Below are 112192 nucleotides of genomic sequence, written 5' to 3' on the forward strand. Positions count from 1 at the left end.
CGAACTGATCGAAGGGCTCACGCTGTTCTTCTCGATCATCGAAATCGTGCTGTTGGTGACCCCTGCCCGTTTGGCGAGCTCACGCTGGGAAAGGCCTTTGAGCCTACGGATGGATTGCAGTCGTTCACCGACGTCCAAAGCTTGCGCCTCCAGGATTCAGATTGTTGGAATAGTGAGCGTTATCATGGCGACAGCGTTCAGTATTTACAACACTTTGACCTGAATCCTGTTCAGCGAGGCGACTCCCGGTCTGCAGCCCCGCGCACTAAGCCCCGGAATAGAGCAGTGGCACCCGGCGCAGGTTGCAGAAGATCTGGTAAGGAATCGTGCCGGCAGCCATGGCCACATCACTGGCGAGGATGTTTTTGCCCCACAACTCGACCGTTGAACCGAGGCCGGCCTGCGGCACATCGGTCAGGTCGATGCAGAGCATGTCCATCGATACCCGGCCAATCAACTGGCTGCGCTGACCAGCCACCAACACCGGCGTTCCGGTCGGCGCCGAACGCGGGTAGCCATCGGCGTACCCCATGGCCACAACGCCAATGCGCATCGGTTTCGGGGTGATGAATCTGGCGCCGTAACCGACGGGCTCGCCGGCCGGCAACTCGCGCACGCTGATCACTTTCGATTCCAGGGTCATCACCGGTTGCAGGCGCGATGCTGCTTCGTTGGCTTCTTCGAAAGGCGTGGCGCCGTAGAGCATGATGCCTGGGCGCACCCAATCGCTGGGAATCTGTGGCCAGCCGAGCACTGCCGGCGAGTTGCGCAAACTCACTTCGGCGGACAAACCCTTACGCGCCGCCTCAAACACCGCCACCTGTTCGGCGCTGGCCTGTTCGTGCAACTCATCGGCGCGAGCAAAGTGGCTCATCAGCACCACCTTCGCGACCTTGCCGCTGGCCAGCAGCCGTTGATAGGCCGCCTGATAATCCGCCGGATGCAGGCCAACCCGGTGCATGCCCGAGTCGAGCTTGAGCCACACCGTGATCGGCTTGCTCACCGCCGCTTTCTCGATGGCTTCGAGTTGCCACAGTGAATGCACCACGCACCAGAAATCATGCTCGACGATCAGTGCCAGCTCGTCGGCTTCGAAAAAACCTTCCAGCAGCAGGATCGGTGCAGAAATGCCCGCCGCCCGCAGCTCTAACGCCTCTTCGATGCAGGCCACGGCAAACCCGTCCGCCTCGGCTTCCAGCGCCTGGGCGCAACGCACCGCGCCATGCCCGTAGGCATCGGCCTTGATCACTGCAAGGGCTTTGGCTCCCGTGAGCTCACGGGCGACTTGGTAGTTGTGACGCAGGGCTTGAAGGTCGATCAGGGCACGGGCAGGACGCATGGCGGCAGACTTCTGGTCGGGTTATCGGGAAGAAAAACCGGCGCTGGCTGACGGCGTGAAGCGCCAGCAGCACCGGGAGAGGGATCTGTCTGAAAGCTTATGGCAGAGCGGCGACAACCGACAGCTCGACCAGAATTTGCGGTTCGCACAGTTTCGATTCGACTGTGGCACGGGCCGGGGCGACGCCTTTTGGCAGCCACTTGTCCCACACCGCGTTCATGCCTTCGAAATGCGCGTCGATGTCTTTCAGGTAAATCGTCACCGACAACAGATTGTTTTTGTCGGTGCCGGCCAGATCGAGCAAACGCTCAATGTTGGCCAGGGTTTCACGGGTCTGCTGTTCAATCCCGGCGTTCAGGTCATCGCCGACCTGTCCGGCCAGGTAAACCGTGCCGTTATGGGTGACGATCTGACTCATGCGCTCATTGGTGAGCTGGCGCTGGACTGACATGCTTTGCAGGCTCCTGGATTTTGTTGCCATAACGGGAAATATCGAGACCTTCGGCGCTGATCTGCGGCTTTTTCTTTGCCATCAGGTCAGCCAGCAAGCGACCGGAGCCACAGGCCATGGTCCAGCCGAGCGTGCCGTGACCGGTGTTCAGGAACAGGTTCTTGAACGGTGTGGCACCGACAATCGGCGTGCCGTCCGGCGTAGTCGGACGCAGGCCGGTCCAGAAGCTGGCCTCGGCCAGATTGCCGCCCTGAGGATAAAGGTCGTTGACGATCATCTCCAGGGTTTCGCGTCGGCGTGGGTTCAGCGACAGGTCAAAACCGGCAATTTCCGCCATGCCGCCGACGCGGATGCGGTTGTCGAAACGGGTGATCGCGACCTTGTAGGTCTCGTCGAGAATGGTCGAAGTCGGAGCCATCGCCGGGTTGGTGATCGGCACGGTCAGGGAGTAGCCCTTGAGCGGATACACCGGTGCCTTGATCCCCAGCGGCTTGAGCAGCTGCGGCGAATAGCTGCCGAGGGCCAGCACGTAGCGGTCGGCGGTTTCCAGCTTGCCGTCGATCCACACGCCATTGATGCGGTCACCAGCGAAGTCGAGGCGCTGAATGTCCTGGCCGAAACGGAATTGCACACCGAGGTTCGCGGCCATCTCGGCAAGCTTGCTGGTGAACATCTGGCAGTCGCCAGTCTGGTCGTTCGGCAGGCGCAGGGCACCGGCGAGGATGTCCGTGACGCTGGCCAGGGCCGGCTCAACGCGGGCAATGCCTTCGCGATCGAGCAGTTCGAACGGCACACCGGACTCTTTCAGCACGGCGATGTCTTTCGCCGCGCCGTCGAGCTGGGCCTGGGTGCGGAACAACTGGGTAGTACCGAGGCTACGGCCTTCGTAGGCGATGCCGGTTTCGGCACGCAGTTCATCGAGGCAGTCACGGCTGTACTCGGACAGGCGGACCATGCGCTCCTTGTTCACCGCGTAACGGCTGGCGGTGCAGTTGCGCAGCATCTGTGCCATCCACAGGTACTGGTCGATGTCGGCAGTGGCCTTGATCGCCAGCGGTGCATGGCGCTGCAGCAGCCACTTGATGGCCTTGAGCGGCACGCCCGGCGCGGCCCACGGCGAGGCATAACCCGGCGAGACCTGCCCGGCGTTGGCGAAACTGGTCTCCATGGCAGCAGCCGGCTGCCGGTCGACCACCACCACTTCGAACCCGGCACGAGCCAGATAATAAGCACTGGTGGTACCGATGACGCCGCTACCCAAGACCATGACGCGCATTTTCATATCCCTCATCGCGGCTAACCGCTGACGTTTGTTATTCAGAGCTTTAGATGCGCGCAGTGTAAAAAAGATCTGTCAGTGCTTTTCACTATATAAACGCCTATATTTGGCGACAATTCTCGGCAAAAACCCTTTTCACGGAGGCGCATCCCCTATGCGTACCAACACTCAGACCAAACGTGAGCTGGACAAGATCGACCGCAACATCCTGCGGATCCTGCAAGCGGACGGGCGGATTTCCTTTACGGAGCTTGGAGAAAAGGTCGGGCTCTCGACCACGCCCTGTACTGAGCGGGTCCGGCGTCTGGAGCGCGAAGGGATCATCATGGGCTACAACGCCAGGCTCAATCCGCAGCACCTGAAGGGTAGTCTGCTGGTGTTCGTCGAGATCAGCCTGGACTACAAATCCGGCGATACTTTCGAAGAGTTCCGACGTGCGGTGCTGAAATTGCCCCATGTGTTGGAGTGTCACCTGGTGTCAGGGGATTTCGACTACCTGGTGAAGGCGCGGATCTCCGAGATGGCTTCGTACCGCAAATTGCTGGGCGACATACTGCTCAAGCTGCCCCATGTGCGCGAGTCAAAGAGCTATATCGTGATGGAAGAGGTGAAAGAGAGCCTGACCTTGCCGATTCCGGACTGAAGATCAAAAGATCGCAGCCTGCGGCAGCTCCTACGGGTGTACACACGCTTTTTGCAGGAGCTGCCGCAGGCTGCGATCTTTTAAACCAGCACCTGCCGAGTGCTGGCCATGTACTCGAACACCTGTTTCTCCACCCGCGGATGAATCAGCTCCACCGGCCCGCGCCCGTTGGGGCACGGCAAGGTCTTGGTGGTGCCGAACAGCCGGCAGATCAGCGGCCGCTCGTCATACACGGTGCAACCATTCGGCCCCAGATGCACGCAGTTGAGCTCTTGCATGGCGGCATCCTGCTCGGCGCGGGTCTTGCGCGGCAGGCGCGACATTTCTTCCGGCGAGGTGGTCACCGGCCCGCAGCAGTCATGGCAACCGGGAACGCACTCGAACGAGGGAATCTGTTGTCGCAAAGTGCGGATTGTCTGGCTGTTGCAGCTCATTGAAGCGATGACCAATAGCGAAATAGAGCGCGATTCTGACGCAAAAGCCCCGATCCAGACAGCACCACCCGACCAATGTTGCCCGTGCGGGAGGGTCCGGCTTATGCTCCGCCAGGTTTTCCAGACGCAAGAATCAGGAACACGCACATGAATGCCCTTGCTCAACAGCGTGCCCTGAGCCACGCCGCGTCCTACTACGCCGCCAGCAGCCTGCCGCAGCCTGAACTTGCGGCGCTCAAAGGCGAAGTGCTGACCGATGTCTGCGTTGTGGGCGGTGGGTTTTCGGGGTTGAACACGGCGCTTGAGCTGGCCGAACGCGGCCTCAGCGTGGTGTTGCTCGAGGCTCACAAAATCGGCTGGGGCGCCAGTGGTCGCAATGGCGGGCAGCTGATTCGCGGCGTCGGCCACGGCCTCGATCAATTCGCCAATATCATCGGCGTCGAAGGCGTGCGGCAGATGAAGCTCATGGGCCTGGAAGCCGTGGAAATCGTCCGGCAACGGGTTGAGCGCTTCCAGATCCCCTGCGACCTGACCTGGGGTTACTGCGACCTCGCCAACAAACCCCGTGACCTTGAAGGTTTCGCCGAGGACGCCGAAGAACTGCGCAGCCTCGGTTATCGCTACGAAACCCGCTTGCTGCAAGCCAATGAGATGCACACCGTGGTTGGCTCCACGCGCTACGTGGGTGGCCTGATCGACATGGGTTCGGGGCACCTGCATCCACTGAACCTGGCTCTGGGCGAAGCCGCAGCGGCACAACGACTGGGGGTCCAGTTGTTCGAGCAGTCGGCCGTGACCCGCATCGACTATGGCGCCGAGGTCCAGGTCCATACCGCCGAGGGCTCGGTCCGCGCCAAAACCCTGGTGCTGGGCTGCAATGCCTATATCAATAACCTGAACCCGGAACTCAGCGGCAAAGTCCTGCCCGCCGGCAGCTACATCATCGCCACCGAACCATTGAGCGAAGAACTGGCCCACGCCCTACTGCCGCAGAACATGGCGGTCTGTGACCAGCGAGTGGCGCTGGACTACTACCGGCTCTCGACGGACCGGCGCCTGCTGTTTGGCGGCGCCTGCCATTACTCGGGCCGTGACCCGAAAGACATCGCTGCGTACATGCGTCCGAAAATGCTGGAGGTCTTCCCGCAACTGAGCGCAGTGAAGATCGATTACCAATGGGGCGGCATGATCGGCATCGGTGCCAATCGCCTGCCGCAGATCGGACGACTCAAGGACCAGCCGAACGTGTACTACGCCCAGGCCTATTCCGGTCATGGCGTGAATGCCACGCACCTGGCGGGCAAGCTGCTGGCCGAGGCTATCAGCGGCCAGCACAGCGGCGGCTTCGATCTGTTTGCCAAGGTGCCGCACATCACCTTCCCCGGCGGCAAGCATTTGCGTTCGCCGTTGCTGGCGCTGGGGATGTTGTGGCATCGGCTTAAAGAGTTGGTCTGAAGGTTTAGCTGGCCCTGTACCGGCGCCATCGCGAGCAGGCTCGCTCCCACAAGGACCGGCGGTGAACACAAATCTTGTGAACACCACCATTCCCTGTGGGAGCGAGCTTGCTCGCGATGAGGCCCTGAAGAACACTGCAAAACTCAGATCCTCCAGAAAGGCTTCAGCCCCTCCTCCCGCGCCTGCTCCCGGGTCAGCCCGATATCCTTGAGCTGGTCAGCCGTCAGCGCCAGCAAGGCCTTGCGCGTGTGCAGGCGACGCCAGAACTGATCCCAGCGACTCAGGTCGGACGACACATTGTGCATGCCCGCCTCCCGCGCGCCGTTGTTCTGCTCTGCCACCAGTTCCTGACTGTGTAACGTCAGCCGCACATCGCTCAAACCGTTCATCTTGGATGCTCCTGTTTACTTGGGTAGCCAGAGGTTCCATGATGCGTGGGCGCGCAAAAGCATTACAGATTCAAAGCAGCTGTATTAACTCCATACAGTTTTGCCGATTCCGCCACTGAATCCCGATTTTCCGCCAGAACTGTACTGGTCAAGCGAATCTCTCCTATCGAGGCTGCACCATGACCCTTTACGTCAACCTCGCCGAATTGCTCGGTACACGTATCGAACAGGGCTTCTATCGCCCCGGTGACCGGCTGCCCTCGGTACGGGCGCTGAGCGTCGAGCACGGCGTCAGCCTGAGCACGGTGCAGCAGGCTTATCGGGTGCTGGAAGACAGCGGGTTGGCCATGCCACGGCCCAAGTCCGGGTACTTCGTTCCTGCCAGTCGCCAATTGCCGGATTTGCCGGCAGTCGGTCGCCCGGCCCAGCGCCCGGTGGATATCTCTCAATGGGATCAGGTGCTGGAATTGATCCGCGCCGTGCCGCGCAAAGACGTGGTGCAACTGGGCCGCGGCATGCCGGATATCACCAGCCCGACCATGAAGCCGCTGCTGCGCGATCTGGCGCGAATCAGCCGACGGCAGGACATGCCCGGCCTGTATTACGACAACATCCACGGCAACCTCGAGCTGCGCGAACAGATCGCTCGCCTGATGCTCGACTCCGGTTGCCAACTGAGCGCCAGCGAACTGGTGGTCACCACTGGATGCCATGAAGCGCTGTCCACCAGCGTTCGCGCGATTTGCGAACCCGGCGACATTGTGGCGGTGGACTCGCCGAGCTTTCACGGTGCAATGCAAACCCTCAAGGGCCTGGGCCTGAAAGCCCTGGAAATCCCCACCGATCCGCTGACCGGCATCAGCCTCGAAGCGCTGGAACTGGCCCTGGAGCAGTGGCCGATCAAGGTCATACAGTTGACCCCCAACTGCAACAACCCGTTGGGCTACATCATGCCAGAGTCGCGCAAACGCGCGTTGTTGACGCTTGCACAACGGTTTGACGTAGCGATCATCGAGGACGATGTGTATGGCGAACTGGCCTACACCTACCCGCGTCCGCGCACGATCAAGTCCTTTGACGAGGACGGTCGTGTCCTGTTGTGCAGCTCGTTTTCCAAGACCCTGGCGCCGGGCCTGCGCATTGGCTGGGTCGCACCAGGCCGCTATCTGGAACGGGTGCTGCACATGAAATACATCAGCACCGGTTCCACCGCGCCACAACCGCAGATCGCCATCGCCGAATTCCTTAAAGGTGGCCACTTCGAACCGCATTTGCGGCGGATGCGCACGCAATACCAGCGCAATCGCGACCTGATGATCGATTGGGTAAGTCGCTACTTCCCGGCCGGCACCCGTGCCAGTCGTCCGCAAGGCAGCTTCATGCTGTGGGTGGAGCTACCGGAAAGCTTCGACACCCTGAAGCTGAATCGCGCACTGCACGACCAAAGCGTACAGATTGCCGTGGGCAGCATCTTTTCCGCCTCCGGCAAGTACCGCAATTGCCTGCGCATGAACTACGCTGCAAAACCAACACCGCAGATCGAAGAAGCGGTTCGCAAGGTTGGCGCAACAGCGATCAAACTGCTGGCGGAAACCGATCAGCTCAGCGACTGACTTTTATTCGGGAATCCGCGTCCATATGCCCATCTGCGCCACCAAACGGAACGATCCTACGTGAGAGTCAGAAAGCCCCTGCTTGCTCTTCTGCTGCTCGTCACGTTCCTGGGCGGCTGCTCCAGCTTCGACGTTCAGCGTGTGCCGAGCCAGGCGCTGCCAGCTTCAGACTCCGCATTCGGCCGCTCGGTCCAGGCACAGGCTGCACCTTACAAGGGACAATCGGGCTTTCGCCTGCTATCGGACAGCACCGAGGCCTTCACCGCCCGTGCCGAACTGATACGCAATGCCCAAAGCAGCCTCGATTTGCAGTACTACATCGTGCACGACGGCATCAGCACGCGCATGTTGATCGAGGAATTGCTAAAGGCCGCCGACCGGGGCGTGCGGGTGCGGGTACTGCTCGACGACACCGCCAGCGACGGCCTGGACCGCGTCATCGCCACCCTCGCCGCGCACCCGAACATCCAGATCCGCGTGTTCAATCCGCTGAATCTTGGTCGCAGCACCGGCGTGACCCGTACCGTGGGCCGGCTGTTCAATCTGTCGCAACAACATCGACGCATGCACAACAAGCTGTTGCTGGCGGACAACAGCATGGCCATCGTCGGCGGACGCAATCTGGGGGACGAGTATTACGATGCCAAGCCCAACATGAATTTCACTGACATCGACATGCTCAGTGTCGGTCCGGTTGCCGAGCAACTCGGACACAGTTTCGACCAGTACTGGAACAGCGCCCTGAGTAAACCGATCGACGAATTCCTGTCGAGCAAACCTACCCCCCAGGACTTGGCAAACACCCGCGCCCGGCTGGAAGACTCCTTGGCGCAATCACGCAAACAGAATCACGCGCTGTACAAACACTTGATGACCTTCACCACACACCCGCGCCTGGATATCTGGCGCCGCGAACTGATCTGGGCCTGGAACCAGGCATTGTGGGACGCGCCAAGCAAGGTACTGGCCAAGGGCGAGCCCGATCCGCAGTTGTTGCTGACCACGCAACTTGCACCTGAACTCAATAACGTCAGCAAAGAGCTGATCATGATCTCGGCCTACTTCGTTCCCGGCCAACCGGGGCTGGTGTACCTGACCGGGCGCGCCGATGCCGGAGTTTCGGTGAGTTTGCTGACCAATTCACTGGAAGCCACGGACGTGCCTGCTGTACACGGTGGTTACGCGCCCTATCGCAGGGCGCTGCTGGAGCACGGCGTAAAGCTGTACGAATTGCGTCGCCAACCGGGCGAGGAAGGCGGCAGCGGTAGCGGGCCGCATCTGTTCTCCAGCAACGCCTATTACGGCTCGGAATCCAGTCTGCACAGCAAGGCAATGATCTTCGACCAGCAGAAATCCTTTATCGGCTCATTCAATTTCGATCCGCGCTCGGTGTTGTGGAACACCGAAGTCGGCGTGCTGGTGGACAGTCCGCAGTTGGCCGTACGGGTCCGTGAACTGGCGCTGCAGGGTATGGCGCCGCCCCTGAGTTATCAGGTGGCGCTGGAAAACGATCAGATCGTCTGGACCACCGAAGACGATGGAAAAGTGCACACCCTGACCAAAGAGCCAGGGAGTTGGTGGCGGCGCTTCAATGCGTGGATGAGCAATACGGTCGGGCTGGAGAAGATGTTGTAGTCCGGTATCAACAGGGCCTTTGTGGCGAGGGGGCTTGCCCCCGTTGCTCTGCGAAGCAGTGCCAAACCCTGCAATCGCATTTTGTCTGACTTACCGGGTTGTTTGCTTTTACGACTGCTTCGCAGCCGAACGGGGGCAAGCCCCCTCGCCACAGATTCTGCGCTCGTCGTTACGCCGGTTGCACGGTACCAAACGCCCCTTGCCGCGACACCACGATCAATACGCCAAAGGCCCCCACTGCCATCAGCAACGGCAACGCATGACCGCTGACCCACTGGCTGCCGGCGCCCGCCAACAGCGGCCCGACCAGACAACCAATCCCCCACAGCTGGGCGATGTGGGCGTTAGCCCGCACCAGCGCATCGTCGCGATAACGCTCGCCGATCAGGATCAACGACAAGGTGAATAACCCGCCAGCGCTGGCGCCGAACAACACCCACAGTGGCCAGATCAGCAGCGTGTCGATCAGCATCGGAATCGCCAGACTCGACAGCAGCAAGACGACTGCGCAGCCGGTAAACAATGCGCGGCGTGACAAGCGATCGGCCAATGCACCAATCGGCAATTGCAGCACTGCATCGCCGACCACCACCGTACTGACCATCGCCAGGGCGATCTCCGTGGTGAAGCCCTGGCGCAGGCAATAGACCGGCAACAGCGTCAGAATCATCGCCTCGAACGCGGCGAACAGCGACACCGCCCAGGCAATCGCCGGCAGGCCACGGCAGAACTCAAGCAAATCACGCAGGGTCACGCTGCTGGCCTCGCTGCTCGGCGCACCACTGCGCCCCAACAACAGAAACGGAGCAGCCATCAGCAAACCGACGCCGACCCAAAAACCATAATCGTGCTCGGTGCCAAGCAAGCCCAGCAACACCGGCCCGGCCAGCTGACTCAGTGCGTAGCTGCTGCCATACAGCGCCACCAGCCGCCCGCGCCACTGCTCGACCACCAGTTGATTGATCCAGCTTTCACCGATGATGAATACGAGGGTCAGGATCACCCCGATCATCAGCCGCAGCACCAGCCAGATCGGATAGCTCGGCAACAGCGCCAACAAACCGATGGAGACCGCTCCTGCCCACAGGCACAGGCGCATCAGATTGGCCGTGCCGAAGCGCGCCGCCAGATGACTGGAGATTTTCGCCCCCAACAGGACACCGATGGCCGGCATCGCCGCCATCACACCAATGGCAAACGAGCCGTAGCCCCAGCTTTCCAGGCGAAACGACACCAGCGGCATGCTGACACCCAGGGCCAGGCCGACACTCAAGACAGATGCCAAAACGGCGAAATAAGTCGCCCAACGCATGTTCCACGCTCCTGTGGATATTTTTATGTACAACACAAAACACTGTGGGAGCGAGCTTGCTCGCGATAGCGGTACAACATTCAACATTGAAGTCGACTGTTACACCGCTATCGCGAGCAAGCTCGCTCCCACAAGGGATCTGCGTCGTTCGGGAGGCCTGCTGTAAAAACAGGCCTCCCTTAACGGCTTACAACTTGATCCAGGTCGCCTTCAGCTCGGTGTACTTGTCGAAAGCATGCAGCGATTTGTCGCGACCGTTGCCGGACTGCTTGAAGCCACCGAACGGAGCGGTCATGTCGCCGCCATCGTACTGGTTGACCCACACGCTACCGGCACGCAGTGCACGGGCGGTGAGGTGAGCCTTGGAGATGTCGGCCGTCCAGACCGCAGCAGCCAGGCCGTACGGAGTGTCGTTGGCGATCGCGATGGCCTCTTCGGCGCTGTCGAATGCAATGACCGACAGTACCGGGCCGAAGATTTCCTCCTGGGCGATTTTCATCGCGTTGCTCACCCCGTCGAAAATCGTCGGTTCAACGTAAGTGCCGCCCGTTTCCTGGAGCGTACGCTTGCCTCCGGCCACCAGCTTGGCGCCGTCGGCATGGCCGGACTCGATGTAGGACAGCACGGTGTTCATCTGCTGGGTATCGACCAGCGCGCCAACATTGGTCGACGGGTCCAGCGGGTTGCCCGGCTTCCAGGTTTTCAGCGCTTCGATCACCAGCGGCAGAAATTTGTCCTTGATCGAACGCTCCACCAGGAGGCGCGAACCGGCGGTGCAAACTTCGCCCTGGTTAAAGGCGATGGCACCGGCAGCCGCTTCGGCAGCGTCTTGCAGGTTCGGCGCATCGGCGAACACGATGTTCGGGCTCTTGCCGCCCGCTTCGAGCCAGACGCGCTTCATGTTCGACTCGCCGGAGTAGATCAACAGTTGCTTGGCGATCTTGGTCGAACCGGTGAACACCAGGGTGTCGACGTCGTTGTGCAGGGCCAGCGCCTTGCCGACGGTGTGACCATAACCCGGCAATACGTTCAGCACGCCTTTCGGGATGCCGGCTTCGACAGCCAGTTCAGCGATGCGAATCGCCGTCAGCGGCGATTTTTCCGACGGCTTGAGGATCACCGAGTTACCGATGGACAGGGCAGGACCGAGTTTCCAGCACGCCATCATCAGCGGGAAGTTCCACGGCACGATAGCGCCGACCACACCCACCGGCTCACGGGTCACAAGACCCAACTGATCGTGCGGAGTGGCTGCTACTTCGTCGTAGATCTTGTCGATGGCTTCGCCGCTCCAGCTCAGGGCTTGCGCCGCGCCGGGAACGTCGATGTGCAGGGAGTCGCTGATAGGCTTGCCCATGTCCAGGGTTTCAAGCAGGGCCAGCTCTTCGGCGTGCTGCTTCAGCAGGCCGGCGAAACGGATCATGGTGGATTTGCGTTTGGCCGGCGCCAGGCGCGACCAGACACCGGAATTGAACGTGGCACGAGCGTTTTCCACGGCGCGCTGGGCATCGGCGGCGTCACAGCTGGCAATCTTGCCCAGCAGACGACCATCGACCGGGCTGATGCACTCGAAAGTCTCGCCGGAGACGGCGTCGGTGTATTCGCCATTGATATAGGCGCGGCCTTCGATTTTCAGGTCGCGGGCACGTTGCTCCCAGTCGGCACGGGTCAGGGTGGTCATGCGAGTGTCCTCCTCTTATTGAATACGACACCCGCGTTCTTCGCGGGCGCTGTCAGGAATTCTGCCCGGCCAGCCTGCTGTTCGGCCCAAGGCATCCACCACCCTAAACCAGCCGCCCATGAAGTTTCAATATATTTGACACAAGGCTAGCAAACGGCCTTGCGATGTTCATTTTAATAAACATAGACTTTGCGCTGACCAACCACACGCGCCGTAAAAACGGAGGGATAACAACAATGAACATCCAGAACGTCGTCGACTTCAGCCAAGCCACTACCGAGCCTGAACGCTACCGCCCTGACCCAACCAAAGTGCTCAAGGGCGACCCCGAGCAAGCGGTATACAACCATTACAACAGCCCTTGCGGCCAGTTGAACGCCGGTGTGTGGGAAGGGGCTGTCGGCCAGTGGACGGTGAACTTCACCGAACATGAATACTGCGAAATCGTGCAGGGCGTCTCCGTGCTGCGTGACCTCGATGGCAATGCCAAGACCCTGCGTGTAGGCGATCGCTTCGTGATCCCCGCCGGCTTTCGCGGCACATGGGAAGTGCTGGAGCCGTGCCGCAAGATCTATGTGGCGTTTGAACAGAAGGCCTGAGAATTTGGGTTGTCCCAGCCGGCCTCATCGCGAGCACAAAACTCAAGCAACAAAAAAGGCCCGTATCTCGCGATACGGGCCTTTTTCGTAAGAGTGAAAAATCAATTACTTGATTTTGCCTTCTTTGTAGATCACGTGCTTGCGAACAACCGGATCATATTTCTTGATCTCGATTTTGTCCGGGGTAGTACGCTTGTTCTTGTCGGTAGTGTAGAAGTGACCAGTACCGGCGCTCGAAATCAAACGAATCAATTCACGCATGATTAGCTCCCTTAAACCTTGCCATCGCGGCGAAGTTCGGCCAGCACGACAGTGATGCCACGCTTGTCGATGATACGCATGCCTTTGGCAGATACGCGCAGACGTACAAAACGTTTCTCTTCTTCAACCCAGAAGCGGTGATGCTGCAGGTTCGGCAGGAAACGACGACGGGTTTTGTTGTTTGCGTGGGAAATGTTATTCCCGGTTACCGGACCCTTACCGGTAACTTGACATACTCTAGACATGCCTCAGCCCTCTAAAACCACATGCCCAACCCGGCATGGGTTGGCCGCTTAATCTCTCAGTCATTTGGCGCCAGGCGCCGCGTTTCTTTAGAGGTCTTACCGGCTACACCTACAGTGAAGGAACCGGGCCCCTAGAAAAGAGCGCTGCTTTATACCAGAAAGACTGGAGAGCAACAACATTCAGTGTGCGTTGAATTCACAAAAAGCCCGCTTTCCGGGCTCCGAGCGCCTTGGACAAAGGCTATTGTCGATGGCGACCGCTCGTCGCAGAGAATCGCTCATTGAGCCAACCTGGCGTTTTGCTCAACCGCTGCACAGCAAAATCAGTGGCCTATAGTCCACTCAAAATGAAAAAGGGGATAGTCATTTACAAAAGAGCCCACTAGGGTAAGCCTTTTCCAGACTGCACTTGCAGATGGGCCTTCGACCTGTAAAGGAAGCCGACCATGCGCCTTGCTGCCCTACCACTGTTGCTCGCCCCGCTTCTGCTGAGCCCACAGGCCTTTGCCGCCGCCCTGAGCGTCTGCACCGAGGCCAGCCCTGAAGGGTTCGACGTTGTGCAGTACAACTCGCTGACCACCACCAACGCCTCGGCCGATGTGTTGATGAATCGCTTGGTGGAGTTCGATACGGCCAGTGGCAAGGTGGTCGCCAGCCTCGCCGACAGCTGGGAAGTCAGCCCCGACGGCCTGAACTACATCTTCAAGTTGCACCCGCAGGTGAAATTCCATCGCACCGAGTACTTCACCCCGACGCGCGACCTGAACGCCGAAGACGTGATTTTCAGCTTCGACCGCATGCTCGACCCGGCCAATGCGTGGCATAAAGTCGCCCAGAGCGGCTTCCCCCATGCGCAATCGATGCAGTTGCCTGCACTGATCAAGAAGATCGACGCCCTCGATCCGCAGACCGTGCGCTTCACCCTCGACCACCCGGATTCGACCTTCCTGGCGACCCTGAGTATGGGCTTCGCCTCGATCTATTCGGCCGAATACGCCGACAAACTGATGAAGGCCGGTACGCCGGAGAAGCTCAACAGCCAGCCGATCGGCACAGGACCGTTCGTTTTCACCCGTTTCCAGAAGGACGCCTCGGTTCGCTACAAAGCCAACCCCGAATACTTCGGCGGTAAACCCTCTGTAGACCCGCTGATCTTCGCCATCACGCCGGATGCCAACGTGCGCCTGCAGAAATTGCGTCGTAACGAATGCCAGATCGCCCTGTCGCCCAAGCCTCTGGACGTACAGGAAGCGCGGAAAGAGCCGGCCCTGAAAGTCGTAAGGACTGACGCGTTCATGACCGCATTCGTCGGCATCAACAGCCAGCATCCGCCGCTGGACAAGCCAGAAGTGCGTCAGGCCATCAACCTTGCCTTCGACAAGGCCAGCTATGTCAAGGCCGTGTTCGAAGACACCGCCGAGGCGGCCAACGGTCCGTACCCGCCCAACACCTGGAGCTACGCGAAAAACCTGCCGGGCTACCCTCACGACATCGAAAAGGCCAAAGCCTTGATGGCCAAGGCCGGGCTCAAGGAAGGCTTCCAGACCACCATCTGGACCCGCCCTTCCGGCAGCCTGCTCAACCCCAACCCGAGCCTGGGTGCGCAACTGCTGCAGTCCGATCTGGCCGAAATCGGCATTCAGGCAGAAATACGTGTGATCGAATGGGGCGAGTTGATCCGCCGCGCCAAGGCCGGTGAACACGACTTGCTGTTCATGGGGTGGGCTGGCGACAACGGCGACCCGGACAACTTTCTCACGCCGCAGTTTTCCTGCGCCGCGGTCAAGTCCGGGACCAACTTCGCCCGTTACTGCAACCAGGATCTGGACAAGCTGATCAGCGCCGGCAAGACCACTGGCGAGCAAGGTGTGCGCAGTAAACTCTACGAACAGGCGCAGGCGCAGATCCAGCAACAGGCGCTGTGGTTGCCCCTGGCCCACCCGACTGCTTTCGCGCTGACGCGCAAGGATGTCGAGGGGTACTCGGTCAGCCCGTTTGGGCGGCAGGATTATTCGAAGGTCAACCTCAAATAATCTGACACAACACCTGTGGGAGCGAGCTTGCTCGCGATAGCGGACTTTCAGGCAACATCAATGCTGAATGTGCCGACGCCATCGCGAGCAAGCTCGCTCCTACAGGAGCCATGCACTACATCCACCCATACTCCGCCATCGACAAAGGATCGCCGTCGCCGATGATGAAATGGTCAAGCACCCGCACGTCAATCAACTCCAGCGCCTTTTGCAGGCGCTTGGTCAGCACCCGGTCGGACTGACTGGGGTCGGTGTTGCCCGAAGGATGGTTGTGGCAGAGGATCAATGCCGCTGCGTTGTTGGCCAAGGCACGCTTGACCACCTCTCGCGGATGAACACTGGTGTTGTCGATGGAGCCGCGAAACAGCGTCTCAAACGTCAGCACCTGATGCCTGGAATCGAGAAACAGGCAGCCAAACACCTCGTGTGGCTCGTGTCGCAGCATCGATTTCAGGTACTCACGAACTGCGTGAGGATTCTCCAGTGCGGATTTTTGACGCGCACGCTCGGCCAAATGACGCCTGCTCATTTCTTGAGCAGCCTGCAACTGGGCAAATTTCGCCGGTCCAAGCCCCAACTGCTTGCTGAACGTTTCCTGATCGGCCTCAAGCAGCAAACGCAGGCTGCCAAACTGATTCAACAGGTGTCGCGCCAGATCCACTGCACTTTTACCCACCACGCCCGTGCGTAAAAAGATCGCCAGCAGTTCGGCATCCGAAAGGCTTCCCGCGCCCTGTTCAAGCAACCTCTCCCGCGGCCGTTCCGCCGCCGGCCAATCGCGAATACTCATAGCAACTCCCTGTCTGTGGGCACCGCTGTTCCGTAGCGGTCGCTGTGATATCGTAGCCCATCTTTTTTGCGGGCGAATTCACCCTGGGGAGGGGGTTTCGCCACGTATGTCACCAACGAATTGAAAGGCAGGCCTATGCAGCGGCTGTATCGGAAACGCATTGTTCTGGGCGTCGGCGGCGGCATCGCTGCCTACAAAAGCGCCGACCTGGTTCGCCGCCTGATCGATCAAGGCGCGGAAGTGCGCGTGGTCATGACCCGTGGCGGCGCAGAGTTCATCACCCCGTTGACCATGCAAGCCCTGTCCGGGCACCCGGTCCACCTGGACCTGCTGGACCCGGCGGCCGAAGCGGCCATGGGCCACATCGAGCTGGCCAAATGGGCCGATCTGGTGCTGATCGCCCCCGCCACGGCGGACCTGATCGCCCGTCTGGCCCAAGGCATTGCCGATGATCTGCTGACCACGCTGGTGCTGGCCACCGACGCGGTGGTCGCCGTTGCACCAGCAATGAACCAGGCGATGTGGCGCGATCCGGCGACCCAGGCCAACCTGCAAACCCTCGAAAGCCGCGACATCAAGGTTTTCGGTCCGGCCTCCGGCAGCCAGGCCTGTGGCGACGTTGGCCTGGGGCGCATGCTCGAAGCCCTTGAACTGGCCCAGTGCGCTGCCGACTGCTTCCAGCGTCAGGCACTGACCGGTAAACACGTGCTGATCACGGCCGGCCCGACCCAGGAAAACATCGACCCGGTGCGCTACATCACCAACCACAGCTCCGGAAAAATGGGCTTTGCCCTGGCCGAAGCCGCTGTGGAAGCCGGTGCCCGCGTAACCCTGATCACCGGCCCGGTGCATCTGCCGACCCCGGATCGCGTCACTCGTATCGATGTAGTCAGCGCCCGCGACATGCTCGCTGCCTGCGAAGCGGCGATCCCCTGTGACCTGTTCATCGCCTCGGCAGCCGTTGCGGACTACCGCCCGGAAGTCGTCGCCCCACAGAAACTCAAGAAAGATCCTACGAACGGCGACGGCTTGTTGCTACAGATGGTGCGTAACCCGGACATCCTGGCCACCATCGCCACCCGCCCCGACCGCCCGTTCAGTGTCGGCTTCGCCGCCGAGACCGAACACCTGCTCGATTACGCTGCGCGCAAGCTGAAAGACAAGAACCTCGATTTGATCGTCGCCAACGACGTCGCCAACCCGAGCATTGGCTTCAACAGCGAAGAAAACGCCTGCAGCGTGATCGACCGTGAGCTACACGCAACACTCTTCGCCCAGACCAGCAAGAGCAAGATTGCTCGCCAGCTGATCACTTTTATCGCCGAACGTCTGAACCAGGTTTAATTTACATGCACGCTTTGCAAGCCAAGATCCTCGACCCCCGCATCGGTACCGAATTCCCGCTGCCGCAATACGCCACACCGGGCTCCGCCGGCCTCGACCTGCGCGCCATGCTGGAGCAGGACACCGTGATCAAGCCGGGTGAAACCGTGCTGATCCCCACTGGCCTGTCGGTCTATATCGGCGACCCGAACCTGGCGGCGCTGATTCTGCCGCGCTCGGGGATGGGCCATAAGCACGGCATCGTGCTGGGCAATCTGGTCGGCCTGATCGACTCCGACTACCAAGGCCCATTGATGGTTTCCTGCTGGAACCGTGGCCAGACCGAATTCACCATGCCGGTTGGCGAGCGCCTGGCACAATTGGTGCTGGTGCCAGTGGTACAGGCTCACTTCGAAATGGTTGAAGAGTTTGTTGAAACCGAGCGCGGTACCGGCGGGTTCGGCCATACCGGTACCCGCTGATCCGGTCACGCTCTTTTTGTGGCAGGGGAACGGACTCTCTCGCCACAAAATTCAAATTGTCATCTGCAAGGTTTAGCACCGAAAATCAAGGCATTGCCTGGTCAAACCCGTGCCGTAAGGGGCGTCATGGCCCTTTCATACCACGAACTCTCTGTGGAAAACGCCGTCATACCCTTCAGTTTGAACCTGCCACCGAATGAATCGGCGGCCTGTCCAGCCACTTTCGAGATGGAGCATTTCCACAGATGAACACCCCGGCCAAAGTCGCACCCAAGTTCCCTGACAGCATCTTCCGCGCCTACGACATCCGCGGCACCGTCCCGGAATTCCTGAACGCTGAAACCGCTTACTGGATCGGCCGCGCCGTCGGCTCCCAAAGCCTGGCCCAGGGCGAGCCAAACGTGTCCGTCGGTCGCGATGGCCGCTTGTCCGGCCCGGAACTGGTATCGCAACTGATCAAAGGCATCGCCGACAGCGGCTGCCACGTCAGTGATGTCGGGCTGGTCCCGACTCCGGTGCTCTACTACGCCGCCAACGTACTGGCCGGCAAATCCGGCGTAATGCTCACCGGCAGCCACAACCCGTCGAACTACAACGGCTTCAAGATCGTCATTGCCGGCGACACCCTGGCCAACGAACAGATCCAGGCCCTGCATGACCGCCTCAAGACCAACGACCTGAGCAGCGGCCAGGGCAGCATCACCCAGGTCGAGATGCTCGACCGCTACACCACCGAAATCGTCCAGGACATCAAGCTGGCCCGTCGCCTGAAAGTGGTCGTCGACTGTGGCAACGGCGCGGCCGGCGTGATCGCCCCGCAACTGATCGAAGCGCTGAACTGCGAAGTGATCCCGCTGTTCTGTGAGGTCGACGGCAACTTCCCGAACCACCACCCGGACCCGGGCAAGCCTGAAAACCTCGTGGACCTGATCAACAAGGTCAAGGAAACCAACGCCGACATCGGCCTTGCCTTCGATGGCGATGGCGACCGCGTCGGCGTCGTGACCAACACCGGCAGCATCGTTTACCCGGATCGCCTGCTGATGCTGTTCGCCCGCGACGTCGTGGCGCGCAATCCAGGCGCCGAGATCATCTTCGACGTCAAATGTACCCGTCGCCTGATTCCGCTGATCAAGGAATACGGTGGCCGTTCGTTAATGTGGAAGACCGGTCACTCGTTGATCAAAAAGAAAATGAAACAATCCGGCGCTCTGCTGGCCGGCGAAATGAGCGGGCACATCTTCTTCAAGGAGCGCTGGTTCGGTTTCGACGACGGCATCTACAGCGCCGCGCGCTTGCTGGAGATCCTCAGCAAGGAAAAATCCTCGGCCGAAGAGCTGTTCGCGACCTTCCCGAACGATATTTCTACGCCGGAAATCAATATCCATGTGACCGAAGAGAGCAAATTCAGCATCATTGATGCATTGCACGATGCGCAGTGGGGCGAAGGCGCTGACCTGACCACCATTGACGGCGTGCGAGTCGACTATGCCAAAGGCTGGGGCCTGGTACGCGCATCCAACACCACACCGGTGCTGGTGCTGCGTTTCGAGGCCGATGACGAGGCTGAACTGCAACGCATCAAGGATGTGTTCCGCATCCAGCTCAAGCGCGTTGCACCTGATCTCCAACTACCGTTCTGATTCACCCGGAGCCCTGAATGACCCTCGAACGCGAAGCCGCCGCCAACACCGCCAAGGTCCTGTCCGAAGCGTTGCCTTACATCCGCCGTTATGTCGGCAAGACACTGGTGATCAAATACGGCGGCAACGCGATGGAAAGCGAGGAGCTGAAAACCGGCTTCGCCCGCGACATCGTGCTGATGAAGGCCGTGGGCATCAACCCGGTGGTGGTTCACGGCGGCGGCCCGCAAATCGGTGACTTGCTCAAGCGCCTGTCGATCGAGAGCCATTTCGTCGACGGCATGCGCGTCACCGACGCCGCGACCATGGACGTGGTGGAAATGGTCCTCGGCGGCCAGGTCAACAAGGACATCGTCAACCTGATCAACCGTCATGGCGGCAGCGCCATCGGCCTGACCGGTAAAGATGCCGAGCTGATTCGCGCGAAGAAGCTCACCGTCACCCGCCAGACCCCGGAAATGACCACCCCGGAAATCATCGATATCGGCCACGTGGGCGAAGTAGTCGGCATCAATACCGACCTGCTGAACCTGTTGGTCAAGGGCGATTTCATCCCGGTGATCGCACCCATCGGCGTCGGCGCCAACGGCGAGTCGTACAACATCAACGCTGACCTGGTGGCCGGTAAAGTCGCCGAAGCGTTGAAAGCCGAGAAGCTGATGCTGCTGACCAACATCGCCGGCCTGATGGACAAGTCGGGCAAGGTCCTGACCGGCCTGAGCACTGCGCAGGTCGACGAACTGATCGCCGACGGCACCATCTATGGCGGCATGCTGCCAAAGATCCGCTGCGCACTGGAAGCGGTCCAGGGCGGCGTAGGCAGCTCGCTGATCATCGACGGGCGCGTGCCGAACGCAATCCTGCTGGAAATCTTCACCGATACCGGCGTGGGCACCCTGATCAGCAATCGCAAGCGTCCTTAAGCGATAGCGCAAACGGAAAGACCCCGCTCGGCCTGGCTGAGCGGGGTCTTTTTTTGCCTGCAGATCCCTGTAGGAGTGAGCTCGCTCGCGAAAAACGTCAACGATAACGCGGGGGCGCCTGACGAAAAGCGTCGCCCTGGCGTCCATCGCGAGCAAGCTTGCTCCTACAAGTGCTTTGCGGTCAGACGCCGAACTGGGCGCGGTAGGCTTGCACGGCCGGCAGATGCTGCTTGAGCTGCGGGTCATCCGCCAGGAATTCCAGCACCTGATTCAGCGAAACGATGCTGATCACCGGGATGCCGAAGTCACGCTCGACCTCCTGGATCGCCGACAATTCGCCGTTGCCACGTTCCTGACGGTTCAGGGCGATCAGTACGCCAGCGGCCTTGGCGCCATCCTGGGAGGCGATGATCTGCATCACCTCACGGATCGCGGTGCCAGCGGTAATCACGTCGTCGATGATCAGCACATCGCCGGTCAACGGTGCGCCGACCAGGCTGCCGCCTTCGCCATGGGCCTTGGCTTCCTTGCGGTTGAAGCACCATGGCAGATCACGGTTGTGATGCTCGGCCAGTGCCACGGCGGTGGTCGCGGCCAACGGGATGCCTTTGTAGGCCGGTCCAAACAGCACGTCGAACGCAATGCCACTCTCGGCAATGGCAGCGGCGTAGAAACGACCCAGCTGCGCCAAGGCCGAACCCGAATTGAACAGGCCCGCATTGAAGAAGTACGGACTGGTGCGCCCGGACTTCAGGGTGAACTCACCGAAGCGCAAAACGCCGCGATCGATGGCAAAACGGATGAAATCGCGCTGATACGCTTGCATGAAAAAACCCCAAATACCACGGATTTAGCTAATTAGCTTGACGCCGTGTATCATACACGCACGCGATTTTTGGGGCCATTTATGCGGATCATCAGTGTGAACGTCAATGGTATTCAGGCTGCAGTCGAGCGTGGTTTGCTCAGTTGGCTGCAAGCACAGAATGCCGACGTCATCTGCCTGCAGGACACCCGTGCCTCCGCCTTTGAACTGGATGACCCAGCCTTCCAACTGGATGGCTACTTCCTTTATGCCTGCGATGCTGAAGTCCCTGCCCAAGGCGGTGTGGCTTTGTATTCGCGGTTGCAACCGAAGGCTGTCATCAGCGGTCTCGGTTTCGAGACGGCCGACCGCTACGGGCGCTACCTGCAAGCCGATTTCGACAAGGTCAGCATCGCGACCTTGCTGCTCCCTTCGGGGCAGAACGGCGATGAAGACTTGAACCAGAAGTTCAAGCTAATGGACGACTTCGCCCGTTATCTGGATAAACAGCGACGTAAACGTCGCGAGTACATTTATTGTGGCTCGCTGTACGTGGCGCAACAGAAGCTGGATATCAAGAACTGGCGCGACAGTCAGCAATCTCCGGGCTTCCTGGCACCTGAACGTGCCTGGATGGACGAGATTGTCGGCAACATGGGTTATGTCGACGCCCTGCGCGAAGTCAGCCGTGAAGGCGACCAGTACAGCTGGTGGCCGGATAACGAACAGGCGGAGATGCTCAACCTCGGTTGGCGCTTCGACTATCAGCTACTGACCCCGGGCCTGCGCCGCTTCGTGCGTAGCGCACGCTTGCCACGCCAGCCGCGGTTCTCGCAACACGCGCCACTGATCGTGGACTACGACTGGACGCTGACCATTTAAACGTCGATTCGCAGACACAAAAAAGCCGACAGTAATGTCGGCTTTTTTGTGGGCAACGATTTGCTTTTCTGTAGGAGCTGGCTTGCCAGCGAAGGCGGTCTTTCAGTTGGTGCAGATGTCGTCTGACCCGGCGCTTTCGCTGGCAAGCCAGCTCCTGCAAGGGGACCTTCATTGATCGTTATTTGATCAGCCGCCAGGTGAACGGATACCGATAAGGCTGCCCTTCATTGGCCTTCACCCCGGCAATGATCGTCAGTACCAGCGCACCGATCGCGATCAGGCCAAACAGGAAGAACCCGATAATCACCACCATCAGCAAGAAGCAAATGGCCGAAGCAATGGCGACGGATATCTGAAAGTTCAGCGCTTCCTTGCCCTGGGCATCGATGAACGGGTCCATCTCGCGCTTCATCTGCCAGAGAATCAGCGGGCCGATGATCGTGCCAAACGGAATCCAGATCCCCAGCAAGGCGGACAAGTGGCAAAACATGGCCCACTGACGCACCTCCTGGCTCGGCGTGGGCAGTGGCAGTTGCTCGTCACTCATGGCGTCCTCCTTGCCTGGAGCAGTCCGGTCAGTCGGCCAAAGCGGCCTTTTGCAGTTCGAAGATCTCGTTCATGCCTTTCTTCGCAAGCTCGAGCATGGCGTTCAACTCTTCAGGCTGGAACGGCGCGCCTTCGGCAGTGCCCTGGACTTCGATGAAACCGCCAGCGCTGGTCATCACCACGTTCAGGTCCGTCTCGGCGGCCGAGTCTTCCAGGTAGTCGAGATCAAGCACAGGCTGACCCTTGTACATGCCCACGGAAACAGCAGCGATCATCTGCTTGACCGGGTCACCACCCTTCAGACCGCCACGCTTCTTGATGACTTTCAAGGCATCGATCAGCGCAACCATGGAGCCGGTGATCGAGGCCGTACGGGTGCCGCCATCGGCCTGGATCACATCGCAGTCGACGTACAGGGTGATGTCGCCCAGCTTGGACATGTCCAGCGCAGCGCGCAGGGAGCGACCGATCAGACGCTGGATTTCCAGGGTGCGACCGCCTTGCTTGCCACGGCTGGCTTCACGCTGGTTACGCTCGCCGGTAGCGCGCGGCAGCATGCCGTACTCGGCTGTCAACCAACCCTGGCCCTGGCCTTTCAGGAAACGCGGTACGCCCGGTTCAACGCTGACGGTGCAGATGACCTTGGTATCACCGAACTCGACCAGCACAGAACCCTCGGCGTGCTTGGTGTAGTTGCGGGTGATGCGGATCGAGCGGAGCTGATCGGCAGCGCGACCACTTGGACGTATCATAGGGAGTACCTGTACTGGGGACGGAAAACTGCGGAGCATTATAGAGCCGCCGGCCGCCACTGGGCACATCTAAAAAATTCCGCCGACGACCGAGGGCTCTGCACCGCACGTCGGCGAAGGCCTGCCGCTCTTTGTCACACCGTGTGTTTGGGCGCATCCGCGTCACTGCGCTACAATCCTGCGCCTTTGCTGCCAGTCGGCTTTAATTCATTGATATCGGATTCCCGCAACCTCGGTTCGGTGCCGATCTGCCTTGCGAGGTACCGCCATGGTGCACAGCATGACCGCCTTCGCCCGCGTCGAAAACGCCGGCGTCCAGGGCACCCTGAGCTGGGAGCTGCGGTCGGTCAACAGCCGCTACCTGGAACCCCACCTGCGCCTGCCGGAGTCCTTTCGCGACCTCGAGGGCGCTGTTCGTGAAGCCCTGCGCCAGGGTATATCGCGGGGCAAGCTCGAATGCACCCTGCGTTTCACCGAAGAAAACACCGGCAAAGCGCTGCAAATCGATCAGGAGCGTGCCGCGCAGCTGGTCGCCGCCGCCGAGACCATCGCCAGCCTGATCAAGAACCCGGCTGCGCTGAACCCGCTGGAAGTCCTGGCCTGGCCCGGCGTACTGGTAGGCGACGCCATCGACCCGCAAGCCTTGAACGCCGAAGCGCTGGCACTGTTCAATCAGGGCCTCAAGGAGCTGAAGGCCGGCCGCGAGCGCGAAGGCGCGGAGTTGGCACGGCTGATCAACGAGCGCCTGACCTCCATCGAAGACGACGTGGTGACTTTGCGCGAACTGGTCCCGCAAATGCTCGCCACCCAGCGCCAGAAAGTCCTCGACCGCTTCGCCGACATGAAGGCCGAGATGGACCCGCAGCGCCTGGAGCAGGAAATGGTCATGCTCGCGCAAAAAAGCGACGTCGCCGAAGAACTGGATCGCCTGAGCACCCACATCATCGAAGTTCGCCGGGTGCTCAAATCCGGCGGCGCTGCCGGTCGGCGCCTGGACTTCCTGATGCAGGAACTCAACCGCGAAGCCAACACACTGGGCTCCAAAGCCTTCGACCCGCGCAGCACCCAGGCTGCGGTCAACCTCAAGGTGTTGATCGAGCAGATGCGCGAACAAGTGCAGAATATTGAGTAAGGCTACCCCGACATGACACACAGCACCGGCACCCTGTACATCATTTCCGCCCCTTCGGGCGCGGGCAAGAGCAGTCTGGTCAAGGCCCTGACCGACGCCGATCCGGAGATCCGCGTCTCCGTTTCCCACACCACCCGCGCCATGCGTCCCGGTGAAGTGAACGGCGTGAACTATCACTTCGTCGACCGCAGCGAGTTCGTGAAGATGATCGAGCACGGGGATTTCCTCGAGCGCGCCGAAGTGTTCGGCAATCTCTACGGAACGTCGCAAAGCCACCTGCAGCAGACTCTGGACGAAGGCCACGACCTGATTCTGGAAATCGACTGGCAAGGTGCCGAGCAAGTGCGCAAGCTGATGCCTCAGGCCCGTTCGATCTTCATTCTGCCGCCGTCATTGCAGGCCCTGCACCAGCGCCTGACCAATCGCGGCCAGGACAGTGACGAGATCATTGACGGCCGGATGCGTGAAGCCGTCAGCGAAATGAGTCACTACGTCGACTACGATTACCTGATCATCAACGACGATTTCGCCCACGCACTGCACGATCTGAAGGCGATTTTCCGCGCCAATCAGCTGATTCAAAAGCGCCAGCAGCAGCGTCACGGCAAATTGCTGGCTGAATTGCTTGGTTAATCAGCTCTTCCCAAAACCGCTGCAAGGGCTTTACATTGGCACTTGCAGCGCGTTGAAGGGCTTGGTCAAAAAATCAGCGCTTCCCTAATCGCTGGTGATTTTTTAAACTGTTGAGTCCGCTCGCCCATCCGGGCAGCGCGCATATTGCATTTGCTACGAGGAAGACCATGGCCCGCGTAACCGTTGAAGACTGCCTAGAACACGTGGATAACCGCTTTGAGCTGGTCATGCTCTCTACCAAGCGTGCCCGTCAACTGGCCACCGGCGGCAAAGAGCCGAAAGTAGCATGGGAAAATGACAAGCCTACCGTCGTCGCCCTGCGCGAAATCGCTGAAGGCCTGATCGACTACGCAGCTATCGCCGAAGCCGAAATTGTTGAAGATGAACCGCTTTTTGCTGCATTCGAGGACGAGTCCAACGAGGCCGTCTAAGCCTATGCCTGGTCGACGTAGCACGGCGCGGGATCACAGCTTGCGGCAGGAGATATCATGCCGAGCATAGACGCCCTCGCCGATCGCTTATCGACCTACCTCGGCAACGACCAGGTCAACCTGGTCCGCCGAGCGTATTTCTACGCCGAACAAGCCCACGACGGCCAACGCCGCCGTAGCGGCGAGGCGTACGTCACGCACCCACTCGCGGTGGCGAATATTCTTGCCGACATGCACATGGACCATCAGAGCCTGATGGCTGCAATGCTGCATGACGTGATCGAAGACACCGGTATTGCCAAGGAAGCGCTGCAAGCGCAGTTCGGCGAAACCGTGGCCGAACTGGTCGACGGGGTCAGCAAACTGACTCAGATGAATTTCGAGACCAAAGCGGAAGCCCAAGCGGAAAACTTCCAGAAAATGGCCATGGCCATGGCCCGCGACATTCGCGTGATCCTGGTCAAGCTGGCCGACCGCCTGCACAACATGCGCACCCTGGAAGTGTTGTCCGGCGAAAAACGCCGACGCATCGCCAAGGAAACCCTGGAAATTTATGCGCCCATCGCCAACCGGCTGGGCATGCACGCCATCCGCATAGAGTTCGAAGACCTCGGTTTCAAGGCCATGCATCCTATGCGCTCCGCGCGGATCTACCAGGCGGTCAAACGCGCCCGGGGCAACCGCAAGGAAATCGTCAACAAGATCGAAGAGTCCTTGAGCCACTGCCTGGCCATTGATGGCATCCAGGGCGAGGTCAGCGGCCGGCAGAAACACCTCTACGGCATCTACAAGAAAATGCGCGGCAAGCGTCGAGCCTTCAACGAGATCATGGACGTCTACGCGTTCCGGATCATCGTCGACAAGGTCGATACCTGCTACCGCGTGCTGGGCGCTGTACATAATTTGTACAAGCCACTGCCGGGACGCTTCAAGGATTACATCGCGATCCCCAAGGCCAACGGCTATCAGTCGCTGCACACCACGCTGTTCGGCATGCACGGCGTACCGATCGAGATCCAGATCCGCACCCGCGAAATGGAAGAGATGGCCAACAACGGCATCGCCGCCCATTGGCTGTACAAGTCCAGTGGCGACGAGCAGCCGAAAAGCACCCATGCCCGCGCCCGCCAGTGGGTCAAAGGCGTGCTGGAAATGCAGCAACGTGCCGGCAACTCGCTGGAATTCATCGAAAGCGTGAAGATCGACCTGTTCCCCGACGAGGTCTACGTGTTCACGCCAAAAGGCCGGATCATGGAGCTGCCCAAGGGCTCCACCGCGGTCGACTTCGCTTACGCAGTGCACACCGACGTGGGCAACAGCTGTATTGCCTGCCGAATCAATCGTCGTCTCGCGCCGCTGTCCGAACCGCTGCAAAGCGGCTCCACGGTCGAGATCGTCAGCGCTCCCGGCGCCCGCCCGAACCCGGCCTGGCTCAACTTCGTGGTCACCGGCAAGGCGCGCACGCACATCCGCCACGCGCTGAAACTGCAACGCCGCTCCGAATCCATCAGCCTCGGCGAACGCCTGCTGAACAAGGTCCTCAACGGTTTCGACAGCGCGCTGGAGAAAATCCCGGCCGAACGCGTCAAGGCCATGCTTGTCGAGTACCGTCTCGAACTGATCGAAGATTTGCTCGAAGACATCGGCCTGGGCAATCGCATGGCCTATGTGGTGGCCCGCCGGCTGCTGGGCGAAGGTGAACATTTGCCAAGCCCGGAAGGCCCACTGGCGATTCGCGGCACCGAAGGCCTGGTGCTCAGCTACGCCAAGTGCTGCACGCCGATCCCGGGCGACCCGATTGTCGGCCACTTGTCCGCCGGCAAAGGCATGGTCGTGCACCTGGATAATTGCCGCAACATCAGCGAAATCCGCCACAACCCGGAAAAATGCATCCAGCTCTCGTGGGCCAAGGATGTCACCGGCGAATTCAACGTCGAGCTGCGCGTCGAGCTGGAGCACCAGCGCGGCCTGATCGCCCTGCTGGCCAGCAGCGTCAACGCGGCCGACGGCAATATCGAGAAAATCAGCATGGACGAACGCGACGGTCGTATCAGCGTGGTCCAGTTGGTGGTCAGCGTGCACGACCGCGTGCACCTGGCCCGCGTGATCAAGAAACTGCGCGCCTTGTCCGGGGTGATTCGCATCACTCGCATGCGTGCATAGCTCGCCAACTCATTACAAGGAGTCATACATGACCAAGACTGTTATCACCAGCGACAAGGCCCCGGCCGCCATCGGCACTTACTCCCAGGCGATCAAGGCTGGCAACACCGTTTACATGTCGGGTCAGATTCCTCTGGACCCAAAAACCATGGAACTGGTTGAAGGCTTCGAAGCCCAGACCGTCCAGGTGTTCGAGAACCTCAAGGCCGTGGCTGAAGCCGCTGGCGGTTCGTTCAAGGACATCGTCAAGCTGAACATCTTCCTTACCGATCTGAGCCACTTCGCCAAGGTCAACGAGATCATGGGCAAGTACTTCGACCAGCCTTACCCTGCCCGCGCCGCCATCGGTGTAGCAGCCCTGCCAAAGGGTTCGCAGGTTGAAATGGATGCCATCCTGGTCATCGAGTAATGCGTGCGGCGCAGCCCAAGGCTGCGCCGACTGCTCTGCTGTAAAGAAAGCTTGAAAGGATTCCACCATGCGCAACGCGCTCGCTCTCTCGCTGCTCGCCCTGTTCCTGGGCGGATGTGCCAGCAACCCTGCCGATCGTGATGTCAGCGGCACCTGGATCAACCAGGTGGCGATCGATGCTGCAGCCAAAGGTGTCCCCCTGCGTGAAGCGCTTCAGGCCTATGGCCCGAATCTGGAATGGGACATCAACACCAAGGCCGGTCAGGCCCGCTACACCAACGGTTTTGAAAATGTCGATGGCAAGGTGCTGGGTGAAGAGTCCGGCGCCTGGAAAGTCGACTTTTATGGCAGCTCGGCCAGTGAGCTGAAGCGTGACGGCAAGCAGCTGAGCCAGTCCGCCAGCGACAACGAACCTGAGCAAGTCTTCGACCGCGTACAGATCCAGGTACCGGATGGCGCTCCGATCGGCGCCAGTTTCGAGCGTGCACTGTATTCAGCCTACATGGGTGGCGGCTGGACAATCGTCAGCGGTCCAGGCGAAGGCAACACGGTTCAATTCCAGGCCGACGGCCAGGTGACCGGCCTGCCAGGCAGCGACCGTTATGCGTTGTGCCTGGCCGGCGATTGCGCCTCCATGAGCGGCGGCAACGACAACATGTGGCTGCAACAAAATGGCCAGGGCAACGCCTGGATCTTTGCGCGCAAGGGCAAAGAGCTGGAGATATTCCAGACCGTGAACACGGCGCAGGCGGATGAAATGCCCTCGTTCACCCCGGGTGAGCGCAAGTGGTTGCTGGAAAAGCAATAAGCGTCCGTTGAGAAAACCACAAAACACTGTGGGAGCGAGCTTGCTCGCGATGGCGGCATAACAGTCAACGATGATGTTGAATGTTACGACCTCATCGTCGGAACGCCGCCCGGAGCAAGCTCACTCCCACAGTTGTTTCAGAGTGCCTGGAATCAGCAGCGCCCCTCAATAATCGCCGCATACCCCTCGCGAAAACTCGGATACTTCGGCGTCCAGCCCAATGCCTTGGCCCGCGCATTACTGCAGCGCTTACTGCCAGTGCGACGCACGCTGGCGTCGTCGTCCCATTCGGTCACACCCAGAAACTCACGCAACCAGCCCACCACATCCGCCAGCGCCGCCGGCGCATCATCGACGCCAATGTAGACATCATCCAGCGCTACGCCACGCCGATCCGCCTCAAGCAGGCACGCAATCAACCCCGCGGCATCGTCCGCATGAATCCGGTTGGCATACAACGGCGGATCGACCGCCACGCGATACCCACGGCGGACCTGAGTCAACAGCCACTCACGGCCGGGACCGTAGATGCCGGTCAAGCGCACGATACTGGCCGGGATACCGCTTTTAAGGGCTAGTTGCTCGGCTTCGAGCATCACACGCCCCGAATAGCCCGCCGCCACGACCGGTGAAGTCTCGTCGACCCATTCGCCATCCTGCTGGCCGTAAACACTGCTGCTGGAAACGAACAACAGGCGATTGGGCACCTGCCCGTAGTCGCTCAGCCACTCCAGCACATGCTCCAGGCCCTGGACATAGGCAGCACGGTAACCGGCTTCGTCGTGATCGGTGGCCGCCGCGCAATACACCAGGTAATCCACGGCGCCGATTGGCCAAGTGGCCGGGCAGTCTTTGTTGAACAGGTCACCGGCAACGCCGATGACACCGTCGGGCAGGCGCGAAACGTCGCGTCGCAGGCCATGGACCTCCCACCCCGCCGCCAGTAATTGCGTGGCCAGGCGGCTGCCGACATCACCACAGCCGGCAATCAAAACAGTAGGCGCAGACATCAGAAAACTCCCATCACAAAGCCACAGACTAGCGCCGGCAATAGACAAGCGGCTAGCAATGCAGGAAAAAAAGAGACGCTATTACTTTTGTTAACAAGAATTAATTGCAATAATGCCTCCCCCAATTTTGTTCTCGGCCATCGAGGCCTGGAAGAACATAACCCGTTTTTTCACTCAGGTCCGGCCAGCATGACACGCAATCAATTCTCCGCTTCGCCAACCAAACGACCTCGCGCCTGGAGCGCGGTGGCCGCCCTGTTCCTCAGCCTGATGCTCGCGCCAGTCGCCGCTTTCGCCGATGCCCAGGTATCCGCTGCTCCAACCGCCGCTACAGCACCTGCACCGGCCGCGACCGATCCTGCCCAGGCAGCACCGGCAGAAACCTTGAGTGAAAACACTCCTGAAGTCCTCGAAGCCGACAACACCCTGGGCATGGCCCATGACCTGTCGCCGTGGGGCATGTACAAGAATGCCGACATCATCGTGAAAATCGTGATGATCGGCCTGGCCATTGCCTCGATCATCACCTGGACCATCTGGATCGCCAAGGGCCTTGAGTTGATGGGCGCCAAGCGTCGACTGCGCGGTGAAATCGCCCAACTGAAAAAATCCGCCTCCCTCAAGGAAGCCAGCGTCACTGCGGCGAAGGAAGGCACTCTGGCCTACCTGCTGGTGCATGACGCCCTCGAAGAGATGCGCCTGTCGGTCAACAGCCGCGAGAAAGAAGGCATCAAGGAACGCGTCAGCTTCCGTCTTGAGCGCCTGGTTGCGGCCTGCGGTCGCAACATGAGCAGCGGTACCGGCGTACTGGCGACCATCGGCTCGACTGCGCCGTTCGTCGGCCTGTTCGGCACCGTGTGGGGCATCATGAACAGCTTCATCGGCATTGCCAAGACCCAGACCACCAACCTCGCCGTCGTCGCGCCAGGCATCGCCGAAGCCCTGCTGGCGACCGCGCTGGGCCTGGTTGCAGCGATCCCTGCCGTCGTGATCTACAACGTCTTTGCCCGCTCCATTGCCGGCTACAAGGCCCAGGTGTCCGACGCTTCGGCGCAGGTCCTGCTGCTGGTCAGCCGTGACCTCGACCACCAGCCTGAGCGCAGCTCGCAACCGCACATGGTGAAAGTGGGGTAATCGGCCATGGGCCTGCATTTGAAGGAAGGGGCAGACGACGATCTGTCCGAAAACCACGAAATCAACGTTACGCCGTTCATCGACGTGATGCTGGTGCTGTTGATCATCTTTATGGTGGCGGCCCCTCTGGCCACCGTGGACATCAAGGTCGACCTGCCCGCCTCGACTGCCAAACCGGCGCCGCGGCCAGAGAAACCGGTGTTCCTCAGCGTCAAGGCTGACCAGCGCCTGTTCCTCGGCGAAGACGAAGTGAAGGCCGAAGCACTCGGCGCCACGCTCGACGCCAAAACCCAGGGCAAGAAAGACACGACGATCTTCTTCCAGGCCGACAAAGGCGTGGATTACGGCGACCTGATGAGCGTGATGGACAACCTGCGTTCTGCCGGTTACCTGAAGGTGGGTCTTGTCGGTCTCGAGTCGGCAGCCAAAAAATGATCACGACGCGCCATAAGCTGACGCGTTACAGCGGTAGCCTGGCCGTGGTGCTGGGCGTTCACGCGCTGGCCATCGCGCTGGCGCTGAACTGGTCCGCTCGTCCGCCTATCGAATTGCCCCCTCAGGCAATGATGGTCGAGCTGGCACCGGTTCCTGCCCCGCCACCGCCTGCTCCGCCGAAGGTCGTCACACCGCCGCAGCCACCGGCTCCGGTTGAAGAACTGCCGATACCCAAGCTCGCTGAAGCGCCGAAAGCTGAAATTGCCGTGCCCAAGCCGGTCAAACCCAAGCCGAAGCCACAGCCGCCCAAGCCAGTAGAGAAGAAGCCCGAACCGCCGAAGGAAAAGCCGGCCGAAGAGAAACCGGCCGAAACGCAACAGACTCAGACGCCAACGGAGAAATCCGCCCAGCCTGCGCCGGGTCCGTCGCCTGCTCAAATGGCGGCCAAGGCCAGCTGGCAGGGCACGCTGTTGGCACACCTGCAGAAGTACAAAAAGTACCCTGCAAGTGCCCAGGCGCGGGGCAAGGAAGGCATGAACCGTCTGCGCTTCGTCGTGGATGCCGAAGGCAATGTGTTGTCGTTTGAGCTGATAGGCGCCTCGGGCACTGCCGATCTGGACCGGGCCACCCTGGAAATGATCCGCCGCGCCCAACCGCTGCCCAAGCCACCGGCTGACATGCTGACTAACGGCTCCATCGAAATCGTTGCACCCTTTGTTTATTCGCTGGAAAAGCGTCGGCGCTAAAAAGCACCGCCGCCCCATGTGGGAGCGAGCTTGCTCACGATAGCGGTCTGACATTCAACGAAAATATCGAATGTTGGGCCCTCATCGCGAGCAAGCTCGCTCCCACAGAGTTTTCTGCCGGCTGCAAGGTCGCGTTCCGAGCCAAAAAGGCACCGAAAGGTGCCTTTCGCTTATCTGCCAGCGGCAAACCGGCATTGCCCGGTGTCACTCGACACGTACAGTCTGATAACGTGCGTCTATCGATTGCAGCCGGTATGCTTGGCCCGCAACTTCATGGACGCTTGCTATGACCCTCACAGAATTACGCTACATCGTTACCCTCGCCCAAGAGCAGCACTTCGGCCATGCGGCCGAGCGTTGCCACGTCAGCCAGCCAACCCTTTCGGTGGGCGTGAAAAAGCTTGAAGACGAACTCGGTGTGCTGATTTTCGAGCGCAGCAAAAGCGCCGTGCGCCTGACCCCGGTCGGCGAAGGCATCGTCGCCCAGGCGCAAAAAGTGCTGGAGCAGGCCCAGGGCATCCGCGAACTGGCCCAGGCCGGCAAGAATCAACTGACCGCCCCGCTCAAAGTCGGCGCGATCTACACCGTCGGGCCTTACCTGTTTCCGCACCTGATTCCACAACTGCACCGGGTCGCCCCGCAGATGCCGTTGTACATCGAAGAAAACTTCACCCACGTGCTGCGCGACAAACTGCGCAACGGCGAGCTCGACGCGATCATCATCGCCCTGCCGTTCAATGAAGCCGACGTGCTGACCCTGCAACTCTACGACGAGCCCTTCTACGTACTGATGCCGGCCCAGCACCCGTGGACGCAAAAAGAGTCCATCGACGCCAACCTGCTCAACGACAAGAGCCTGCTGCTGCTCGGCGAAGGTCACTGCTTCCGCGATCAGGTACTCGAAGCCTGCCCGACACTGACCAAAGGCAACGACGGCGCCAAGCACACCACGGTGGAATCCAGCTCCCTGGAAACCATTCGCCACATGGTCGCGTCCGGCCTGGGCATTTCGATCCTGCCGTTATCGGCAGTCGACAGCCATCACTACGCCCCCGGCGTGATCGAGGTGCGCCCACTCTCGGCACCCGTACCGTTCCGCACCGTGGCCATTGCATGGCGCGCCAGCTTCCCGCGTCCGAAGGCGATTGAAATCCTCGCCGACTCCATTCGCCTGTGCTCGGTGGCCAAGCCAGCGGCACAAGTCGCTGCGGGCTAAGCAACGGTCATGAGCGAGTTGTCGCAAGTGTCGGTGACGGCACTCAAGGGTGTCGGTGAAGCCATGGCCGAGAAACTGGCCAAGGTCGGCCTGGAAAATATCCAGGACGTATTGTTTCACTTGCCGCTGCGTTATCAGGACCGCACCCGTGTGGTTCCGATTGGCGCATTGCGACCCGGACAGGACGCGGTCATCGAAGGCACCGTCAGCGGCGCCGACGTGGTCATGGGCCGTCGGCGCAGCCTGGTGGTTCGACTACAGGACGGCACCGGGGGTTTAAGCCTGCGTTTCTACCATTTCAGCAATGCGCAGAAAGAAGGCCTCAAACGCGGCACGCGGATTCGCTGCTACGGCGAGGCACGGCCGGGTGCTTCGGGGCTGGAGATCTACCACCCGGAATACCGCGCCATCACCGGCGACGAACCGCCGCCGGTGGATGAAACCCTGACCCCGGTCTACCCGCTCACCGAAGGCCTGACCCAACAGCGCTTGCGCCAGTTGTGCATGCAGACCCTCACCCTGCTCGGCCCCAGCAGCCTGCCCGACTGGCTGCCGAACGAACTGGCTCGCGACTACCAATTGGCACCGCTGGCCGATGCGATCCGCTACCTGCACAACCCGCCCGCCGATGCCGACGTCGATGAACTGGCCCTCGGTCACCACTGGGCACAGCACCGCCTGGCCTTTGAAGAATTGCTGACCCATCAACTCTCGCAACAACGCCTGCGTGAGAGCATGCGCTCCCTGCGTGCGCCGGCGATGCCCAAAGCCACGCAACTGCCGGCCAAATACCTGGCCAATCTCGGCTTCAACCCGACCGGCGCCCAGCAACGGGTCGGCAACGAAATCGCTTACGACCTCAGTCAGCACGAACCCATGCTGCGGCTGATCCAGGGCGACGTCGGTGCAGGCAAAACCGTGGTCGCCGCCCTCGCTGCACTGCAAGCGTTGGAGGCCGGTTATCAGGTCGCGCTGATGGCGCCCACCGAGATTCTCGCCGAGCAGCACTTCATCACCTTCAAGCGCTGGCTCGAACCGCTGGGCATCGAAGTCGCCTGGCTGGCCGGCAAGCTCAAGGGCAAGAACCGCGTCGCCGCCCTGGAGCAAATCGCCAGCGGCACACCGATGGTGGTTGGTACCCACGCGCTGTTCCAGGACGAAGTGCAGTTCAAGAACCTGGCGCTGGTGATCATCGACGAGCAACACCGCTTCGGCGTGCAGCAGCGTCTGGCTTTGCGGCAGAAGGGCGTCGGCGGGCGCATGTGCCCGCACCAGTTGATCATGACCGCCACGCCGATTCCGCGCACGCTGGCCATGAGCGCCTACGCCGATCTCGACACCTCGATCCTCGACGAACTGCCGCCGGGCCGAACTCCGGTCAACACCGTACTGATCACCGACACCCGCCGGGTCGAAGTCATCGAGCGGGTACGCAGCGCTTGCGCCGAAGGGCGCCAAGCCTACTGGGTGTGCACGCTGATCGAAGAGTCGGAAGAGCTGACCTGCCAAGCCGCCGAAACCACTTATGAAGATCTCACCGCCGCCCTCGGCGAGTTGAAAGTCGGGCTGATCCACGGTCGCATGAAGCCTGCGGAAAAAGCCGCGGTGATGGCCGAGTTCAAGGCCGGCAACCTGCAACTGCTGGTCGCGACCACGGTGATCGAAGTGGGCGTGGACGTACCCAACGCCAGCCTGATGATCATCGAGAACCCCGAGCGCCTGGGCCTGGCGCAATTGCACCAGTTGCGCGGTCGCGTCGGCCGGGGCAGCGCCGTCAGCCATTGCGTGCTGCTCTACCATCCGCCGCTGTCACAGATCGGCCGTCAGCGCCTGGGCATCATGCGCGAAACCAACGATGGTTTCGTCATCGCCGAAAAGGATCTGGAACTGCGCGGCCCCGGCGAAATGCTCGGCACCCGGCAGACAGGTTTGCTGCAATTCAAGGTCGCCGACCTGATGCGCGATGCCGATTTGTTGCCCGCCGTACGGGATGCCGCCCAGGCATTGCTCGAGCGCTGGCCGACCCACGTCAGCCCGCTACTCGACCGCTGGCTGCGCCACGGGCAGCAATACGGCCAAGTGTAAGCACCGTCGCAGTTTCCGGGCCCTGGGTTTGAGCAAGCTGGTTATACTCCTGCAATTGTTTTGAAACGGATACAGTCCATGACCGAAGTTGCCCAAGCATCCGCCACCCCGCACGCTCCGTCGGTTATTCGGCTGATGCTGGGCAAGCTGGCCATTGCCTACGAAGAAGTGCTGGACCATCACGGCCTCAATGCCGCGCGCAAAGTGCAGGCCGTTCTGCTGGATGACAGCGTCGGCGCGTTGATGGTGTTGTTCCCGCAGAGCCAGTTGCTCGACCTCAATCGCCTGACCGAACTCACCGGTCGCCGCCTCACCGCCGTACCCGTCGAACGCCTGGAAAAAATGCTCGGCAAGCACAACCTGAGCCTGTTGCCCGGCCTGCCGGCGCTCACCAGTTCGCCGTGCCTGTACGAAGAAAGCCTGCTGCGTGAACCGAAGCTGCTGGTCAATTCCGGTGAGCCGGGCGTGCTGCTGGAAATCTCCAGCGAAGACTTCAAGACCATGCTGACCAAGGCCAGTGCCGCCAACTTCGGCGAAAACCTGACCAGCATTCGTCCCAACCTCGACCGCCCCGATGACGACCGCGAGGAAATCACCCAGGCCGTCCAGGCGTTCACTGCTCGGCGTATCCAGCAGCGCCTGGAAGCGACCATCGAGATTCCGCCGCTGGCCGAGACCGCGCAAAAGATCATCAAGCTGCGCGTCGACCCCAATGCCACCATCGACGACATCACCGGCGTGGTCGAAACCGACCCGGCGCTGGCCGCTCAAGTCGTGAGCTGGGCGGCATCGCCGTATTACGCCTCGCCCGGCAAGATCCGCTCGGTGGAAGACGCCATCGTGCGCGTGCTGGGCTTCGACCTGGTGATCAACCTGGCGCTGGGCCTGGCCCTGGGCAAAACCCTGAGCCTGCCCAAGGACCACCCGCAACACTCCACGCCGTACTGGCAGCAATCGATCTACACCGCCGCCGTCATCGAAGGCCTGACCCGCGCCATGCCGCGCGCCCAGCGTCCGGAAGCCGGCCTGACTTACCTGGCCGGCCTGCTGCACAACTTCGGCTACCTGCTGCTGGCCCACGTGTTCCCGCCGCACTTCTCACTGATCTGCCGACACCTGGAGGTCAACCCGCACCTGTGCCACAGCTTCGTGGAACAACACCTGCTGGGCATCAGCCGGGAACAGATCGGCACATGGCTGATGCGTTTCTGGGACATGCCTGAAGAACTGGCCACCGCCCTGCGCTTCCAGCACGATCCACACTACGACGGCGACTTCGCTGAGTACCCGAATCTGGTGTGCCTGTCGGTGCGCCTGCTGCGCAGCCGTGGCATCGGCTCCGGCCCCGACGAAGGCATCCCCGACGCCCTGCTCGAACGCCTTGGCCTGAGCCGCGAAAAAGCCAACGACGTGGTTAGCAAAGTCCTTGAGGCCGAAGTGCTGCTGCGCGAACTGGCTTCGCAGTTCACTCAAGGCTGAACAGCATCGCGAGCAGGCTCGCTCCCACAGGATTCAGGTGATCCCTGTGGGAGCGGGCTTGCCCGCGATGAATATCACTCGGTCTAACTGACAGCCCTCAAGCCCTGGGCCTGGCCTTCTTCGGCTTCAAATACTTGGGTATCGCGTTCTTTCCATCGATCCTGGCCTGTGTGCCAGCGACGACAAAAAACAGGTGCCCTGCTATGATTTGACTGCCAACAGAGGGCTTTCCGATGACCCAAACAGCGGCTGTCAGTGTTGCAAGTCAAGTCCGCAAACTTGCCAAGGACCACAAGATCACTGCCGAACCTGACGGCATGAGTCGTATGGCCGTGACCATCACATGCCTGGCTGGTGATATCGTCGAACTGGATGGCGTCGAACAACTGCTCGTCAACCTCAAGAAAAAAGGTGCCCTGAGCAAGTCGGAGGCCCTGGCGCTCCAAGGGCGTTACCTTCAGGAGAGGCGCTCGAAGAAACGCAGCGCATGACGTTTGATCCTTTTGGCGATTTCGAAACGGCTGGTTACCTTCAAAATTCGCTACAGTTGAAAGACCCCACTGAAGTCAAAGAGTCAGAGCATTTTTCATTCGAATTGAGCATCGAAGAGGCTCTGGCCTACCTGGCCAAGACGAAGTCGCTCGATTACAAGTCAGTGCTCAAAGTTCATGAAATACTCTTCTCCGGCTTCTATCCCTGGGCAGGGAAAGACCGGAACGAACTGGTCCCTCATCTGGCAGTCTTCAAAGGTTTGCACGGCGATCCGCGAGCCACCGTCTTTGAGCATCCGAACGCCATCAAGATGTCTGTCGACTATGCGCTTGAGCTGGCAGCAAACCAGAAGCGTTTCAGAGATCGCCCTGGCGAAGTGATGGGCCAGCTAGCGTTCGCACATCCCTTCCTCGATGGCAACGGGCGCACGATCCTGTTGGTCTTCATGGAGCTCTGCTATCGGGCCCGATTCGCCATCGACTGGTCAAAGACCACCAAGGACGACTACCTGCGGGCGCTCAGTGATGAAATTCGAGAGCCTCGCGAAAGGCATCTCGATCACTACCTGAAACCGTTCGTAGTCGATATCGCCAGTCGAGACGAGTGGCCTGCGACCATCAGCAGCATCCGTGGCCTGGACGGCCTGGACAAAGAAGGCATCACCTACGAGAGCCTGGACAACCCGGAAGTCCAGCAGATCTACAAGACTTACAGAGCCCTACCACTCGACACATCAGACCCGCAGAAGTCGTAAGGCTGAAAGCCGGAGACGAATCCTCGCGGTCAGCCGGAAACAACCTCAAGCCTTGGGCTTGGCCTTCTTCGGCTTCAAATACTTGGTCAGCCCCTGGAACCAGATCACCAGCGCCGGGTTGCCCTTGATTTGAATCGACTTGTCCTGAATCCCCGTCATGAACGCCAACTGCTTGTTCTTCGCCTGCATCGTGGCAAAACCGTACGCGGCATCTTTAAAGGCAATCGCAAACGCTGGCTCGGCATGCACACCCGATTGGCTGGTGATGCGTTGGTCCTTCACGCGGAAATTCCGCGCCACTTTCCCGTCCAGGGTCTGCAGCTGAAACACCAGGTCCTTGTCACCCAGCTGCTGCTGAAACGCCGGATTGGTCCGGCTGGCCTTACCCATCAACAAACCCAGCATCCACAGCAGAAAACGAAATTTCATGCGCACAGTCTCAAGAGAAAAATGAACGGCCGAGGCAGTTTAACGGCTTCAGGCAATAACACCAGTATTCAGCTGCATTAGGAGAAGATCATTACCATTAGCTGCACGATGACTACTAAGTCACAATTACCAACACATCACTCCGGCCACTCCACGCCCCCACTTCTGTACCTGAAGAAACACATTCAGTAGGAGCTGCCGAAGGCTGCGATCTTTTGATCTTCAACCCCGCAAACCTTTCAGAAACGTCCTTCAAAACTTCGGGGTCTGCATGAACTAGGCGAATTTTGAATTCATCGATAACCTCTGATCGTCACCACCAAAAACGGCGACCGGATGTGCAAGTCCGAAATCGGGAGCAAAACTTCTTAACCAAGGATTTACACCAATGACTCCGATACCCGACGCATCCGAAAACGAAGCCACATCCCCCTACGAATCCCTCAATTCCAAAAAACTCCACGAAGCCGCCGAACGCGCCCTCGATCACTGTCTCGCCCCACCAAAACAAACACCAACGAAACGCAGCGGCCAACTCTTCAGTGTCTGCCCGGACATCAACACCGAAGCACTCCTGGCCAACGCCTCGGAAGATCTGCTGTCCATCAGCGCCATCGCCGCTGACCTGGCCGATGATGTAGACGGCTCGCGCCGCTCCGTAACCCTGGCGATCAGTCGCGTGGCTGAGGGGGCGCACTTGCTGGTAGAGCGGGCGCTGGATCATCTGGAAGAACCGGAAATGGCGGCGATTCTCACCAAGCAACAAAGCGGGCTTGATTGACTCGCCACCCACAAAAAATGGGCACCCAACCCTGGTTGGCGTGCCCATTTTTTATTCCACTCCCCCGCTGCGCGGGAGGTGAAAACGGATTACGGATTAACGCTGTCTTTCAACGATTTGCCTGGCTTGAACGCTACGGTGTTGCTGGCCTTGATTTTGACGGGTTCACCGGTTTGCGGGTTTTTGCCGGTGCGGGCACCGCGATGGCGTTGCAGGAAGGTACCGAAGCCTACCAGCGTCACACTGTCTTTGCGGTGCAGGGCGCCGGTGATTTCTTCAAGAACGGCGTTGAGAACGCGGTTGGCTTGTTCTTTGGTGAGGTCTGCCTTTTCAGCAATGGCTGCGGCGAGGTCTGGTTTACGCATGTGAGTGAAGCCCCTTTGACGGTTTGTTGTTGTTATGTCCGTGCTGCTCTCTGCGGAGCAGCGCCCAAAGCGCCGCAGATGCTCTACTCTGCGGCAGACAGGAGTGAGGATGGCACGCAGTGAGGCCCCGCGCCAGTATCGGCGCGGCCATTGTTAGGGCAAAAGAGGGGTGATTCCGACAGAACGTCCAGTATTTATGCCAACAGGGCCGGAAGCTCTTTGTTCAGAGCCAGTTTTTCCATCACGGCGGCACCGGTGAGGGCATAACCGAGCAGCTTGCCTGCGGCATCGCGGCATAACACCTTGATGTCGGCGCCCTGCCCTTCGACAGTCCAGATGCCCTCTGCGCCCCGTGGCGGCGGAGATACCACCAACGGGCAGACCGGGGTTTTGACGGTGATCGGCATCGGGCCATAGGTGACGGCGGTCGGATTACCGGCGAGGGTTTGCGCCAGCGCTCGCGCACAACTCATCAGCGGCATCACGTACAGCAGATTCAGCCCGTCGACCTCGGCACAATCGCCCAAGGCATAGATGTTGGCGTGGGAGGTTTTCAGGTGCCGGTCGACCATGATGCCGCGGCTGACCTGCAGACCGGCCGCTGCGGCGAGATCGACCCGTGGGCGCAGGCCTATGGCCGAGACTACCACGTCGCACGGGATCACCTGGCCGTCGGACAGATGCGCTTCCAGGCCGTCAGTCACGCGTTGCAGGCGGTTGAGCACCGGCCCGAGATGGAAGCGCGCGCCGAGGCTTTCGAGGCCTGCCTGCACCGCAGCGGCGGCCGCCGGGTGCAACAGGGTCGGCATGACTTGTTCACACGGTGCGACCAGTTGCACTTCGTAGCCGCCCAGGGTCAGGTCGTTGGCGAACTCGCAGCCGATCAGGCCGGCACCGAGCAGCAGCACGCGGCGCTTGCCGGCTGCCGCCGCACGGAAGCGTGCGTAGTCTTCCAGGTCGTTGATCGGGAAGACACAATCCGCCGCGTCGCCTTCGATGGGCACGCGCACGGTTTCGGCGCCCCAGGCCAGGATCAGGTCGCGGTAGATCACCGCTTCCTCACCGATCCACAGGCGTTTGTGGCCCGGGTCGATGCCGCTGATGCGGGTGTGGGTGCGTATTTCGGCCTTGAGCTGCTCGGCCATGGCGCCGGGTTCAGCCATGCTCAGGCCGTCGGCATCCTTGTTTTTGCCGAAGCCGGTGGAGAGCATCGGCTTGGAGTAGGAGCGCCCGTCATCGGCGGTAATCAGCAGCAGCGGGGTTTCGCTATCGAGTTTGCGAAACTCGCGGGCCACGTTGTAGCCAGCCAGGCCGGTGCCAATGATGACGACAGGTGCGTTCATTCCTTACTCCTCAATTATTCATGCAGCGATTTCGATCATTTCAAAATCCATTTTGCCCACACCGCAGTCCGGGCACAGCCAGTCTGCCGGGACGTCTTCCCAACGGGTGCCCGGCGCAATGCCGTCATCCGGCCAACCGTCGGCTTCGTTGTAGATCAGGCCGCAGACGATACATTGCCACTTTTTCATTCAGGTACTTCCTCAGGGTTCAGGCGTTTTGCCGGCCGGACGGTCGATGGTTGTAGCACTGCCGTCCGACTCAGCGCGTTTTGTACTGATCGGGGCCGCCGGATGCAAGCCTGTTCGGCGCAACGGCAGGCCATTTCAATCGATAAAGGCGCCCGACATGGTAAGCTCGCCGCCTCATTTGCTGCCAATAATGACTCATTGTGCATCACACAGAATCCCCCTCTCCAGCTCCTCTCTGGCTCTCGCGCAGCGAACTGGCGCCCCTCCCCGATGCCTCCACCCTTGATTGGCTGTTCGACGAAGGCTCGCTGACCAGACGTCTGATTCATCTGTCGAATGATGCCTTCAGCGTCTCGCCAATGTTCGAGGGCTGGCAACCCCTGCGTGCCGACGAATGCGCAGCGCTGGACCTGGCCGAAGACAGCGAGGGCTGGGTGCGTGAGGTGTATTTGCGCGGCCACGGCCAGGCGTGGGTGTTTGCGCGCAGCGTGGCGTCACGCAGTGCATTGCAAGGCGACGGCTTGCACATGGACGAACTGGGCAGCCGCTCGCTGGGCGAATTGCTGTTTTGCGATCAGGCCTTCCAGCGCCGGGCCATCGAGGTTTGCCATTATCCGCAGGCGTGGTTACCTGCCGAGGTGCGATCGCCTGAGCTGTGGGGCCGCCGTTCGCGTTTCGACCGGGGTGCCTTGAGTGTTCTGGTGGCGGAAATTTTCCTGCCTTCCCTGTGGGACGCCGCCTGCTCCCAATCGGAGAACCGTTGATGTACCAAAGCCTGCTCAAGTCCTTGAACCGCTTGAACCCTCGAGCCTGGGACTTCATTCAGCTGACCCGCATGGACAAGCCGATCGGCATTTACCTGCTGCTGTGGCCGACGCTGTGGGCGCTGTGGATTGCCGGCAAGGGTTCACCGTCCCTGGCCAATATCGTGATTTTCGTCCTCGGCGTGGTGCTGACCCGCGCCGGCGGCTGCGTGATCAACGATTGGGCGGACCGCAAGGTCGATGGCCATGTGAAGCGTACCGAACAGCGGCCGCTGGTGAGCGGCAAGATCAGCTCCAAAGAGGCGCTGGTGTTCTTCGCATTGCTGATGGGCGTGAGTTTCCTGCTGGTACTGTGCACCAATGCCGCGACCGTTTGGCTGTCGTTGGGCGGCCTGGCGCTGGCGTTCAGTTACCCGTTCATGAAGCGCTACACCTATTACCCGCAAGTGGTACTGGGCGCGGCGTTTTCCTGGGGCATGCCGATGGCCTTTACCGCCGAAACCGGTGAATTGCCGGCTGTCGCGTGGTTGCTGTGGATCGCCAACCTGATGTGGACGGTGGGTTACGACACCTATTACGCGATGACCGACCGCGATGATGACCTGAAGATCGGCGTGAAGTCCACGGCGATTCTGTTTGGCGATGCAGACCGGGTGATCATCCTGACCCTGCAAGGCTTGGCGCTGGGTTGTTTGTTGCTGGCCGGGTCAAAGTTCGAACTTGGCGGCTGGTTCCATCTTGGCTTGCTGGCGGCGGCGGGCTGTTTTGCGTGGGAGTTCTGGTACACCCGAGGCAAGGACCGGATGCGCTGTTTCAAGGCGTTTTTGCACAATCACTGGGCAGGTTTGGCGATTTTCGTCGGAATTGTGCTGGATTACGCGCTGCGTTGACCTTTGCAAAGATCGCAGCCTGCGGCAGCGCCTACCGCAGGCTGCGATCTTTTCGCGATGTTACATATGCTCGCGAACGACATGCCAGACGTCTTTTTTCTTGTCACCCGTCATGTCTCCGGGTTTTTTGTCGTCTTCATAGTAGTACAGCGGCTTGCCGTCATAGGCCCATTGCATCTTGCCATCGTCACGCTTGATGACTGTCCATTTACCTTCGGCCTTGGCACCCGCCGGCGCCATCATTGGCGGCCAGTATTTGGCGCAGTCGCCGTTGCACATCGACTTGCCGCCCATGTCCTTGTCGAAGGTGTACAGGGTCATCCCTTTTTGGTCGGTCATCATGCCGTCTTTCATCATGCCCGGTCCGGCGGCGAAGGCCATCGAAGGCAATGCCAGGGCAGCGGCCAGCAGCAGGGCCTTGAGGGATTGCGAGTGTCGATTCATTTGAAACCTTCCTTTTGTGGTTGTCAGGATTCGGACTTAAAAGCTTAGCCCAGGATCCAGCCAATCGCCGACCGACTAAAATACTGTCACACGACTGCAATAATTCCGTTATCTAATGCGGCGCAAGACAGTTAAATGACAAGAGGAATAAGGGCATGGTTGGCAGGAGCATTCTGATCGTCGACGACGAAGCGCCTATTCGCGAAATGATCGCCGTTGCATTGGAAATGGCCGGCTATGACTGCCTGGAGGCTGAAAACTCCCAGCAGGCCCACGCCATTATCGTCGACCGCAAACCGGACCTGATCCTGCTCGACTGGATGCTGCCCGGCACGTCCGGCATCGAGCTGGCCCGTCGTCTCAAGCGTGATGAACTGACCGGGGACATCCCGATCATCATGCTCACCGCCAAGGGCGAAGAGGACAACAAGATCCAGGGCCTGGAAGTCGGCGCCGATGACTACATCACCAAGCCGTTTTCCCCCCGTGAACTGGTCGCGCGCCTGAAGGCCGTGCTGCGCCGTGCCGGCCCGACCGATGGCGAAGCGCCAATCGAAGTCGGCGGCCTGCTGCTGGACCCGATCAGCCACCGCGTGACCATCGACGGCCGTCCCGCCGAGATGGGCCCGACCGAATACCGCCTGCTGCAATTCTTCATGACCCACCAGGAACGCGCCTACACCCGTGGCCAACTGCTGGATCAGGTCTGGGGTGGCAACGTCTACGTCGAAGAGCGTACGGTTGACGTGCACATTCGACGCCTGCGCAAAGCCCTCGGCGATGCTTACGAAAATCTGGTACAAACCGTGCGCGGCACTGGCTACCGGTTCTCGACCAAGGCCTGATGATCGCAGCGGTTCCACTTTCAAGGACGTATTTTTTTCGTGAACCAAAACTGGCATGGCACCCTGATTCGCCACATGCTGCTGCTGGTCACCGCCTGCCTGGTGATCGGCCTGATCACAGGCTATTACGGCTGGAGCCTCGCCGCAGGCCTGGGTCTCTACCTGGCCTGGACCCTCAAGCAATTGCTGCGTCTGCACGAGTGGCTGCGCCTGCACAAACCCGATGAAGCGCCACCCGACGGCTACGGCCTGTGGGGCGAGGTGTTCGACAGCATCTACCACCTGCAACGCCGCGACCAACGGGTACGCGGGCGCCTGCAAGCGGTGATCGATCGGGTTCAGGAGTCCACCGCCGCGCTGAAAGATGCGGTGATCATGCTCGACAGCGACGGCAACCTGGAATGGTGGAACCGCGCCGCCGAAACCCTGCTGGGCCTCAAGACCCCGCAGGACAGCGGCCAGCCAGTGACCAACCTGGTGCGCCATCCGCGCTTCAAGGAATACTTCGAGCAAGACAGCTACGCCGAGCCGCTGGAAATTCCTTCGCCGACCAACGACCGCGTGCGCATCCAGCTGTACATCACCCGTTACGGTAACAACGAACACTTGATGCTGGTGCGCGATGTGACGCGCATCCATCAGCTTGAGCAAATGCGCAAAGATTTCATCGCCAACGTTTCCCATGAACTGCGTACACCGTTGACGGTGATCTGCGGCTACCTGGAAACCTTGCTCGATAACGTCGACGAGGTGAACCCGCGCTGGAGCCGTGCCTTGCAGCAGATGCAGCAACAAGGCGGACGCATGCAGACCCTGCTCAACGACCTGTTGCTGCTGGCCAAGCTGGAAGCCACCGATTATCCGTCGGACAACCAGCCGGTGCCGATCGACGGCTTGCTGCAATCGATCAAGAGCGATGCGCAGCAGTTGTCCGGCCAGAAAAACCAGACAATCACCCTGGAAGCCGACCCGACGATTCTGCTCAAGGGCAGCGAGGCGGAGTTGCGCAGCGCGTTTTCCAACCTGGTGTTCAACGCGGTGAAATACACCCCGGCCGAAGGCAATATCCGCATTCGCTGGTGGGGCGATGACCAGGGGGCGCACCTGAGCGTGCAGGATTCCGGGATCGGCATCGATACCAAACACCTGCCGCGCCTGACAGAACGCTTCTATCGCGTAGACTCCAGCCGCAACTCCAACACCGGGGGCACCGGCCTGGGGCTGGCGATCGTCAAACACGTCTTGTTACGACATCGGGCGCGGATGGAAATCAGCAGCGTACCGGGCCACGGCAGCACCTTCACCTGCCACTTTGCCCCGGCCCAGGTCACCAAATCACGGGTTATCAGCACCGCTGACTGATACCGGTCAGCACGCACCACTAGGCAACTGGCCGGTCAGCCGCTACATTGGCTGACTTGCGCCTGCCTTTCAGGTGCGGTTTTTTACTTCCCTCTCGAATATACGGAACCCGCAAAACTCCATCATGGACCCTTCCCCTGGCTTGACCCTCGCTACAATTTTCGCCGACTTCGGCATGATTCTTTTTGCTCTGATCCTGGTTTTGCTCAACGGATTTTTCGTTGCGGCGGAATTTGCCATGGTCAAGCTGCGCTCGACCCGGGTCGAGGCCATCGCTGACAAAAACGGCTGGCGCGGGCACATCCTGCGCACTGTGCACAGTCAGCTCGATGCTTACCTGTCGGCCTGCCAGTTGGGTATCACCCTCGCCTCCCTGGGCCTGGGCTGGGTTGGTGAACCTGCGTTTGCGCACCTTCTGGCGCCTGTGCTGAGTGCCGTAGGCGTAGATTCCGCTGAAGTGGTCAAGGCGGTTTCGTTCTTCACCGCCTTCTTCATCATTTCCTACCTGCACATCGTGGTCGGCGAGTTGGCCCCGAAATCCTGGGCGATCCGCAAACCCGAATTGCTGTCGCTGTGGACTGCCGTGCCGCTGTACCTGTTCTACTGGACCATGTACCCGGCCATCTACCTGCTCAACGCCAGCGCCAACCAGATCCTGCGCATCGCCGGCCAAGGTGAACCTGGCCCGCATCACGAGCATCACTACAGCCGCGAAGAACTGAAACTGATCCTGCACTCCAGCCGTGGCCAGGATCCGAGCGACCAAGGCATGCGCGTGCTGGCGTCAGCGGTGGAAATGGGCGAGCTGGAAGTGGTCGACTGGGCCAACTCCCGCGAAGACCTGGTGACCCTGGAGTTCAATGCGCCGCTCAAGGAAATCCTCGCGTTGTTCCGTCGCCACAAGTTCAGCCGTTATCCGGTGTACGACAGCGAACGCCAGGAGTTCGTCGGCCTGCTGCACATCAAGGATCTGCTGCTGGAACTGGCGGCGCTGGACCACATTCCCGAGTCGTTCAACCTGGCTGAACTGACCCGCCCGCTGGAGCGCGTGTCGCGGCACATGCCGTTGTCGCAGTTGCTGGAGCAGTTCCGCAAGGGTGGCTCGCACTTCGCTGTAGTCGAAGAGGCCGACGGTAACATCATCGGCTACCTGACCATGGAAGACGTGCTGGAAGTGCTGGTGGGCGACATCCAGGACGAACACCGCAAGGCCGAACGCGGGATCCTTGCGTATCAGCCGGGCAAGCTGCTGGTGCGGGGCGATACGCCGCTGTTCAAGGTTGAACGACTATTGGGCATCGACCTCGACCACGTCGAAGCCGAAACCCTTGCCGGGCTGGTCTACGAGAGCCTCAAGCGCGTTCCTGAAGAGGAAGAAGTGCTGGAAGTCGAAGGCCTGCGGATCATCATCAAGAAGATGAAAGGGCCGAAGATCGTTCTGGCCAAGGTGTTGATGCTCGATTGAGGCATCACTGCCTGAACCGCGTTGACGTCTTCGCTGGCAAGCCAGCTCCTACAGATATGCGCAGTTCCTGTAGGAGCTGGCTTGCCAGCGAAAGCGTCAGTTCAGACGCCCCATCACTGCTTGCCCAACGCAAAGTTGGGCAGCGCGCCGACCGGCTGGTTGAACTGGTACGGAATCGATACCAGCCCCAGCCCGGTATTGCGCTGCACCACGAAGTGCAAATGCGGCCCGGTGCTATTGCCGGTGTTGCCTGACAGCGCCAAGGCGCTGCCCACTTTTACCCGCTGACCTTCCCGAACGCAGACCGAGCCTTTCTTCAGGTGCAGGTAAACGCCCATGGTCCCGTCATCGTGCAGCACCCGCACGAAATTGCCGGACGCATCGGTGCCGCGCCCGCTCTGGCGATTTTCGGTTTTCACCACCACCCCGCCTCGCGCGGCAATGATCGGCGTGCCCTCAGGCATCGCAATGTCTATGGCATAACGGCTCTTGGGGCCGAAGTGGCTGTAGGGGCCATTGGCACCCTGACTGATCCGGAATGGCCCGCCACGCCAGGGCAATGGGTACCGATAGCCCACCGTGGGTCCTGTGGGGTCGCCCAGGGAGTATTTGAACTTCGGGACGTACACAAGGGGCCTTCCAGCTTTAGTCGCCGTGAGCTGCGCCAGGCGAACGCTGCTGCGTAGCGGTATCACGCGCCGAATCGTCCCGCCCGACACACCGCTGGCGTTCTTCACCCCAGTAAAACTCAATTCGACCTCTACCGGCGCATACAGGTCATTGCGCACGTAAACGCTGTGCGCACCATTTTTCTTCATGACGACAAGGCGCACCTGACGTTCAAGGTGCTCGACCATGCCATCGCGAAAAACGAACACGTGTGCGCCTTTGCTGGGGCGGTCGCTGTAGGAAACCACGCCATAAGCATCTTTGGACTTGTAGATAGTCATGGCCATGGCCGAGGTGGCGACCATGAACAGGCCACATAAAAACAGCAGGCGCGTGAACATGAGCAAGGATTCTGTCGAGTGAGGCCTGGGATTGAGCCTAGCAGCTGCAATGGACCCGGGTAGTCGGCAGATGTTTCAGAAAAGGTGTTCAGCAGATGCGCGGTAGCAGTGACGCCCCCTTCGCGAGCAGGCTCGCGCTCCCACAGGATTCATGCCGGACCTGTAGGAGCGAGCTTGCTCGCGATGGCGGACTGTCAGGCGACGCGCCTCAAGCGCCAGGAATGAAGTGCTTCTGCGCCGTACCCCGCGCAATCAGGCGCGAGATGTAATCGAGCTTCTGCGCATCCTGATCGACAAAACGGAAGGTCAGTTGCAGCCAGTCGCTGTCAGGCTTCGGCTCGTGGGCCACGACGGCGTGCAGATAGCCGTTGAGGCGGGCGACTTCGGCATTGTCGCCCTGCTCCAGGTCCAGCACGGCGCTGTCGAGGATCTGCGGCAGGGTCTCACTGCGCTTGACCACCAGCAGGGCTTCCTTGAGGCTCAAGGCCTTGATGACACATTGCTGGATGCCGTTCGGCAAACGCAGTTGACCCTGGCCACGGCCGCTGGCGGGTGCCGAAGAGGCCGCCGGCGCCTTGACCGGCGGATTGTTGAGCAAGCCCTTGGACGGTGCAGGTGCGGGTGCGGCCGTTGGCGTGGCAACGGCCGCCTTGCCACCGGTCAAGGCGGCGAGGGAGTCGTTACCGAATGCCGAGCTTGTTTTGGTCGCGGCTACGTTGATCAAGGCGTCGAGTTTGCCGACCTTGTGCAGCGCCTGCTTGACCTTGGTGAGCAGTTGCTCGTTGGTGAACGGCTTGCTGACGTAACCGGATACCCCGGCCTGGATCGCCTGGACGACGTTCTCCTTGTCGCCACGGCTGGTCACCATCACGAAGGGCATGGTTTTGAGGTTGTCTTGCTCACGACACCAGGTCAGCAATTCCAGGCCGGACATTTCCGGCATTTCCCAGTCGCACAGGACCAGGTCGAAGGCTTCCTTGGCCAGCATGGCCTGGGCCTTTTTGCCGTTGATCGCGTCTTCGATCCGCATGCCCGGGAAATAATTGCGCAGGCACTTTTTCACCAAGTCACGAATGAACGACGCGTCGTCCACGACCAACACACTGACCTTACTCATCCACCACCCCTTTAAAAAATCCCGGCCAGCATACCGCCTTGCTGATGGCACATTGCCAAAAACCTTCAGTCACGCCGGACTTTTCGTTCGCGGGTGCTGCTTTTCGAATTCGTCAGCCGCAAACAAAAACGCCCGGCCAAAAGGCCGGGCGCTTTATTTGGGCAACCTTACTTATCGTCAGTTTTGCCCGGAACATTAGCGGTTTCGCCACTGGTTCCTTCAACTTCTTCCTTCATGCGCTTGAGACCCAGGTGCCGCACGTCAGTGCCGCGCACCAGATAAATCACCAGCTCCGAGATATTGCGTGCGTGGTCGCCGATACGCTCCAGCGAACGCAGCACCCAGATGATGCTCAGAACCCGCGAGATAGAACGCGGATCTTCCATCATGTAGGTCGCCAGCTCACGCAGGGCGGTCTTGTATTCGCGGTCGATGATCTTGTCGTACTGCGCCACCGACAGCGCCAACTCGGCGTCGAAACGGGCAAAGGCGTCCAGTGCATCGCGGACCATGTTGCGCACCTGGTCACCGATGTGGCGCACTTCAACGTAACCGCGCGGCGCTTCGCCTTCTTCGCACAGCTGGATGGCACGACGGGCGATCTTGGTCGCTTCGTCACCGATGCGCTCCAGGTCGATCACCGATTTGGAAATGCTGATGATCAAGCGCAGGTCCGACGCTGCCGGCTGACGACGGGCCAGAATGCGCAGGCATTCTTCGTCGATATTGCGTTCCATCTGATTGATCTGGTCGTCGATCTCGCGCACCTGCTGGGCCAGGCCGGAGTCGGCCTCGATCAGCGCGGTCACCGCGTCGTTGACCTGTTTCTCGACCAGCCCGCCCATGGCCAGGAGGTGGCTGCGCACTTCCTCCAGTTCGGCGTTGAACTGCTGGGAGATGTGGTGTGTAAGGCCTTCCTTAGAAATCATGTTGTCTGCTCCGCAAAAGCTGTGAGCTGCAAGCTACAAGCTGCAAGCTGATGTGTGTCGTACCCGAACCGCTCTGACTTGCCGCTTGAAGCGTGCGGCTTGTGGCTACTGCTAGCCATAGCGACCGGTGATGTAGTCTTCGGTCTGCTTCTTCGCCGGATTGGTGAACAGGGTATCGGTGTCGCCAAACTCGACCAGCTTGCCCATGTACATGAACGCCGTGTAGTCGGACACCCGCGCGGCCTGTTGCATGTTGTGAGTCACGATGACGATGGTGAACTTGGATTTCAGTTCGTAGATCAGCTCTTCGACTTTCAGCGTGGAGATCGGGTCGAGTGCCGAGCACGGTTCGTCGAGCAACAGCACTTCCGGCTCCACGGCGATGGTGCGGGCGATCACCAGACGTTGCTGCTGGCCACCGGACAGACCCAGTGCCGACTCGTGCAGACGGTCTTTGACTTCGTCCCACAGCGCCGCGCCTTTCAACGCCCACTCGACGGCTTCGTCGAGGACGCGCTTCTTGTTGATGCCCTGGATGCGCAGGCCGTAAACCACATTTTCGTAGATGGTCTTCGGGAACGGGTTGGGCTTCTGGAACACCATGCCGACACGACGACGCAGCTCGGCCACGTCTTCGCCCTTGCGGTAGATGTTGTTGCCGTACAGGTTGATCTCGCCTTCAACGCGGCAGCCGTCAACCAGGTCGTTCATGCGGTTGAAGGTACGCAGCAGCGTCGACTTGCCACAGCCGGACGGGCCGATGAAGGCGGTCACGCGCTGTTTCGGGATGTTCATGCTGACGTCGTACAGCGCTTGTTTTTCGCCGTAGAACAGGCTCAGGCTCGGCACTTCGATAGCCACGGTTTCCTGCTCGAGGTTCAGGCTCTGTTTGTCGCGACCCAGCGCCGACATGTTGATGCCGTGGGTATGTGCTTCGTGCTGCATGGGAGGCTCCCTGTGCTAACAAATTCGGTTCGTTTAACCGCTGGCCTGGTGTTCGGGCCAGCGGCTTACTCAAAATCTCTGTCTGACACCGGTCCCCCTGTAGGAGCTGGCTTGCCAGCGAAGGCGTACTCACTGACGCCAGAGGCTTCGCTGGCAAGCCAGCTCCTACAGGGGGGCGTGCCGATCTCAATCAGCTATCCAGCGCCTTGTACTTCTCGCGCAGGTGGTTGCGGATGTACACCGCTGACAGGTTCAGCGTGGCGATCACCAGCACCAGCAGCAGCGCCGTGGCGTACACCAGCGGCCGCGCGGCTTCGACGTTCGGGCTCTGGAAGCCGACGTCATAGATGTGGAAACCCAGGTGCATGATCTTCTGGTCCAGGTGCAGGTACGGGTAGTTACCGTCCACCGGCAGCGACGGCGCCAGTTTCACCACACCCACCAGCATCAGCGGCGCCACTTCACCCGCGGCGCGAGCCACGGCGAGGATCATGCCGGTCATCATCGCCGGGCTGGCCATCGGCAGCACGATCTTCCACAAGGTTTCAGCCTTGGTCGCGCCGAGGGCCAACGAGCCTTCACGCACGGTGCGAGGAATCCGCGCCAGGCCTTCTTCGGTGGCAACGATCACCACCGGCACCGCCAGCAGCGCCAGGGTCAACGAGGCCCAGAGCAGACCCGGTGTACCGAAGGTCGGCGCCGGCAAGGCTTCCGGGAAGAACAGACGATCGAGCGAGCCACCCAGTACGTAGACGAAGAAGCCCAGGCCGAACACGCCGTAAACGATGGCCGGAACGCCTGCCAGGTTGTTTACCGCGATGCGGATCACCCGGGTCAGCGCGTTCTGCTTGGCGTATTCACGCAGGTACACCGCCGCCAGCACACCGAACGGGGTCACGATCATCGCCATGATCAGGGTCATCATCACGGTACCGAAGATGGCCGGAAAGATCCCGCCTTCAGTGTTCGCTTCACGCGGGTCGTCGCTCAGGAACTCCCAGACCTTGCTGAAGTAGAAACCGATCTTGGTGGTGGTGCTCATGGCGTTCGGCTGATAGGCGTGAACCACTTTGCCGATGCCGATTTCGATTTCCTTACCGTTCGCATCGCGGGCGGTCAGGCTGTCGCGGTTGAACTGCGCGTGCAGGTCGCTCAGGCGCGCTTCGACATCCTGATAGCGCGCATTGAGCTCGGCGCGCTCCGATTCCATGTCCGCTTGTGCGGTGGCGTCGAGTTTGCCGTCCAGCTCAAGCTTGCGACCGTGCAAGCGGATGCGCTCGAGACCGGCGTTGATCGCGCCGATGTCGGTTTTCTCCAGGTTCTTGAGCTGTGCAGCCAGCTTGTTCACGCGGTCGACACGGGCCTGCAACTCAGGCCATGCCGCTTCGCCTTCAGCGACGACCTTGCCATCCTGTTTGACGTTGACCAGGTAACCGTAGAAGTTGCCCCACTCACGACGCTCGACGGCCATCAACTCCGGCGGTGTCGTCTGGTTGGTCAGCCACTCGCCGACGGTCCATGTGAAGTCGTTGCCGTTCAGGTCACGGTTGCCGACCTTGATCAGCTCGCGGGTCATGAACTCAGGGCCTTCGTCAGGCACTGGCAAGCCAGCGCTCTTCAGACGGGCACGTGGCACTTCTTCTTTCTGCACCACTTCGCCAATGACCAGGTGCTGGCCCTGGCCCGGCACGTCGTAGCTGGCATGGATCAGATCCGCCGGCCAGAAGTGACCCAGGCCACGCACGGCAATCACTGCCAGCAGGCCTATGGTCATGATGACCGCGATGGACACCGCGCCACCGCTGACCCAGACGCCGGGGGCGCCGCTCTTGAACCATCCTTTCAGGGAGTTCTGTTTCACAGACTTCTACCTTTCTTAAAGCGACGAGTATTTCTTGCGCAGACGCTGACGAATCAGTTCCGCGAGGGTGTTCATGACGAAGGTGAACAACAGCAGCACCAGCGCCGAGAGGAACAGCACGCGGTAGTGGCTGCCGCCGACTTCCGATTCGGGCATTTCCACCGCAACGTTGGCCGCCAGGGTGCGCAGGCCTTCGAACAGGTTCATTTCCATGACCGGGGTGTTACCGGTGGCCATCAACACGATCATGGTTTCACCGACCGCACGGCCCATGCCGATCATCAGCGCCGAGAAGATACCCGGGCTGGCGGTGAGGATCACCACGCGGGTCATGGTCTGCCACGGTGTGGCACCGAGGGCCAGGGAGCCCAGGGTCAGGCCGCGAGGCACGCTGAACACGGCGTCTTCGGCGATGGAGTAGATGTTCGGGATGACCGCGAAGCCCATGGCCAAACCGACTACCAGGGCGTTGCGCTGGTCGTAGGTGATCCCCAGGTCGTGGGAGATCCACATGCGCATGTCGCCGCCGAAGAACCAGTTCTCCATGAACGGACTCATGTACAGCGACAACCAGCCCACGAACAGGATCACCGGAATCAGCAGCGCACTTTCCCAGCCATCCGGAACTCTCAGGCGAATCGATTCAGGCAGGCGGCTGAAGGTGAAACCGGCGACCAGGATGCCGATCGGCAGCAACATCAGCAGGCTGAAGATGCCCGGCAAGTGCCCTTCTACATACGGTGCGAGGAACAGACCGGCGAAGAAACCGAGGATCACCGTCGGCATCGCTTCCATCAGTTCGATCACCGGCTTGACCTTGCGGCGCATGCCCGGGGCCATGAAGTACGCGGTGTAGATCGCAGCGGCAACGGCCAGTGGAGCGGCCAGCAGCATGGCGTAGAACGCGGCTTTCAGGGTACCGAAGGTCAGCGGCGACAGGCTCAGCTTGGGTTCGAAGTCAGTGTTGGCAGCAGTCGATTGCCAGACGTACTTAGGCTCGTCGTAGTTCTCGTACCAGACCTTGCTCCACAGTGCGCTCCACGATACTTCCGGGTGCGGGTTGTCGAGCAGCAGCGGGTGCAACTTGCCGCCGGCTTCCACGATCACGCGGTTGGCGCGTGGCGACAGACCGAAAACGCCCTGGCCTTCAGCGACCGGCTCCACCAGCAAGGTGCGGTGGGCGGTGCTGTGGAACACACCAAGCTTGCCGGAAGCGTCGAGGGCAACGAAGCCCTTGCGGCGCTCTTCAGCAGTGATTTCAACGATCGGCGTGGTGCCCATCTGGAAGGTGCGGATCTGCTTCAGGCGCTGTTCGCCATCCGGATCGCGGGCCATGAACCACTGGGCCAGGCCACCTTTGGAGTCACCAATGATCAGCGAGATACCGCCCACCAGCTGGGTGCTGGCGGTGACTTGAGCTTCACCGTCTTCAAGCAGTTTGTAGCGACCATTGAGGCTCTTGTCGCGCAGGCTGAACACGTCGGCCTGGGCACGCCCGTTGATCACGTACAGCCACTGCTGACGCGGGTCGACGAAGATGCTCTTCACCGGCTCGATCATCTGCGGCAGTTCGATGCGTTTCTGCTCGCTGGTGACTTCGCCGGTCATCATGTTCTCTTCGCTGGTCAGCGACAGAACATTGAGTTGTGAACCAGTGGCGCCAACCAGCATCAGGGTCGAATCGTTGGCGTTGAGGCTGACGTGCTCCAGTGCACCGCCGGCTTCGTTCACCGCGATTGGTGCTTCGCCGTACGGGTACTCGACGGCCGGGGTGATGGTTTTCTTGCCTTCCGGGTAGCTGACTTTATAGGTGTGACGGAACACCAGAGCCTGACCGTTGGACAGACCCACAGCCACCAGCGGGTGACCTGGCTGATCTTCGGCGATGGAAGTCACGGTGGTGCCAGCCGGGATCGGTAAATCGACGCGCTTCAATTCAGCGCCACTGTCGATATCGAAGAACAATGCCTGGCCCTTGTCGGAAACCCGCATCGCCACCTGGTTCTGCTCTTCCAGGGAAATCATCAGCGGCTTGCCGGCATCTTGCATCCAGGCGGGCGTGATGGCGTCCCTGGACGTCAGGCTGGCACCCTGGAACAGGGGCGCGACGACGTAGGCAAGGAAGAAGAAGATCAAGGTGATCGCGCCCAGTACAGCGAGGCCGCCAACGAGGACGTACCAGCGGGTCAGGCGATCCTTGAGCGCGCGAATGCGGCGCTTGCGTTGTAGCTCAGGCGTATTGAAGTCAATTCGCTTGGGGGGATTAGTAGTCATGTTGGAATTGGCCAGATCATTCATGCGCACACCCTAGCGATCCTGTATGACAGAAAGATGACAATGCAGTGACGCAACAAATCCGCCGCTGGCGGTAACCAGCAGTGGATAGAAAATTAGAGGTGTATGGGGGCGGCTCCTGCCACCCCCATGTGAGTCCAGAGGGGTCACTCTAGACTCAATTTGTTACTTTTTTGCGACTTCAGCGCCGCCTTCCGCCAGACCCAGGTCAGCCAGTGCTTTTGCAGCAACCTTGGCCGGCAGTGGGATGTAACCGTCTTTCACTACAACTTCCTGGCCCTGTTTCGACAGGACCAGTTTCACGAACTCGGCTTCCAGCGGGGCCAGAGGCTTGTTCGGGGCCTTGTTGACGTACACGTACAGGAAGCGGGACAGCGGGTACTTGCCGTTCAGGGCGTTTTCTTCGGTGTCTTCGATGAAGTCCTGGCTGCCTTTCTTGGCCAGGGCCACAGTCTTCACGCTAGCGGTTTTGTAACCGATGCCCGAGTAACCAATGCCGTTCAGCGAGGAGCTGATCGACTGCACGACCGAAGCCGAACCTGGTTGTTCGTTCACGTTTGGCTTGTAGTCGCCTTTGCACAGGGCTTCTTCCTTGAAGTAGCCATAGGTGCCGGATACCGAGTTACGACCGAACAGTTGAACCGGCTTGTTGGCCAGGTCGCCGGTCACGCCCAGGTCGCCCCAGGTTTTCACGTCGGCTTTAGCGCCGCACAGACGAGTCGACGAGAAGATCGCGTCGACCTGTTCCATGGTCAGGTGCTGGATCGGGTTGTCCTTGTGAACGAAGACAGCCAGGGCGTCCACGGCAACCGGGATGGCGGTTGGCTTATAGCCGTACTTCTGCTCGAAGGCAGCCAGTTCGGTGTCCTTCATCTTGCGGCTCATCGGGCCCAGGTTGGAGGTGCCTTCAGTCAGCGCAGGTGGCGCAGTGGCGGAGCCAGCGGCCTGAATCTGGATGTTTACGTTCGGGTATTCTTTTTTGTAGTTCTCAGCCCAGAGGGTCATGAGGTTGGCCAGGGTATCGGAGCCGACGCTGGACAGGTTGCCCGACACACCAGTGGTCTTGGTGTAGCTCGGGATAGCAGGGTCAACAGCGGCAACCGCGTTGGCAGTCGCAACGCCAGCAGCGACAAAAGTCATTGCCGCCATCAAACGCTTCAGTTTCATGCCTTACTCCTAGCAGATAGGGTGTGTTATTCGGGGCCAAGTATCAGCAGGCCGTGTGAACACTCTATGGCTGAAATATGACAATTGGATGAAAGGCCAGTATTGAGCAGACAAACGTATCAAGGTTCTGCGCAGAGGTTGACAAAAACAAACAAAAAGATAGCCTTGTCAACCAAGAGAGGAACACATGATCAACGACCGAATCCGCCGCGCCCGCCTTTTGCGGGGCATATCCCTGGAGGCTCTGGCGCTCCAGCTTGGCGACATCACCAAGCAAGCTCTTAACAAATATGAAAAAGGGTTAAGCACCCCGAATTCGACTCGCCTACTGCAAATGGCCAAGGTGCTGCAGGTCAATCCTGAGTATTTCTTTCGTGCAGATGCCGTTCCACTCGCTCCGCTTGAGTTTCGCAAGTTGGCGAAAATGCCGAAATATCGTCAGATTCAAGTCGAAGAACAGATCCGGGAACATCTCGAGCGCTACATTGCTCTAGAGGAGTGCTTTGACCCGGAAGACATTCGAACTCCAAAAACCCCAGCGCAAATGATGCCCGTATCATCTTTCGAAGAAGCCGAGCATGCCGCCGAATTGCTCAGGGAATACTGGGGAATTGGTAGTGATCCTATTTCCAACCTGACCGAACAACTGGAAGAGCACAGCATCAAGGTCGCGATGCTAATGGGGCCGGATGATTTTGACGGGGCCTGTGCTGCCACTAGTGATGGTCACCACGTATTGATTGCGCTCAATGCCGAACGCCCAGGCGAACGCATACGCTTCACTGCAGCCCATGAACTTGGTCACTGGGTCATGCAACTGCCCGAAGATATGCCTGAACGCGACAAGGAAAACTGCTGCCATCGTTTCGCAGGTGCTTTCCTCTACCCCGCTAAAGGGGTAACCAGCGACTTCGGCAGCCATCCGCGCTCACGAGTCCACCCTCGTGAACTGTTGATTGCCAAACGCCAATACGGAATCTCGATGCAAGCTGCATTGCGGCGGCTCAAGGATCTGAACCTCCTTAGCGACAATGGATATAAATCCCTTACCATCCAATTCGGTGCAAATGGATGGCGCAAGACTGAACCCGAACCCTTGCCTTGCAAGTCACCGCAACGTTTCGAGTCATTGGTGTTCTGGGGACTCGCGGAAGGGTTGATTACCAAATCCCGCGCAGCCGAACTTTTACGCAAACCAGTGAGCGCCCTTGATCCCAATTTTCTGGGCTCGCTGGAGAGTGCATGAGTCTGATTTATATCAGCGATACGAATATCTGGATCGATTTCAGAAATGCCGGATTGCTGGAACAGATGTTCAGCCTGCCATTCACTCTTTGCTGTACAGATTTCGTGCTGAGTGAACTCGAAGATTTTCCCCATGACGAGTTACTTGGCCGCGGGCTGCAGGTTGAGTCCTTCGATGATTCAGGGGTTTCCAGACTGTTCGGTCTCAAAATAGAGCACAACAACAGTTCATTGGCGGACGTGTCTTGCTATCTGCTTGCACAGCAAACTGGCCGACCACTACTGACCGGCGATGGAAGACTCAGGCGTCAGGCCCAACGCGACGGGCTGCAAGTGCATGGCGCCCTTTGGCTGTTGGATTTGATGGTAGAACATCAAGTGATCGCCCCCACACAGGCTGCCAGCGCTCTTAGTGACATGCTTGAACGTGGTGCGCGTTTACCTTCGGACGAATGTGACACAAGGCTTACCCATTGGCGAAAGCCCTGACGACCACCGCTTTTACCGGCCCTTCTTCCAGAGATAAGCCCCCACCACAATCCCGACCCCACACAGCACCGCCACATAATAAGCAGGCCCCATCGCACTCTCCTTGAGCAACAGGCTGACGATCATCGGCGTCAGTCCGCCGAAAATCGCGTAGGCGACGTTGTACGAGAACGACAACCCGCTGAAGCGCACCACGGGCGGGAACGCCTTGACCATCACATAGGGCACCGCACCGATGGTACCGACCAGCAGACCGGTCAAGGCATACATCGAAAACAGCCAGTCGGGATGATCGGCCAGGCTGTGGTAGAAGGTCCAGGAACTGGCCAATAACGCCGCACATCCGAACACGAAGACCCGCCCGGCGCCGAAACGATCGGCCAATGCACCAGAAACAACACAGCCAATGCTCAGGAATACAATCGCCACGCTGTTGGATTGCAGGGCCGTGGTCGGCGAGAAGTGGTAAACCGTCTGCAGCACGGTTGGCGTCATCAGAATCAGCACAACGATGGCGGCAGACAGCAGCCAGGTCAGCAACATCGAAATGGCGATCGCACCACGATGGTCACGCAGCACCGCCCGCAGCGGCACCTCTTCGGCCAGGGCCTTGCGCAGTTGCAGTTCGGCGAACACCGGGGTTTCGTGCAACCAGCGACGCAGGTACACCGAGAACAAACCAAACACGCCACCCAGCAGGAACGGAATGCGCCAGGCGTAATCCGCTACTTCCGCCGGGGTGTAGATGCTGTTGATCGCCGTGGCGACCAGCGAGCCGAGCAGGATACCCGCCGTCAGGCCGCTGGTCAGGGTGCCGCAGGCGTAGCCGACATGCCGTTGCGGAACGTGTTCGGAAACGAAGACCCACGCCCCCGGCACTTCACCGCCAATGGCCGCGCCCTGGATCACCCGCATCAACAGCAACAGGATCGGTGCCCACATGCCGATCTGCGCATAAGTCGGCAGCAGACCCATAATCAAGGTCGGGACGGCCATCATGAAAATGCTCAGGGTGAACATTTTCTTGCGCCCCAGCAGGTCGCCGAAGTGCGCCATCACGATGCCGCCCAGCGGCCGTGCCAGGTAGCCGGCGGCGAAGATGCCGAAGGTCTGCATCAGGCGTAGCCACTCGGGCATGTCCGCCGGGAAGAACAGCTTGCCCACCACCGTGGCGAAAAACACGAAGATGATGAAGTCGTAGAACTCCAGCGCGCCGCCCAGGGCAGACAGCGATAGAGTCTTGTAGTCGTTGCGGGTCAGCGGGCGTGCGGGTTGGTCTGGCTGCGCGATGCTCGAGGGCGCTGTGGTCATGGCAAGGGCTTCTCTTATAGTCGGATCTGCAACCTCAACAACGCTGGCGGAGGTTTGGGCAGGTCCGGCACGATAACAAATTGATCGAAAAAGCACATAGAGGTGCGTTTTTGACGGTCAAAATGAGAACCGGATGGTCGTCGCGGAGTCTACCGACCGATATACTCGCAGTCTTGCTCCGGCTTTTCAGGGGTTGCTGTGCGAAAACGCCTGTCAGGTTCATAGGCGATTTCGCAGAGTTTCCCTTTAGGCGCCTTATGGAAAACGTGACGAACGTAGTATGTTCGGTGCTGAATCGTTTTTCCCGAAGACGGCTACCACCAGCAATACCAACGAAGAGTCACGGGTCAGAGGCACCCCCGGAATGATAGAGCTCGAACAAGAAGATCCGATCCCGCAAGGCGACCTGGCCCTGCAAATCACCGCGCTTCCTCGCGAAACCAACGGCTTCGGCGATATTTTCGGCGGCTGGCTGGTGGCGCAGATGGATTTGGCGGGCACCGCTATGGCCAGCAAGGTCGCCGGCGGGCGCGTTGCCACTGTCGCGATCGACCGCATGGCCTTTCTGGTTCCGGTGGCGGTGGGCGCGCAGCTTTCCTTTTATACCCAGGCCCTGGAAATCGGCCGCAGCTCGATCAAGATGATGGTCGAGGTCTGGAGCGACGATCCGCTGTCCAGCGAGTGGCGTAAAGTAACCGAAGCGGTGTTTGTGTTCGTTGCCATCGACGGCAGCGGTCGCACCCGTTCGGTTCCGCCTCGGGCTCGCTAAACCTGGCAGCCGTTTTGCGGTCGAAAGTCGTCCACGTTACTGATCGAGAGCTGTCCCATGAGCACGCCCAATGTTGAAGCTGTAAAACTGGATGAACTGAACTGCTGGCGCATCCGCCATGGTCAGGCCGAATTACTGGTGGCCCAGCAAGGCGCGCACATCCTCAGCTATCAATTGGCTGGCAAGCCGCCGCTGATCTGGCTCAACGACGAAGCCGTGTTCAAGACCGGCAAAAGCATCCGTGCCGGCGTGCCGGTGTGCTGGCCGTGGTTCGGCAACTTTGCACGCAACCCGCAAAGCGTGCAGGCGATGCGCACCAGCAATGAAGCGCCGTCGGCTCACGGCTTCGTGCGAGCGATGGATTGGGAACTGGGCGGCATAGAAACCGAAGGCGAAAGCCTGAAGGTCGAATTCCTCCTGCCCTACCCCGAAGGCGGCTTTCCCGGCTGGCCGCACCAGGTGGATTTGACGCTGAGCATTCGCCTCGACGAGCAATTGCACATCCATCTGACCAGCCACAACCGGGGTGCCGAAACCGTCAGCATCAGCCAGGCTCTGCACAGTTACTTTGCCGTCAGCGATGTGCGCGACGTTTATGTCGAAGGCCTGGACAGCCTCAACTACATCGAAACCCTGGATAACTGGAAAACCGTCACCCAGACCGGTGATCTGCGTTTTACCGGTGAGACCGATCGCATCTACCTGGACGTCCCGCCGCAGTTGAGCATCGTCGATCCGGCCTGGGAGCGACGCATCGAACTGACCAGCACCGGTTCGCGCACCGCGGTGATCTGGAACCCGTGGATCGACCGCGCCGCCGCGTTCAGTGACATGGCCGACGACGGCTGGCAGCGCATGCTGTGCATCGAGACGGCGAACGTGATGGGCGATGTGGTGAACCTGAAACCAGGTGCGAGCCATACACTGGGTGTGAGCGTCGGTAGCAAGCCGCTCTAAGCAACACTACAAAACAAATGTGGGAGCGAGCTTGCTCGCGATGGCGGTGTAACAGGCAACATAAATGTTGAATGTTATGGCCTCATCGCGAGCAAGCTCGCTCCCACAGTTTTTTGTGCCATGCCATCTGACGGCGCGTTACAAATCCGACTCTTTCACCACTCGCACCGTCTGCGCATCCAGCGCATACGCCGCATCGGCCAGGTCATTGCTGACCTTCTCGACTTTCAGCGTACCGGTGACCCACAGCGGCGTGTAGATATCGTTCAGCTTCAAGCCCTTTGGATAGCGCACCAGCACCAGCTGGTTGGGCGGCGGTGGTGGCACATGAATGCAGGCGCCCGGGTACGGCACCAGGAAGAACAACGTACTGCGGCCCTTGGCGTCGGACTCCAGCGGCACCGGATAACCACCGATGCGGATGTTCTTGTCGTTCATCGACGCAACGGTCTTGGTCGAGTACATCACCGCCGGCAAGCCTTTGGCCTGCTTCATCCCACCCTTGTCGGTGAAGGTGCCATTGGCTTCAGGGGAGTTGTGGTCGATTTCAGGCATGGCCTCGAGGGCCTTCTGGTCCGACTTGGGCATCAATTCAAGCCAGTCGGTTTCCGGCAGTTCGCCGGCATGGGCAAGGCCCGAACCCAGTAAAACAAGAGTCAACAAAAGACGGCGCATGAAGGTGCTCGGCAAAGGGAAGAACAGGAAACGCCAAGCATTCTAGCCCTCCCGGCGTGTGCCGCCGAGAGGACTTTGTCGCTTGGCTCAGCTCTTTTTGACCAAGCCGTAGATCACCAGCAGGATGACCGCACCAACCAGCGCCCCGATAAAGCCTGCACCTTGACCAGCCTGATAGATTCCCAAAGCCTGGCCACCATAAGTCGCCGCCAGCGAACCGCCAATACCGAGCAGGATGGTCATGATCCAACCCATGCTGTCATCACCCGGTTTCAGGAACCGCGCCAGCAGGCCGACGATCAAGCCGATAAAGATGGTTCCGATAATTCCCATGGCATTTCCCTCTGATTGAGATGGCTATGTCAAAGCCTAGACAGACTTCGACATCCTGCCATGAGAGAACGGCGGTCCCTGAATGGTTCCACCGCTGCCACATGAAACTATTCGGCGATCAGCGCTTCGACCTTGAGGATCTGTGCGGTCAGCCTTTCGCGATCCGCACAACGCAGGTTGGCGTGACCGACCTTGCGGCCGACCTTGAAGGCCTTGCCATAGTGATGCAGATGGCAATCGGCGATGGCCAGGACCTTCTCGGTGTCCGGCACTTTGCCGATGAAGTTGAGCATCGCGCTTTCGCCGACCTTGGCCGTCGAACCCAATGGCAGACCGGCGACGGCCCGCAGGTGGTTTTCGAACTGGCTGCACTCGGCGCCTTCGGTGGTCCAGTGCCCGGAGTTGTGCACGCGCGGGGCGATTTCGTTGGCCTTGAGGCCACCGTCGACTTCGAAGAACTCGAACGCCATCACGCCGACGTAATCCAGTTGCTTGAGCACACGGCTGGAGTAGTCTTCGGCCAGGGCTTGCAACGGGTGATCGGTGCTGGCCACGGACAGCTTGAGGATGCCGCTTTCGTGGGTGTTGTGCACCAGCGGATAGAAGCGGGTCTCACCGTCGCGGGCACGCACGGCGATCAGCGAGACTTCACCAGTGAACGGCACGAAGCCTTCCAGCAGGCAAGCCACGCTGCCCAGCTCGGCAAAGGTGCCCACCACATCTTCTGGCGTGCGCAGGACTTTCTGGCCCTTGCCGTCATAACCCAAAGTACGGGTCTTCAGCACCGCCGGCAGACCGATGGAGGCCACGGCGGCGTCCAGGTCAGCCTGAGACTGGATGTCAGCGAACGCCGGGGTAGGAATCCCCAGATCCTTGAACATACTCTTCTCGAACCAGCGATCGCGGGCGATGCGCAAGGCTTCGGCGCTCGGGTAGACCGGGACGAATTGCGAGAGGAAAGCCACGGTCTCGGCCGGAACGCTTTCGAACTCGAAGGTCACCAGATCGACTTCATCGGCCAGCTGACGCAGGTGATCCTGATCGCCGTAATCGGCTCGCAGGTGTTCGCCCAACGCGGCTGCGCAGGCATCCGGCGCCGGGTCCAGAAAAGCGAAGTTCATGCCCAGCGGAGTGCCCGCCAGTGCCAACATGCGACCCAACTGGCCGCCACCGATTACACCGATCTTCATCGTCAACAACCTCAGGCGATGCGTGGGTCTGGATTGTCCAGGACGCTGTCTGTCTGCTCAGCACGGAAGGTTTTCAGCACCGCGTGGAACTGCGGGTGCTTGGCGCCCAGGATACTCGCCGACAACAGCGCCGCGTTGATCGCGCCCGCCTTGCCGATGGCCAGAGTGGCAACCGGAATGCCTGCCGGCATCTGCACAATGGAGAGCAGCGAGTCAACGCCCGAAAGCATAGCGGACTGCACAGGTACGCCCAGCACCGGCAAGTGAGTCTTGGCCGCACACATGCCTGGCAAGTGGGCCGCGCCACCGGCACCGGCGATGATCACCTCGATGCCACGCGCTTCGGCTTCTTCAGCGTACTGGAACAGCAGGTCCGGGGTGCGGTGGGCAGAAACCACTTTCACCTCGTAGGGGATGCCGAGCTTTTCCAGCATATCGGCGGTGTGGCTAAGGGTGGACCAATCGGACTTGGAGCCCATGATCACGCCAACCAGTGCACTCATCGTCGTGCCTCTTCTCTCTGGGCGCCCGCAGGCGCATCAAAAAACAACAAGCCACGCAGAATGCGTGGCTTGATTGTACGAATTATGGCCTGTCGTAACCGGCCGAAGGCCGCGCAGTATACCTCAATGAGGCAGATAAACAGCCCCTGTTGCGACCATCTGTCATGCGGTCTGGAAATGCCCCTTTCTTGACTATCGAGTCAGCCGGCTAAATCGAGGCATGACGCGAACCATTCAATTTCTTACTTTAATAAAAGTCGCAGCAGAAGCGACCACCTCGGCACACTTAAAATAATTTTAAATAAACTTGAACTTGCCGGAAGTGCCAATCACCGTTAACTATCAAATTTCAGGAAATCCCTAACCGAACAGGAAGTTCAAAAACATGAAAAAACCTATCAGCCTCATCATCATCCTCCACAACGACCTTCAACATCATCAAAAAAACAGTTTATATTCAGATTATTTTGCCTGGCTTAAAACCGAACTTGAATATATTTCGGGACGCACCGTCCAGATAGATATGCATCGCCAGAGCGACATCCCTGAAATGTCAGTATACGACTACAAAAATGAGGATGTTGCAGCTGCACTGCTTGGCTGGAGGGACTTGATTAAAAACTGGTATGCAAGAGTTTTGGCAAGCGATCGTCATGAAGTGAATTTAACCAAAATCCTCTTGTTGACCCGAGAAAATATCCACGAAAAGTTGGGCGGACTCTTGGGGGGCATAGGCGGATATGCCTATTTCAAAGGTCATTGCGCAATTGCATCGATCACCTCTTACCGAGTTCCCGCACACGAAATAGGTCATATGCTTGGCGCGACCCACGAAGACAGTGAAGTGGTCTATGACGGCTGGTGGCACGACACAATCATGCTCGCCGATGAGTTTTCTCATGTACGTGGAAACGTTTACCGCTTCAGCGACAAGAACAGGGAAAATATTCGTAAGTATCTCAACCAGTTTTCGTAAATACCGCTGCTTTGAAAAACCCTTCAGAAAAAAGGAATACCCATGTCAAAACTTCCGATCACACTGACCGTTTTCATTCATGAAGATTTAAAGGACTACAATCAGGACTTGCTCTTCAGCCATTATTTCAACTGGCTGAAACATACAATCACAAAAATTTCCGGTCGTGCAATATACGTGAACTTTGTACAGCCTTCAGACGCCCCATCCATGAGTAACCTCGATTACAAAACGGACGATCTGGAGAAACTTTTAACCACCATGGCTGCCGAACTCGAACAACATATAAGCGCAAAGAATACTTCGCTCGAAAATTCCATCCGGAAATTTCTGTTATTAACACGTGACGACATCAATAAAAACGTCTTGGGGGTTGCTTTCGAGTCAGGTTCTTTGGCAGTTGCTTCGATCACCAACTCCGCCACTGCCGCTCATGAAGTGGGTCATATGCTCAGTGCCAATCATCAGGACAGCGACAAGAGCACCACGACTTACTACGGCACCGCCAATTCGATCATGTACGCAACCACGGGCAGCACAGGCTTCCGCTTCAGCGACAAAAACAAGGACAATATCCGCAATTACCTCGATCAGTTCGATTGACGCTGAATGAGGCGTTTTGCACGGATCATCGCCGCCCAGGTGATTTTGATTATTTTGCCCTCAAGATGCAGCGCTCGCGGCACCGCCCTCAAGCTTGCGCCACAACAATCGCACGTTCGCCTTGCGCACCAACGCGCAGCGGTACAAACGGATCTCCAAAGGCACATGCCATTGCGGGCCGCCGCAAACCACCAACTCACCGCGCGCCAGTTCGGCGCGCACGCTCAGTTGCGGTACCCACGCGATACCCAGCCCTTCCAACGCCATGCTCTTCAAACTGTCGGCCATGGCGGTTTCGTAGATCGTGGTGAAGCGCAGCGCCCGTTGACGCAACAGCATGTTCACCGACCTGCCGAGAAACGCACCGGCGCTGTACGCCAGTAGCGGTACGCTGCCTTCGCCTTCCAGATCGAACAGGGGTTTGCCGTTGGCATCGGCGGCGCAGACCGGCAGCATCTCGGTGTGGCCAAGGTGCAGCGAAGGGAAGATTTCCGGGTCCATCTGCATGGCCGCGTCCGGATCGTAGAACGCCAGCATCAGATCGCAGCCACCTTCGCGCAACGCATGCACGGCATCGCCGACGTTGGTCGCCACCAGCCGCGTGGCGATGTTCAGGCCTTCGTTGCGCAACTGCGCGATCCAGCGCGGAAAGAAACCGAGCGCCAGGGAATGCGCCGCCGCGACCTGCATCACTTCGCCCTGCCCGCCTTCCAGGTGATGCAAATGGCGCAGCACTTCGCCCAGTTGCTCGACCACGGTGCGTGCGGTAACCAGAAACAATTGCCCGGCTGCCGTCAGTTCCACCGGCGTTCGGGAACGGTTGACCAGAGTCAGACCAAGCGCGGCCTCAAGGCTGCGGATTCGCCGACTGAATGCCGGTTGCGTCACGAAACGCCGCTCGGCTGCCTGGGAGAAACTGCGGGTGGCGGCCAGGGCACTAAAGTCCTCCAGCCATTTGCTTTCCAGATTCATCACATCCTCCCGGAGACGCACCAATTTAGGTCACACGCTTGCCGTCAACGCGGCGTCACAGGGGGCATTATGCCGAATGTGCATAGGCTAGTGTTTAACAGCATTGGCCCAAAATTCTTCACAGGCCTAGCATTCGCAGCGTTCCGGCACAGACCGGGTTCATATCGAGATGATTTCTATCATGTCCTCCGCTGCATCGTTCCGCACAGAAAATGACCTGCTTGGCGCCCTCGAAGTACCGGCTCAAGCGTATTACGGTATCCAGACCCTGCGAGCGGTGAATAACTTCCGCCTTTCGGGCGTTCCGATTTCGCACTACCCGAAACTGGTTGTCGGTCTGGCCATGGTCAAACAGGCCGCCGCTGACGCCAACCGCGAGCTGGGTCACCTGAGCGAAGCCAAGCACGCTGCCATCAGCGAAGCCTGTGCACGTCTGATCCGCGGCGACTTCCACGAAGAGTTCGTGGTGGACATGATTCAAGGCGGTGCTGGCACTTCGACCAACATGAATGCCAACGAAGTCATCGCCAACATCGCACTGGAGGCCATGGGTCACCAGAAAGGCGAATACCAGTACCTGCACCCGAACGACGACGTGAACATGGCGCAGTCGACCAACGACGCGTACCCAACGGCGATCCGCCTGGGCCTGTTGCTGGGTCACGACGCCCTGCTCGCCAGCCTCGACAGCCTGATTCAGGCGTTCGCTGCCAAGGGTGAAGAATTCAACCACGTCCTGAAGATGGGTCGTACCCAACTGCAAGACGCCGTGCCGATGACCCTGGGTCAGGAATTCCGTGCGTTCGCCACCACTCTGGGCGAAGACCTGGCACGCTTTAAAACCCTGGCACCGGAAGTGCTGACCGAAGTGAATCTGGGCGGTACCGCGATTGGCACCGGCATCAACGCCGACCCGCGTTATCAGGCTCTGGCTGTTCAGCGTCTGGCAGTGATCAGCGGTCAACCGCTGGTTCCAGCCGCCGACCTGATCGAAGCCACCTCCGACATGGGCGCCTTCGTGCTGTTCTCCGGCATGCTCAAGCGCACCGCGGTCAAGCTGTCGAAGATTTGCAACGACCTGCGTCTGCTGTCCAGCGGCCCACGTACCGGCATCAACGAGATCAACCTGCCGGCGCGTCAGCCAGGCAGTTCGATCATGCCAGGCAAGGTCAACCCGGTTATTCCGGAAGCGGTCAACCAGGTGGCGTTCCAGATCATCGGTAACGACCTGGCGCTGACCATTGCGGCCGAAGGCGGCCAGTTGCAACTGAACGTGATGGAGCCGCTGATCGCCTTCAAGATCTTCGACTCGATCCGCCTGCTGCAACGCGCCATGGACATGCTGCGCGAGCACTGCGTCGTCGGCATCACCGCCAACGAAGCACGCTGCCGTGAACTGGTCGAGCACTCGATCGGCCTGGTCACCGCGCTGAACCCGTACATCGGCTACAAAAATGCCACCCGCATCGCCGCCCTCGCCCTTGAAAGCGGCCGCGGTGTGCTGGAACTGGTGCGTGAAGAAGGTCTGCTCGACGAAGCCATGCTCGCCGACATCCTGCGCCCGGAAAACATGATTGCTCCACGTCTGGTGCCTCTGAAGGCATAACCTGACGCGTTATTTGTAGCACCGCTCACCAGGTCGAGGGACTAGACACCTCTCACCTTTTGAGGGCCTAGAGATCAGTCTCCAGGCCCTTTTTTTTAACCGCAGCAAAAGCAAAACCTGTGGGAGCGAGCTTGCTCGCGATGGCGTCCCGTCAGTCGACACAAATGTTGAAGGATCTATCGCAATCGCAAGCAAGCTCGCTCCCACAGGAAAGCATCGGTATAGTGCCGCCCCTCTTCGTGTGAGCGGTCGTCGGTAGCGAGGCCTCAACCCATGCGAAACCCGAACTAATAACAAACCCGCGATATGAAACCGGGACGAGCTTCGATCCATCCATTGTGCTGTGCCCCAACGGGTGTAACTCGATGTGTCTACCCGGCCAGCATTTGCCTACACAAAAAACAGCGAGGAATAATCCATGCTCGAAGTCATTAACGACTTCCTCTCAGGGAAAGTACTGATCGTGCTCATTGTCGGGCTCGGTAGCTACTTCACGATCCGCTCGCGTTTCGTTCAATTGCGTCACTTCTTCCACATGTTCGCGGTGTTCCGCGACAGCCTGAAAAGCAGCGCCGGGCAACTGAGCTCGTTCCAGGCCCTGATGCTCAGCCTCGCCGGCCGCGTTGGTGCGGGCAACATCGCCGGGGTCGGCATAGCCGTGACCCTCGGCGGCCCTGGTGCCGTGTTCTGGATGTGGGTGACCGCGCTGGTCGGCATGTCCAGCAGCTTCTTCGAATGCTCCCTCGGCCAGCTCTACAAGCGCTGTGATTCCGAAGGCACCTACCGTGGCGGCCCGTCCTATTACATCCAGCACGGCCTGCAAAAACGCTGGTTGGGCATGTTGATGGCGTTCCTGCTGCTGGTGACTTTCGGGTTCGCCTTCAACGGCCTGCAAGCCCACGCCGTGACGCACTCGTTGAACAATGCGTTCGGCCTGGACACCACTTACACCGGCATCGGCCTGGCTGTGCTGCTGGGCCTGGTGTTCGTCGGCGGAATCAAGCGCATCGCCAAGGTCGCCGACCTGTTGGTCCCGGTGAAAACCCTGGTGTACATCGGCGTGACCCTCTACGTGATCGTGCTGCAGTTCGACCACGTACCGGGCATGTTGATGACTATCGTCAAGAGCGCTTTCGGCCTGGACCAGGCCTTCGGCGGCCTGATTGGCAGCGCCATTGTCATGGGCGTGAAGCGCGGCGTGTTCGCCAACGAAGCAGGCCTGGGCAGTGCGCCGAACGTGGCGGCAGTGGCGGCGGTCGAGCACCCGGTGGCACAAGGTGTGGTGCAGGCGTTCAGCGTGTTCCTCGATACCTTCGTGATCTGCACCTGCACCGCGCTGCTGATCCTGCTCTCCGGCTTTTACACCCCGGGCTTCGAAGGCGACGGCATTGCCCTGACCCAGAACTCCCTGGCCGCTGTAGTCGGTGATTGGGGCCGGATGTTCATCTCCGTGGCCCTGGCGTTGTTCGTGTTCACCTCGATCCTCTACAACTACTACCTGGGCGAGAGCAACCTGCGCTTTTTGATCGGCGAAAACCGCAAGGCGCTGATCGGTTATCGCGCGCTGGTACTGGTGCTGATTTTCTGGGGCGCCATCGAAAACCTCGGCACCGTATTTGCCTTCGCCGACATCACCATGACCATGCTCGCGTTCGTCAACCTGATCGCGCTGTTCCTGCTGTTCAAGGTCGGCATGCGCATCCTGCGTGACTACGATGACCAGCGCGCCGCTGGCATCAAGACGCCGGTGTTCGACTCGGCCAAGTTCCCGGACCTGGATCTGGACCGCCAGGCGTGGCCGGCCAATCCGCCAGCCGCTGTCGGCAAGACTGCAGTTGAGTCGCAAGGTGTGCCTGCAGCGCAACGCTGATCGGTAAACGACAGGCGCATCCCCTGCGCCTGTCAGTTAAAGTGCGAAAAACTGTGGGGGCGAGCTTGCTCCGGGCGGCGTTCCGACGATGGCGCACAGTCAGTCAACACAGCGATGTCTGACATACCACTATCGTCGGAACGCCGCCCGGAGCAAGCTCGCTCCCACAGGAACTCTTCCTTTCGGAGATTCTTCATGAATTCCTCGACCTACCCTGCCGCCCAGCACGTCATGGTGCTCTACACCGGCGGCACCATCGGCATGCAGGCCAGCGCCCATGGCCTGGCCCCGGCATCCGGTTTCGAAGCGCGGATGCGTGAGTATCTGCACAGCCAGCCCGAGCTGGTGGTGCCGCAGTGGCGCTTTCGCGAGATGTCGCCGCTGATCGACAGCGCCAACATGACCCCGGCGTATTGGCAACAACTGCGCGAAGCGGTGGTCGATGCGGTGGATGTGCAGGGCTGTGACAGCGTGCTGATCCTGCATGGCACCGACACCCTGGCCTACAGCGCGGCGGCCATGAGTTTTCAATTGTTGGGCCTGCATGCCCGCGTGTGCTTCACCGGCTCGATGCTCCCGGCCGGTGTCACCGACAGCGATGCCTGGGAAAACCTCGGCGGCGCGCTGGTTGCACTGGGCCAGGGCCTCGCGCCGGGCGTGCATCTGTACTTCCATGGCGAACTGCTTGACCCGACCCGTTGCGCGAAGGTACGCAGTTTCGGCCGGCATCCGTTCAAGCGCCTGGAGCGTCAGGGCGGTGGCGTGAAGGTGCCCTCTTTACCAACACAGCTGAATTACAACCAACCCAAGCAATTGGCGAACGTCGCGGTGCTGCCGCTGTTCCCCGGTATCAGCGCCGAGGTGCTGGATGGTTTGCTCGACAGCGGCATTCAGGGCCTGGTGCTGGAATGCTACGGCAGCGGCACCGGCCCAAGCGACAACCCCGGGTTTCTCGCCAGCCTTGGGCGCGCGCGGGACAACGGCGTGGTCGTGGTCGCGGTGACGCAGTGTCATGAAGGCGGGGTGGTGCTGGACGTCTATGAAGCCGGCAGTCGCTTGCGCGGTGCGGGCGTACTGTCCGGTGGTGGTATGACCCGTGAAGCGGCGTTCGGCAAGTTGCACGGGTTGTTGGGGGCGGGACTTGATCCGCAAGAAGTCCGTCAACTTGTAGAGTTCGACCTCTGCGGCGAACTGAGCTGACACCACACAAAACTTGCTCGCGATGGCGTCCGGTCAGTCGACTCAAATGTTGAATGAACAATCGCTATCGCGAGCAAGCTCGCTCCCACAGGGACACCACCAGCCTGATGGGTTCGGCATACAACTTGCTGCGCTCCAGCCATCCCAAGGCTGGAAGTCCTTATGCTTCACTCCCACCTCACCACCCTCAATGCCGTCTCCCTGGTACTCGATGCCTTCAAGGCACAAGGCTTGTCCAGCGAAGCGCTGCTGGCCGGAAGCGGCATCAGTGCGGCGGATCTGAACCGTGCCGACACATGCATCACCACCAATCAGGAAATGCAGGTCTGTGCCAACGCCGTTGCCCTCAAACGTGACATCGGCCTGGAACTGGGCCGGCGGATGCACGTTTCCTGCTACGGCATGCTTGGTTACGCCCTGCTCACCTGTGCCACCTTCGGTGACGCTTTGCGTCTGGCGATACGTTATCCGGCGTTGCTGGGAACACTTTTCGAGTTGAGCCTTGAAGACGATGGCGAGCGCATCTGGTTCGCCGCCGCCGATTACCGCGAGAGCCCGGCCATGGCGGTGTTCAATGCCGAATTCTGCCTGGTGTCGCTGAAAGTCACCTGCGACGACCTGCTCGGCCATCCCCTGCCGTTGCTCGGCGCCCGCTTTGAACACGCCGCCCCCGATTACGAAGCGACCTACGCCGAACACTTCAATTGCCCGGTGCAATTCGGCGCCCGCAACAATGCCTTTGCCTTCGACAAACGCTGGCTTGAGCAACCACTGCCGCTGGCCGATATCATCACCCACCAGGCGATGGCCGAACGCTGCCGCAAACAGAACATCGAATTCACCGGGCGTCAGGCCTGGCTGGGACGGATCCGCCAATTGCTCGGTGCGCAATTGAATGCGGCACCGGGCCTGGAGGGGCTGGCCGAGCAAATGAACTGTTCGGCGCGGACCTTGCGCCGGCATCTCAAGGACATGGGTTGCAGCTATCAGGAACTGCTCGACGAACTGCGCTTCGAGCAGGCCAAGCAAATGTTGTGCGAGGATCAATTGCCGATCTATCAGATCGCCGAGGCCCTGGGCTTCAGCGAGACCGCGAGTTTTCGGCATGCGTTTGTGCGCTGGAGCGGTGTGGCGCCGAGTCAGTTCCGGCCCTGAGGACTGTTGTGGCCGATCTGCCGCCATCGCGAGCAAGCTCGCTCCCACAGTTGGTCCTTAGTGTCTGCGATATTTGCGCAAGACGCATAACCCTGTGGGAGCGAGCTTGCTCGCGATGGCGGCCTCAAGAGCTCCGATTTATCAAGGGGCGAATTTCGGTCAAATGTTTTGGCCACATTGATCCCCTTTTGGCCTTTCCTGCCGTTCTCCTAAACCGTCTGCACCGCAAGACTGTGTTCAACCGAACCAGCCTGCGGAGAACAACAAAATGCTGACGATCTACTCGGACGATCACCACCTGCACCACGGCCGTTGCGAACTTATCGACGGACAACTCAAGCCCTGTTTCGAAATGCCTTCCCGTGCCGACCACGTGCTGCAACGGGTGAAAAACCAGAACCTGGGGCCTGTAGAAGCACCCAAGGATTTCGGCCTGGAGCCCATCGCGCGCATCCACAGCCGTGACTACCTCGATTTCTTCAAGGGCGCCTGGGCACGCTGGACCGAATTCAACACTGACGGTGACCTGCTGCCCTACACCTGGCCGGCCCGCACGTTACGCCAGGTCAAACCGACCAGCCTGCACGGCCAGCTCGGTTATTACAGCTTCGACGGCGGCGCCCCGATTACCGCCGGCACCTGGCAAGCAGCGTACAGCGCAGCGCAAGTCGCGCTCACTGCCCAGGCGGAAATCCAGCGCGGCGCCCGCTCTGCTTTCGCCTTGTGCCGTCCGCCGGGACACCACGCCGCCGGCGACTTGATGGGTGGTTATTGCTACCTCAACAACGCCGCCATCGCCACCCAGGCCTTCCTCGATCAGGGCCACAAGAAGGTCGCGATCCTCGACGTCGATTACCACCATGGCAACGGCACCCAGTCGATTTTCTACCAGCGCAGCGACGTGCTGTTCACATCGATTCACGGTCATCCGGAGGCCGAATTTCCGTTCTTCCTCGGTTATGACGATGAACTGGGCGAAGGTGCCGGTGAAGGTTTCAACTTCAACTACCCGTTGCCCGCCGGTTCAGGCTGGGACACCTGGAGCGCTGCGCTGGAACAGGCCTGCAAGGAGATCGAAAGCTACGGTGCCGACATCGTCGTCGTGTCCCTGGGCGTCGATACCTTCAAGGACGATCCGATCTCGCAATTCAAACTCGACAGCCCGGATTACCTGGCCATGGGCAAGCGCATCGCCGGCCTCGGCGTACCGACGCTGTTCGTGATGGAAGGCGGTTATGCCGTCGAAGAAATCGGCATCAACGCCGTGAACGTTCTCGAAGGTTTTGAAAGCGCTTGCTGAGGAAGTAGAAGAATGAAAAGTCTTAAGCGTTTTATCGTGCCGACGCTGTGTGCCTCGGTACTCAGCGTTGCCGCCCACGCCGAAGAGCGAACGTTGCGCGTCTACAACTGGTTCGACTACATCACGCCCAAGGCCCTGGAAGATTTCAAGGCACAGAATACCCAGACCAAACTGGTCTACGACATCTTCGACACCAACGAAGCGCTGGAGGCCAAGCTGCTGACCGGCAACTCCGGCTATGACGTGGTGGTGCCGTCCAACGTGTTCCTCGCCAAGCAGATCGAAGCCGGGGTATTCCAGCCGCTGGACCGCAGCAAGTTGCCGAACTGGAACCACCTCGATCCCAAGCTGATGAAGCTGATCGAGGCCAACGACCCGGGCAACAAGTTCGCCGTGCCGTACATGTACGGCACCATCCTGATCGGCTTCAACCCGGACAAGATCAAGGCCGTGCTTGGCGACAATGCGCCGGTGGACAGCTGGGACCTGATCTTCAAGGAAGAGAACATCAGCAAGCTCAAGCAGTGTGGCGTCGCGCTGCTCGACTCGCCCTCGGAGATCCTGCCGCTGGCCCTCCAACACCTCGGTCTGGACCCCAACAGCAAGAAGCCTGCGGACTACGACAAGGCTGAAGCGCTGCTGATGAAGATCCGCCCGTACATCACCTACTTCCACTCGTCCAAGTACATGGCCGATATCGCCAACGGTGACATCTGCGTTGCGGTCGGATATTCCGGCAGCTTCTCGCAAGCCGCCAACCGCGCCAAAGAAGCCAAGAACGGGGTGGTCGTCGACATGCGTTTGCCGAAGGAAGGCGCGCCGATCTGGTTCGACATGCTGGCGATTCCGAAGGGTGCGAAAAACCCCGACGACGCTTACACCTTCGTCAACTACCTGCTGCAACCCCAGGTGATCGCGCCGGTCAGTGACTTCGTCGGCTACCCGAACCCGAACAAGGACGCCACGGAAATGGTCGACCCGGCGATCCGCAACAACCCGAACCTGTACCCGACCGACACGGCGATGAGCACGCTCTACACCCTGCACCCCCTGCCCCGCGATGCCGAACGTGCGCGAACCCGGGCCTGGACCAAGATCAAGTCCGGCACCTGATACCCGCTTCGCTCCCGCCGTCACCAGGACCTGCGCTCGCGCAGGTCTGTTTTTGCCCGCGAAATTTACTTACTGCACCCTTGCGACCGGACTGAACAGGCCACTCGCTTCAGAGCACCTTCCACACCCTGCGCAATCGCTCCAATGCCGATTCGATAGCCTTTTCAGGTACGGCGGCAAAGCCCAGCACCAGTCCTGCACGTTGATCCATCGGAGTCACGGATTCCGGCAGCCAGTAACTGCTCAAGCCGTTGACCTCGACATCGACACTGCTCGCCAACTCGATCAGCTCGCGCTCACGGGCCACGCTGTCGACCGGCACGGTCATGTGCAACCCCGCGGCGACGGTGGGCAGCTTGCCGATTCCCGGAATATCCACAGGCCAACCATTGAGCAAGGTATTGCGTCGACTCAGCGCCGCACGCCGCATGCGCCTTATGTGCCGCTGGAAATGCCCGGCTGCCATGAACTCGGCCATCACCGCCTGGGTGCTGACTTCGGAATGCCGCACGTCCACCGCGCGTCGCTGCGCAAAGGCCTGCACCAGCCCTGGCGGCAGCACCAGATAGCCAAGACGCAACGCCGGAAACGCGACTTTGCCGAACGTACCGACATACAACACCCGCCCGTGACGATCGAGTGCTGCCAAGGGTGCCAGCGGCGCACCGCTGTAGCGGTACTCGCCGTCGTAGTCATCCTCGACTATCCAGCCCTGCGTGCGTTCGGCCCAGGCCAGCAACTCCAGACGGCGAGCCAGGCTCATCACCACCCCGGTGGGGTACTGATGGGACGGGGTGACGTAAGTCAGACGGCAATCGCCCAGCTGTGCCAGTTCACCGCAGTCGATACCCTCATTATCCACCGCCACCCCATGCAGCCGGGCACCTGCAACGGCGAATGCATGACCGGCCGCCCGATATCCCGGATTTTCAATCGCCACCCCGTCTCCGGGCTCCACCAGCAGCTGTGCACAAAGGCTGATTCCCTGCTGCGCGCCACTGGTGATCACAATTTGTTCAGCCATGCACTGCATACCACGGGAACTGCGCAAATAGGCGGCGATCATTGCGCGCAAACGTGCATCGCCGGCCGGGTCGCCGTAGCACAGTTGCTGCAAATCCGGTTTGCGCCAGAACGCCGCATTCAGCTTGGCCCAGACCTCGAATGGAAACAGATCGAACGCCGGAACACCGACCCTGAATGCCCGGGGTGGGCCACTTGGCGGGCTGGGTAAATGGTTGTTTTTGACCCGCGCCAACGGATCGTTGTGGATAACTTTGCTGGATGGATCAACAGGTAAATCGAGCCAATTTGTGGATAAGGCTGTGGGTAACCCTGTTGAAAAGCCTGTGGATACTTTTGTGGATAGTTTTTTTGCCGGCACGTCCGCCCGGGGCAATTGCGCGACGTAAGTGCCATCGCCCACTCGCCCTTCGATAAACCCTTCGGCGTACAGCTGATCGTAGGCACGCACCACACTGTTACGGGAAATCGCCAGCGCGGCTGCCAGATCACGACTGGCCGGCAGACGCGTACCGCTGGCCAGTCGTCCGTCCAACACACGTGTGCGCAATGCCTGGTAAAGCTGACGACTCAGCCCTTGCCGACGATCAAGTTCGATACCCGCCGGGTTGAAGGTCAGGGACAGTGGTTCGCTGGTCATCGCAATGGACCCATGAAATTGGTCATTAATGGCTCTTACAACAGACCAATAGCCTGCCTAGGATGTAGACATTCGCCAAGGAAAATTTCTCTATGTACACGCCGCGTGCTTTTGCCATCGACGAGTTACCCCAACTGCATGAACTGATCCTCGCCACCCGTCTCGCCATATTGGTGACCCACGGCGAAAACGGCCTGCAAGCCAGTCATGTGCCGGTGCTGCTGCATTGCGAACAAGGCTCGAACGGCACGTTGTACGGGCATCTGGCCAAAGCCAATCCACAGTGGAAAGACCTGCGCGACGGCGCCGAAGCCCTGCTGATTTTTGCCGGTGCCGACGCCTACGTCAGCCCTGGCTTCTACCCGAGCAAGGCCGAACACGGCAAAGTCGTGCCAACCTGGAACTACGTCGCCGTACACGCCTATGGCCGGGCGGAAACCTTCAGCGATGGCGGGCGGCTGCTCGACATCGTCAGCACCCTCACCGACCGTCATGAAGCTGGCCGCGCCCAACCCTGGTCAGTGGCCGATGCCCCCGCCGATTACATTGACGGCATGCTCAAGGCCATCGTCGGTTTCGCCATTCCCATCGACCGTCTGGAAGGCAAGCGCAAGCTCAGCCAGAACCGCAGCAACGCAGACATCGCAGGTGTGCGCGAAGGGCTCAGCAGCAGCCCTGACGTGCACGACCAGGCCCTCGCCCACTTGATACCCAAGGAATGAACATGTGTCAGATCGAAATCCGCCAGGTACACGCCGACGAGCACGCCGCATGGCTACCGCTGTGGCAGGCCTACCTGCGCTTCTACAAAACCGAACTGCCGCAAGCCGTTACCCAAAGCACCTGGCAGCGCATGCTCGATCCGAACGAGCCAACCCACGCAGCCCTCGCCTGGGCCGACGGCAAAGCGGTGGGCATGGTGCATTTCATCTACCATCGTTCGAACTGGGCCATCGAAAACGCCTGCTACCTGCAAGACTTGCTGGTGGCCCCGGAAACCCGCGGCACCGGCGTCGGCCGGCAGTTGATCGAGTTCGTCTACGCCACGGCCAAGGCCGACGGCTGCAACAAAGTCCACTGGCTGACCCACGAATCCAACGCCACCGCGATCCAGCTCTACGAGCGCATCGCCGAACGCCCCGGTTTCATCCAGTTTCGCAAAGCCATCTAGGAGAACAGCATGTCGATTTCACTCGCCGACTGGAAAGGCGTCCCGGCACCAACCGCTCAACTGATCGAAGGGCGTTACATCCGTCTGGAAAAACTCGACCCGGCGCGCCACGGCGACGGGCTGTACAAAGTCCTGCAAGGCCCCGGCGCCGACCCTAAGTTGTGGGACTACCTGCCTTACGGCCCCTTCCCGGAGCGCAGCGTCTTCAACGACTGGCTGAATAACCACGCGGCCAACACCGACCCGTATTTCTTCAGCGTGATCGACCGCGCCAGCGGCGAGGTCCAGGGCATCCTCAGCCTGATGTCCATCGTCCCGGCCCAGGGCCGCATCGAAATCGGCCACGTCACCTTCGGCGCACCGATGCAGCGCTCGCCGAAAAGCACCGAGGCGGTTTACCTGTTGGCCAAGGAGTCCTTTGCCCTGGGCTACCGTCGCCTGGAATGGAAGTGCAACAACGCCAACGCCCGCTCCAAATACGCGGCCGAGCGGCTGGGGTTCAGTTTTGAGGGCGTGTTTCGTCAGCATATGGTGGTGAAGGGGCAGAACCGGGATACGGCGTGGTATTCGATTCTGGACTCGGAATGGCCAGCGATCGGGGCGGGGTTTGAGCGGTGGCTATCCGATGAGAACCAGACGGATTCGGGGCAGGTGAAAGCGTTGGCGGAGTGCCGCACCTGATTCGGTAGCGCCTGGACGGACGCTATCGTCGGAACGCCGCCCGGAGCAAGCTTTGCTCCTACGGGATATGGGCCGGACACACGATCTGTCGACGCCACCAAACCTGTAGGAGCATGGCTTGCCCCGCGATGCTTTTAGGCGAGTTTCTGGGCAAGCACCGCAATATGCTCCGGCCCGATCCCGCAGCAACCGCCCAAATGACTGGCGCCGCGTTCTTTCCAGTCCGCCGCCCACTGCAAGTAACCCGGCGGATCAAGGTCTTCACGCAACGGGTCCAGACCGTCATTGGCCGTGGCCTCTTTCGGTTGCGGCGGGAAGGCATTGGCATAAGCGCCGATGTGAATCTTCACCCCTAAACGCTCGAAGGTTTCCCGCGCGGCATCAATCGCAGCACCGATTACTTCCGGCTGGCTGCAGTTGAACAGCAACGTTTCGACGCCCAACTCAGCCGCCACGGCGGCGGCTTCAGCCACCGGCTCGCCCGAACGCAAGCGCGGCACTTCGTCCGTGTCCTCATCCTTCAGGGTAAACGACAGCCAGAACGGCTTGCCGTCCGTTGGCAGACCGGCGTGGATCGCTCGCGCCTCAACGATCGAACTCTGGGTTTCTGCCAGCCACAGATCGACATGAGGTGCCAGACCCTTCACCAGCGGCGCCAACAATTCAGTCGCCCGACCAGCATCAAAAAGGTCCGGGCGATAGGACCCAAACAGCGGCGGCAATGAACCGGCCACACGCACCGCTTTGCCCGAAGCCTCTACCGCGCGCCGAGCCAGCTCACCGGCCAACGCCGCGAGCGCCTGCCCTTCTGCTGCAAAACGCTCTTCGCCAATGTGAAATGGCACCACCGCGTAACTGTTGCTGGTGATCACGTTCGCACCGCTTTCGATATAAGCCGAGTGCACCGCCTCTACCGCTTGCGGCGCTTCGCTCAAGGCCAGCGCCGACCACTCAGGCTGCCGGAACGGCGCGCCTCGGCGCTGTAACTCACGACCCATGCCGCCATCCAGAATCACCGTGCTTGCTGCGCCCATATGCTTTTCACTCATAAGCTTATGAAAATAACTCACTATCGGAGTCGTTCTTATAACTATTTAATACGCACCATCCGGTTAATGACAACCTCTTTTTTATCAGGAATCGACTGTGAAATTCCAACCACTCCTCGCCCTGGGCCTGACGATTCTGGCTGCCTCCACCCAAGCCTTTGGCGGCGCCGCGCTGGATCGCGTCGAGCAAAAAAAAGAACTGGTGGGCGTGTTGATGGAAAGCTATCCACCCTTCTCGTTCCTCAATGATCAGAACCAGCTCGATGGCTTCGACGTCGACGTGGCCAAGGCCGTGGCAGACAAACTGGGCGTCAAACTGCGCCTCGAAACCCCGTCCTGGGACGTGATCGCTGCCGGCCGCTGGAGTGGGCGCTACGACATCTGCATCTGCTCCATGACCCCGAGCAAGGCCCGCGCCGAGGTCTTCGACTTCCCGGTCGAGTACTACGCCTCGCCAGCGGTGATCGTGGTCAACGCCAAGGACGACAGCATCCACAGCGCCAAGGACCTGAGCGGCAAGAAAGTCGGCCTCACCAGCGCCTCCAGCTATGAAAGCTACCTGAACAAAAACCTGGTGATCGAAGGCGCCGAAGACACCAAATTGCAGTACCCGTTCGAGGACGTGCAGATCGCCCCGTATGACACTGACAACGTGGCGTTCCAGGACCTCGGCCTGGGCGCTGGCGTGCGACTGGACGCGATCCTCACCAACCTTGTCACCGCCCAACCGCGCCTGACCGATGACAAGCGCTTCAAGCTCGCCGGCGAGCCGCTGTACTCGGAGCCGAACTCGGTGGCCATTGAAAAAGGCGACGCCCAGTGGGACGCCAAAGTGCGTGACGTCTTCGCTCAGCTGAAACAGGACGGCACTCTGAGCAAGCTTTCGCAGAAATGGATCGGCGCCGACATCAGCAAATGACTTCTTTCCCCAAACCTCCTCAGCCGCCACAACCGGTGGCTGAGTCGCTGTTGCAACGGATCTTCGGTTTCCGCACGCGGCTGTTCCTGACCTGGGCAGCGATGTTCGGGTTATTCGCCAGCTTCTTCCTGAGCTTCGACCTGAAGTTCTCGATCATCCTCGACAAACTGCCGAACCTGATCGGTCTGCACCTGGCACCCAACGGCTTTTTGCAGGGAGCGGCGCTGACGTTGTTCTTGTGCCTGTGCTCGATCGTGACCTCCTCGCTGCTGGGCTTCATCACCGCCCTGGCGCGGCTGTCGAAAAGCGCCGTGGCCTTCGGAATCGCGAGCTTCTATGCCTCGTTCTTTCGTGGCACACCGCTACTGATCCAGATCCTGCTGATCTACCTCGGCCTGCCACAACTCGGCATCGTCCCGGGCGCCATCGCCGCCGGCATCATCGCCCTGTCGCTGAACTACGGCGCGTACCTGAGCGAAATCTTCCGCGCCGGCATCCTCGGCGTCCCCCACGGCCAGCGCGAAGCATCCCTGGCCCTGGGCATGCGCGAAACCGTGATCTTCTGGCGAGTCACCTTGCCCCAGGCCATGCGCACCATCATCCCGCCAACCACCAACCAATTCATCTCGATGCTCAAAGACTCGTCGCTGATCTCGGTGATGGGGGTTTGGGAGGTGATGTTTCTGGCGCAATCGTATGGGCGCTCGAGCTATCGCTACATCGAGATGCTGACGACGGCGGCGGTGATTTATTGGGTGATGTCGATTGGGTTGGAGCTGATTCAGGCGCAGATGGAGCGGCATTATGGGAAGGCGTATTTGAGCCGTAGTTAGCGCAATGCACCACGCCTGGCCGCCGGCAACGAAGACAATGGCCGAGTCTGGCTTCAAGCATTGGGCCACGGCGCGCCGCTGGATCGTGACAGTCTGCTGGTCGATGCAGGACTGGACCTTGGATTGTCAGCAAAACACACCCTGGGCGTCGGCCTCACAGGCGAGATCGGCACCGACAGCCGCAATCATGGTGTCACGGGTCAGTGGCGAATGAGTTTCTGACAGCCACAAACCCGGGGCGAAAAAAAGGGGAGCACATGCCCCCCCGAGGTATAAAGCGTTGTATCGCGGCTGTTAAATCAGCCTTCGATCTCGATCAGGATCTCGCCCGGATTCACCCGGTCGCCCTTGGCCACGTGAATGGCGGTGACTTTACCGGCGATGGCTGCCTGGACTTCGGTTTCCATCTTCATCGCTTCGGTGATCAATACGGCCTGACCAGCCTTGACGGTGTCGCCTTCCTTGACCAGCACATCAACGATATTGCCCGGCATGGTGGTGCTGACGTGGCCCGGCGCGCTAGCTTGCTTGCGCTTGCTGCTGCCGCCGCCAACGAATTCGTTGAGCGGTTCGAACACCACTTCTTCCGGCATGCCGTCGATGGACAGGTAGAAGTGACGCTTGCCTTCGGCCTTGACGCCGACACCGGTGATGTCGACGCGGTAGGTTTCGCCGTGAACGTCGATGACGAACTCGGTCGGTACGCCTTCGCCACCAACCGAGGTGACGCCACCGGCTTCAGGAATCGGCAACAGCACTTCAGGTGTCAGGGTGCCCGCAGCACGCTCTTCGAGGAACTTGCGGCCGATGTCCGGGAACATGGCGAAGGTCAGCACGTCTTCTTCAGACTTGGCCAGTGCGCCTATATCGGCACGCAGCTTGGTCATTTCTGGCTTGAGCAGATCGGCCGGGCGAACGTCGATCACTTCTTCGCTGCCGATGGCCTGGCGACGCAGTTGTTCATTCACGGTGCCCGGCGCCTTGCCGTAGCCGCCTTGCAGGTACAGCTTCACTTCGTTGGTGATGGTCTTGTAGCGCTCGCCGGCCAGCACGTTGAAGAACGCCTGGGTGCCGACGATCTGCGATGTCGGGGTTACCAGCGGCGGGAAGCCGAGGTCTTCACGAACCCGCGGGATTTCGGCCAGCACTTCGTTCATGCGGTTCAGTGCGCCCTGCTCTTTCAACTGGTTGGCCAGGTTGGAAATCATCCCGCCCGGTACCTGGTTGACTTGAACACGGGTGTCGACAGCAGTGAATTCGCTTTCGAACTGGTGGTACTTCTTGCGTACGGCGTAGAAGTACAGGCCGATTTCTTGCAGCAGTTCCAGGTTCAGGCCGGTGTCGAACTCGCTGCCTTTAAGGGCGGCGACCATTGACTCGGTGCCCGGGTGGCTGGTGCCCCAGGCGAAGCTGGAGATCGCGGTGTCGATGTGGTCGGCACCATTTTCGATGGCCTTCATCTGGCACATCGCGGCCAGACCAGAGGTGTCGTGGGAGTGGATGAACACTGGCAGCGACTGCTCGGCTTTCAATGCCTTGACCAGCTCGCCGGTGGCGTACGGGGTCAGCAAACCAGCCATGTCCTTGATCGCCACCGAGTCGCAACCCATGGCTTCCATCTGCTTGGCCTGGTTCACGAAGGCCTCGATGGTGTGCACCGGGCTGGTGGTGTAGGCGATGGTGCCCTGAGCGTGTTTGCCGGCGGCTTTCACCGCTTCGATGGCCACGCGCAGGTTACGCACGTCGTTCATGGCGTCGAAGATGCGGAACACGTCGATGCCGTTGACCGCTGCCTTGGCGACGAAGGCTTTGACCACGTCGTCGCTGTAGTGGCGGTAGCCCAGCAGGTTCTGGCCGCGCAACAGCATTTGCAGGCGGGTGTTAGGCAGCGCGGCGCGCAGTTGGCGCAGACGCTCCCACGGGTCTTCTTTCAGAAACCGTACGCAGGCGTCGAAGGTCGCGCCGCCCCAGCATTCCAGCGACCAGTAGCCGACTTTGTCGAGCTTGTCGCAGATCGGCAGCATGTCTTCAGTGCGCATGCGGGTCGCGAGCAGCGATTGGTGGGCGTCGCGCAGGATGGTGTCAGTAACGAAGATCTTCTTGCTCATTCTTGTATTCCTCACAGGCCTGCGTGGGCGGCGATGGCGGCGGCGATGGCCAGGGCCAGCTCTTCGGGTTTGCGCTTGATCGAGTAGTTGGTCAGTTCAGGGTGGCTTTCAACGAAGCTGGTGTTGAACTGGCCGCTACGGAATTCCGGGTTACGCAAGATTTCCTGGTAGTACGCGGCTGTGGTCTTGACCCCTTGCAGGCGCATGTCGTCCAGGGCGCGCAAGCCACGGTCCATCGCCTCTTCCCAGGTCAGCGCCCACACCACCAGTTTCAGGCACATGGAGTCGTAGAACGGTGGAATGGTGTAGCCGGTATAGATCGCCGTATCGGTACGTACGCCAGGGCCGCCGGGAGCGTAGTAACGGGTGATCTTGCCGAAGCTCGGCAGGAAGTTGTTCTTCGGGTCTTCGGCGTTGATCCGAAATTGCAGGGCGAAACCACGGTGGTGGATGTCTTCCTGTTTCACCGACAGCGGCAGGCCGGACGCAATGCGAATCTGCTCACGGACAATGTCGATGCCGGTGATCTCTTCGGTGATGGTGTGTTCCACCTGCACCCGGGTATTCATCTCCATGAAGTACACCTCGCCCTCGGCGAGCAGGAACTCCACGGTGCCGGCGTTCTCGTAACCCACGGCCTTGGCCGCACGCACCGACAGGTCACCGATGTAGGCGCGCTGTTCGGGGGTCAGTTGCGGGCTCGGGGCGATTTCGATCAGCTTCTGGTTGCGGCGCTGGATCGAGCAGTCACGCTCGAACAAGTGCACCACGTTGCCAAAGCTGTCGCCGAGAATCTGCGCTTCGATGTGCTTGGGATTGACGATGCATTTTTCCAGGAACACTTCCGCGGAACCGAAAGCCTTGGTGGCTTCGGAAATGACCCGTGGGAAAGCCTGTTCGAGCTCTTCGCGGCTGTTGCAGCGACGAATGCCGCGACCGCCACCACCGGACGTGGCCTTGAGCATCACCGGGTAACCGATGCGATCGCCTTCGGTCAGGGCTTCTTCGATGCCCGACACGTTGCCTTCAGTGCCCGGGGTCACCGGTACGCCGGCCTTGATCATGCTGCGGCGAGCTTCGGTCTTGTCGCCCATGCGGCGAATGACTTCAGCCGATGGGCCGATGAATTTGATCCCGCGTTCGGCGCAGATTTCCGCCAGCTCAGCGTTTTCCGAAAGGAAGCCATAGCCGGGGTGCAGTGCATCGCAACCGGTTTCTACAGCCAGGTTCACCAGCTTGCGCGGGTTCAGGTAACCAGCCAGTGGCTCGGCACCAATGCTGTGGGCCTCGTCCGCACGCTTCACATGCAAGGCATGGCGGTCGGCGTCGGAATAGATCGCGACCGAACGAATGCCCATCTCGGCGCAGGCACGTACGATTCGTACGGCAATCTCACCACGGTTGGCGATCAGGATCTTTGTTATCACTTGGAGGTTCCCTTGAGCCGGTGTACCCACGACCTGTTAGACCAGGCCGACGAGTGACCAAATGTTTCAATTTGGTCGCAGGTCCACACTAGCGCCCACAAGGGATTAACAAAAATGAATAAAAATTGGGTCGTGCATAAGTAAAGACTTATAGTTGATGCACCAGCCAGCGACGAGAGCGATGATAAAATGCGTAAGTCATTGATGCGTATGACTTTGCGGCAATTGCAGATCTTCAACGAGGTCTGTGATTTGCGCTCCTACAGCCGCGCAGCCGACGAAATGTCGCTCACACAACCTGCCGTCAGCCTGCAGATTCGTCAACTTGAAGAGCTGATTGGCCAGCCTTTGTTCGATTACGTCGGCAAAAAACTCTACATGACCGAGGCAGCTGAAGCGTTACAGCGGGCCAGCCGGGATATTTTCGGACGCCTGGAAAACCTCGACATGCAGCTGTCGGACATGCAGGGCTCGTTGCAGGGGCAATTGAAGCTGGCGATTGAATCCAGCGCCAAATATTTCGTGCCGCACTTGTTTGCCGCATTCAAACGCCAGCACCCGGAAGTGAACCTGCAACTGACGGTGGTCAATCGCGGCCAGGTGATCCGGCGCCTGTCGGACAACCGCGACGACCTGGTGATCATGTCCATGGTGCCGCAGGACATGGGCCTGGAATTCCTGCCGTTCCTGAACAACCCGATCGTCGCCGTGGCGCCACCGGATCACCCGCTGTGTCATATGGGACCGCTGCGCTTGCAGGATCTCGAGCCCTACACACTGCTGCTGCGTGAGCCAGGCTCCGGGACGCGACTTGCATGCGAAGAATACTTCAAGGAGAAGCGCGTGCACTTCAACCAGACCCAGGAAGTCTCGTCTGCCGAAGCTCAGCGCGAATGTGTACTGGCAGGCCTGGGCGTTGCGCTGTTGACGCGCCACGCCCTGAGCCTTGAGCTGGCAACCGGTGGACTGATCGAGCTACCGGTCGAAGAGCTGCCGCTGTTTCGCAGCTGGTGCCTGGTGCAGGCCAAGGCGAAACGCCTGTCACCGGTGGCGCACGCCTTCCTGGCGTTTATCCGTAGTGAGCGGCTTCAGATCAGCGCGCTGGCTGAGCGCTTCGACGGGAAGTCGAGGCAGATGCCTGCCAGAAATTGAGCTCCAACTCCGGAAAGTCGCCAATTTCGGCCAGAAGCTGACGGCGTTCGCAGCGATCTTCAATGGCGCGGCGGAATTCCATGCGGCGCTGATCTTCTTGCTGACGACGGGTTTTAACAGCGCTGTTGCGTTCTTCGTAGGGCATGGCCATTTCGAGTCTCCCAAGGCGAGTACGGGAGTTTCAAAATAGGCGCGGGGGATGACGGTTTGGCGGCTCGGGCGTTACAGACTGATGAAAATTGCGGTGTATTCGAGGCCGCCATCGCGAGCAAGCTCGCTCCCACAGGAGAACGCGGTCAAAGGTGGGAGCGAGCTTGCTCGCGATTAAGGTCGGAACGACCTTACGACGACGTCAGTCGTCCAGCGCTTTCACCGACTTGGGCGACAAGCGCAAGCTGCGCAGGCTGCGCTTGACGCTCTTGAGGTGGTTGACCAGGCTGGGGCCACGAGCCATGGCCACGCCCATCGCCAACACGTCGATCACCACCAGGTGAGCGATACGCGAGGTCAGCGGCGTATAGATTTCGGTGTCTTCATGCACATCGATCGCCAGATTGACCGTAGACAGCTCAGCCAATGGCGTCTGGCTCGGGCACAAGGTGATCAACGAGGCGCCGCTTTCGCGCACCAGGTTGGCGGTGATCAGCAGGTCCTTGGAGCGCCCGGACTGGGAAATGCAGATCGCCACGTCGGTTGGCTTGAGCGTTACGGCCGACATCGCCTGCATGTGCGGGTCGGAATACGCTGCAGCGGTGAGCAGCAAACGGAAGAACTTGTGCTGGGCATCCGCCGCGACCGCACCGGAAGCACCGAAACCGTAGAACTCGACACGCTGGGCCTGGGACATCAGCGTCACGGCACGCTGCAACTCCAGCGGATCGAGCTTCTCGCGAACCTCCATCAGGGTATGCAGGGTGGTGTCGAAGATTTTCAGGCTGTAGTCAGCGACCGAATCGTCTTCGTGGATCGCAAACTGGCCAAAACTCGCACCCGCCGCCAGGCTCTGGGCCAGCTTCAACTTCAGGTCCTGAAAGCCGGAACAACCAATGGCACGGCAAAAACGCACGATGGTCGGTTCACTGATGCCCACGCTGTGGGCCAGGTCAGCCATGGAGCTATGCATCACGGCCGCAGGATCGAGCAGCACGTGGTCGGCGACCTTGAGCTCCGACTTGCGTAACAGGTGGCGAGACTGAGCGATGTGTTGCAGCAGATTCAAGGGGCTGGACTCTTTGTTATTGGCAGGTGCCGGGGATGTAGCACGCTTGTAGTTATACTACATGAATCGGCTTTTTGCCTGTTCAATGCGTAACCGGATCCCTCGATTTTACGTGCCCGCGCTTCATGTAGCACCCTTGGCGCCTGTCCAGGTGCGCCGGGTGCGCGGTTTAATGGAAAAAAGCGCCTTACTATCCTCGTCAGCTTGCGGTTTGCGTACGCAGCAAACCTGCCAACGTCTCGGCCTCAACCGGGCGGCTGATCAAATAACCCTGCACTTCATCGCAACGCTCGGCTTTCAAAAACTCGAGCTGCTCTCCCCGTTCCACCCCTTCGGCCACGACCTTCAGCGACAGACCGTGAGCCATGGCAATGATCGCCCGGGTGATCGCCGCATCCTCGGCGCCCTCACCCAAGCCACGGATAAACGCTTGGTCGATTTTCACGTAATCCACCGGGATGCGCTTGAGGTAGCTCAGGGAGGAGTAGCCAGTACCAAAATCATCAATGGCCAGTTTCACTCCAAGATCGCGCAATTGCTGGAAGGTCGCGATGATGTGTTCGACGCTGTCCAGCAACTGGCTTTCGGTCAGTTCCAGCTCCAGCAGATGCGGCGCCAGCCCGGTTTCTTCCAGCACCTGTCGCACCAGGCTGACCAATTTGCCCTGGCGCAATTGATGCACCGACAGATTGACCGACACCCGAATCGCTTCGAGCCCCTGCCGCTGCCACTCACAGGCTTGCCAGCAGGCCTGACGCAGCACGAACTCACCGATCGGGCCGATCAATCCGGTTTCCTCAGCCAGGCCGATGAAATCCCCCGGCGGCACACGGCCCATGGTCGGATGATCCCAACGCACCAAGGCTTCGGCGGCATTCAGCTTGCCCGTGGCCAGGCACAGTTTCGGTTGGTAAAACACCTTCAGTTGTTTGTCTTCGATGGCTTTGCGTAAGTGGTTTTCCAGCTGTAAACGCTCCAGCGTACTGGCTTGCAAACTGTCGGTATAAAACTGGAAATTATTACCACCCAGGTGTTTGGCGTGCTGCATGGCCATGTTCGACTGACTGACCAATGCAGAAATTTCCCGGGCGCTGTCCGGCAACAAGCTAATGCCCATCGACACGCTGACCACCAGTTCGTGTCCCTCAATGGTCACCGGCAAACTCAACTTGCTCGCCAGGCGAGTCGCCACCCGCGCCAGGCTCGAAAGGTTGCCGTATGAGTTGAACAGCACGGCAAACTCATCACCGGAAAGGCGCGCGATGGTGTCTGCTTCAGGCAATGCATTCACCAGCCGCCGGGCCATTTTCTGCAGCATCTGATCGGCGACTTCATGCCCCAGGCTGTCGTTGAGTTGCTTGAACCGATCGAGATTGATGTGCAGCAATGCCAGGCTGCGATAACCGCCCTGCCGCACTCGTTGATAAGCCTCACTGAGTCGCTCGCGGAACATCGAGCGATTGGCCAGACCGGTAAGTTCGTCGTAATGGGTCAGATAGCGCATTCGCTCTTCGGATTCTCGGCGGGTTGAGAGATCAGCGAAGAAGCCCACAATATGACTGACATTTCCCCGAGTATCGCGCACGGCATTCAATTGCAGCCATTGCGGATACATCTCGCCGTTCTTGCGGGTTTCCACCAATTCGCCCTGCCAACTGCCTTGCTGCTCCAGCGCCTGATGTATTGCGGTGTAATGCCGACGCGCATCCCGACTACACGGCAGCTCAATGACATTGCGCCCGATCATGTCCTCGATGTCATAACCGGTCACCCGACTGAAGGCTTGATTGATCGCGATCAAGGCATAGTTCGGATCGAAAATCACGATCCCTTCGCTGGCCGCCTCGAACACCGTCGCCGCCAGTTGCAACTGTTCTTCCAGGCCTTTGCTGACGCTGATGTCGCGGCGGGTGCCGACCATGCGAATCACCCGACCGTTCTCGGCGCGCTCGACTGCCCGCCCGCGGTCCTCGATCCAGACCCAGTGGCCGTCGCCATGCCGTACGCGGTACTCGATTTGATAGTCCTCGGTGCGCCCCTTCAAATGCTCGACCAGCGCCCTTTTCAGCGCAGGAAGATCCTCGGGGTGAAGGCGCGGTTTGAGGTGACGCAGTATTGCCGTGACCTGTTCCGGCTCCAGGCCGAACAATTCCTGGATCTGCGTGTGATGGACTTCGTCGGTTTGCAGGTTCCAGTCCCACAGCCCCAGCTCGCTGGCCTTCAATGCCAGCGCCAGACGCGCTTCGCTCTTGCTCAGTGCCTGGTTGGCGGCGTCCAGTTCCAGGCTGCGCTGAGCGACACGGTTTTCCAGGTCGATCTGGATTTCTCGCAATTCGGTTTCGGCACGCCGACGCTGTTCAATCTCCCTGGCCAGCTTCTGATTGAGCTGATCACTGCAGCTTTGCGCCTGCTGCAGATGCTCGATCAGTGCCTGATTCTGAAAGCGCCGCATCAAGCCCCGATCGATCAATCGATTGACTTGCCAGGCAACCACGCTCAATGCACCGAGCAGGATCAGCCCGAACCAGCCCCAGCCTTGCTGCTGTTCGTCAGCCCCCCAAAACATATAGGCGATGGCCGGCAACAGGCAGGGCAAGGTAAATGACAGAAAGGCCGGCAAACTGACCGCATAAGCCACACTGGCCGAGAGCGCTGCGGCACCGATGAGGCCAAAGACCCAGGCTTGCTGAATGAAGTTATCGGCGGGAACCAGGGCGATGCCGGCACCAGCCAGGGTCAGACCGGTGAGGCCGGAGCCCAGCAAAAACATCCGTCGCCAAATGGGATGGGCCTGACGGTTGGGAATCGCCGAATCGAAGGCTGCGACCTGAATCACCCGCAATGCCACCAAAGACAACAACCACACCAGCCATACGCTGACCAGGAAATAGCGCTGCGGGCTCCAGAGCAAACCGGCACAGACCAGGCCATTGATCAGCATGAACAATGTGGGCAGCAGCGAGCCCTGATACAACAGGCGCGTGCGTTCGACCGCCATTTCCATGGCGTACTGTTTACGGATGACCCTGGGCTCCACAATGGGGCCCGACAGGTCGAAGCTGAGGGTCATAGGCGATGTTCTTGTTCTTATAATGATGAGCATGGGCCCGAAACTGCTCGGAGCATACACAAGCAATTGCCCGGACCAAACTGTTGCTGATCAATGAATGGCCAAATTTTTTCAGCCGCCGACACCCCTGAAAACGCTGTGGACACGCCCCGCCAACGCCTGCAGCCGATGACCGACCGGTCGTCCTTCACTTAACTTTCATCGGCTAAAGCGAAGTGGAGTTTGCCCGGTGTGTCGCCGCCCCCTAGAATGCCCTGATGCGCGATGATCTCTCCCTTCTGCTGAACTCCCTCAACGATGCCCAACGCCAGGCTGTAGCAGCCCCCGTGGGTCGTCAGTTGGTCCTGGCCGGTGCTGGTTCCGGTAAAACCCGAGTGCTGGTGCACCGTATCGCCTGGTTGATCCAGGTCGAAAACGCCTCGCCCCACTCCATCCTGTCGGTGACCTTCACCAACAAGGCCGCTGCCGAAATGCGCCAGCGCATCGAACAGCTGATGGGTATCAACCCGGCCGGCATGTGGGTCGGCACCTTCCACGGCCTGGCGCACCGCTTGTTGCGGGCGCACTGGCAGGAAGCGGGCTTGAGCCAGACGTTCCAGATTCTCGACAGCGACGACCAGCAACGACTGGTCAAGCGGGTGATCCGCGAGCTCGGTCTGGACGAACAGCGCTGGCCGGCCCGTCAGGCCCAGTGGTTCATCAACGGGCAGAAAGACGAAGGCCTGCGTCCGCAACACATTCAAGCCAGCGGCGACCTGTTCCTGGCGACCATGCGCGGCATCTATGAAGCCTACGAGGCCGCTTGCCTGCGCGCAGGCGTTATCGACTTCTCCGAGTTGCTGCTGCGTGCTCTCGATCTGTGGCGGGACCATCCGGGGCTGCTGGCGCACTATCAGAAGCGCTTCCGGCACATCCTGGTGGACGAGTTCCAGGACACCAACGCCGTGCAATACGCCTGGTTGCGCCTGCTGGCCAAGGGTGGCGACAGCCTGATGGTGGTGGGCGACGACGACCAGTCGATCTATGGCTGGCGCGGCGCGAAAATCGAGAACATCTACCAGTATTCCGAAGACTTCCCGGACGCCGAAACCATTCGCCTGGAGCAAAACTATCGCTCCACCGCGGGTATTCTGAAGGCTGCCAACGCCTTGATCGCCAACAACACCGGGCGCCTGGGCAAAGAGCTCTGGACCGATGGCGGCGAAGGCGAAGCGATCAATTTGTACGCCGCGTTCAACGAACATGACGAAGCCCGCTACGTTGTCGAAACCATCGAAAGCGCGCTGAAAACCGGCTTGTCTCGCAGCGATATCGCGATTTTGTATCGCTCCAACGCCCAATCGCGGGTTCTGGAAGAAGCGTTGCTGCGCGAGCGCATTCCCTACCGAATCTATGGCGGCCAGCGCTTCTTCGAACGCGCCGAAATCAAGAACGCCATGGCTTACCTGCGGTTGCTCGAAGGACGGGGCAACGACGCCGCGCTGGAACGGGTTATCAACGTGCCGGCCCGTGGTATCGGCGAAAAAACCGTCGAAGCGATCCGCGACCATGCACGCCACAGCGACGTGTCGATGTGGGAAGCGATGCGCCAGCTGGTGGCCAACAAAGGCCTGACCGGTCGTGCGGCCGGTGCCCTTGGCGCATTTATCGAGCTGATCGAGAACCTCGCCGCCAAGTGCATGGATATGCCGCTGCACCTGATGACCCAGACCGTCATCGAGCAGTCGGGGCTGATCGCCTATCACGAAGCGGAGAAAGGCGAAAAAGGCCAGGCCCGGGTAGAAAACCTCGAGGAACTGGTCAGCGCCGCGCGCAACTTCGAAAACAGCGAAGAAGACGAAGACCTGACGCCATTGGCAGCGTTCCTCGGTCACGCGTCGCTGGAGGCCGGCGATACCCAGGCCGACGAGCACGAAGACAGCATTCAGCTGATGACCCTGCACAGCGCCAAGGGCCTGGAATTCCCTTACGTGTTCCTGGTGGGCATGGAAGAAGGCCTGTTCCCGCACAAGATGAGCCTGGAAGAACCCGGCCGCCTTGAGGAAGAACGTCGCCTGGCCTACGTCGGCATCACCCGGGCCATGCAGAATCTGGTGATGACCTTTGCCGAAACCCGACGCCTTTATGGCAGCGAGACCTACAACAAGGTGTCGCGCTTCGTACGCGAAGTTCCGAAAGGCCTGATTCAGGAGGTGCGGTTGTCCAACAGCGTCAGCCGTCCGTTCGGTGGCAACCAGTCGATGAGTGGCAGCAACCTGTTCAGCGGCAGCGAGATTCCGCAGACCGGCTTCAGCCTTGGCCAGACCGTACGGCACTCGGTGTTTGGCGATGGCGTGATTCTGAACTTCGAAGGCGCCGGGGCTCAGGCCCGGGTGCAGGTGAACTTCAGCGAAGGCAGCAAGTGGCTGATGTTGGGATATGCCAAGCTGGAAGCGATCTAGCGAACTCCTGTAGAAGCGGGCTTGCCGGGGAAGAGGTCTTGGCGTCTGTCGTTGTCTGAGCGGACGCCTTCGCTGGCAAGCCAGCTCCTGCAACAATCAAGAGTTCAACGCACAACGGAAATCATGCACATGGGCTCAGGCTTTTTTTCCTCCTGGACATTCTGGGCCCTGTTATCGGCGGCATTCGCGGCAATGACCGCCATTTTCGCGAAAGTCGGCATCGAAAACGTCAATTCCGACTTCGCCACCCTGCTACGTACAATAGTGGTATTGGTCAGCCTGGCCTTGATTTTGTACGCCACGGGCCAATATCAGTCATTGGGATCGATCTCTGCGAAGAGCTATCTGTTCCTTCTGTTGTCGGGCTTGGCCACCGGTGCATCGTGGATCTGCTATTTCCGCGCACTCAAGGTCGGCCCGGCGTCACTGGTTGCCCCGGTGGACAAACTCAGCGTGGTGCTGGTGGCCGTTCTGGGCGTAGTCCTGCTGGGTGAAAAACTCGACCTGCGCCAATGGGGTGGAATCGGTCTGATCACGGCCGGCGTTGTCATGCTGGCATTACGTCGCTAGGCGACCGTCCTACAAAACTTATCCACTTATCTGACATATCAAAGTCAAAAGGCCCTATTGCGCTGACTGAAGCTGAATGAAACCTGTCAGGCAAAAGCCCGAAACACTCTGCCGCTAGCCAGTAACACTTCAGCTGTGCAACATGGCGCGCGTGCCTTCCACAAATGGGAATTCCCTTTATGAAACGTTTTCTTAGCATCGCCATGGCGTTGTGCATCGGCCTGACGATGAGTCTCGACGTCAATGCCGCCAAGCGCTTCGGTGGTGGTAAAAGCGCCGGCGCTGCGCCGACGCACCAGACCAGCCAGATGGCTCCTTCTTCTCCAGGCATGGGCGGCGCTGCGGCGACCGCTGGTGCTGCCGGTGCCGCTGGCGCCGCCGCCAAGGCCGGTGGCGCCTCGCGCTGGCTCGGCCCACTGGCCGGTATCGCAGCCGGTGGCCTGCTGGCCTCCATGTTCATGGGTGACGGCTTCCAGGGCATGCAAATCTTCGACATCCTGATCATGGCGGTTATCGCGTTCCTGGCCTTCCGCTTCATCGCCGCCCGTCGTCGCAAGCAGCAGGAGCAATACGCTCCGGCCGGTCATGCGCCGATGCAGCGTGAAGTGTTCGAGCAAAAGCCTGCCGGCGGTTCGATCTTCGGTGGTTCGGCTGCGCCTGTTGCCGCTCGTCCAGTGATCAATGCGCCAGCCTGGTTCAACGAAAGAAACTTCGTCGAAGCGGCTCGCAATCACTTCCAGTCCCTGCAACAGCACTGGGACGCCAACGAAATGGACAAGATCGCCGAGTTCGTGACTCCGCAAATGCTGGAGTTCCTCAAGCGTGAGCGTGCTGACCTTGGCGACGGCTTCCAGTCCACCTACATCGATAACCTCAATGTACAACTGGACGGCGTGGACGATCGCGCCGACAAGACCATTGCCACCCTGACCTTCACTGGCGTGTCGAAAACCTCGCGTTTCGACCAGGGCGAAGTCTTCAGCGAAAGCTGGAACATGGAACGTGCACAGGGCGAAAACCAGCCTTGGCTGGTGGCTGGTATCCGCCAGAACGGCTGATCCCGCTTAGAACTTCATCTGCTGTAAACAAAACCCCAGCCCCGGCTGGGGTTTTCTATTTCGCGGTTGCATCTATAGCGAGCTACTGTATAAACCGCCCCATATAAACCGCGCCATACAAGCAAGAGGATCCCGGACGTGGAAGAAATCATCGAACAACTGCGTGAAGCCAACGAACCGGTACCGGTCCCCTTGGAATTGCCTGACGAAGACCTGCTGGTCGAAATCGAAGAACAACTGTTCATCGACATTCCGTTCGTCTTCAGAGAGTTTCTGCTGACTGTCAGCGACGTGGTCTACGGCAGCCTGGAACCGGTCACCGTCACTGACCCGCATTCCCACACCTACCTGCCGGAAGTTGCCGCCAACGCCTGGGACGCCGGCGTCGATCGCAGCCTGATCCCGATCTGCCAGGACGGTGATGACTACTATTGCGTAGAAGAAGACGGCACCGTAGTGCTTTGGCAGGCCGAAGAAGAGCTGATCGCCGAAGAGACCTGGGAATCGGTGTGGCACTGGGCGCGGGACGTCTGGCTGGAAAGCTGATCCCGTCAACGCCGCTGGGTGGTCAATGCCCGGACGACTCCTTGTGATTGTCGAGGGTTTCCAGCAACGCCACCTGCATTCGCGTATGCACACGAATGAACCAGCGCCACAGCAGCGCCGCCACGGCGGCCGCGACCACGGCGATCAGCACCAGCAACTTGTTGGTCGGCAGAATACTGGCCGACAAGGCTGCCAACAGCAAAAAGATCACCAGCAGCGACAGGATCGGGATCACCTCGGCTATCACCCGACGCACTCGCTGCGTGTGGCGCCCGGCCATCTCCGGCTTCACGCCCATTTCCGCCAGCAACATCGACAGTGCCTTTAGCTTGCGGTACGCCGCAATCAAAAACGGCAGCGATAACAGCAGCGCCCCACCCCAGATCAACGCCTTTTGCCAGCTCGGGTCGCTGATCCAGGCTTGCAGGTAAGCTGACATACCTTCGGCGAAATATGCCCCCGAGAAGAAGATCGCGATCACGAGCGCCAGATTGACTCCCACCTGCAGCAAGATCCGCCGAATCATGGATGCCAGTAACGCCCTCTCACCCTGAGGCTGGATGCTGCGCAGCCATTCGCCGTACATCCCCAACACCCGTCCCAGGCGTTCTGGCATGGCGTCGGCGAGCTTGATCGACAATGGATCAGCCGCACGGATCAGATAAGGCGTCAGTAAGGTCGTAATCACCGAAACCGCCACAGCCACGGGGTATAAAAAGTTACTGGTGACCTGCAGTGTCATGCCCAGTGCCGCAATGATGAAAGAGAATTCGCCAATCTGTGAAAGGCCCATCCCGACCCGCAGCGAGGTGCGTCCATCATTGCCGGCGATAAATGCACCAAGGCCACAGGACAACATCTTGCCGAGCACCACGGCTACGGTGATTACGGCGATTGGCCAGGCGTATTGAAGCAGGATCGCCGGATCGAGCATCAGCCCGATGGCCACGAAGAAAATCGCACTGAAAAGATCACGAACCGGTTCAATCAAGCGTTCAATTTTCAGCAATTGCCGGGATTCAGCCATGATTGCGCCGATCAGGAACGCCCCGAGGACCATGCTGTATTCAAGCTTGACCACCAGCAGGCAGAAGCCGAAACACAGGCCCAGCACGGTAATCAACAGCATTTCATTGCTGTCGAACCTGGCCACGTAGGCCAGCAACCGCGGCACCATCAGGATGCCAATGACCAACGCAACGATCATGAACAGCGACAGTTTGCCAACCGTGGAGAACACTTCACCGGAGCTGACCGTACCGCTGACGGCGATGCTGGATAACAGCGCGATGATGCCAATACCCAGGATGTCTTCGACGATCAGCACTCCGAATATCAACTGGGCAAATCGCTCGTTCTTCAACTTCAGGTCGTTGAGCGCCTTGACGATAATGGTGGTCGAGGAAATCGCCAGGATCGCGCCGAGGAACAGTGAATCCATGGTGTTCCAGTCAAACCAGCGGCCAATTTCGTAGCCGATCCAGATCATCAGCACGATTTCCAGGAACGCCGCGATGAACGCCGTGGCCCCGACCTTGAACAGCTTGCGCAGGCTGAACTCCAGGCCCAGGCAGAACATCAGGAATATCACTCCGAGTTCGGCCAGGGTCTTGATGGTTTCTTCGTCGTGAATCAGGCCGAATGGTGGGGTGTGCGGGCCAATGATGAAGCCTGCGACGATGTAGCCCAGCACCACCGGTTGTTTCAGGCGATGGAAAACCACGGTCACCACACCTGCGATCAACATGATCACTGCCAGATCCTGAATGAAACTGATGGCATGCATGGCGTGAGACTCCCTGGGTGGCATTGCTCGAGTCCCGAACATGGGAGAAGTCTGATCGAGCAGTACAAAAATCGGAATTACACGTAGGAAATGCCCTTGAGTCAGGGCTTTTTGCAGGGTAACACCGCGACTTCTGGCAGAAAGGCGGTGCAATATATGGAAACAGATCGATCCGGCGTGACGGCGACTCCGCACCCGGCGTCCCGATAACTGTTGGTTTGAAAAAACCGCTGAGGCACCCGCAGAGGTGCATCCCTCAAACCTGGCCTTGACCCGTGAGAATGCTATGGAACCCGGAAACGCCCAGCTGTCGATGACGGTATTGATGACCCCTGACATGGCCAACTTCTCTGGCAATGTTCACGGCGGCACCCTGCTCAAATACCTCGACGAAGTGGCCTACGCCTGCGCCAGCCGCTATGCAGGTCGCTATGTGGTGACCCTGTCGGTGGACCAGGTCATTTTCCGTGAGCCGATCCATGTCGGCGAACTGGTGACCTTTCTCGCCTCGGTCAACTACACCGGCAACACCTCCATGGAGGTGGGTATCAAAGTGGTGACCGAGAACATCCGCGAGCGCTCGGTGCGTCACACCAACAGCTGCTTCTTCACCATGGTTGCGGTGGATGACCAGCGTAAACCTGCATCGGTACCGCCACTGCAACCGCAGAACAGCGAAGACAAGCGCCGCTATATGCAGGCCCAACAGCGCCGGCAGATTCGCCAGGAACTGGAAAAGCGTTATCAGGAAATCAAGGGCGACGCTTAAAGCTAAAGATCGCAGCCTGCACCAGCTCCTGCAAGTAGGTCACATTCCCTTGCAGGAGCTGGCGCAGGCTGCGATCTTTCTGCCCAAATCTGCTTAAAAACTGATCGAAGTCGCCTCGAACCGCACCCGCGGATGGGCAATCCGGTCCTGAGCCCTAACCAGTTCCAACTCGTAGCTGGCACAGGCCTGGGTTTCCAGCAGCACTTCATGCACCGCCGACGCCGTGAACTCAAAGGCTGCCACCAGGCTGTCACCCAACAACACACGTGCCAGGAACAACCCGGACGTCAAATCGCCAACACCCACCGGCTGACGCGGGAACGCCAGCAACGGGCGCTGCAAATGCCAACTGCCCTCAGCCGTCACCAGTAGCATCTCGAAGGTCTCTGCCGATTTACCGGGATAGTCCAGATGCTTGACCAGCACCGCTTTCGGGCCGCGCACCAGCAATGCACGCGCCATGGCCAGGCAATCGAACAGCGATTGCGGTTTGCGCCCCGAGAAGCTGTCCAGCTCCAACTGGTTCGGGCACATGAAGTCCGCCACGGCGGCGGCCTCTTCCAGCAGGAAATCACTGACTTCCGCCGGAACACTGCAGCCCTTCTCCGGATGCCCCATGACCGGGTCACACAGGTACAGCGCCTTGGAATTCATCGACTTGATCCGCGCCACCCCTGTCAGGATCGCCCGGCCCTGGGCCGCACTACCGAGGTAACCGGAGAGCACCGCATCACAGTTGCCCAGCTCGCCAATCGCCGCGATACCTTCGACCAGGTCAGGTATCTGGTGCGGCGCCAGCACTTCACCGGCCCACTGACCGTACTGGGTGTGATTGGAAAACTGCACAGTATTGAGCGGCCAGACATTCACCCCGACCCGTTGCATCGGGAAAACCGCGGCACTGTTGCCGGCGTGACCGAATACCACGTGGGACTGGATAGCGAGCAAATGCGGAGTACGTTTCATGCGGTGGATTTCCGTAAAACGATTGAAATTCTAGCCGCGCAGTATGCGACTAAACGCAGCCTGTACGACAGACCAGCGACGCAGTTAAGCTGACACTATCTTGTTGGAGCACCCTGTTGATGCTGACCCTTGGAAATATATTCGTGCTGATGCTGTTCGCCACTGCCGGCGCATGGCTATGGCACAACCACGGCTTGCGCGAACGCGCGCTGGAGCGGGTCAAGCAGCATTGCGGCAAACTCGGGATCGAATTGCTGGACGGCAACGTAGCCCTGAAAAGAATCGCGTTCATCAGGGATGCCAGTGGTCGACGACGTCTGGCCCGTGTGTATAACTTCGAATTCACCGTGACGGGCGAAACCCGCCACAACGGCACCATCACCCAGTTCGGCGCTCACAGCGCACAGATTGAACTGGCACCCTACCCGGTCTCGTTCGACGAAACCGAACCGGTGGTCGACGTGGCGAAACCTCGTGCGCAAGTGATCGAGCTGAGCCAGTGGCGTCAGGAACATACCAAGTGGCGACCATGATTGGTTAACTCGATTCGGGTCGGCACGCAGCCAGTTCTTTCTGCAATAGCTCTGCATTCTGCGGCTCACTGAAAATCAGCTCGATACGCGAATCCTGCCGCCATTCACTGGGCCGCCAGTCCAGCAACGAGTTATCCACCGCGTTTGCCGAAACCCACCCTTGAACACTGTGGATAACCAGTTTCGCCCGCTTCCAGCCAAGGCTTTCAAGCCAGCGGCCAACCTGCGCGGCATCAAACACCTGGCTCGAATGCCAGCGCCATCCGATGCTCCAGCCACCGTCCTGTTCCTGACTCAGGCAAATGGGCAATGCGGGATCGCTCCAGACGGCCGGCAGCTGCGCCAATCCCTTGGGCACGACGAAGTTATCCACACCTGCCAGCGCTTTGGCATTCAGCCCCGGTAACTCGCTCAAGGGTAGAACCGCCTGTTGCGTCCAGTACAGAGGGGTCGACGGCAACTGCCCGGCGATTCGCTGGCGACTTACTTTTTCGAGACCTTCAGATTTGTTCAGCAGCAACAATCCCGCATTGCTCAGCGCTTGCTGCTGCGCCTGCGGCAACGGTTTGCCTGCGGCAAGCGACTGGGCGTCCAATACCAGTACACAAGGCTGAACAGCCAGTACGCCTTGCCACGGTGCTTCGCTCAGCTGCCTGAGCAACTGCGCCGGATGTCCCAGCCCTGAGGGCTCGATAAACAGGCGGTCCGGTTGCGCCTTGCGCAACAAACGCCCAAGACCAATCTGAAACGGCGCCCCGTTGACGCAACACAGGCAGCCCCCGGCCACTTCGCCCAGTGCGATACCATCGGCGTCCCGGGTCAGTAGCGCAGCGTCGAGTCCGATCTGGCCGAACTCGTTGATCAACACCGCCCACCGCTCGCCAGCCGGGCGCTGAGCCAACAGGTGTTTGATCAGGCTGGTCTTGCCGGCGCCCAACGGACCGGCAATGACATGAGTGGGGATATTCTGCAGCATGGTCGATGATTTCTGAGGAGGTGATGGATGCGGTTGATTGGCTTGTCGTTGCTCCTGGCACTCGTTTCAGGCGAGGCACTGGCCCAGGCTTGTGTGGTTCACAGCCAGGGCGAGCGGCTTGACGTCCAGGTTTGCCAGCAGAACCGCAATATCCCGCCCAAGCTCTTTGCCGACGGTTTCTGCCAGCCGAACCTGGCCGGGCAGAAAGTCGAAGTGCAGTATGTCGATCAATGCCCCGGCGGCGCATTTGGTATCTGCAGCAACGCCCAAGTCGCCAATATGCCCTACCGCCAGGATATTCACTATTACGGCGTTGCCACCGACGCGGCATATTTGCAGCCGTACTGCGAGACCCAGAGCCAGGGCACCTGGCTCAAGCCCTGAAGCGCCAGTAGAGGATCAGGCAACCTCTTCGTACCAAGGGCCGAATGGATCGGGCAGCAAACGCCAGCCTTCTGCGCCCAGCGCCATTTCCTCATCGGTCAGCAGGCAGGCGTCCAGTTCGGCCGTGAGCTGCGTGAAATCGATTTTCTGGCCAATGAATACCAGTTCCTGGCGGCAGTCCCCGCTGTCGGCGATCCAGTTTTTCATGATCCCGGATGTACTTTCCGCGTCCTGCGGCCACTGGTTTTTTGGTACGAAACGCCACCAGCGCCCGGCAAAACCATAGCGCATCAAACCACCAGCCTGAGACCAACTGCCGGCGTCCATGTGCTTGCTCGCCAACCAGAAAAAGCCCTTGGAGCGCAGCAGCTTGCCGTTGTCCCAGGGACCGTCGATGAAGTTGAAGAAACGCTGCGGATGGAACGGCCGGCGAGCCCGGTAAGCACTTGAAGCGATGCCGTATTCCTCGGTTTCCGGCACATGCTCGCCGCGCAGTTCCTGCAACCATCCCGGGGCCTGGGCAGCCTTTTCGAAGTCAAAACGACCGGTGTTGAGAATCTTGTTCAAGGGGATTTCACCCATCGCCATCGGAATGATTTCCGCCCGGGCGTTGAGCCGCTCAAGTATGGCGATCAGCTCCTCGCGCTCGTGGCTGCTGATCAAGTCGATCTTGCTGAGCAAAATCACATCGGCGAACTCGACCTGCTCAATCAACAGATCGGTAATCGAACGTTCGTCTTCCTCCCCTAGTGTTTCTCCTCGGGAAGCCAGGCTTTCGGCAGCCTGGTAGTCGAGCAGGAAGTTCATGCCATCGACCACCGTGACCATGGTGTCCAGACGTGCGATGTCGTTGAGGCTCTGGCCGTTTTCATCGCGGAAGGTAAAGGTTTCCGCCACGGGCAGCGGTTCGGAAATACCGGTGGACTCGATCAGCAGATAGTCGAAGCGGCCTTCCCTGGCGAGTTGGCTCACTTCCTCCAGCAAATCTTCACGTAACGTACAGCAAATACACCCGTTACTCATCTCTACCAACCGTTCTTCAGCCCGGTTAAGGCTGACATCACGCTGAACTTCGGTGCCATCAACGTTGATTTCGCTCATATCGTTGACGATGACGGCAACCCGTAAACCATCGCGATTACGTAGTATGTAATTAAGAAGTGTACTTTTTCCGGCGCCTAAAAAGCCGGAGAGAACGGTCACGGGGAGTCGATTGGACATCTGCATATTCCTCACAGGGATGCCCGGTCGCTGTGTCGGGCCTATATAATGTTATACTGTAACAGCATCAATAAACCATCCCCCCTTGCCTGGCAAGGCAAAGGACAGGATGCTGAACGCAGGTCCCATCGTGAGAACCACCATGCACAATGCCCTGAAACCTGCACTCATCATGCTTTCCCTGCTGGTTGCTGCCGACGCGATGGCCCAGATCCCGAGCCTGGCCAAGTGCACCCGCAGCGCCAACCTGCTGGCCTGTGTGGATGCAGATGGCAACGCCTATAGCGTCAATACCGCCGGAAGCACGATCTATCTGCGGGGTTTCGAGACGGCCGGAAAACGCTATTGGGCGCAGACCAACAGCCGCTACGGCCAGTTTGTATTTTTCACCGGTATCGCTTCCGATGGCGAGGCCTGGGTTGGCTACAACCAGCGCGTCGGCTGGACCACAATCAACCGGTTTTCCAGCTCCGGCGGCAGCAGCGCCAAGTTCACTTGCAGCCGGATCGCTGGCTGTTAAGCCTCTTTGTTTTTCTGTTGATGGCGTGAAATCTGACTGAGCATGTGGCGGTTGTGCATGATGAAAGTCCGTTCATGAAAAAGGCATCGCCGATTTAATCGTTATGATATAACATTTTAAGTCAACTCCCTCGATGGACCTACTCATGAATGCGCTGACTCTGCCGGATATCGCCGCGCAGGCCTCACGCCAAGCCCTGCCACTGGAGTGGGTGGGCATGTGCGGCATTGCTCTACCTGTTTTGTTTGATGGCCAACGATTGAATGCAAAGGTCGATGCCGGCGTGAGTCTCGACGATGGCAACGCGCGCGGCATTCACATGTCACGGCTCTATCTGGCGCTTGAATTGCTGGAGCAGGAAAACCTTTCTCTGGCTTTATTGAGGAGGGTTCTGCAGCGTTTTCTTGATAGCCACGAAGGGCTTTCCAACAGTGCTTACTTAACCATTCATGCCGACTTGTTGCTGAAAAGGCCGGCGCTGATCAGTCCATTGTCTGGCTGGAAAAGCTATCCGGTCATCATCGAAGCGCGATTGAAAAACGCGATGTTCCACGTGGAACTAAAAATCGATGTGCCTTATTCCTCAACCTGCCCCTGTTCCGCAGCCCTTTCTCGACAGCTGATTCAGCAGCAGTTCGTCGACGATTTCGCCAACAAGGCACTGCAACACGCAGAGGTTTTAGCGTGGCTTGGCTCCACGAACGGCATCGTCGCCACACCTCACAGCCAACGCAGCAGCGCAATGTTGCGCGTACGGCTGGCAGATTTTCTGGATGAGTTGCCTCTGATCGCCGTCATCGACGACGCCGAAGCCGCACTCGGCACCGCCGTTCAAACAGCGGTAAAACGCGCCGACGAACAGGCCTTCGCCCTGGCCAATGGTCAGAACCTGATGTTCTGCGAGGACGCCGCACGCCGTTTGAATCTGGCCCTGAAAAGCTCCACAGGCATCAACGCCTTCCACATTCGTGTCACTCACGCCGAAAGCCTGCACGCCCATGATGCCATCGCCGAAAGCCGTTTCAACTGGGAGGTCGCATGATTGCTTGCCACGCTTTGCGCTGGGGCGCACCGGGACAGCCACTCACGCCAGCGCTGGACTTCGAACTGTCGAAGGGCAGCCTGACGGCCATCATCGGCGCGAACGGTTCCGGGAAAAGCAGCCTGTTGAAGGTCATTGCCGGCTTGCAAAAACCGTTGGCCGGAAAAGTGCGACTGAGTGTTCCAATCAAGGGCAGTGTGTCGTTCCTGCCCCAGCAACAACACCTGGACAGACAATTTCCGATCAGCCTTCAGGCATTGGTCGCCGCCGGTTTCTGGGGCAACAAACAGTCACCAGATATCCGTAGCCAACGACTGAAAACCGTCCTCGAAAACTGGCGCCTCAACGGCCTGGAAGATCGACCCTTGATGGCCCTCTCCGGCGGCGAATTGCAACGCGCCCTGCTCGCCCGATTGAGCCTGGCCGGCGCACCCTTGCTGTTGCTCGATGAACCCCACGCGGCCCTTGATGAACTCGGCCAGGCATTGCTCTGGAAGCACATACATGAATGGCACCTCGAAGGCCGGACACTGGTGATCGTATGCCATGACCTGGCCGCCGTCCGCGAGCACATCCCATACACGTTGCTGATCAAAAGCAGCGGTTGTGCATTCGGCCCGAGCACCGAACTGATCCGCCAACAACCACACGCACAGGTGGCCTGATGATCGCTGCCGCGCATCTCTGGCAACCATTCCAGGAGTTCGTCTTCATGCGGCGGGCGCTGCTCGGCGGGCTGGTGTTGGCGTGCAGCACGGCACCACTTGGGGTGTTTCTGATCCTGCGGCGCATGAGTCTGATCGGCGATGCCGTCGCCCACGGCATCCTTCCCGGGGCGGCGCTGGGTTTCTGGTTTGCCGGGTTGAGCCTCCCGGCATTGACCATCGGAGGTCTCGGCGCAGGCTTGAGCATGGCCGGCCTCGCGGCCTGGATTACCCGACGCACCGGTCTGCGAGAGGACGCCAGCCTCGCTGCGATCTATCCAATTTCCCTGGCCGGTGGCGTGCTGATTCTCGGCATCGCCGGCAAACGCCTGGACCTGTTGCACCTGCTGTTTGGCTCGGCTTTGGCTGTCGACGGCCCGACCTTGACCGGCATGCTTTGGGTCTCGGGCCTGAGCCTGATTGCCATGACACTGATCTACAAACCACTGCTGCTCGACACCCTCGACCCGCTTTTTCTGCAGACCGTCAGCCGACTCGGTCCACTGGCCCACGGCGTGTTCCTGACGCTGGTGGTGTTGAATCTGGTCATCGGATTCCAGGCGATCGGCGCGTTGATGGTCGTCGGCCTGATGATGTTGCCTGCCGCCGCGGCACGTTTCTGGAGCCGCCGCCTGCCGGTGCTGATCGTCGTCGCGGCCTTGCTCGGCAGCCTCTCGGTGTGGCTGGGTTTATTGATCTCGTTCTATTACTCACTGCCCAGTGGCCCGGCAATCGTGCTGGTCGCCGGCGGTGGGTATCTGTTGTCCGTGGTGTTCGGGCCGGTGCACGGTTTGCTGCGCCGCCCGCCTTTGCTCACATCCCAATGAGGTGTTACCCGATGCGCGCTTTACTCGTGCTGTTCAGCTTGATGCTGTCGATGTCGCTGTCTGCTGCCGAAAAACTTCAGGTGGTCACCAGCTTCAGCATCCTTGCCGATATGACTCGCCAGGTCGGCAAGGATCATATCCAGATCACCAACATGGTCGGCCCGGACGCGGACGCCCATACCTACGAGCCGACACCGGACGACGCCAAGGCGCTGCTCAAGGCCAGGCTCATCATCAAGAACGGCCTGGGTTTCGAGCCTTGGCTGGATCGCCTGGTGACGAGCACCGAGACCAAAGCACCGGTCATCAGCGCAAGCCACGGAGTCATACCGCGTAGCCTGAATGAAGACGGTGAAACCGTTCCCGACCCGCATGCCTGGCACAACCTGGCGAACACCGAGTTGTACATCGCCAACATCACCAAGGCGTTGATCACCGCTGACCCGACGAACACAGCCGACTATGAACGCAATAGCAAGGCGTACCTGAAACAGATCCATGCCCTGCTCGCCGAAGCCAAGGCCAAGCTCGGCTCACTGCCACCGGGCAACCGCAAGATCGTGACGTCCCACGACGCCTTCGGTTATCTCGGCCAGGCCTACGGCATCGAGTTCATGGCGCCTCAAGGCCTGTCCACCGAGCGCGAACCTTCAGCCGCCGAAGTGGCCGCACTGATTACCCAGATTCGTCAGGCCAAGGTCAAGGCGGTGTTCATGGAAAACATCAAGGACGCGCGCCTGCTCAAGCAGATCGCAGATGAAAGCGGCGCGCAGATCGGCGGCACGCTGTACTCCGATGCCCTCGCGGCGAGCGGTCCGGCCAGCACCTACACCGGGTTGTTCGAGTACAACCTCAACACCCTGTACAACGCTCTGAGCAAGCCATGATCCGCAAGAACCCTTCCGGAGATCTGCCGCTGATTGCCGAATCCGCGTACGTCGACAAGACGGCGATCATCTGCGGCAAAGTGGTGATCGGCGAGAACGTATTCGTCGGACCCTATGCCGTCATCCGTGCTGACGAAGTCAATGACTCAGGCGACATGCAGCCGATCACCATCGGCGCCAACTCGAACATCCAGGACGGCGTGGTGATCCACTCCAAATCCGGTGCGGCGGTCACCATCGGCGAGTTCAGTTCCATCGCCCACCGCTCGATCGTGCATGGTCCCTGCACTGTGGGCAATCGAGTGTTCATTGGCTTCAACAGTGTGCTGTTCAACTGCGTGGTCGGTGACGGTTGCGTGGTGCGGCACAACTCGGTGGTCGACGGGCGTGACCTGCCTGAAGCCTTCTACGTGCCCTCCACCACGCGGATCGGCCCCAACACCGACCTCTCGCAGTATCCGCCGGTGAGCGTCAGTGCCTCGGAGTTTTCCGAAGACGTGGCGCGCACCAACGTCGACCTCGTGCGCGGCTACAAAGCCCTGCAAAACGAGTTCTGACGCGGCAGGCCAAAAACGGCCATCGTGTCAGGACAAATTGCCTGGCACGACAAACGTCTTAATGTTTGCCCCTACGGTTTATGCGATAACGCTCGTTAGAAGCACGTGAGTACGCCGACCATGATCCAGATCACCTTGCCCGACGGTTCATTGCGTGAATACGACCAGCCGCTGTCCGTGCACGAGGTGGCCGCCAGCATCGGCCCCGAACTGGCCAGTGCGGCCGTAGCGGGCCGAGTCAATGGTGTGCTGGTGGACTGTGAATACATGATCGAGGCGGATGCCCGGGTCAACATTGTCACCCCACGGGAGCCGGACGGCCTGGAGATCCTGCGCCGCTCCTGTGCCTTGATGCTGGCGATGGCGGTCAAGCAACTCCACCCACATGCGCAAATGCGTGCGGGAAAGGAATTGGGCGACGGGTTCTTTTACGAATTTGCCGTCGAGCCACCGCTGACCCTGGCAGACCTGCCCCTCATCGAAGCGCGCATGCAATCACTGGCAGCGACCAATCACTCGATCCGCCGACGGCCGGTGCGTGAAGCGGTGTCGCTGTACCGGCTGGGGGACACCGAGTACCAGAGCCACGGACCGCATGTCCCCACCACCAAAGTCTTGCAGGCGTTTACCCTCGACCACATCAGCGGCACGTCACAACAACGGATCTACGGCACATGCTGGTCCAGCCATCAGGAACTGCAACAGTGGCGCGTTCCACCCCACGTGGTCGTTGTGAGCATGGATGACCGCCAGGCGACTTATGCACAAGCGGTGACTGAATCCTTGCGGCAACGGGGCGTGCGCGCCAGGGTCGACCTGCGTAACGAAAAAGTTCACTACAAGATTCGCCAGCACAGCCAGACCGTGCCGTATCTGGTGGTGGTGGGCGAGAAAGAACAAGCAGGAGGATTTGTCAGTGTGCGCAGCCGCACGGGGAAAGATTTTGGCCGGATGCCTGTCGAAGCGGCGTGTGAATGGTTGAGTCGGCCCGAGATTCAGGAAGGCCGTGCGGACGCCTTCGCGAGCAGGCTCGATCCCACAGGGGATTGGTGATCGACACACACATCCTGTGGGAGCGAGCCTGCTCGCGAAGCTTTTAAGCTCTTGGCTTCACAGTGCCGCAATCCTGCCCCAGCCAGACGGCGCGGGATTCGAGGCTGCCCTTCTGCTGGATGCCGGTGGCGTTGAACGTTCCGTTGACCTTGGTGGTGAACTCGCGATCGCTGAGGAATGTCGCCACGCCCGCACCCTGGGCTTTCGGGCAACTGAAACGGAACTTCCACTGATTGCCGGAGCGGTCGGTGATTTCCTGCTTGCAGCCCGACTGCGGGTCGGTCAACGGAATGTTGTCGGTCTTGACCTGTTCCGGGGTCAGGCACGCCCGGATCCCTTTACCGCCCATGGTAATGCCCTGTTTTTCCAGCATTGCACGCTGCTCAGGGGTCATCTGGCTCTGGAGCTGACCGAGGATCAATTGCAGGTCCGGCATGTTCTGTTCATCGACCTTCATGTTGCTCGTAGTCAGCTCCCACAATCCTGGTTGCAGCATTTGCGCGTGAGCCGCCACAGGAAGTGCCAAACCCAGTGCCATGGCCAAACCCAGCAGACGAACGTTCATCGAGTAACTCCTGATCAGTAGTGGCCGTTAGACGTCAGCCGCAGGCTTCGGTTCATGGGCCAATTAATTAGCGACATTCTGCACGGAACATGGTCTGTTAAGCACTGAATCTTCAGGAGCAAGGCAGCCCCCATGGATTATTTCGGACCGCATATTTTCGGTTATACCATCGCCCTGCTGCACTCGCTGGGCATGATCGCGGCCATACACGCCGTGTTGACCGTCCGTACCGCTCAAGGCTCGATCGCCTGGGCGCTGTCGCTGTTTTTCATCCCTTACTTCACGCTGATCCCGTACCTGATGTTCGGCCGCAGCACCTTCGATGGCTACATCAAGGCCCGGCGGCAGGCCAACGAAGAAATGCGCAAGGCTGTTTCCGAACTCAACTGGCGACCCTGGGTAGAAGAAGCGCTCACCGCCCGCGCGTCTTGCGCATATGCCTCACTCAGAGCAATGCCCAAGCTCGGACACATGCCCTGCCTGGCCAACAACCAAATGCGTCTGTTGATCAACGGTCAGAACACGTTCGAGGCCATTTTCGATGCCATCAGCCAGGCGAAAGAAGCCGTGCTGATCCAGTTTTTCATCGTTCACGACGACCGCCTCGGCCAGCGCCTGCAAGCACTGCTATTGAAAAAGGCCGCCGAAGGCGTGGCGATTTACCTGTTGTATGACCGAATCGGCAGCCACTCCCTGCCCCACGGCTACGTGCAGGCCTTGCGTGATGGCGGGGTCGAGGTCAAAGCCTTCGCCACCCGCAGTGGCTGGCTCAATCGCTTTCAGGTGAACTTCCGCAACCACCGCAAGATCGTGGTGGTGGACGGCATTCTGGGCTTCGTCGGCGGGCACAATGTCGGTGACGAATACATGGGCGAGAAACCGCCCCTGGCGCCCTGGCGCGATACCCACGTGCAAGTGCGCGGGCCGGTGGTGGCGTGCATGCAGGAGTCTTTCGCCGAAGACTGGTTCTGGGTGGCTCGTGCACTGCCGCCGCTGGTCCTGCCGCAGGTCTATCCGGAAGACGGCGTGCTGTGTCAGTTACTCGCCAGCGGTCCGGCCGATGCCTGTGAAACCTGTTCATTGTTCTTTGTCGAAGCCATCCACGCGGCGACCGAGCGGGTCTGGATTACCAGCCCGTACTTTATCCCTGACGAAGCCGTGTTCGCAGCATTGCGCCTGGCGGTACTGCGCGGCGTGGACGTGCGTCTGCTGTTGCCGTCCAGGCCCGACCATCGAATCGTCTACGCCGCCTCCAGCCTCTACGCCTTCGAAGCGGTGCGCGCCGGTGTGCGGGTGTTCCGTTACCAGCCCGGGTTCCTGCATCAGAAAGTGGTATTGATCGACAGCGAAATCAGCGCCATCGGCAGTGCCAACATGGACAACCGTTCGTTCCGGCTGAATTTCGAAGTGATGTTGCTGACCGTCGACCGCGCGTTCGCCGCCGAGGTGGAACAGATGCTCAATGATGACTTTGCCAACGCCCACGAAATCGCCAAAGAAGAAGGCCGGGAGACCCGCCGTGTCCAACAGCTCGGCATGCGGGTCGCCCGGCTTATTTCGCCGATTCTCTAGAGGTAGATATCTTCACGGGTCCATGGCAGTTCATGACTGCCATCGGCGTGGGCCTTCACTGCGAGAATCTGGTGCAGGTTGATCCAGCCGCGAGCGAACGCGTAGGCGCAACCCGCCAGGTACAGCCGCCAGATGCGCAGGACTTGTTCCGGCACCAGTTTGGAGGCCGCCTCGAGATTGTCTTCCAGGCGTTCGCTCCAGTGATCGAGCGTGCGAGCGTAGTGCAGGCGCAAACTCTCGACATCGACGATTTCCAGCCCGGCCTCACTGATTTGCGCAGAAATCATCGACAGGTGCGGCAGCTCGCCGTTGGGGAACACATATTTCTCAATGAATTCACCGGCACCGCGTCCCACCGGACGGCCGTCGGTGTATTTGGCGGTGATTCCGTGGTTCATCACCAGGCCGCCCTCTTTCACCGCGTCGAACAGGGTCTTGCAGTACTCGGCAAGATTGGCGTGGCCGACATGTTCGAACATGCCGACGCTGACCACTTTGTCGAAACGGCCATCTTGTGGCAGATCGCGATAGTCGAGCAGTTGCAGTTCGACCAGATCCTCCAGGCCTTCCGCTTTTACGCGTTCCCGGGCCAGGGCCAACTGCTCCTTGCTGAGGGTGATACCGAACACTTTCGCGCCAAACTCCCGCGCCGCATAACGCGCCAGTCCGCCCCACCCGCAACCCACATCCAGCAGGTATTCGCCGGGCTGCAGGCGCAGCTTGCGGCACAAATGACGGAACTTGGCTTGCTGGGCCTGCTCGAGGCTTTCGCTTCCGGTCTCGAAGTAAGCGCAGGAATACGCCATGTCGCTGTCGAGCCACAGCTGATAAAACGCGTTGGAAAGGTCGTAGTGGTAGGAGATCGCCTTGGCGTCTGTCTCTTTGTCGTGGGGGCTACGAACAGGCTGATTGTCGTCTTCGTCCAGCAACGCCTGGCTCCATTCATCGCAGACGCGGATCACATCGCTGATGGAGCCTTCCAGTTCCAGTTTGCCTTCGACATATGCAGCGCCAAGGGCATCCAGGCTTGGATGGGTAAACTGGGTGACCATTTGTGGGTCCTTGACCACAATCGTGACACTGGGCGTCGGCCCCAGATTGAATTCATGGCCATCCCAGAGTCTCAGGCGAAGCGGTAACTGCAGATTCTGTAAGGCCGGTGGAAGTTGCGCGAGCATGGATAATCCCCCTTGTTTCAGACGTCTGATCAGAGGGTAGACCATCTTTGAAAAATAGCTGGCTATCGAATTAATAGCCGTTTTCAATGAATCGCGACGCCTATACCTGCCGCCGCGAACACACAAAAATGATGTGCCCTCATCTCCAATGACTACGAACCGGGCGCACAGTTCTAAAAAGTTGAAGCCCTGTGATTACCCGGTTTAGAGCGCTCCTCTTCAGGTTTCGTCCTTGAGCTTGAGCAACGGCTCCTGAAACCGCAGCAAACGACCGGCATTGCCCAACACCAGCAAGGTGCTGAGGTTATGCAGCAATGCCGCAATCATCGCCCCGGCAGCGCCAAGCCAGCCGAACGCAGCGAAAGCTACGATCGCCAGGGTCCAGCCCAGTCCGATGATCACATTGACCTGCAACGTCTGGCGGCACTGACGACTCAGGCGCACGCAGGTACCGAGGCGGCGCAGGTCACTGCCGATCAGCACGATGTCCGCCGATGCCAGGGCGATGTCTGCACCGCCTGCGCCCATGGCCACACCGACCACACCCGCCTTGAGAGCCAGGGAGTCGTTGATACCGTCGCCGACCACCATCGGCCGGAAGCCGCTGTCGATCTCCTTGAGCACGCGGTTGAGTTTGTCTTCGGGCAAGGCTTGCGCTTCGATGTCACTGATCCCGACCTCCCGGGCCAACGTCTGCGCGACGCTGTGCCGGTCACCGGTGAGCAACAACTGGCGGCCCAATCCCAGATCACGCAACTCACCCAAGGCAAACTGCGCCTCGGGTTTGACGCTGTCGGCCAGCAACAGCCAGGCAAGAAAATCCCCGTTGAGCGCCAGCCCGGCAATCGGACCGTCGTGATCGGGGACCGCCGTCGTACTGATGCCCAGTTGCGCGAACAACTCCGGCCGGCCGAGTGCCGCTTCACCCTGCCCGGTCATCGCCACCACGCCCAGGCCTTGGCGCTCATGGATGTCAGAGAGCAACAGGAAATGCTCCTGGGTCACCAACCCCGCGAGCGCGCGGCTGACCGGGTGACTGCTGGCCGAGCCGAGGCTGGCGGCGAGCTTGAGGACATGGCTGCGATCCTCCAGCGGACTGTCGATGGATTGCAGGCGCAAGGTGCCGAAGGTTAGCGTCCCGGTCTTGTCGACTACCAGCGAAGTCAGGTCCGCCAACTCTTCGAGGAACGCAGAACTGCGGATCAGAATCCCGTGGCGTGCCGCTACCGCCACCCCGGCAATAGCCGTCGCCGGTGCCGACAACACCAGCGCACAAGGGCAGGCCGCCACCAACACCGCGAGCATCGCTTGCGCATTGTTGGTGATGAACCAGGTCACCGCCGCCAGCAGCAAGACCAGCACCATATAGCTGCCGGCATAACGCTCCAGTAGACGAGTGATCGGCGGCTTCGAGCGCTCGGCGTTTTGCATCAGGGCGATGACTTTGCCGAGGGTCGACTCATGGCCGGTACGGGTCACTTCGACTCGCAGCAAACCGTCGAGGTTGATCGCGCCACCGAACACCGACATGCCGACGCCTGCCTCCATCGGTACCGATTCGCCGGTAATGGAGGCGGTGTCCAGACTGGCCTGACCGGACAACACCCGACCATCCGCCGGCACCCGGTCACCGGCGCGCACCTCGACCAGATCACCGGCCTTGAGCGTGCCGTTGTCGACTTCGATGATGGAGCCGTCCGCCTGAACCTTGCGCGCGTGGCTGCGGGTCAGTTTGCCGAGGGCGTGAATGGCCTCCTGGGAACCGATCACGCTGCGCTCTTCCAGCACGTGGCCGAAGATCATGATGATCGGCAACAGCGCCGCCGTCAGCAGAT

The 112192-nt window shown here is 59.8% G+C and carries 110 protein-coding genes and 2 pseudogenes (2 of these 112 cut by a window edge); 65 read left to right on the forward strand and 47 right to left on the reverse strand.

Going from position 1 to position 112192, the window contains the following annotated elements; all coding sequences use genetic code 11:
- The 4 genes from KGA81_RS04370 to dadA form a co-directional block, all read right to left on the reverse strand.
- A protein-coding gene (locus KGA81_RS04370; protein WP_008023455.1) for a cupin domain-containing protein crosses the window boundary here: on the reverse strand, positions 1-138 show its start. Its footprint begins 411 nt before the window's first position; 138 of the gene's 549 nt are visible here — the first part of the coding sequence; the start codon lies at positions 136-138; its stop codon lies off the left edge, out of view.
- 127 nt (positions 139-265) lie between these two features.
- Positions 266-1339, reverse strand: coding sequence for an alanine racemase (gene alr / locus KGA81_RS04375; RefSeq protein ID WP_223544723.1), 1074 nt, complete (start codon positions 1337-1339; stop codon positions 266-268).
- A gap of 97 nt (positions 1340-1436) precedes the next feature.
- Positions 1437-1790 carry a RidA family protein gene (locus tag KGA81_RS04380; RefSeq protein ID WP_223544724.1) on the reverse strand — a complete coding sequence of 118 codons (354 nt, stop codon included), beginning with the start codon at positions 1788-1790 and terminating at the stop codon, positions 1437-1439.
- Positions 1762-3066, reverse strand: coding sequence for a D-amino acid dehydrogenase (gene dadA, locus KGA81_RS04385; RefSeq protein ID WP_223544725.1), 1305 nt, complete (start codon positions 3064-3066; stop codon positions 1762-1764). The genes KGA81_RS04380 and dadA overlap by 29 nt, the downstream gene beginning before the upstream one ends.
- 157 nt (positions 3067-3223) lie before the next feature.
- Between dadA and KGA81_RS04390 the strand changes: the two genes are divergently transcribed.
- A complete protein-coding gene (locus tag KGA81_RS04390; protein ID WP_007975155.1) occupies positions 3224-3712 on the forward strand; it encodes an Lrp/AsnC ligand binding domain-containing protein in 489 nt (162 codons plus the stop codon).
- Between the two features lie 80 nt (positions 3713-3792).
- Here the strand turns inward: KGA81_RS04390 and KGA81_RS04395 are convergent, their stop codons facing one another.
- Positions 3793-4146, reverse strand: coding sequence for a YkgJ family cysteine cluster protein (locus KGA81_RS04395; RefSeq protein ID WP_223544726.1), 354 nt, complete (start codon positions 4144-4146; stop codon positions 3793-3795).
- Positions 4147-4293: 147 nt separating this feature from the next.
- On the opposite strand from KGA81_RS04395, the gene KGA81_RS04400 reads away from it, so the two are divergent.
- Positions 4294-5601, forward strand: coding sequence for an NAD(P)/FAD-dependent oxidoreductase (locus KGA81_RS04400; protein WP_223544727.1), 1308 nt, complete (start codon positions 4294-4296; stop codon positions 5599-5601).
- Positions 5602-5744: 143 nt separating this feature from the next.
- Here the strand turns inward: KGA81_RS04400 and KGA81_RS04405 are convergent, their stop codons facing one another.
- A complete protein-coding gene (locus tag KGA81_RS04405) occupies positions 5745-5990 on the reverse strand; it encodes a DUF1127 domain-containing protein (protein ID WP_223544728.1) in 246 nt (81 codons plus the stop codon).
- Positions 5991-6169: 179 nt separating this feature from the next.
- Between KGA81_RS04405 and KGA81_RS04410 the strand changes: the two genes are divergently transcribed.
- Both KGA81_RS04410 and KGA81_RS04415 read left to right on the forward strand, forming a co-directional pair.
- Positions 6170-7603 (forward strand): PLP-dependent aminotransferase family protein, encoded by a 1434-nt coding sequence (locus KGA81_RS04410; protein WP_223544729.1) that lies wholly within the window; start codon positions 6170-6172, stop codon positions 7601-7603.
- Positions 7604-7663: 60 nt separating this feature from the next.
- Positions 7664-9238 carry a phospholipase D family protein gene (locus KGA81_RS04415; RefSeq protein ID WP_223544730.1) on the forward strand — a complete coding sequence of 525 codons (1575 nt, stop codon included), beginning with the start codon at positions 7664-7666 and terminating at the stop codon, positions 9236-9238.
- Positions 9239-9407: 169 nt separating this feature from the next.
- Here KGA81_RS04415 and KGA81_RS04420 read toward each other — a convergent pair whose 3' ends face one another.
- Positions 9408-10550, reverse strand: a complete 1143-nt coding sequence (locus KGA81_RS04420; protein WP_223544731.1) for an MFS transporter — start codon at positions 10548-10550, stop codon at positions 9408-9410.
- A 187-nt stretch (positions 10551-10737) separates the two neighbouring features.
- Positions 10738-12231, reverse strand: coding sequence for an aldehyde dehydrogenase (locus KGA81_RS04425; protein ID WP_223544732.1), 1494 nt, complete (start codon positions 12229-12231; stop codon positions 10738-10740).
- Positions 12232-12467: 236 nt separating this feature from the next.
- Between KGA81_RS04425 and KGA81_RS04430 the strand changes: the two genes are divergently transcribed.
- A complete protein-coding gene (locus KGA81_RS04430) occupies positions 12468-12830 on the forward strand; it encodes a cupin domain-containing protein (protein WP_223544733.1) in 363 nt (120 codons plus the stop codon).
- A 105-nt stretch (positions 12831-12935) separates the two neighbouring features.
- Here the strand turns inward: KGA81_RS04430 and rpmG are convergent, their stop codons facing one another.
- Positions 12936-13091: a 50S ribosomal protein L33 gene (rpmG, locus tag KGA81_RS04435; RefSeq protein ID WP_003177274.1), complete on the reverse strand. Its 156-nt coding sequence runs from the start codon at positions 13089-13091 to the stop codon at positions 12936-12938.
- Between the two features lie 11 nt (positions 13092-13102).
- Positions 13103-13336: a 50S ribosomal protein L28 gene (gene rpmB / locus KGA81_RS04440; RefSeq protein ID WP_007975166.1), complete on the reverse strand. Its 234-nt coding sequence runs from the start codon at positions 13334-13336 to the stop codon at positions 13103-13105.
- Positions 13337-13782: 446 nt separating this feature from the next.
- Between rpmB and KGA81_RS04445 the strand changes: the two genes are divergently transcribed.
- Positions 13783-15369 carry an ABC transporter substrate-binding protein gene (locus tag KGA81_RS04445; protein ID WP_223544734.1) on the forward strand — a complete coding sequence of 529 codons (1587 nt, stop codon included), beginning with the start codon at positions 13783-13785 and terminating at the stop codon, positions 15367-15369.
- Between the two features lie 115 nt (positions 15370-15484).
- On the opposite strand, the gene radC is transcribed toward KGA81_RS04445, so the two are convergent.
- Positions 15485-16159 (reverse strand): RadC family protein, encoded by a 675-nt coding sequence (radC, locus tag KGA81_RS04450; protein WP_223544735.1) that lies wholly within the window; start codon positions 16157-16159, stop codon positions 15485-15487.
- 135 nt (positions 16160-16294) lie between these two features.
- Here radC and coaBC point away from each other — a divergent pair, with 135 nt between their 5' ends.
- From coaBC to argB, 4 genes and pseudogenes are all read left to right on the forward strand, one after another.
- A complete protein-coding gene (coaBC, locus tag KGA81_RS04455) occupies positions 16295-17503 on the forward strand; it encodes a bifunctional phosphopantothenoylcysteine decarboxylase/phosphopantothenate--cysteine ligase CoaBC (protein ID WP_102700099.1) in 1209 nt (402 codons plus the stop codon).
- Positions 17504-17508: 5 nt separating this feature from the next.
- Positions 17509-17964, forward strand: a complete 456-nt coding sequence (dut, locus tag KGA81_RS04460; RefSeq protein ID WP_007975171.1) for a dUTP diphosphatase — start codon at positions 17509-17511, stop codon at positions 17962-17964.
- A 266-nt stretch (positions 17965-18230) separates the two neighbouring features.
- Positions 18231-19607, forward strand: a pseudogene (locus KGA81_RS04465) (phosphomannomutase/phosphoglucomutase); the annotation flags it as partial.
- A 17-nt stretch (positions 19608-19624) separates the two neighbouring features.
- On the forward strand, positions 19625-20530 hold the full coding sequence (gene argB, locus KGA81_RS04470) for an acetylglutamate kinase (RefSeq protein WP_007989569.1): 906 nt from the start codon (positions 19625-19627) through the stop codon (positions 20528-20530).
- Positions 20531-20711: 181 nt separating this feature from the next.
- Here the strand turns inward: argB and pyrE are convergent, their stop codons facing one another.
- Positions 20712-21356 (reverse strand): orotate phosphoribosyltransferase, encoded by a 645-nt coding sequence (pyrE, locus tag KGA81_RS04475; protein ID WP_223544736.1) that lies wholly within the window; start codon positions 21354-21356, stop codon positions 20712-20714.
- A gap of 81 nt (positions 21357-21437) precedes the next feature.
- Here pyrE and KGA81_RS04480 point away from each other — a divergent pair, with 81 nt between their 5' ends.
- The gene (locus KGA81_RS04480; RefSeq protein WP_003176915.1) at positions 21438-22217 is read left to right on the forward strand and encodes an exodeoxyribonuclease III; all 780 of its coding nucleotides are present in this window, start codon (positions 21438-21440) and stop codon (positions 22215-22217) included.
- A gap of 178 nt (positions 22218-22395) precedes the next feature.
- Here the strand turns inward: KGA81_RS04480 and KGA81_RS04485 are convergent, their stop codons facing one another.
- Together KGA81_RS04485 and rph are read right to left on the reverse strand one after the other, a co-directional pair.
- The gene (locus KGA81_RS04485) at positions 22396-22764 is read right to left on the reverse strand and encodes a DUF4870 domain-containing protein (protein WP_007996522.1); all 369 of its coding nucleotides are present in this window, start codon (positions 22762-22764) and stop codon (positions 22396-22398) included.
- Between the two features lie 28 nt (positions 22765-22792).
- Positions 22793-23515, reverse strand: coding sequence for a ribonuclease PH (rph, locus tag KGA81_RS04490; RefSeq protein WP_223544737.1), 723 nt, complete (start codon positions 23513-23515; stop codon positions 22793-22795).
- 268 nt (positions 23516-23783) lie between these two features.
- Here rph and KGA81_RS04495 point away from each other — a divergent pair, with 268 nt between their 5' ends.
- The 6 genes from KGA81_RS04495 (at position 23784) to KGA81_RS04520 (ending at position 29091) form a co-directional block, all read left to right on the forward strand.
- The gene (locus tag KGA81_RS04495) at positions 23784-24647 is read left to right on the forward strand and encodes a YicC/YloC family endoribonuclease (protein ID WP_115948392.1); all 864 of its coding nucleotides are present in this window, start codon (positions 23784-23786) and stop codon (positions 24645-24647) included.
- Positions 24648-24659: 12 nt separating this feature from the next.
- Entirely contained in the window at positions 24660-25280 is a 621-nt protein-coding gene (gmk, locus tag KGA81_RS04500; RefSeq protein ID WP_007975181.1) for a guanylate kinase, read from the forward strand.
- A gap of 167 nt (positions 25281-25447) precedes the next feature.
- Entirely contained in the window at positions 25448-25711 is a 264-nt protein-coding gene (gene rpoZ, locus KGA81_RS04505; protein ID WP_007921129.1) for a DNA-directed RNA polymerase subunit omega, read from the forward strand.
- 57 nt (positions 25712-25768) lie between these two features.
- Positions 25769-27874: a bifunctional GTP diphosphokinase/guanosine-3',5'-bis pyrophosphate 3'-pyrophosphohydrolase gene (gene spoT / locus KGA81_RS04510; protein WP_223544738.1), complete on the forward strand. Its 2106-nt coding sequence runs from the start codon at positions 25769-25771 to the stop codon at positions 27872-27874.
- 28 nt (positions 27875-27902) lie between these two features.
- On the forward strand, positions 27903-28283 hold the full coding sequence (locus KGA81_RS04515) for a RidA family protein (RefSeq protein ID WP_003229509.1): 381 nt from the start codon (positions 27903-27905) through the stop codon (positions 28281-28283).
- 67 nt (positions 28284-28350) lie between these two features.
- Complete coding sequence (locus tag KGA81_RS04520; protein WP_223544739.1) at positions 28351-29091, forward strand: hypothetical protein; 741 nt, start codon at positions 28351-28353, stop codon at positions 29089-29091.
- A 152-nt stretch (positions 29092-29243) separates the two neighbouring features.
- On the opposite strand, the gene KGA81_RS04525 is transcribed toward KGA81_RS04520, so the two are convergent.
- Complete coding sequence (locus KGA81_RS04525) at positions 29244-30101, reverse strand: SDR family oxidoreductase (protein ID WP_223544740.1); 858 nt, start codon at positions 30099-30101, stop codon at positions 29244-29246.
- 189 nt (positions 30102-30290) lie between these two features.
- Between KGA81_RS04525 and exbB the strand changes: the two genes are divergently transcribed.
- The 8 genes from exbB (at position 30291) to KGA81_RS04565 (ending at position 38442) form a co-directional block, all read left to right on the forward strand.
- Entirely contained in the window at positions 30291-31235 is a 945-nt protein-coding gene (gene exbB / locus KGA81_RS04530) for a tonB-system energizer ExbB (protein WP_223544741.1), read from the forward strand.
- A 6-nt stretch (positions 31236-31241) separates the two neighbouring features.
- Entirely contained in the window at positions 31242-31670 is a 429-nt protein-coding gene (gene exbD, locus KGA81_RS04535) for a TonB system transport protein ExbD (RefSeq protein ID WP_108217242.1), read from the forward strand.
- The gene (locus tag KGA81_RS04540; RefSeq protein ID WP_223544742.1) at positions 31667-32416 is read left to right on the forward strand and encodes an energy transducer TonB; all 750 of its coding nucleotides are present in this window, start codon (positions 31667-31669) and stop codon (positions 32414-32416) included. The genes exbD and KGA81_RS04540 overlap by 4 nt, the downstream gene beginning before the upstream one ends.
- 286 nt (positions 32417-32702) lie before the next feature.
- Complete coding sequence (locus tag KGA81_RS04545; RefSeq protein ID WP_108218876.1) at positions 32703-33632, forward strand: hydrogen peroxide-inducible genes activator; 930 nt, start codon at positions 32703-32705, stop codon at positions 33630-33632.
- A 9-nt stretch (positions 33633-33641) separates the two neighbouring features.
- On the forward strand, positions 33642-35717 hold the full coding sequence (gene recG, locus KGA81_RS04550; protein WP_223544743.1) for an ATP-dependent DNA helicase RecG: 2076 nt from the start codon (positions 33642-33644) through the stop codon (positions 35715-35717).
- A gap of 78 nt (positions 35718-35795) precedes the next feature.
- Entirely contained in the window at positions 35796-37196 is a 1401-nt protein-coding gene (locus KGA81_RS04555) for an aminoacyl-tRNA deacylase and HDOD domain-containing protein (RefSeq protein WP_223544744.1), read from the forward strand.
- A 233-nt stretch (positions 37197-37429) separates the two neighbouring features.
- The gene (locus tag KGA81_RS04560) at positions 37430-37687 is read left to right on the forward strand and encodes a hypothetical protein (protein ID WP_223544745.1); all 258 of its coding nucleotides are present in this window, start codon (positions 37430-37432) and stop codon (positions 37685-37687) included.
- Positions 37684-38442 carry a Fic/DOC family protein gene (locus KGA81_RS04565; RefSeq protein ID WP_223544746.1) on the forward strand — a complete coding sequence of 253 codons (759 nt, stop codon included), beginning with the start codon at positions 37684-37686 and terminating at the stop codon, positions 38440-38442. Before KGA81_RS04560 ends, KGA81_RS04565 begins: the two co-directional genes overlap by 4 nt.
- A gap of 45 nt (positions 38443-38487) precedes the next feature.
- Here KGA81_RS04565 and KGA81_RS04570 read toward each other — a convergent pair whose 3' ends face one another.
- Positions 38488-38871 (reverse strand): helicase, encoded by a 384-nt coding sequence (locus KGA81_RS04570; protein ID WP_223544747.1) that lies wholly within the window; start codon positions 38869-38871, stop codon positions 38488-38490.
- 388 nt (positions 38872-39259) lie between these two features.
- On the opposite strand from KGA81_RS04570, the gene KGA81_RS04575 reads away from it, so the two are divergent.
- Entirely contained in the window at positions 39260-39652 is a 393-nt protein-coding gene (locus tag KGA81_RS04575; RefSeq protein ID WP_223544748.1) for a DUF6124 family protein, read from the forward strand.
- Positions 39653-39741: 89 nt separating this feature from the next.
- Here the strand turns inward: KGA81_RS04575 and KGA81_RS04580 are convergent, their stop codons facing one another.
- The 3 genes from KGA81_RS04580 to KGA81_RS04590 all read right to left on the reverse strand — a co-directional run bounded on the left by KGA81_RS04580 (position 39742) and on the right by KGA81_RS04590 (position 41549).
- Positions 39742-40017: an HU family DNA-binding protein gene (locus KGA81_RS04580; RefSeq protein ID WP_003195589.1), complete on the reverse strand. Its 276-nt coding sequence runs from the start codon at positions 40015-40017 to the stop codon at positions 39742-39744.
- Positions 40018-40211: 194 nt separating this feature from the next.
- On the reverse strand, positions 40212-41360 hold the full coding sequence (locus KGA81_RS04585; protein WP_223544749.1) for an NAD(P)/FAD-dependent oxidoreductase: 1149 nt from the start codon (positions 41358-41360) through the stop codon (positions 40212-40214).
- 18 nt (positions 41361-41378) lie between these two features.
- Complete coding sequence (locus KGA81_RS04590; RefSeq protein ID WP_007995385.1) at positions 41379-41549, reverse strand: rubredoxin; 171 nt, start codon at positions 41547-41549, stop codon at positions 41379-41381.
- A 200-nt stretch (positions 41550-41749) separates the two neighbouring features.
- Here KGA81_RS04590 and KGA81_RS04595 point away from each other — a divergent pair, with 200 nt between their 5' ends.
- A complete protein-coding gene (locus tag KGA81_RS04595) occupies positions 41750-42313 on the forward strand; it encodes a chorismate--pyruvate lyase family protein (protein ID WP_223544750.1) in 564 nt (187 codons plus the stop codon).
- The gene (gene ubiA / locus KGA81_RS04600) at positions 42313-43203 is read left to right on the forward strand and encodes a 4-hydroxybenzoate octaprenyltransferase (protein ID WP_218431560.1); all 891 of its coding nucleotides are present in this window, start codon (positions 42313-42315) and stop codon (positions 43201-43203) included. Before KGA81_RS04595 ends, ubiA begins: the two co-directional genes overlap by 1 nt.
- Positions 43204-43263: 60 nt before the next feature.
- Here ubiA and KGA81_RS04605 read toward each other — a convergent pair whose 3' ends face one another.
- A complete protein-coding gene (locus KGA81_RS04605; RefSeq protein ID WP_223544751.1) occupies positions 43264-43647 on the reverse strand; it encodes a hypothetical protein in 384 nt (127 codons plus the stop codon).
- A 155-nt stretch (positions 43648-43802) separates the two neighbouring features.
- Between KGA81_RS04605 and phoB the strand changes: the two genes are divergently transcribed.
- The 3 genes from phoB to KGA81_RS04620 all read left to right on the forward strand — a co-directional run bounded on the left by phoB (position 43803) and on the right by KGA81_RS04620 (position 47319).
- A complete protein-coding gene (gene phoB / locus KGA81_RS04610) occupies positions 43803-44492 on the forward strand; it encodes a phosphate regulon transcriptional regulator PhoB (protein WP_003229608.1) in 690 nt (229 codons plus the stop codon).
- 75 nt (positions 44493-44567) lie between these two features.
- On the forward strand, positions 44568-45854 hold the full coding sequence (gene phoR / locus KGA81_RS04615; protein WP_263293236.1) for a phosphate regulon sensor histidine kinase PhoR: 1287 nt from the start codon (positions 44568-44570) through the stop codon (positions 45852-45854).
- Positions 45855-45978: 124 nt separating this feature from the next.
- The gene (locus tag KGA81_RS04620) at positions 45979-47319 is read left to right on the forward strand and encodes a hemolysin family protein (protein WP_218431557.1); all 1341 of its coding nucleotides are present in this window, start codon (positions 45979-45981) and stop codon (positions 47317-47319) included.
- 113 nt (positions 47320-47432) lie between these two features.
- Here the strand turns inward: KGA81_RS04620 and KGA81_RS04625 are convergent, their stop codons facing one another.
- The 7 genes from KGA81_RS04625 to KGA81_RS04655 form a co-directional block, all read right to left on the reverse strand.
- Positions 47433-48329, reverse strand: coding sequence for a peptidoglycan DD-metalloendopeptidase family protein (locus KGA81_RS04625; RefSeq protein ID WP_223544753.1), 897 nt, complete (start codon positions 48327-48329; stop codon positions 47433-47435).
- Between the two features lie 208 nt (positions 48330-48537).
- The gene (locus KGA81_RS04630) at positions 48538-49446 is read right to left on the reverse strand and encodes a response regulator (protein WP_223544754.1); all 909 of its coding nucleotides are present in this window, start codon (positions 49444-49446) and stop codon (positions 48538-48540) included.
- Between the two features lie 167 nt (positions 49447-49613).
- Positions 49614-50375 (reverse strand): phosphate signaling complex protein PhoU, encoded by a 762-nt coding sequence (gene phoU / locus KGA81_RS04635; RefSeq protein ID WP_007992846.1) that lies wholly within the window; start codon positions 50373-50375, stop codon positions 49614-49616.
- Positions 50376-50486: 111 nt separating this feature from the next.
- The gene (gene pstB / locus KGA81_RS04640) at positions 50487-51320 is read right to left on the reverse strand and encodes a phosphate ABC transporter ATP-binding protein PstB (RefSeq protein WP_223544755.1); all 834 of its coding nucleotides are present in this window, start codon (positions 51318-51320) and stop codon (positions 50487-50489) included.
- 190 nt (positions 51321-51510) lie between these two features.
- On the reverse strand, positions 51511-53181 hold the full coding sequence (gene pstA, locus KGA81_RS04645) for a phosphate ABC transporter permease PstA (protein WP_223544756.1): 1671 nt from the start codon (positions 53179-53181) through the stop codon (positions 51511-51513).
- A gap of 15 nt (positions 53182-53196) precedes the next feature.
- Positions 53197-55230 (reverse strand): ABC transporter permease subunit, encoded by a 2034-nt coding sequence (locus KGA81_RS04650; protein WP_223544916.1) that lies wholly within the window; start codon positions 55228-55230, stop codon positions 53197-53199.
- A 411-nt stretch (positions 55231-55641) separates the two neighbouring features.
- Positions 55642-56643, reverse strand: coding sequence for a phosphate ABC transporter substrate-binding protein PstS (locus KGA81_RS04655; RefSeq protein WP_056726832.1), 1002 nt, complete (start codon positions 56641-56643; stop codon positions 55642-55644).
- Between the two features lie 187 nt (positions 56644-56830).
- Between KGA81_RS04655 and KGA81_RS04660 the strand changes: the two genes are divergently transcribed.
- Together KGA81_RS04660 and KGA81_RS04665 are read left to right on the forward strand one after the other, a co-directional pair.
- Entirely contained in the window at positions 56831-57889 is a 1059-nt protein-coding gene (locus tag KGA81_RS04660; protein ID WP_223544757.1) for a helix-turn-helix domain-containing protein, read from the forward strand.
- Positions 57886-58377, forward strand: coding sequence for a type II toxin-antitoxin system VapC family toxin (locus KGA81_RS04665; RefSeq protein ID WP_223544758.1), 492 nt, complete (start codon positions 57886-57888; stop codon positions 58375-58377). Before KGA81_RS04660 ends, KGA81_RS04665 begins: the two co-directional genes overlap by 4 nt.
- Positions 58378-58389: 12 nt before the next feature.
- Here KGA81_RS04665 and KGA81_RS04670 read toward each other — a convergent pair whose 3' ends face one another.
- Positions 58390-59688: an MFS transporter gene (locus KGA81_RS04670; RefSeq protein ID WP_223544759.1), complete on the reverse strand. Its 1299-nt coding sequence runs from the start codon at positions 59686-59688 to the stop codon at positions 58390-58392.
- Positions 59689-60052: 364 nt separating this feature from the next.
- On the opposite strand from KGA81_RS04670, the gene KGA81_RS04675 reads away from it, so the two are divergent.
- Both KGA81_RS04675 and KGA81_RS04680 read left to right on the forward strand, forming a co-directional pair.
- A complete protein-coding gene (locus KGA81_RS04675; RefSeq protein ID WP_007942704.1) occupies positions 60053-60457 on the forward strand; it encodes an acyl-CoA thioesterase in 405 nt (134 codons plus the stop codon).
- 57 nt (positions 60458-60514) lie between these two features.
- Positions 60515-61414, forward strand: a complete 900-nt coding sequence (locus KGA81_RS04680; protein WP_223544760.1) for a D-hexose-6-phosphate mutarotase — start codon at positions 60515-60517, stop codon at positions 61412-61414.
- Positions 61415-61552: 138 nt separating this feature from the next.
- On the opposite strand, the gene KGA81_RS04685 is transcribed toward KGA81_RS04680, so the two are convergent.
- The 4 genes from KGA81_RS04685 to purE form a co-directional block, all read right to left on the reverse strand.
- Positions 61553-62089, reverse strand: coding sequence for a DUF3299 domain-containing protein (locus KGA81_RS04685; RefSeq protein ID WP_223460501.1), 537 nt, complete (start codon positions 62087-62089; stop codon positions 61553-61555).
- Between the two features lie 87 nt (positions 62090-62176).
- Positions 62177-62422, reverse strand: a complete 246-nt coding sequence (locus KGA81_RS04690; RefSeq protein WP_223544761.1) for a GlsB/YeaQ/YmgE family stress response membrane protein — start codon at positions 62420-62422, stop codon at positions 62177-62179.
- Between the two features lie 107 nt (positions 62423-62529).
- The gene (locus KGA81_RS04695; protein WP_223544762.1) at positions 62530-63612 is read right to left on the reverse strand and encodes a 5-(carboxyamino)imidazole ribonucleotide synthase; all 1083 of its coding nucleotides are present in this window, start codon (positions 63610-63612) and stop codon (positions 62530-62532) included.
- An 11-nt stretch (positions 63613-63623) separates the two neighbouring features.
- Entirely contained in the window at positions 63624-64115 is a 492-nt protein-coding gene (gene purE / locus KGA81_RS04700; RefSeq protein ID WP_046038893.1) for a 5-(carboxyamino)imidazole ribonucleotide mutase, read from the reverse strand.
- 385 nt (positions 64116-64500) lie between these two features.
- Between purE and KGA81_RS04705 the strand changes: the two genes are divergently transcribed.
- Both KGA81_RS04705 and KGA81_RS04710 read left to right on the forward strand, forming a co-directional pair.
- Positions 64501-65091 carry a reprolysin-like metallopeptidase gene (locus KGA81_RS04705; protein WP_223544763.1) on the forward strand — a complete coding sequence of 197 codons (591 nt, stop codon included), beginning with the start codon at positions 64501-64503 and terminating at the stop codon, positions 65089-65091.
- Positions 65092-65133: 42 nt separating this feature from the next.
- The gene (locus KGA81_RS04710) at positions 65134-65694 is read left to right on the forward strand and encodes a reprolysin-like metallopeptidase (RefSeq protein ID WP_223544764.1); all 561 of its coding nucleotides are present in this window, start codon (positions 65134-65136) and stop codon (positions 65692-65694) included.
- A 60-nt stretch (positions 65695-65754) separates the two neighbouring features.
- Here KGA81_RS04710 and KGA81_RS04715 read toward each other — a convergent pair whose 3' ends face one another.
- Complete coding sequence (locus KGA81_RS04715) at positions 65755-66666, reverse strand: LysR substrate-binding domain-containing protein (protein ID WP_223544765.1); 912 nt, start codon at positions 66664-66666, stop codon at positions 65755-65757.
- Positions 66667-66847: 181 nt separating this feature from the next.
- On the opposite strand from KGA81_RS04715, the gene KGA81_RS04720 reads away from it, so the two are divergent.
- From KGA81_RS04720 to KGA81_RS04745, 6 genes are all read left to right on the forward strand, one after another.
- Complete coding sequence (locus KGA81_RS04720; protein ID WP_223544766.1) at positions 66848-68272, forward strand: aspartate ammonia-lyase; 1425 nt, start codon at positions 66848-66850, stop codon at positions 68270-68272.
- A gap of 418 nt (positions 68273-68690) precedes the next feature.
- On the forward strand, positions 68691-70142 hold the full coding sequence (locus tag KGA81_RS04725; protein WP_223544767.1) for an alanine/glycine:cation symporter family protein: 1452 nt from the start codon (positions 68691-68693) through the stop codon (positions 70140-70142).
- 195 nt (positions 70143-70337) lie between these two features.
- On the forward strand, positions 70338-71342 hold the full coding sequence (locus KGA81_RS04730; protein WP_223544768.1) for an asparaginase: 1005 nt from the start codon (positions 70338-70340) through the stop codon (positions 71340-71342).
- Positions 71343-71504: 162 nt separating this feature from the next.
- A complete protein-coding gene (locus KGA81_RS04735) occupies positions 71505-72497 on the forward strand; it encodes an AraC family transcriptional regulator (protein WP_223544769.1) in 993 nt (330 codons plus the stop codon).
- A 268-nt stretch (positions 72498-72765) separates the two neighbouring features.
- Complete coding sequence (locus KGA81_RS04740; RefSeq protein ID WP_223544770.1) at positions 72766-73797, forward strand: histone deacetylase family protein; 1032 nt, start codon at positions 72766-72768, stop codon at positions 73795-73797.
- A gap of 12 nt (positions 73798-73809) precedes the next feature.
- Positions 73810-74910, forward strand: a complete 1101-nt coding sequence (locus KGA81_RS04745; protein ID WP_223544771.1) for a polyamine ABC transporter substrate-binding protein — start codon at positions 73810-73812, stop codon at positions 74908-74910.
- Between the two features lie 109 nt (positions 74911-75019).
- On the opposite strand, the gene KGA81_RS04750 is transcribed toward KGA81_RS04745, so the two are convergent.
- Complete coding sequence (locus KGA81_RS04750) at positions 75020-76573, reverse strand: PLP-dependent aminotransferase family protein (RefSeq protein WP_223544772.1); 1554 nt, start codon at positions 76571-76573, stop codon at positions 75020-75022.
- A gap of 92 nt (positions 76574-76665) precedes the next feature.
- Here KGA81_RS04750 and KGA81_RS04755 point away from each other — a divergent pair, with 92 nt between their 5' ends.
- Genes KGA81_RS04755 through KGA81_RS04765 form a run of 3 tightly spaced genes read left to right on the forward strand, consistent with a single transcriptional unit; the run spans position 76666 to position 78425 of the window.
- Positions 76666-77295: an FMN-binding negative transcriptional regulator gene (locus KGA81_RS04755; protein ID WP_223544773.1), complete on the forward strand. Its 630-nt coding sequence runs from the start codon at positions 76666-76668 to the stop codon at positions 77293-77295.
- 2 nt (positions 77296-77297) lie between these two features.
- Positions 77298-77744 (forward strand): GNAT family N-acetyltransferase, encoded by a 447-nt coding sequence (locus tag KGA81_RS04760; RefSeq protein ID WP_223544774.1) that lies wholly within the window; start codon positions 77298-77300, stop codon positions 77742-77744.
- Positions 77745-77753: 9 nt separating this feature from the next.
- Complete coding sequence (locus tag KGA81_RS04765) at positions 77754-78425, forward strand: GNAT family N-acetyltransferase (RefSeq protein ID WP_223544775.1); 672 nt, start codon at positions 77754-77756, stop codon at positions 78423-78425.
- A 134-nt stretch (positions 78426-78559) separates the two neighbouring features.
- Here KGA81_RS04765 and KGA81_RS04770 read toward each other — a convergent pair whose 3' ends face one another.
- Positions 78560-79459 (reverse strand): homocysteine S-methyltransferase family protein, encoded by a 900-nt coding sequence (locus KGA81_RS04770; RefSeq protein WP_108218845.1) that lies wholly within the window; start codon positions 79457-79459, stop codon positions 78560-78562.
- 112 nt (positions 79460-79571) lie between these two features.
- On the opposite strand from KGA81_RS04770, the gene KGA81_RS04775 reads away from it, so the two are divergent.
- From KGA81_RS04775 to KGA81_RS04785, 3 genes and pseudogenes are all read left to right on the forward strand, one after another.
- On the forward strand, positions 79572-80393 hold the full coding sequence (locus tag KGA81_RS04775) for an ABC transporter substrate-binding protein (RefSeq protein WP_223544776.1): 822 nt from the start codon (positions 79572-79574) through the stop codon (positions 80391-80393).
- Entirely contained in the window at positions 80390-81226 is an 837-nt protein-coding gene (locus KGA81_RS04780) for an amino acid ABC transporter permease (RefSeq protein ID WP_223544777.1), read from the forward strand. Before KGA81_RS04775 ends, KGA81_RS04780 begins: the two co-directional genes overlap by 4 nt.
- Positions 81227-81295: 69 nt before the next feature.
- Positions 81296-81448, forward strand: a pseudogene (locus tag KGA81_RS04785) (autotransporter domain-containing protein); the annotation flags it as partial.
- A 77-nt stretch (positions 81449-81525) separates the two neighbouring features.
- Here KGA81_RS04785 and oadA read toward each other — a convergent pair.
- Together oadA and KGA81_RS04795 are read right to left on the reverse strand one after the other, a co-directional pair.
- The gene (gene oadA, locus KGA81_RS04790; protein WP_223544778.1) at positions 81526-83334 is read right to left on the reverse strand and encodes a sodium-extruding oxaloacetate decarboxylase subunit alpha; all 1809 of its coding nucleotides are present in this window, start codon (positions 83332-83334) and stop codon (positions 81526-81528) included.
- A gap of 11 nt (positions 83335-83345) precedes the next feature.
- Complete coding sequence (locus tag KGA81_RS04795) at positions 83346-84761, reverse strand: acetyl-CoA carboxylase biotin carboxylase subunit (RefSeq protein ID WP_060540229.1); 1416 nt, start codon at positions 84759-84761, stop codon at positions 83346-83348.
- A gap of 189 nt (positions 84762-84950) precedes the next feature.
- Here KGA81_RS04795 and KGA81_RS04800 point away from each other — a divergent pair, with 189 nt between their 5' ends.
- The gene (locus KGA81_RS04800) at positions 84951-85913 is read left to right on the forward strand and encodes a LysR family transcriptional regulator (RefSeq protein ID WP_223544779.1); all 963 of its coding nucleotides are present in this window, start codon (positions 84951-84953) and stop codon (positions 85911-85913) included.
- Here KGA81_RS04800 and KGA81_RS04805 read toward each other — a convergent pair.
- The 3 genes from KGA81_RS04805 to KGA81_RS04815 all read right to left on the reverse strand — a co-directional run bounded on the left by KGA81_RS04805 (position 85855) and on the right by KGA81_RS04815 (position 90202).
- Entirely contained in the window at positions 85855-86064 is a 210-nt protein-coding gene (locus KGA81_RS04805) for a PA3496 family putative envelope integrity protein (protein WP_223544780.1), read from the reverse strand. The two genes, KGA81_RS04800 and KGA81_RS04805, sit on opposite strands and share 59 nt — an antisense overlap.
- Before the next feature lie 201 nt (positions 86065-86265).
- The gene (hexR, locus tag KGA81_RS04810; RefSeq protein ID WP_007954250.1) at positions 86266-87132 is read right to left on the reverse strand and encodes a transcriptional regulator HexR; all 867 of its coding nucleotides are present in this window, start codon (positions 87130-87132) and stop codon (positions 86266-86268) included.
- Between the two features lie 199 nt (positions 87133-87331).
- Positions 87332-90202 (reverse strand): EAL domain-containing protein, encoded by a 2871-nt coding sequence (locus KGA81_RS04815; RefSeq protein ID WP_223544781.1) that lies wholly within the window; start codon positions 90200-90202, stop codon positions 87332-87334.
- A 257-nt stretch (positions 90203-90459) separates the two neighbouring features.
- Here KGA81_RS04815 and uvrD point away from each other — a divergent pair, with 257 nt between their 5' ends.
- The 4 genes from uvrD to KGA81_RS04835 all read left to right on the forward strand — a co-directional run bounded on the left by uvrD (position 90460) and on the right by KGA81_RS04835 (position 94817).
- Positions 90460-92643, forward strand: coding sequence for a DNA helicase II (uvrD, locus tag KGA81_RS04820; RefSeq protein WP_223544782.1), 2184 nt, complete (start codon positions 90460-90462; stop codon positions 92641-92643).
- A gap of 129 nt (positions 92644-92772) precedes the next feature.
- The gene (locus tag KGA81_RS04825; protein WP_007971691.1) at positions 92773-93213 is read left to right on the forward strand and encodes an EamA family transporter; all 441 of its coding nucleotides are present in this window, start codon (positions 92773-92775) and stop codon (positions 93211-93213) included.
- A gap of 179 nt (positions 93214-93392) precedes the next feature.
- Positions 93393-94271, forward strand: a complete 879-nt coding sequence (locus KGA81_RS04830; protein WP_223544783.1) for a Tim44 domain-containing protein — start codon at positions 93393-93395, stop codon at positions 94269-94271.
- 138 nt (positions 94272-94409) lie between these two features.
- Positions 94410-94817: an SMI1/KNR4 family protein gene (locus KGA81_RS04835; protein ID WP_223544784.1), complete on the forward strand. Its 408-nt coding sequence runs from the start codon at positions 94410-94412 to the stop codon at positions 94815-94817.
- Between the two features lie 22 nt (positions 94818-94839).
- Here the strand turns inward: KGA81_RS04835 and KGA81_RS04840 are convergent, their stop codons facing one another.
- Positions 94840-96603 carry a cation:proton antiporter gene (locus KGA81_RS04840; RefSeq protein WP_223544785.1) on the reverse strand — a complete coding sequence of 588 codons (1764 nt, stop codon included), beginning with the start codon at positions 96601-96603 and terminating at the stop codon, positions 94840-94842.
- Between the two features lie 286 nt (positions 96604-96889).
- On the opposite strand from KGA81_RS04840, the gene KGA81_RS04845 reads away from it, so the two are divergent.
- The gene (locus KGA81_RS04845) at positions 96890-97372 is read left to right on the forward strand and encodes an acyl-CoA thioesterase (protein ID WP_007934430.1); all 483 of its coding nucleotides are present in this window, start codon (positions 96890-96892) and stop codon (positions 97370-97372) included.
- A 93-nt stretch (positions 97373-97465) separates the two neighbouring features.
- Here the strand turns inward: KGA81_RS04845 and pdxY are convergent, their stop codons facing one another.
- On the reverse strand, positions 97466-98338 hold the full coding sequence (gene pdxY / locus KGA81_RS04850; protein ID WP_223544786.1) for a pyridoxal kinase PdxY: 873 nt from the start codon (positions 98336-98338) through the stop codon (positions 97466-97468).
- 119 nt (positions 98339-98457) lie between these two features.
- Here pdxY and KGA81_RS04855 point away from each other — a divergent pair, with 119 nt between their 5' ends.
- A complete protein-coding gene (locus KGA81_RS04855) occupies positions 98458-98871 on the forward strand; it encodes a DUF3301 domain-containing protein (protein ID WP_223544787.1) in 414 nt (137 codons plus the stop codon).
- Positions 98872-98875: 4 nt separating this feature from the next.
- On the opposite strand, the gene KGA81_RS04860 is transcribed toward KGA81_RS04855, so the two are convergent.
- A complete protein-coding gene (locus KGA81_RS04860; RefSeq protein WP_223544788.1) occupies positions 98876-99847 on the reverse strand; it encodes a CobW family GTP-binding protein in 972 nt (323 codons plus the stop codon).
- A gap of 27 nt (positions 99848-99874) precedes the next feature.
- Here KGA81_RS04860 and KGA81_RS04865 point away from each other — a divergent pair, with 27 nt between their 5' ends.
- The gene (locus tag KGA81_RS04865; protein ID WP_116262392.1) at positions 99875-100231 is read left to right on the forward strand and encodes an NADH:ubiquinone oxidoreductase; all 357 of its coding nucleotides are present in this window, start codon (positions 99875-99877) and stop codon (positions 100229-100231) included.
- Positions 100232-100246: 15 nt separating this feature from the next.
- Here the strand turns inward: KGA81_RS04865 and zigA are convergent, their stop codons facing one another.
- Entirely contained in the window at positions 100247-101452 is a 1206-nt protein-coding gene (gene zigA / locus KGA81_RS04870) for a zinc metallochaperone GTPase ZigA (RefSeq protein ID WP_223544789.1), read from the reverse strand.
- 142 nt (positions 101453-101594) lie between these two features.
- Here zigA and KGA81_RS04875 point away from each other — a divergent pair, with 142 nt between their 5' ends.
- The 7 genes from KGA81_RS04875 (at position 101595) to KGA81_RS04905 (ending at position 107042) form a co-directional block, all read left to right on the forward strand.
- A complete protein-coding gene (locus tag KGA81_RS04875; protein WP_223544790.1) occupies positions 101595-101972 on the forward strand; it encodes a glutamine synthetase in 378 nt (125 codons plus the stop codon).
- Positions 101973-102117: 145 nt separating this feature from the next.
- Complete coding sequence (folE2, locus tag KGA81_RS04880) at positions 102118-103014, forward strand: GTP cyclohydrolase FolE2 (protein ID WP_223544791.1); 897 nt, start codon at positions 102118-102120, stop codon at positions 103012-103014.
- On the forward strand, positions 103011-103679 hold the full coding sequence (locus KGA81_RS04885; protein ID WP_223544792.1) for a metal ABC transporter ATP-binding protein: 669 nt from the start codon (positions 103011-103013) through the stop codon (positions 103677-103679). The genes folE2 and KGA81_RS04885 overlap by 4 nt, the downstream gene beginning before the upstream one ends.
- Positions 103679-104545 carry a metal ABC transporter permease gene (locus KGA81_RS04890; RefSeq protein ID WP_223544793.1) on the forward strand — a complete coding sequence of 289 codons (867 nt, stop codon included), beginning with the start codon at positions 103679-103681 and terminating at the stop codon, positions 104543-104545. Before KGA81_RS04885 ends, KGA81_RS04890 begins: the two co-directional genes overlap by 1 nt.
- Before the next feature lie 11 nt (positions 104546-104556).
- Positions 104557-105432: a metal ABC transporter substrate-binding protein gene (locus KGA81_RS04895; protein ID WP_223544794.1), complete on the forward strand. Its 876-nt coding sequence runs from the start codon at positions 104557-104559 to the stop codon at positions 105430-105432.
- Positions 105429-105989: a carbonate dehydratase gene (locus tag KGA81_RS04900; RefSeq protein ID WP_223544795.1), complete on the forward strand. Its 561-nt coding sequence runs from the start codon at positions 105429-105431 to the stop codon at positions 105987-105989. The genes KGA81_RS04895 and KGA81_RS04900 overlap by 4 nt, the downstream gene beginning before the upstream one ends.
- Positions 105990-106109: 120 nt before the next feature.
- The gene (locus tag KGA81_RS04905) at positions 106110-107042 is read left to right on the forward strand and encodes a His/Gly/Thr/Pro-type tRNA ligase C-terminal domain-containing protein (protein ID WP_223544796.1); all 933 of its coding nucleotides are present in this window, start codon (positions 106110-106112) and stop codon (positions 107040-107042) included.
- A gap of 43 nt (positions 107043-107085) precedes the next feature.
- Here KGA81_RS04905 and KGA81_RS04910 read toward each other — a convergent pair whose 3' ends face one another.
- On the reverse strand, positions 107086-107607 hold the full coding sequence (locus KGA81_RS04910; protein WP_103396008.1) for a DUF3617 domain-containing protein: 522 nt from the start codon (positions 107605-107607) through the stop codon (positions 107086-107088).
- Between the two features lie 132 nt (positions 107608-107739).
- Between KGA81_RS04910 and cls the strand changes: the two genes are divergently transcribed.
- The gene (gene cls, locus KGA81_RS04915; RefSeq protein ID WP_223544797.1) at positions 107740-109179 is read left to right on the forward strand and encodes a cardiolipin synthase; all 1440 of its coding nucleotides are present in this window, start codon (positions 107740-107742) and stop codon (positions 109177-109179) included.
- Here cls and cfaB read toward each other — a convergent pair.
- Together cfaB and KGA81_RS04925 are read right to left on the reverse strand one after the other, a co-directional pair.
- Complete coding sequence (cfaB, locus tag KGA81_RS04920) at positions 109176-110357, reverse strand: C17 cyclopropane fatty acid synthase CfaB (RefSeq protein ID WP_223544798.1); 1182 nt, start codon at positions 110355-110357, stop codon at positions 109176-109178. The genes cls and cfaB overlap by 4 nt on opposite strands.
- Before the next feature lie 219 nt (positions 110358-110576).
- Positions 110577-112192 carry the 3' portion of a cation-translocating P-type ATPase gene (locus tag KGA81_RS04925; RefSeq protein WP_223544799.1) on the reverse strand. 295 nt of this gene lie beyond the right edge of the window, so the window shows 1616 of its 1911 coding nt (coding positions 296-1911); the start codon falls outside the window, past its right edge — the gene reads right to left on this strand; its stop codon occupies positions 110577-110579.

The sequence above is a fragment of the Pseudomonas sp. A-B-19 genome (assembly GCF_019947515.1).
GTDB lineage: Bacteria > Pseudomonadota > Gammaproteobacteria > Pseudomonadales > Pseudomonadaceae > Aquipseudomonas.

What these genes read in the sequence shown, in the direction of transcription:
- alr (WP_223544723.1), bottom strand. Translation starts at nt 1,339, where the DNA reads ATGCGTCCTGCCCGTGCCCTGATCGACCTTCAAGCCCTGCGTCACAAC.
- KGA81_RS04380 (WP_223544724.1), bottom strand. Translation starts at nt 1,790, where the DNA reads ATGTCAGTCCAGCGCCAGCTCACCAATGAGCGCATGAGTCAGATCGTC.
- dadA (WP_223544725.1), bottom strand. Translation starts at nt 3,066, where the DNA reads ATGCGCGTCATGGTCTTGGGTAGCGGCGTCATCGGTACCACCAGTGCT.
- KGA81_RS04390 (WP_007975155.1), top strand. Translation starts at nt 3,224, where the DNA reads ATGCGTACCAACACTCAGACCAAACGTGAGCTGGACAAGATCGACCGC.
- KGA81_RS04395 (WP_223544726.1), bottom strand. Translation starts at nt 4,146, where the DNA reads ATGAGCTGCAACAGCCAGACAATCCGCACTTTGCGACAACAGATTCCC.
- KGA81_RS04400 (WP_223544727.1), top strand. Translation starts at nt 4,294, where the DNA reads ATGAATGCCCTTGCTCAACAGCGTGCCCTGAGCCACGCCGCGTCCTAC.
- KGA81_RS04405 (WP_223544728.1), bottom strand. Translation starts at nt 5,990, where the DNA reads ATGAACGGTTTGAGCGATGTGCGGCTGACGTTACACAGTCAGGAACTG.
- KGA81_RS04410 (WP_223544729.1), top strand. Translation starts at nt 6,170, where the DNA reads ATGACCCTTTACGTCAACCTCGCCGAATTGCTCGGTACACGTATCGAA.
- KGA81_RS04420 (WP_223544731.1), bottom strand. Translation starts at nt 10,550, where the DNA reads ATGCGTTGGGCGACTTATTTCGCCGTTTTGGCATCTGTCTTGAGTGTC.
- KGA81_RS04425 (WP_223544732.1), bottom strand. Translation starts at nt 12,231, where the DNA reads ATGACCACCCTGACCCGTGCCGACTGGGAGCAACGTGCCCGCGACCTG.
- KGA81_RS04430 (WP_223544733.1), top strand. Translation starts at nt 12,468, where the DNA reads ATGAACATCCAGAACGTCGTCGACTTCAGCCAAGCCACTACCGAGCCT.
- rpmG (WP_003177274.1), bottom strand. Translation starts at nt 13,091, where the DNA reads ATGCGTGAATTGATTCGTTTGATTTCGAGCGCCGGTACTGGTCACTTC.
- rpmB (WP_007975166.1), bottom strand. Translation starts at nt 13,336, where the DNA reads ATGTCTAGAGTATGTCAAGTTACCGGTAAGGGTCCGGTAACCGGGAAT.
- KGA81_RS04445 (WP_223544734.1), top strand. Translation starts at nt 13,783, where the DNA reads ATGCGCCTTGCTGCCCTACCACTGTTGCTCGCCCCGCTTCTGCTGAGC.
- radC (WP_223544735.1), bottom strand. Translation starts at nt 16,159, where the DNA reads ATGAGTATTCGCGATTGGCCGGCGGCGGAACGGCCGCGGGAGAGGTTG.
- coaBC (WP_102700099.1), top strand. Translation starts at nt 16,295, where the DNA reads ATGCAGCGGCTGTATCGGAAACGCATTGTTCTGGGCGTCGGCGGCGGC.
- dut (WP_007975171.1), top strand. Translation starts at nt 17,509, where the DNA reads ATGCACGCTTTGCAAGCCAAGATCCTCGACCCCCGCATCGGTACCGAA.
- argB (WP_007989569.1), top strand. Translation starts at nt 19,625, where the DNA reads ATGACCCTCGAACGCGAAGCCGCCGCCAACACCGCCAAGGTCCTGTCC.
- pyrE (WP_223544736.1), bottom strand. Translation starts at nt 21,356, where the DNA reads ATGCAAGCGTATCAGCGCGATTTCATCCGTTTTGCCATCGATCGCGGC.
- KGA81_RS04480 (WP_003176915.1), top strand. Translation starts at nt 21,438, where the DNA reads ATGCGGATCATCAGTGTGAACGTCAATGGTATTCAGGCTGCAGTCGAG.
- KGA81_RS04485 (WP_007996522.1), bottom strand. Translation starts at nt 22,764, where the DNA reads ATGAGTGACGAGCAACTGCCACTGCCCACGCCGAGCCAGGAGGTGCGT.
- rph (WP_223544737.1), bottom strand. Translation starts at nt 23,515, where the DNA reads ATGATACGTCCAAGTGGTCGCGCTGCCGATCAGCTCCGCTCGATCCGC.
- KGA81_RS04495 (WP_115948392.1), top strand. Translation starts at nt 23,784, where the DNA reads ATGGTGCACAGCATGACCGCCTTCGCCCGCGTCGAAAACGCCGGCGTC.
- gmk (WP_007975181.1), top strand. Translation starts at nt 24,660, where the DNA reads ATGACACACAGCACCGGCACCCTGTACATCATTTCCGCCCCTTCGGGC.
- rpoZ (WP_007921129.1), top strand. Translation starts at nt 25,448, where the DNA reads ATGGCCCGCGTAACCGTTGAAGACTGCCTAGAACACGTGGATAACCGC.
- spoT (WP_223544738.1), top strand. Translation starts at nt 25,769, where the DNA reads ATGCCGAGCATAGACGCCCTCGCCGATCGCTTATCGACCTACCTCGGC.
- KGA81_RS04515 (WP_003229509.1), top strand. Translation starts at nt 27,903, where the DNA reads ATGACCAAGACTGTTATCACCAGCGACAAGGCCCCGGCCGCCATCGGC.
- KGA81_RS04520 (WP_223544739.1), top strand. Translation starts at nt 28,351, where the DNA reads ATGCGCAACGCGCTCGCTCTCTCGCTGCTCGCCCTGTTCCTGGGCGGA.
- KGA81_RS04525 (WP_223544740.1), bottom strand. Translation starts at nt 30,101, where the DNA reads ATGTCTGCGCCTACTGTTTTGATTGCCGGCTGTGGTGATGTCGGCAGC.
- exbB (WP_223544741.1), top strand. Translation starts at nt 30,291, where the DNA reads ATGACACGCAATCAATTCTCCGCTTCGCCAACCAAACGACCTCGCGCC.
- exbD (WP_108217242.1), top strand. Translation starts at nt 31,242, where the DNA reads ATGGGCCTGCATTTGAAGGAAGGGGCAGACGACGATCTGTCCGAAAAC.
- KGA81_RS04540 (WP_223544742.1), top strand. Translation starts at nt 31,667, where the DNA reads ATGATCACGACGCGCCATAAGCTGACGCGTTACAGCGGTAGCCTGGCC.
- KGA81_RS04545 (WP_108218876.1), top strand. Translation starts at nt 32,703, where the DNA reads ATGACCCTCACAGAATTACGCTACATCGTTACCCTCGCCCAAGAGCAG.
- recG (WP_223544743.1), top strand. Translation starts at nt 33,642, where the DNA reads ATGAGCGAGTTGTCGCAAGTGTCGGTGACGGCACTCAAGGGTGTCGGT.
- KGA81_RS04555 (WP_223544744.1), top strand. Translation starts at nt 35,796, where the DNA reads ATGACCGAAGTTGCCCAAGCATCCGCCACCCCGCACGCTCCGTCGGTT.
- KGA81_RS04560 (WP_223544745.1), top strand. Translation starts at nt 37,430, where the DNA reads ATGACCCAAACAGCGGCTGTCAGTGTTGCAAGTCAAGTCCGCAAACTT.
- KGA81_RS04565 (WP_223544746.1), top strand. Translation starts at nt 37,684, where the DNA reads ATGACGTTTGATCCTTTTGGCGATTTCGAAACGGCTGGTTACCTTCAA.
- KGA81_RS04570 (WP_223544747.1), bottom strand. Translation starts at nt 38,871, where the DNA reads ATGAAATTTCGTTTTCTGCTGTGGATGCTGGGTTTGTTGATGGGTAAG.
- KGA81_RS04575 (WP_223544748.1), top strand. Translation starts at nt 39,260, where the DNA reads ATGACTCCGATACCCGACGCATCCGAAAACGAAGCCACATCCCCCTAC.
- KGA81_RS04580 (WP_003195589.1), bottom strand. Translation starts at nt 40,017, where the DNA reads ATGCGTAAACCAGACCTCGCCGCAGCCATTGCTGAAAAGGCAGACCTC.
- KGA81_RS04585 (WP_223544749.1), bottom strand. Translation starts at nt 41,360, where the DNA reads ATGAACGCACCTGTCGTCATCATTGGCACCGGCCTGGCTGGCTACAAC.
- KGA81_RS04590 (WP_007995385.1), bottom strand. Translation starts at nt 41,549, where the DNA reads ATGAAAAAGTGGCAATGTATCGTCTGCGGCCTGATCTACAACGAAGCC.
- ubiA (WP_218431560.1), top strand. Translation starts at nt 42,313, where the DNA reads ATGTACCAAAGCCTGCTCAAGTCCTTGAACCGCTTGAACCCTCGAGCC.
- KGA81_RS04605 (WP_223544751.1), bottom strand. Translation starts at nt 43,647, where the DNA reads ATGAATCGACACTCGCAATCCCTCAAGGCCCTGCTGCTGGCCGCTGCC.
- phoB (WP_003229608.1), top strand. Translation starts at nt 43,803, where the DNA reads ATGGTTGGCAGGAGCATTCTGATCGTCGACGACGAAGCGCCTATTCGC.
- phoR (WP_263293236.1), top strand. Translation starts at nt 44,568, where the DNA reads ATGCTGCTGCTGGTCACCGCCTGCCTGGTGATCGGCCTGATCACAGGC.
- KGA81_RS04620 (WP_218431557.1), top strand. Translation starts at nt 45,979, where the DNA reads ATGGACCCTTCCCCTGGCTTGACCCTCGCTACAATTTTCGCCGACTTC.
- KGA81_RS04625 (WP_223544753.1), bottom strand. Translation starts at nt 48,329, where the DNA reads ATGTTCACGCGCCTGCTGTTTTTATGTGGCCTGTTCATGGTCGCCACC.
- KGA81_RS04630 (WP_223544754.1), bottom strand. Translation starts at nt 49,446, where the DNA reads ATGAGTAAGGTCAGTGTGTTGGTCGTGGACGACGCGTCGTTCATTCGT.
- phoU (WP_007992846.1), bottom strand. Translation starts at nt 50,375, where the DNA reads ATGATTTCTAAGGAAGGCCTTACACACCACATCTCCCAGCAGTTCAAC.
- pstB (WP_223544755.1), bottom strand. Translation starts at nt 51,320, where the DNA reads ATGCAGCACGAAGCACATACCCACGGCATCAACATGTCGGCGCTGGGT.
- KGA81_RS04650 (WP_223544916.1), bottom strand. Translation starts at nt 55,230, where the DNA reads ATGCAAGATGCCGGCAAGCCGCTGATGATTTCCCTGGAAGAGCAGAAC.
- KGA81_RS04655 (WP_056726832.1), bottom strand. Translation starts at nt 56,643, where the DNA reads ATGAAACTGAAGCGTTTGATGGCGGCAATGACTTTTGTCGCTGCTGGC.
- KGA81_RS04660 (WP_223544757.1), top strand. Translation starts at nt 56,831, where the DNA reads ATGATCAACGACCGAATCCGCCGCGCCCGCCTTTTGCGGGGCATATCC.
- KGA81_RS04665 (WP_223544758.1), top strand. Translation starts at nt 57,886, where the DNA reads ATGAGTCTGATTTATATCAGCGATACGAATATCTGGATCGATTTCAGA.
- KGA81_RS04670 (WP_223544759.1), bottom strand. Translation starts at nt 59,688, where the DNA reads ATGACCACAGCGCCCTCGAGCATCGCGCAGCCAGACCAACCCGCACGC.
- KGA81_RS04675 (WP_007942704.1), top strand. Translation starts at nt 60,053, where the DNA reads ATGATAGAGCTCGAACAAGAAGATCCGATCCCGCAAGGCGACCTGGCC.
- KGA81_RS04680 (WP_223544760.1), top strand. Translation starts at nt 60,515, where the DNA reads ATGAGCACGCCCAATGTTGAAGCTGTAAAACTGGATGAACTGAACTGC.
- KGA81_RS04685 (WP_223460501.1), bottom strand. Translation starts at nt 62,089, where the DNA reads ATGCGCCGTCTTTTGTTGACTCTTGTTTTACTGGGTTCGGGCCTTGCC.
- KGA81_RS04690 (WP_223544761.1), bottom strand. Translation starts at nt 62,422, where the DNA reads ATGGGAATTATCGGAACCATCTTTATCGGCTTGATCGTCGGCCTGCTG.
- KGA81_RS04695 (WP_223544762.1), bottom strand. Translation starts at nt 63,612, where the DNA reads ATGAAGATCGGTGTAATCGGTGGCGGCCAGTTGGGTCGCATGTTGGCA.
- purE (WP_046038893.1), bottom strand. Translation starts at nt 64,115, where the DNA reads ATGAGTGCACTGGTTGGCGTGATCATGGGCTCCAAGTCCGATTGGTCC.
- KGA81_RS04705 (WP_223544763.1), top strand. Translation starts at nt 64,501, where the DNA reads ATGAAAAAACCTATCAGCCTCATCATCATCCTCCACAACGACCTTCAA.
- KGA81_RS04710 (WP_223544764.1), top strand. Translation starts at nt 65,134, where the DNA reads ATGTCAAAACTTCCGATCACACTGACCGTTTTCATTCATGAAGATTTA.
- KGA81_RS04715 (WP_223544765.1), bottom strand. Translation starts at nt 66,666, where the DNA reads ATGAATCTGGAAAGCAAATGGCTGGAGGACTTTAGTGCCCTGGCCGCC.
- KGA81_RS04720 (WP_223544766.1), top strand. Translation starts at nt 66,848, where the DNA reads ATGTCCTCCGCTGCATCGTTCCGCACAGAAAATGACCTGCTTGGCGCC.
- KGA81_RS04725 (WP_223544767.1), top strand. Translation starts at nt 68,691, where the DNA reads ATGCTCGAAGTCATTAACGACTTCCTCTCAGGGAAAGTACTGATCGTG.
- KGA81_RS04730 (WP_223544768.1), top strand. Translation starts at nt 70,338, where the DNA reads ATGAATTCCTCGACCTACCCTGCCGCCCAGCACGTCATGGTGCTCTAC.
- KGA81_RS04735 (WP_223544769.1), top strand. Translation starts at nt 71,505, where the DNA reads ATGCTTCACTCCCACCTCACCACCCTCAATGCCGTCTCCCTGGTACTC.
- KGA81_RS04740 (WP_223544770.1), top strand. Translation starts at nt 72,766, where the DNA reads ATGCTGACGATCTACTCGGACGATCACCACCTGCACCACGGCCGTTGC.
- KGA81_RS04745 (WP_223544771.1), top strand. Translation starts at nt 73,810, where the DNA reads ATGAAAAGTCTTAAGCGTTTTATCGTGCCGACGCTGTGTGCCTCGGTA.
- KGA81_RS04750 (WP_223544772.1), bottom strand. Translation starts at nt 76,573, where the DNA reads ATGACCAGCGAACCACTGTCCCTGACCTTCAACCCGGCGGGTATCGAA.
- KGA81_RS04755 (WP_223544773.1), top strand. Translation starts at nt 76,666, where the DNA reads ATGTACACGCCGCGTGCTTTTGCCATCGACGAGTTACCCCAACTGCAT.
- KGA81_RS04760 (WP_223544774.1), top strand. Translation starts at nt 77,298, where the DNA reads ATGTGTCAGATCGAAATCCGCCAGGTACACGCCGACGAGCACGCCGCA.
- KGA81_RS04765 (WP_223544775.1), top strand. Translation starts at nt 77,754, where the DNA reads ATGTCGATTTCACTCGCCGACTGGAAAGGCGTCCCGGCACCAACCGCT.
- KGA81_RS04770 (WP_108218845.1), bottom strand. Translation starts at nt 79,459, where the DNA reads ATGGGCGCAGCAAGCACGGTGATTCTGGATGGCGGCATGGGTCGTGAG.
- KGA81_RS04780 (WP_223544777.1), top strand. Translation starts at nt 80,390, where the DNA reads ATGACTTCTTTCCCCAAACCTCCTCAGCCGCCACAACCGGTGGCTGAG.
- oadA (WP_223544778.1), bottom strand. Translation starts at nt 83,334, where the DNA reads ATGAGCAAGAAGATCTTCGTTACTGACACCATCCTGCGCGACGCCCAC.
- KGA81_RS04800 (WP_223544779.1), top strand. Translation starts at nt 84,951, where the DNA reads ATGCGTAAGTCATTGATGCGTATGACTTTGCGGCAATTGCAGATCTTC.
- KGA81_RS04805 (WP_223544780.1), bottom strand. Translation starts at nt 86,064, where the DNA reads ATGGCCATGCCCTACGAAGAACGCAACAGCGCTGTTAAAACCCGTCGT.
- KGA81_RS04815 (WP_223544781.1), bottom strand. Translation starts at nt 90,202, where the DNA reads ATGACCCTCAGCTTCGACCTGTCGGGCCCCATTGTGGAGCCCAGGGTC.
- uvrD (WP_223544782.1), top strand. Translation starts at nt 90,460, where the DNA reads ATGCGCGATGATCTCTCCCTTCTGCTGAACTCCCTCAACGATGCCCAA.
- KGA81_RS04825 (WP_007971691.1), top strand. Translation starts at nt 92,773, where the DNA reads ATGGGCTCAGGCTTTTTTTCCTCCTGGACATTCTGGGCCCTGTTATCG.
- KGA81_RS04830 (WP_223544783.1), top strand. Translation starts at nt 93,393, where the DNA reads ATGAAACGTTTTCTTAGCATCGCCATGGCGTTGTGCATCGGCCTGACG.
- KGA81_RS04840 (WP_223544785.1), bottom strand. Translation starts at nt 96,603, where the DNA reads ATGCATGCCATCAGTTTCATTCAGGATCTGGCAGTGATCATGTTGATC.
- KGA81_RS04845 (WP_007934430.1), top strand. Translation starts at nt 96,890, where the DNA reads ATGGAACCCGGAAACGCCCAGCTGTCGATGACGGTATTGATGACCCCT.
- pdxY (WP_223544786.1), bottom strand. Translation starts at nt 98,338, where the DNA reads ATGAAACGTACTCCGCATTTGCTCGCTATCCAGTCCCACGTGGTATTC.
- KGA81_RS04855 (WP_223544787.1), top strand. Translation starts at nt 98,458, where the DNA reads ATGCTGACCCTTGGAAATATATTCGTGCTGATGCTGTTCGCCACTGCC.
- KGA81_RS04860 (WP_223544788.1), bottom strand. Translation starts at nt 99,847, where the DNA reads ATGCTGCAGAATATCCCCACTCATGTCATTGCCGGTCCGTTGGGCGCC.
- KGA81_RS04865 (WP_116262392.1), top strand. Translation starts at nt 99,875, where the DNA reads ATGCGGTTGATTGGCTTGTCGTTGCTCCTGGCACTCGTTTCAGGCGAG.
- zigA (WP_223544789.1), bottom strand. Translation starts at nt 101,452, where the DNA reads ATGTCCAATCGACTCCCCGTGACCGTTCTCTCCGGCTTTTTAGGCGCC.
- KGA81_RS04875 (WP_223544790.1), top strand. Translation starts at nt 101,595, where the DNA reads ATGCACAATGCCCTGAAACCTGCACTCATCATGCTTTCCCTGCTGGTT.
- folE2 (WP_223544791.1), top strand. Translation starts at nt 102,118, where the DNA reads ATGAATGCGCTGACTCTGCCGGATATCGCCGCGCAGGCCTCACGCCAA.
- KGA81_RS04885 (WP_223544792.1), top strand. Translation starts at nt 103,011, where the DNA reads ATGATTGCTTGCCACGCTTTGCGCTGGGGCGCACCGGGACAGCCACTC.
- KGA81_RS04890 (WP_223544793.1), top strand. Translation starts at nt 103,679, where the DNA reads ATGATCGCTGCCGCGCATCTCTGGCAACCATTCCAGGAGTTCGTCTTC.
- KGA81_RS04895 (WP_223544794.1), top strand. Translation starts at nt 104,557, where the DNA reads ATGCGCGCTTTACTCGTGCTGTTCAGCTTGATGCTGTCGATGTCGCTG.
- KGA81_RS04900 (WP_223544795.1), top strand. Translation starts at nt 105,429, where the DNA reads ATGATCCGCAAGAACCCTTCCGGAGATCTGCCGCTGATTGCCGAATCC.
- KGA81_RS04905 (WP_223544796.1), top strand. Translation starts at nt 106,110, where the DNA reads ATGATCCAGATCACCTTGCCCGACGGTTCATTGCGTGAATACGACCAG.
- KGA81_RS04910 (WP_103396008.1), bottom strand. Translation starts at nt 107,607, where the DNA reads ATGAACGTTCGTCTGCTGGGTTTGGCCATGGCACTGGGTTTGGCACTT.
- cls (WP_223544797.1), top strand. Translation starts at nt 107,740, where the DNA reads ATGGATTATTTCGGACCGCATATTTTCGGTTATACCATCGCCCTGCTG.
- cfaB (WP_223544798.1), bottom strand. Translation starts at nt 110,357, where the DNA reads ATGCTCGCGCAACTTCCACCGGCCTTACAGAATCTGCAGTTACCGCTT.